This is a genomic window from Cellulomonas sp. zg-ZUI22, assembly GCF_017353535.1.
Taxonomy (GTDB): domain Bacteria; phylum Actinomycetota; class Actinomycetes; order Actinomycetales; family Cellulomonadaceae; genus Cellulomonas; species Cellulomonas wangleii.
Genome location: NZ_JAFMUZ010000007.1, coordinates 1 through 112,861 on the forward strand (window position 1 = coordinate 1; position 112,861 = coordinate 112,861).

At 75.0% G+C, this 112,861-nt stretch carries 111 protein-coding genes and 1 tRNA gene (1 of these 112 cut by a window edge); 30 read left to right on the top strand and 82 right to left on the bottom strand.

Features of this window, described 5'->3' with window-relative positions; all coding sequences use genetic code 11:
- Positions 1-88: 88 nt before the first annotated feature.
- Positions 89-1,066, bottom strand: coding sequence for an energy-coupling factor ABC transporter permease (locus J1G43_RS14785; protein WP_207378744.1), 978 nt, complete (start codon positions 1,064-1,066; stop codon positions 89-91).
- Between the two features lie 60 nt (positions 1,067-1,126).
- On the bottom strand, positions 1,127-4,834 hold the full coding sequence (gene uca, locus J1G43_RS14790) for an urea carboxylase (RefSeq protein WP_207378745.1): 3,708 nt from the start codon (positions 4,832-4,834) through the stop codon (positions 1,127-1,129).
- Positions 4,835-5,113: 279 nt separating this feature from the next.
- On the opposite strand from uca, the gene J1G43_RS14795 reads away from it, so the two are divergent.
- Complete coding sequence (locus J1G43_RS14795; RefSeq protein ID WP_207340538.1) at positions 5,114-5,572, top strand: hypothetical protein; 459 nt, start codon at positions 5,114-5,116, stop codon at positions 5,570-5,572.
- 10 nt (positions 5,573-5,582) lie between these two features.
- On the opposite strand, the gene J1G43_RS14800 is transcribed toward J1G43_RS14795, so the two are convergent.
- The 6 genes from J1G43_RS14800 to urtA all read right to left on the bottom strand — a co-directional run bounded on the left by J1G43_RS14800 (position 5,583) and on the right by urtA (position 11,383).
- Positions 5,583-6,305, bottom strand: a complete 723-nt coding sequence (locus J1G43_RS14800; RefSeq protein WP_207378746.1) for a GntR family transcriptional regulator — start codon at positions 6,303-6,305, stop codon at positions 5,583-5,585.
- An 84-nt stretch (positions 6,306-6,389) separates the two neighbouring features.
- Positions 6,390-7,082 carry an ATP-binding cassette domain-containing protein gene (locus tag J1G43_RS14805; RefSeq protein WP_207378747.1) on the bottom strand — a complete coding sequence of 231 codons (693 nt, stop codon included), beginning with the start codon at positions 7,080-7,082 and terminating at the stop codon, positions 6,390-6,392.
- Positions 7,082-7,981: an urea ABC transporter ATP-binding protein UrtD gene (urtD, locus tag J1G43_RS14810; protein ID WP_207378748.1), complete on the bottom strand. Its 900-nt coding sequence runs from the start codon at positions 7,979-7,981 to the stop codon at positions 7,082-7,084. Before urtD ends, J1G43_RS14805 begins: the two co-directional genes overlap by 1 nt.
- Positions 7,978-9,180 (bottom strand): urea ABC transporter permease subunit UrtC, encoded by a 1,203-nt coding sequence (gene urtC / locus J1G43_RS14815; RefSeq protein ID WP_207378749.1) that lies wholly within the window; start codon positions 9,178-9,180, stop codon positions 7,978-7,980. Before urtC ends, urtD begins: the two co-directional genes overlap by 4 nt.
- Positions 9,177-10,061, bottom strand: coding sequence for an urea ABC transporter permease subunit UrtB (gene urtB, locus J1G43_RS14820; RefSeq protein WP_207340533.1), 885 nt, complete (start codon positions 10,059-10,061; stop codon positions 9,177-9,179). Before urtB ends, urtC begins: the two co-directional genes overlap by 4 nt.
- Before the next feature lie 113 nt (positions 10,062-10,174).
- Positions 10,175-11,383 (bottom strand): urea ABC transporter substrate-binding protein, encoded by a 1,209-nt coding sequence (gene urtA / locus J1G43_RS14825; protein WP_372434892.1) that lies wholly within the window; start codon positions 11,381-11,383, stop codon positions 10,175-10,177.
- Between the two features lie 459 nt (positions 11,384-11,842).
- On the opposite strand from urtA, the gene J1G43_RS14830 reads away from it, so the two are divergent.
- The 8 genes from J1G43_RS14830 to J1G43_RS14865 all read left to right on the top strand — a co-directional run bounded on the left by J1G43_RS14830 (position 11,843) and on the right by J1G43_RS14865 (position 18,911).
- Entirely contained in the window at positions 11,843-12,145 is a 303-nt protein-coding gene (locus J1G43_RS14830; protein WP_207340531.1) for an urease subunit gamma, read from the top strand.
- Positions 12,146-12,179: 34 nt separating this feature from the next.
- On the top strand, positions 12,180-12,518 hold the full coding sequence (ureB, locus tag J1G43_RS14835; RefSeq protein ID WP_207378751.1) for an urease subunit beta: 339 nt from the start codon (positions 12,180-12,182) through the stop codon (positions 12,516-12,518).
- The gene (locus J1G43_RS14840) at positions 12,519-14,222 is read left to right on the top strand and encodes an urease subunit alpha (RefSeq protein WP_207378752.1); all 1,704 of its coding nucleotides are present in this window, start codon (positions 12,519-12,521) and stop codon (positions 14,220-14,222) included.
- An 11-nt stretch (positions 14,223-14,233) separates the two neighbouring features.
- Positions 14,234-14,986 carry an urease accessory protein UreF gene (locus J1G43_RS14845; protein ID WP_249670768.1) on the top strand — a complete coding sequence of 251 codons (753 nt, stop codon included), beginning with the start codon at positions 14,234-14,236 and terminating at the stop codon, positions 14,984-14,986.
- A complete protein-coding gene (gene ureG, locus J1G43_RS14850) occupies positions 14,979-15,764 on the top strand; it encodes an urease accessory protein UreG (protein ID WP_207378753.1) in 786 nt (261 codons plus the stop codon). Before J1G43_RS14845 ends, ureG begins: the two co-directional genes overlap by 8 nt.
- A gap of 5 nt (positions 15,765-15,769) precedes the next feature.
- Positions 15,770-16,558, top strand: a complete 789-nt coding sequence (locus J1G43_RS14855) for an urease accessory protein UreD (protein ID WP_207378754.1) — start codon at positions 15,770-15,772, stop codon at positions 16,556-16,558.
- A gap of 203 nt (positions 16,559-16,761) precedes the next feature.
- Positions 16,762-17,562: an urease accessory protein UreD gene (locus J1G43_RS14860; RefSeq protein WP_207340528.1), complete on the top strand. Its 801-nt coding sequence runs from the start codon at positions 16,762-16,764 to the stop codon at positions 17,560-17,562.
- Between the two features lie 116 nt (positions 17,563-17,678).
- Positions 17,679-18,911, top strand: coding sequence for a pyridoxal phosphate-dependent aminotransferase (locus J1G43_RS14865; RefSeq protein WP_207340527.1), 1,233 nt, complete (start codon positions 17,679-17,681; stop codon positions 18,909-18,911).
- A 39-nt stretch (positions 18,912-18,950) separates the two neighbouring features.
- Here the strand turns inward: J1G43_RS14865 and J1G43_RS14870 are convergent, their stop codons facing one another.
- The 40 genes from J1G43_RS14870 to J1G43_RS15065 form a co-directional block, all read right to left on the bottom strand.
- Positions 18,951-19,442, bottom strand: a complete 492-nt coding sequence (locus tag J1G43_RS14870; protein ID WP_207340526.1) for a hypothetical protein — start codon at positions 19,440-19,442, stop codon at positions 18,951-18,953.
- Entirely contained in the window at positions 19,439-19,801 is a 363-nt protein-coding gene (locus tag J1G43_RS14875) for a response regulator (protein ID WP_207340525.1), read from the bottom strand. Before J1G43_RS14875 ends, J1G43_RS14870 begins: the two co-directional genes overlap by 4 nt.
- Before the next feature lie 43 nt (positions 19,802-19,844).
- Positions 19,845-20,297, bottom strand: coding sequence for a chemotaxis protein CheX (locus J1G43_RS14880; RefSeq protein ID WP_249670766.1), 453 nt, complete (start codon positions 20,295-20,297; stop codon positions 19,845-19,847).
- Positions 20,294-20,677 (bottom strand): response regulator, encoded by a 384-nt coding sequence (locus tag J1G43_RS14885; RefSeq protein WP_207340524.1) that lies wholly within the window; start codon positions 20,675-20,677, stop codon positions 20,294-20,296. Before J1G43_RS14885 ends, J1G43_RS14880 begins: the two co-directional genes overlap by 4 nt.
- Positions 20,674-21,513 (bottom strand): protein-glutamate O-methyltransferase CheR, encoded by an 840-nt coding sequence (locus J1G43_RS14890; protein WP_207340523.1) that lies wholly within the window; start codon positions 21,511-21,513, stop codon positions 20,674-20,676. The genes J1G43_RS14885 and J1G43_RS14890 overlap by 4 nt, the downstream gene beginning before the upstream one ends.
- Positions 21,510-22,610, bottom strand: coding sequence for a chemotaxis-specific protein-glutamate methyltransferase CheB (gene cheB, locus J1G43_RS14895; RefSeq protein ID WP_207340522.1), 1,101 nt, complete (start codon positions 22,608-22,610; stop codon positions 21,510-21,512). The genes J1G43_RS14890 and cheB overlap by 4 nt, the downstream gene beginning before the upstream one ends.
- A 51-nt stretch (positions 22,611-22,661) precedes the next feature.
- Positions 22,662-24,287, bottom strand: coding sequence for a methyl-accepting chemotaxis protein (locus J1G43_RS14900; RefSeq protein WP_207340521.1), 1,626 nt, complete (start codon positions 24,285-24,287; stop codon positions 22,662-22,664).
- Positions 24,287-24,733, bottom strand: coding sequence for a chemotaxis protein CheW (locus J1G43_RS14905; RefSeq protein WP_207340520.1), 447 nt, complete (start codon positions 24,731-24,733; stop codon positions 24,287-24,289). Before J1G43_RS14905 ends, J1G43_RS14900 begins: the two co-directional genes overlap by 1 nt.
- The gene (locus tag J1G43_RS14910; RefSeq protein ID WP_207340519.1) at positions 24,730-27,024 is read right to left on the bottom strand and encodes a chemotaxis protein CheW; all 2,295 of its coding nucleotides are present in this window, start codon (positions 27,022-27,024) and stop codon (positions 24,730-24,732) included. Before J1G43_RS14910 ends, J1G43_RS14905 begins: the two co-directional genes overlap by 4 nt.
- Before the next feature lie 124 nt (positions 27,025-27,148).
- Complete coding sequence (gene csrA, locus J1G43_RS14915; protein ID WP_207340518.1) at positions 27,149-27,409, bottom strand: carbon storage regulator CsrA; 261 nt, start codon at positions 27,407-27,409, stop codon at positions 27,149-27,151.
- Positions 27,410-27,454: 45 nt separating this feature from the next.
- Positions 27,455-28,528 (bottom strand): hypothetical protein, encoded by a 1,074-nt coding sequence (locus tag J1G43_RS14920; protein WP_207378755.1) that lies wholly within the window; start codon positions 28,526-28,528, stop codon positions 27,455-27,457.
- Positions 28,506-30,566, bottom strand: coding sequence for a flagellar biosynthesis protein FlhA (locus J1G43_RS14925; protein ID WP_207378756.1), 2,061 nt, complete (start codon positions 30,564-30,566; stop codon positions 28,506-28,508). Before J1G43_RS14925 ends, J1G43_RS14920 begins: the two co-directional genes overlap by 23 nt.
- A 2-nt stretch (positions 30,567-30,568) precedes the next feature.
- On the bottom strand, positions 30,569-31,708 hold the full coding sequence (locus J1G43_RS14930) for a flagellar biosynthesis protein FlhB (protein ID WP_207340515.1): 1,140 nt from the start codon (positions 31,706-31,708) through the stop codon (positions 30,569-30,571).
- Complete coding sequence (locus tag J1G43_RS14935; RefSeq protein WP_207340514.1) at positions 31,705-32,472, bottom strand: flagellar biosynthetic protein FliR; 768 nt, start codon at positions 32,470-32,472, stop codon at positions 31,705-31,707. Before J1G43_RS14935 ends, J1G43_RS14930 begins: the two co-directional genes overlap by 4 nt.
- 7 nt (positions 32,473-32,479) lie before the next feature.
- Entirely contained in the window at positions 32,480-32,752 is a 273-nt protein-coding gene (fliQ, locus tag J1G43_RS14940; RefSeq protein WP_207340513.1) for a flagellar biosynthesis protein FliQ, read from the bottom strand.
- Positions 32,752-33,597 (bottom strand): flagellar type III secretion system pore protein FliP, encoded by an 846-nt coding sequence (fliP, locus tag J1G43_RS14945; RefSeq protein WP_207340512.1) that lies wholly within the window; start codon positions 33,595-33,597, stop codon positions 32,752-32,754. The genes fliQ and fliP overlap by 1 nt, the downstream gene beginning before the upstream one ends.
- Complete coding sequence (locus J1G43_RS14950) at positions 33,594-34,004, bottom strand: flagellar biosynthetic protein FliO (protein ID WP_207340511.1); 411 nt, start codon at positions 34,002-34,004, stop codon at positions 33,594-33,596. The genes fliP and J1G43_RS14950 overlap by 4 nt, the downstream gene beginning before the upstream one ends.
- On the bottom strand, positions 34,004-34,702 hold the full coding sequence (gene fliN / locus J1G43_RS14955; protein ID WP_207340510.1) for a flagellar motor switch protein FliN: 699 nt from the start codon (positions 34,700-34,702) through the stop codon (positions 34,004-34,006). The genes J1G43_RS14950 and fliN overlap by 1 nt, the downstream gene beginning before the upstream one ends.
- Positions 34,699-35,655: a flagellar motor switch protein FliM gene (locus J1G43_RS19690; RefSeq protein ID WP_249670764.1), complete on the bottom strand. Its 957-nt coding sequence runs from the start codon at positions 35,653-35,655 to the stop codon at positions 34,699-34,701. The genes fliN and J1G43_RS19690 overlap by 4 nt, the downstream gene beginning before the upstream one ends.
- 199 nt (positions 35,656-35,854) lie before the next feature.
- A complete protein-coding gene (fliL, locus tag J1G43_RS14965) occupies positions 35,855-36,367 on the bottom strand; it encodes a flagellar basal body-associated protein FliL (protein WP_207340509.1) in 513 nt (170 codons plus the stop codon).
- Positions 36,368-36,400: 33 nt separating this feature from the next.
- Complete coding sequence (locus tag J1G43_RS14970) at positions 36,401-37,291, bottom strand: flagellar motor protein MotB (protein WP_207340508.1); 891 nt, start codon at positions 37,289-37,291, stop codon at positions 36,401-36,403.
- On the bottom strand, positions 37,288-38,067 hold the full coding sequence (locus J1G43_RS14975) for a motility protein A (protein WP_207340507.1): 780 nt from the start codon (positions 38,065-38,067) through the stop codon (positions 37,288-37,290). The genes J1G43_RS14970 and J1G43_RS14975 overlap by 4 nt, the downstream gene beginning before the upstream one ends.
- Positions 38,067-38,360, bottom strand: coding sequence for a flagellar FlbD family protein (locus J1G43_RS19445; protein WP_207340506.1), 294 nt, complete (start codon positions 38,358-38,360; stop codon positions 38,067-38,069). The genes J1G43_RS14975 and J1G43_RS19445 overlap by 1 nt, the downstream gene beginning before the upstream one ends.
- Before the next feature lie 146 nt (positions 38,361-38,506).
- Positions 38,507-39,118 carry a D-alanyl-D-alanine carboxypeptidase family protein gene (locus J1G43_RS14985; protein ID WP_207340505.1) on the bottom strand — a complete coding sequence of 204 codons (612 nt, stop codon included), beginning with the start codon at positions 39,116-39,118 and terminating at the stop codon, positions 38,507-38,509.
- Positions 39,118-40,296 carry a flagellar hook protein FlgE gene (locus J1G43_RS14990; RefSeq protein ID WP_207378757.1) on the bottom strand — a complete coding sequence of 393 codons (1,179 nt, stop codon included), beginning with the start codon at positions 40,294-40,296 and terminating at the stop codon, positions 39,118-39,120. The genes J1G43_RS14985 and J1G43_RS14990 overlap by 1 nt, the downstream gene beginning before the upstream one ends.
- A 26-nt stretch (positions 40,297-40,322) precedes the next feature.
- Positions 40,323-40,868: a flagellar hook assembly protein FlgD gene (locus J1G43_RS14995; RefSeq protein WP_207371319.1), complete on the bottom strand. Its 546-nt coding sequence runs from the start codon at positions 40,866-40,868 to the stop codon at positions 40,323-40,325.
- 13 nt (positions 40,869-40,881) lie between these two features.
- The gene (locus J1G43_RS15000; protein WP_207378758.1) at positions 40,882-42,207 is read right to left on the bottom strand and encodes a flagellar hook-length control protein FliK; all 1,326 of its coding nucleotides are present in this window, start codon (positions 42,205-42,207) and stop codon (positions 40,882-40,884) included.
- A complete protein-coding gene (locus J1G43_RS15005; protein WP_207340501.1) occupies positions 42,204-42,641 on the bottom strand; it encodes a flagellar export protein FliJ in 438 nt (145 codons plus the stop codon). The genes J1G43_RS15000 and J1G43_RS15005 overlap by 4 nt, the downstream gene beginning before the upstream one ends.
- Entirely contained in the window at positions 42,638-43,975 is a 1,338-nt protein-coding gene (locus J1G43_RS15010; protein WP_207340500.1) for a FliI/YscN family ATPase, read from the bottom strand. Before J1G43_RS15010 ends, J1G43_RS15005 begins: the two co-directional genes overlap by 4 nt.
- Entirely contained in the window at positions 43,972-44,610 is a 639-nt protein-coding gene (locus J1G43_RS15015; protein WP_207378759.1) for a FliH/SctL family protein, read from the bottom strand. Before J1G43_RS15015 ends, J1G43_RS15010 begins: the two co-directional genes overlap by 4 nt.
- The gene (fliG, locus tag J1G43_RS15020) at positions 44,603-45,601 is read right to left on the bottom strand and encodes a flagellar motor switch protein FliG (RefSeq protein ID WP_207340498.1); all 999 of its coding nucleotides are present in this window, start codon (positions 45,599-45,601) and stop codon (positions 44,603-44,605) included. Before fliG ends, J1G43_RS15015 begins: the two co-directional genes overlap by 8 nt.
- A complete protein-coding gene (gene fliF / locus J1G43_RS15025) occupies positions 45,598-47,184 on the bottom strand; it encodes a flagellar basal-body MS-ring/collar protein FliF (RefSeq protein ID WP_207378760.1) in 1,587 nt (528 codons plus the stop codon). Before fliF ends, fliG begins: the two co-directional genes overlap by 4 nt.
- Positions 47,184-47,492, bottom strand: a complete 309-nt coding sequence (gene fliE, locus J1G43_RS15030; protein ID WP_207378761.1) for a flagellar hook-basal body complex protein FliE — start codon at positions 47,490-47,492, stop codon at positions 47,184-47,186. The genes fliF and fliE overlap by 1 nt, the downstream gene beginning before the upstream one ends.
- Complete coding sequence (locus J1G43_RS15035; RefSeq protein ID WP_207340495.1) at positions 47,492-47,884, bottom strand: flagellar basal body rod protein FlgC; 393 nt, start codon at positions 47,882-47,884, stop codon at positions 47,492-47,494. Before J1G43_RS15035 ends, fliE begins: the two co-directional genes overlap by 1 nt.
- Positions 47,884-48,225, bottom strand: a complete 342-nt coding sequence (locus J1G43_RS15040; protein ID WP_207340793.1) for a flagellar basal body protein — start codon at positions 48,223-48,225, stop codon at positions 47,884-47,886. The genes J1G43_RS15035 and J1G43_RS15040 overlap by 1 nt, the downstream gene beginning before the upstream one ends.
- Before the next feature lie 216 nt (positions 48,226-48,441).
- Complete coding sequence (locus J1G43_RS15045; RefSeq protein WP_207340494.1) at positions 48,442-48,780, bottom strand: hypothetical protein; 339 nt, start codon at positions 48,778-48,780, stop codon at positions 48,442-48,444.
- Positions 48,781-48,794: 14 nt separating this feature from the next.
- Positions 48,795-49,220 (bottom strand): flagellar export chaperone FliS, encoded by a 426-nt coding sequence (fliS, locus tag J1G43_RS15050; RefSeq protein WP_207371316.1) that lies wholly within the window; start codon positions 49,218-49,220, stop codon positions 48,795-48,797.
- A gap of 14 nt (positions 49,221-49,234) precedes the next feature.
- Complete coding sequence (fliD, locus tag J1G43_RS15055) at positions 49,235-50,656, bottom strand: flagellar filament capping protein FliD (protein ID WP_207378762.1); 1,422 nt, start codon at positions 50,654-50,656, stop codon at positions 49,235-49,237.
- 122 nt (positions 50,657-50,778) lie between these two features.
- Positions 50,779-51,633, bottom strand: a complete 855-nt coding sequence (locus tag J1G43_RS15060) for a flagellin (protein ID WP_207378763.1) — start codon at positions 51,631-51,633, stop codon at positions 50,779-50,781.
- 118 nt (positions 51,634-51,751) lie between these two features.
- Positions 51,752-52,609 (bottom strand): sigma-70 family RNA polymerase sigma factor, encoded by an 858-nt coding sequence (locus J1G43_RS15065; protein ID WP_249670760.1) that lies wholly within the window; start codon positions 52,607-52,609, stop codon positions 51,752-51,754.
- A gap of 364 nt (positions 52,610-52,973) precedes the next feature.
- On the opposite strand from J1G43_RS15065, the gene flgN reads away from it, so the two are divergent.
- The 6 genes from flgN to J1G43_RS15095 all read left to right on the top strand — a co-directional run bounded on the left by flgN (position 52,974) and on the right by J1G43_RS15095 (position 58,159).
- Positions 52,974-53,471, top strand: a complete 498-nt coding sequence (gene flgN, locus J1G43_RS15070; protein WP_207371313.1) for a flagellar export chaperone FlgN — start codon at positions 52,974-52,976, stop codon at positions 53,469-53,471.
- Between the two features lie 8 nt (positions 53,472-53,479).
- The gene (flgK, locus tag J1G43_RS15075) at positions 53,480-54,898 is read left to right on the top strand and encodes a flagellar hook-associated protein FlgK (protein WP_207378764.1); all 1,419 of its coding nucleotides are present in this window, start codon (positions 53,480-53,482) and stop codon (positions 54,896-54,898) included.
- Between the two features lie 4 nt (positions 54,899-54,902).
- Positions 54,903-55,799 (top strand): flagellar hook-associated protein FlgL, encoded by an 897-nt coding sequence (gene flgL / locus J1G43_RS15080; RefSeq protein ID WP_207378765.1) that lies wholly within the window; start codon positions 54,903-54,905, stop codon positions 55,797-55,799.
- Positions 55,796-56,242 carry a flagellar assembly protein FliW gene (locus tag J1G43_RS15085; protein ID WP_207340487.1) on the top strand — a complete coding sequence of 149 codons (447 nt, stop codon included), beginning with the start codon at positions 55,796-55,798 and terminating at the stop codon, positions 56,240-56,242. Before flgL ends, J1G43_RS15085 begins: the two co-directional genes overlap by 4 nt.
- Positions 56,243-56,322: 80 nt before the next feature.
- On the top strand, positions 56,323-57,525 hold the full coding sequence (locus J1G43_RS15090) for an EAL and HDOD domain-containing protein (protein ID WP_207340486.1): 1,203 nt from the start codon (positions 56,323-56,325) through the stop codon (positions 57,523-57,525).
- A 103-nt stretch (positions 57,526-57,628) separates the two neighbouring features.
- On the top strand, positions 57,629-58,159 hold the full coding sequence (locus tag J1G43_RS15095; RefSeq protein ID WP_207378766.1) for a hypothetical protein: 531 nt from the start codon (positions 57,629-57,631) through the stop codon (positions 58,157-58,159).
- Between the two features lie 81 nt (positions 58,160-58,240).
- Here J1G43_RS15095 and groL read toward each other — a convergent pair whose 3' ends face one another.
- Positions 58,241-59,866, bottom strand: coding sequence for a chaperonin GroEL (gene groL, locus J1G43_RS15100; RefSeq protein WP_207340484.1), 1,626 nt, complete (start codon positions 59,864-59,866; stop codon positions 58,241-58,243).
- Positions 59,867-60,096: 230 nt separating this feature from the next.
- Here groL and J1G43_RS15105 point away from each other — a divergent pair, with 230 nt between their 5' ends.
- Positions 60,097-61,599 (top strand): glycoside hydrolase family 15, encoded by a 1,503-nt coding sequence (locus J1G43_RS15105; protein WP_207378767.1) that lies wholly within the window; start codon positions 60,097-60,099, stop codon positions 61,597-61,599.
- 133 nt (positions 61,600-61,732) lie between these two features.
- Here J1G43_RS15105 and J1G43_RS15110 read toward each other — a convergent pair whose 3' ends face one another.
- From J1G43_RS15110 to J1G43_RS15120, 3 genes are all read right to left on the bottom strand, one after another.
- Positions 61,733-61,936: a cold-shock protein gene (locus J1G43_RS15110; RefSeq protein ID WP_207340482.1), complete on the bottom strand. Its 204-nt coding sequence runs from the start codon at positions 61,934-61,936 to the stop codon at positions 61,733-61,735.
- 164 nt (positions 61,937-62,100) lie between these two features.
- Positions 62,101-62,712: a LytR C-terminal domain-containing protein gene (locus J1G43_RS19695; RefSeq protein WP_207340481.1), complete on the bottom strand. Its 612-nt coding sequence runs from the start codon at positions 62,710-62,712 to the stop codon at positions 62,101-62,103.
- 102 nt (positions 62,713-62,814) lie between these two features.
- Positions 62,815-63,126: a DUF3263 domain-containing protein gene (locus tag J1G43_RS15120; protein WP_207340480.1), complete on the bottom strand. Its 312-nt coding sequence runs from the start codon at positions 63,124-63,126 to the stop codon at positions 62,815-62,817.
- 99 nt (positions 63,127-63,225) lie between these two features.
- Between J1G43_RS15120 and J1G43_RS15125 the strand changes: the two genes are divergently transcribed.
- Positions 63,226-63,900: a uracil-DNA glycosylase gene (locus J1G43_RS15125; protein WP_207378768.1), complete on the top strand. Its 675-nt coding sequence runs from the start codon at positions 63,226-63,228 to the stop codon at positions 63,898-63,900.
- A gap of 101 nt (positions 63,901-64,001) precedes the next feature.
- Entirely contained in the window at positions 64,002-64,853 is an 852-nt protein-coding gene (locus tag J1G43_RS15130; protein WP_207340478.1) for an SGNH/GDSL hydrolase family protein, read from the top strand.
- 28 nt (positions 64,854-64,881) lie between these two features.
- Here the strand turns inward: J1G43_RS15130 and J1G43_RS15135 are convergent, their stop codons facing one another.
- Complete coding sequence (locus tag J1G43_RS15135) at positions 64,882-66,033, bottom strand: sensor histidine kinase (RefSeq protein ID WP_207340477.1); 1,152 nt, start codon at positions 66,031-66,033, stop codon at positions 64,882-64,884.
- A gap of 98 nt (positions 66,034-66,131) precedes the next feature.
- Here J1G43_RS15135 and J1G43_RS15140 point away from each other — a divergent pair, with 98 nt between their 5' ends.
- Positions 66,132-66,803, top strand: coding sequence for a response regulator transcription factor (locus J1G43_RS15140; protein ID WP_207340476.1), 672 nt, complete (start codon positions 66,132-66,134; stop codon positions 66,801-66,803).
- A 40-nt stretch (positions 66,804-66,843) separates the two neighbouring features.
- Positions 66,844-67,605, top strand: a complete 762-nt coding sequence (locus J1G43_RS15145; RefSeq protein WP_207370924.1) for a deoxyribonuclease IV — start codon at positions 66,844-66,846, stop codon at positions 67,603-67,605.
- A gap of 14 nt (positions 67,606-67,619) precedes the next feature.
- On the opposite strand, the gene J1G43_RS15150 is transcribed toward J1G43_RS15145, so the two are convergent.
- The 4 genes from J1G43_RS15150 to J1G43_RS19160 form a co-directional block, all read right to left on the bottom strand.
- Positions 67,620-67,696, bottom strand: a tRNA-Thr gene (locus J1G43_RS15150).
- 70 nt (positions 67,697-67,766) lie between these two features.
- Positions 67,767-68,687: a DsbA family protein gene (locus tag J1G43_RS15155; protein ID WP_207340474.1), complete on the bottom strand. Its 921-nt coding sequence runs from the start codon at positions 68,685-68,687 to the stop codon at positions 67,767-67,769.
- Between the two features lie 59 nt (positions 68,688-68,746).
- Positions 68,747-69,256, bottom strand: a complete 510-nt coding sequence (locus J1G43_RS15160) for a hypothetical protein (protein WP_207378769.1) — start codon at positions 69,254-69,256, stop codon at positions 68,747-68,749.
- A 55-nt stretch (positions 69,257-69,311) separates the two neighbouring features.
- Entirely contained in the window at positions 69,312-71,675 is a 2,364-nt protein-coding gene (locus J1G43_RS19160) for a serine/threonine-protein kinase (RefSeq protein WP_242635842.1), read from the bottom strand.
- Positions 71,676-71,783: 108 nt separating this feature from the next.
- Between J1G43_RS19160 and J1G43_RS15170 the strand changes: the two genes are divergently transcribed.
- The 4 genes from J1G43_RS15170 (at position 71,784) to J1G43_RS15185 (ending at position 76,731) form a co-directional block, all read left to right on the top strand.
- The gene (locus tag J1G43_RS15170; protein WP_207340472.1) at positions 71,784-73,220 is read left to right on the top strand and encodes a trehalose-6-phosphate synthase; all 1,437 of its coding nucleotides are present in this window, start codon (positions 71,784-71,786) and stop codon (positions 73,218-73,220) included.
- On the top strand, positions 73,217-74,020 hold the full coding sequence (otsB, locus tag J1G43_RS15175) for a trehalose-phosphatase (RefSeq protein WP_207340471.1): 804 nt from the start codon (positions 73,217-73,219) through the stop codon (positions 74,018-74,020). Before J1G43_RS15170 ends, otsB begins: the two co-directional genes overlap by 4 nt.
- A 202-nt stretch (positions 74,021-74,222) precedes the next feature.
- On the top strand, positions 74,223-75,347 hold the full coding sequence (locus J1G43_RS15180) for an ABC transporter ATP-binding protein (protein WP_207340470.1): 1,125 nt from the start codon (positions 74,223-74,225) through the stop codon (positions 75,345-75,347).
- Positions 75,348-75,447: 100 nt separating this feature from the next.
- Positions 75,448-76,731 (top strand): DUF4032 domain-containing protein, encoded by a 1,284-nt coding sequence (locus J1G43_RS15185; protein ID WP_207340469.1) that lies wholly within the window; start codon positions 75,448-75,450, stop codon positions 76,729-76,731.
- 100 nt (positions 76,732-76,831) lie between these two features.
- Here J1G43_RS15185 and rlmB read toward each other — a convergent pair whose 3' ends face one another.
- The 4 genes from rlmB to J1G43_RS15205 are packed head-to-tail and all read right to left on the bottom strand — an operon-like array spanning position 76,832 to position 81,303.
- Complete coding sequence (gene rlmB, locus J1G43_RS15190) at positions 76,832-77,833, bottom strand: 23S rRNA (guanosine(2251)-2'-O)-methyltransferase RlmB (RefSeq protein WP_207340468.1); 1,002 nt, start codon at positions 77,831-77,833, stop codon at positions 76,832-76,834.
- Positions 77,833-79,272 carry a cysteine--tRNA ligase gene (gene cysS, locus J1G43_RS15195; protein WP_207340467.1) on the bottom strand — a complete coding sequence of 480 codons (1,440 nt, stop codon included), beginning with the start codon at positions 79,270-79,272 and terminating at the stop codon, positions 77,833-77,835. The genes rlmB and cysS overlap by 1 nt, the downstream gene beginning before the upstream one ends.
- A 58-nt stretch (positions 79,273-79,330) precedes the next feature.
- On the bottom strand, positions 79,331-80,581 hold the full coding sequence (locus tag J1G43_RS15200; protein ID WP_207340466.1) for an alanine racemase: 1,251 nt from the start codon (positions 80,579-80,581) through the stop codon (positions 79,331-79,333).
- Positions 80,578-81,303, bottom strand: a complete 726-nt coding sequence (locus J1G43_RS15205) for a TetR/AcrR family transcriptional regulator (RefSeq protein WP_207340465.1) — start codon at positions 81,301-81,303, stop codon at positions 80,578-80,580. The genes J1G43_RS15200 and J1G43_RS15205 overlap by 4 nt, the downstream gene beginning before the upstream one ends.
- 143 nt (positions 81,304-81,446) lie before the next feature.
- Here J1G43_RS15205 and J1G43_RS15210 point away from each other — a divergent pair, with 143 nt between their 5' ends.
- Positions 81,447-82,793, top strand: coding sequence for a D-arabinono-1,4-lactone oxidase (locus J1G43_RS15210; RefSeq protein ID WP_207378770.1), 1,347 nt, complete (start codon positions 81,447-81,449; stop codon positions 82,791-82,793).
- 129 nt (positions 82,794-82,922) lie between these two features.
- A complete protein-coding gene (locus J1G43_RS15215; protein ID WP_249670759.1) occupies positions 82,923-83,843 on the top strand; it encodes an NADP-dependent oxidoreductase in 921 nt (306 codons plus the stop codon).
- Here the strand turns inward: J1G43_RS15215 and J1G43_RS15220 are convergent.
- The 4 genes from J1G43_RS15220 to J1G43_RS15235 all read right to left on the bottom strand — a co-directional run bounded on the left by J1G43_RS15220 (position 83,833) and on the right by J1G43_RS15235 (position 86,036).
- Positions 83,833-84,087 (bottom strand): hypothetical protein, encoded by a 255-nt coding sequence (locus tag J1G43_RS15220; protein ID WP_207340462.1) that lies wholly within the window; start codon positions 84,085-84,087, stop codon positions 83,833-83,835. The two genes, J1G43_RS15215 and J1G43_RS15220, sit on opposite strands and share 11 nt — an antisense overlap.
- A 146-nt stretch (positions 84,088-84,233) precedes the next feature.
- Positions 84,234-84,722 carry a 2-C-methyl-D-erythritol 2,4-cyclodiphosphate synthase gene (gene ispF / locus J1G43_RS15225; protein ID WP_089800501.1) on the bottom strand — a complete coding sequence of 163 codons (489 nt, stop codon included), beginning with the start codon at positions 84,720-84,722 and terminating at the stop codon, positions 84,234-84,236.
- A complete protein-coding gene (ispD, locus tag J1G43_RS15230; protein ID WP_207340461.1) occupies positions 84,719-85,462 on the bottom strand; it encodes a 2-C-methyl-D-erythritol 4-phosphate cytidylyltransferase in 744 nt (247 codons plus the stop codon). Before ispD ends, ispF begins: the two co-directional genes overlap by 4 nt.
- Before the next feature lie 91 nt (positions 85,463-85,553).
- Positions 85,554-86,036, bottom strand: coding sequence for a CarD family transcriptional regulator (locus tag J1G43_RS15235; RefSeq protein ID WP_046530074.1), 483 nt, complete (start codon positions 86,034-86,036; stop codon positions 85,554-85,556).
- A 439-nt stretch (positions 86,037-86,475) separates the two neighbouring features.
- Here J1G43_RS15235 and J1G43_RS15240 point away from each other — a divergent pair, with 439 nt between their 5' ends.
- Complete coding sequence (locus J1G43_RS15240) at positions 86,476-87,048, top strand: hypothetical protein (RefSeq protein ID WP_207340460.1); 573 nt, start codon at positions 86,476-86,478, stop codon at positions 87,046-87,048.
- A gap of 117 nt (positions 87,049-87,165) precedes the next feature.
- Here the strand turns inward: J1G43_RS15240 and pstB are convergent, their stop codons facing one another.
- From pstB to J1G43_RS15270, 6 genes are all read right to left on the bottom strand, one after another.
- Complete coding sequence (gene pstB / locus J1G43_RS15245; protein ID WP_207340459.1) at positions 87,166-87,945, bottom strand: phosphate ABC transporter ATP-binding protein PstB; 780 nt, start codon at positions 87,943-87,945, stop codon at positions 87,166-87,168.
- Between the two features lie 36 nt (positions 87,946-87,981).
- Positions 87,982-89,046: a phosphate ABC transporter permease PstA gene (gene pstA, locus J1G43_RS15250; RefSeq protein WP_207370929.1), complete on the bottom strand. Its 1,065-nt coding sequence runs from the start codon at positions 89,044-89,046 to the stop codon at positions 87,982-87,984.
- Complete coding sequence (gene pstC / locus J1G43_RS15255) at positions 89,046-90,047, bottom strand: phosphate ABC transporter permease subunit PstC (RefSeq protein WP_207340457.1); 1,002 nt, start codon at positions 90,045-90,047, stop codon at positions 89,046-89,048. The genes pstA and pstC overlap by 1 nt, the downstream gene beginning before the upstream one ends.
- 149 nt (positions 90,048-90,196) lie before the next feature.
- Positions 90,197-91,297, bottom strand: coding sequence for a phosphate ABC transporter substrate-binding protein PstS (gene pstS, locus J1G43_RS15260; RefSeq protein ID WP_207370930.1), 1,101 nt, complete (start codon positions 91,295-91,297; stop codon positions 90,197-90,199).
- Between the two features lie 153 nt (positions 91,298-91,450).
- Positions 91,451-92,158 carry a response regulator transcription factor gene (locus tag J1G43_RS15265; protein ID WP_207378771.1) on the bottom strand — a complete coding sequence of 236 codons (708 nt, stop codon included), beginning with the start codon at positions 92,156-92,158 and terminating at the stop codon, positions 91,451-91,453.
- Entirely contained in the window at positions 92,155-93,336 is a 1,182-nt protein-coding gene (locus J1G43_RS15270) for a cell wall metabolism sensor histidine kinase WalK (protein ID WP_207378772.1), read from the bottom strand. The genes J1G43_RS15265 and J1G43_RS15270 overlap by 4 nt, the downstream gene beginning before the upstream one ends.
- Before the next feature lie 151 nt (positions 93,337-93,487).
- Here J1G43_RS15270 and phoU point away from each other — a divergent pair, with 151 nt between their 5' ends.
- Positions 93,488-94,162, top strand: a complete 675-nt coding sequence (gene phoU / locus J1G43_RS15275) for a phosphate signaling complex protein PhoU (RefSeq protein ID WP_207340453.1) — start codon at positions 93,488-93,490, stop codon at positions 94,160-94,162.
- Between the two features lie 89 nt (positions 94,163-94,251).
- Here phoU and J1G43_RS15280 read toward each other — a convergent pair whose 3' ends face one another.
- The 5 genes from J1G43_RS15280 to J1G43_RS15300 form a co-directional block, all read right to left on the bottom strand.
- Positions 94,252-94,992 (bottom strand): phosphoglyceromutase, encoded by a 741-nt coding sequence (locus J1G43_RS15280; RefSeq protein WP_207340452.1) that lies wholly within the window; start codon positions 94,990-94,992, stop codon positions 94,252-94,254.
- A gap of 62 nt (positions 94,993-95,054) precedes the next feature.
- On the bottom strand, positions 95,055-96,389 hold the full coding sequence (locus tag J1G43_RS15285; protein ID WP_207378773.1) for a glycosyltransferase: 1,335 nt from the start codon (positions 96,387-96,389) through the stop codon (positions 95,055-95,057).
- A 78-nt stretch (positions 96,390-96,467) separates the two neighbouring features.
- Complete coding sequence (locus J1G43_RS15290; protein WP_207340450.1) at positions 96,468-96,971, bottom strand: hypothetical protein; 504 nt, start codon at positions 96,969-96,971, stop codon at positions 96,468-96,470.
- A gap of 127 nt (positions 96,972-97,098) precedes the next feature.
- Complete coding sequence (locus tag J1G43_RS15295; RefSeq protein WP_207378774.1) at positions 97,099-98,181, bottom strand: beta-propeller fold lactonase family protein; 1,083 nt, start codon at positions 98,179-98,181, stop codon at positions 97,099-97,101.
- A gap of 164 nt (positions 98,182-98,345) precedes the next feature.
- A complete protein-coding gene (locus J1G43_RS15300) occupies positions 98,346-99,680 on the bottom strand; it encodes an ROK family transcriptional regulator (RefSeq protein WP_242635843.1) in 1,335 nt (444 codons plus the stop codon).
- A gap of 98 nt (positions 99,681-99,778) precedes the next feature.
- Between J1G43_RS15300 and xylA the strand changes: the two genes are divergently transcribed.
- Entirely contained in the window at positions 99,779-100,969 is a 1,191-nt protein-coding gene (xylA, locus tag J1G43_RS15305; RefSeq protein ID WP_207340448.1) for a xylose isomerase, read from the top strand.
- Between the two features lie 146 nt (positions 100,970-101,115).
- A complete protein-coding gene (xylB, locus tag J1G43_RS15310) occupies positions 101,116-102,555 on the top strand; it encodes a xylulokinase (RefSeq protein WP_207340447.1) in 1,440 nt (479 codons plus the stop codon).
- Positions 102,556-102,640: 85 nt separating this feature from the next.
- Here the strand turns inward: xylB and J1G43_RS15315 are convergent, their stop codons facing one another.
- The 6 genes from J1G43_RS15315 to J1G43_RS15340 all read right to left on the bottom strand — a co-directional run.
- Positions 102,641-102,988: an Lsr2 family protein gene (locus tag J1G43_RS15315; RefSeq protein WP_207340446.1), complete on the bottom strand. Its 348-nt coding sequence runs from the start codon at positions 102,986-102,988 to the stop codon at positions 102,641-102,643.
- An 83-nt stretch (positions 102,989-103,071) separates the two neighbouring features.
- Positions 103,072-103,233: a hypothetical protein gene (locus J1G43_RS15320; RefSeq protein WP_177199668.1), complete on the bottom strand. Its 162-nt coding sequence runs from the start codon at positions 103,231-103,233 to the stop codon at positions 103,072-103,074.
- Positions 103,234-103,253: 20 nt separating this feature from the next.
- The gene (gene lysS / locus J1G43_RS15325) at positions 103,254-104,720 is read right to left on the bottom strand and encodes a lysine--tRNA ligase (protein ID WP_207800654.1); all 1,467 of its coding nucleotides are present in this window, start codon (positions 104,718-104,720) and stop codon (positions 103,254-103,256) included.
- Between the two features lie 81 nt (positions 104,721-104,801).
- Positions 104,802-105,752 (bottom strand): carboxylating nicotinate-nucleotide diphosphorylase, encoded by a 951-nt coding sequence (gene nadC / locus J1G43_RS15330; RefSeq protein WP_207340789.1) that lies wholly within the window; start codon positions 105,750-105,752, stop codon positions 104,802-104,804.
- A 364-nt stretch (positions 105,753-106,116) separates the two neighbouring features.
- Positions 106,117-109,776: an endo-1,4-beta-xylanase gene (locus J1G43_RS15335; RefSeq protein WP_207340445.1), complete on the bottom strand. Its 3,660-nt coding sequence runs from the start codon at positions 109,774-109,776 to the stop codon at positions 106,117-106,119.
- A gap of 276 nt (positions 109,777-110,052) precedes the next feature.
- Positions 110,053-112,861, bottom strand: the 3' portion of a protein-coding gene (locus J1G43_RS15340; RefSeq protein ID WP_207378775.1) for an endo-1,4-beta-xylanase. The gene runs 1,916 nt beyond the window's last position; the window shows 2,809 of its 4,725 coding nt (coding positions 1,917-4,725); its start codon lies off the right edge, out of view; it ends in the stop codon at positions 110,053-110,055.

The window sequence follows — 112,861 nt, forward strand, 5'->3', positions numbered from 1 at the left end:
CCCCCCGGCCCCCCGCCCCTTCGCCCCCACCCCCCGCGGACCCCGGGGGGGTGGACCGGGCGCGGCGTGCGCCCGGTCCACCGCCGGGTCAGCGACCGACGGCGACCGCTCGCGGCCGCGCGACGGCGCCCGCGAGCGCGACTGCGACGACCAGGCAGACCACCACCCCGATCGCCCCCGCGACTCCGACGGCGAGCCCGCCGGCCTCGCCGTAGTCCGCCAGCGGGAGCCCGGCCAGCGCGTGGTCGCGTGCTGCACCGGCGAACCCGGTGCGCGCAGCGGTGGCCTCGAGCCCGTCGGGTGCCGCCGAGGCGACCGCGGACAGCGCCACCGCCGCCAGCCCGGCCACGCCGGTCAGCAGCCCGGCGGGCAGCAGCGCACCGGTCCGCGCGGGCCGGCCGCCCCGCGCCGTCAGCGCCGCGACCTGCGGCCGGACCGCGACGACGACCGCGACGACCGCGCCGGTCAGCACGGCCTCCCCCAACCCGATCAGCAGGTGGACGCCCAGCATCTGCCCCGCGAGCACGCCCAGCGGCACCGGGACCGTCCCGCCGACCGCGTACAGCCCGACGAAGGCCGCGGCCGCGGCGACGACGCCGGCCGCACCGCCGGCAGCGGCCGCGACCGGTCCCAGCACGCGCACGTCGGGGTCGTGGGCGCGCCGGCGGGCCACGCCCACGACACCGCGCGCGACCGCCCAGCCCACCAGCGTCCCGACGACCGCCATGAGCAGCGTGTTGGTCCCCAGCGCCGTCAGACCGCCGTCGGCGAAGGCCACGGCCTGCACGACCAGCACGACGGTCACCGCCAGCAGGCCCCACGCGGGGCCCAGCAGCGCGGCGGCCAGCGCACCGCCCATGAGGTGCCCGCTCGTGCCGGCGCCCACCGGGTAGTTGAGCATCTGCAGGCCGAACACGGCGGCGGTGGTGGCGCCGACGAGAGCCGGGTGGGGGCCGCCCGCGCGGTCGCGGCGCGCGCGCAGGGCCGCCGCCACGACGGCGGTGCCGGCGACGGCGGCGGTGGTGGCCGAGGTCGCGTCGGTCAGGAACTGGTCGGGGACGTGCATCGTCGTGCTCCTTCGGGTGCGGGGTTCACGGGTGGGACGGGTTCCACGGGTGGGACGGGCTCACGGGCTCGTGGGGAGGCCAGGGTTCGGCTGGAGGTCCCCCGCGGTCGGGCCCGGTCCGTCCCGGCAGGACGTCCGGACGGTGCCGTCGGGGCGCGGGCTCACCGCCAGCACGGCGAGCGGGGCGCCCGGCGCCACCTGCTGACCGGGCTCCACGAGCACCCGCACCACCCGGCCGGCGGCCGGTGCCGGCACCACGAGCTCGAGCTTCATCGCCTCGAGGGCCACGAGCGGGTCACCCTCGCGCACGTCCTGCCCCGGTGCCGCCGCCACCCGCCACACGGACCCGACCATGGGCGCCGCGACGAGCAGGTGGCCGTCGGGCAGGTCGGACGGCGAGGCAGGGGACGGGTCCGCGACCGTCGCGGGCACCGGCGCGCGGTCCGCGTCGAGCTCCCCAGCGGCCGCCCACCCGGCGCGCTCGGCGGCGAAGGCGGTGGCCCGCCGCGCCTCGACCTCGGCGATCTGCACGGCGTGCTCGTCGAGCATCCGCAGGTGGTCGCGGTACGCGAAGGTGCCCTGCTCGACGCGCACGTCCAGGCGCCCGGCCGCGAACGCGGCCCGCTGCGCGGCCAGCTCGGCGGCGTCGACGGGCTCCCAGACGACCCGGTCGAAGAACCGCAGCAGCCACGGCACGCCGGGCTCCGGGCCGCGTCCCGGGCCGTGCGTCGCCCAGACCGGCAGCGTCCGCCCCACCAGCTGGTACCCGCCGGGCGAGTCCATGCCGTACACGCACAGGTACTGCCCGCCCAGCCCCACGGTGCCGGGGGCGGTCCACGTGCGGGCGGGGTTGTACTTGGTCGTCATCAGGCGGTGCCGCGGGTCGAGGGGCACGGCCAGCGGTGCGCCCAGGTACACGTCGCCCAAGCCCAGGACGAGGTACTCGGCGGCGAGCATCGTCGCCAGGACGTCGTCCGCGTCCGCCAGGCCGTTCATGCGGCGCACGAGCTCGATGTTGGACGGCAGCCACGGCGCGTGCGCCCGCACCCCCAGGGTGTAGCGGTCGACGGCCTGCGCCACGGCGGGGTCCTCGAACGACAGCGGCAGGTGCACCCGCCGGGAGGGCACCACCATGTCGGTGGTCGGGGGCAGGGTCGCGTCCACCTCGACGAGCAGGTCGACGAGGCGCGCCGGCGGCAGCCGCTCGGGGTCGACGTGCACGTGCAGGCTCCGCACCCCGGGGGTGACGTCGACGACGCCGGGCACCGCCCGCGCCCGCAGCGCCCGGCCCAGCGCGTGCACGCGCAGGCGCAGCCCCAGGTCGAGGACCGGCGGGCCGTACTCGACGAGCACGTTGTCGTCCCCGCCGCGCAGGCACACCAGACCGGGACGCGCGACGGGGTCCGTCGGGTCCTGCGGCACGCGCGCGAGCACACCGTCGTCGCCGTCGTCCTGCCCGGCGCGCAGGTCCACGGGCACGGACGCGGCCACCCGCGCCGCGGGGGCGCGCAGCGCGGCGGGTGCCGCGGCCGTCACGGGGACCAGGCGCACGGTGTCCCCGGGGCGCAGCTGCCCGATCCGCCAGCGGTGCCCCGAGACGACCGTGACCGGGCACACGAACCCGCCGAGCGAGGGCCCGTCCGGCCCCAGCAGCACGGGGGTGTCGCCGGAGAGGTTGAGCGCCCCCACCGAGTACGGGTTGTCGTGCAGGTTCGAGGGGTGCAGACCGGCCCCGCCGCCGTCGGGCCGTGCCCAGCGCAGCCGCGGGCCGGTCAGCCGGACCCCCGCCCGGTCGGCGTGCGCCTGCACGCGCCAGGTCGCGTCGTGCAGCGTGCGGACGTCCGCGCGCGTCAGGTACGTCGGCGCGGGCTGCGGGCCCTCCTGGACGGCCAGCTCCCAGGCGTGCGTGAACCGTGGCCGCAGGTCCGGCGGCACGGCGGCCGTCGGCCCCGCGGGACCGTCCGCGGGCGTCAGCACGTCCCCGGTGACCAGCGCACGCCCCGTCGTCCCGCCGAACCCCCCGGGCACGAACGTCGCCGCCGAGCCCAGGTACCGCGGGGCGTCGAGACCCCCGCGCACCAGCACGTACGTCCGCAGGCCCGGGCCGGGCGGCGTCCCGACGTCGAGCACACCGCCGGCCGGCACCGCGACCGGCTCCCACTGCGGCACGGCCGCGCCGTCCACGCTCACGGGTGCGGGCGCGCCGGTGACGCACACGACGGCCCTGTGGCTGAACCGCAGCCGCGGCCCCTGCAGCGTGCACTCCAGGCCCACGGCACCCTCCGGGTTGCCGACCGCGGCGTTGCCCAGCCGGAACGACAGGTCGTCCACCGGCCCGGACGGCGGCACCCCGACGTCCCAGTGCCCCACGCGGCCCGGCCAGTCCTGCACGGTCGTCAGCAGGCCGGGTCGTTCGACCTCGACCCACGGCTCGTCGTCGACGACCTCGGCCAGGGTCCCGGTGGTGTGCCGGGCGGCGCGGACGTCGTCGTGCCGGAGGGCCGCCCGCAGCTGCGGCAGGTTCGTGGCCACCCCGTGCACGGCGGTGCCCGCGAGCGCGGCACCGGCGGCGTCGAGCGCGGCCACCCGGTCGGCGCCGTGCACGACGACCTTGGCGAGCAGCGGGTCGTAGTGCGTCGTGACCTCCTGCCCGGCCTCCGCCCAGGTGTCGACCCGCACCCCCGCCGGGAACGTCACGGCGGTGAGCCGCCCGGCGCCGGGCCGGTGCCCGCGGCGCGGGTCCTCGGCGTAGACCCGCGCCTGCACGGCGTGCCCGCGCAGCGGCGGGCCGGTGTCGGGCAGCGCCGCGAGCTCGGCCCGCAGGTCCGCGTCGCCCCGGGCCAGGCGCAGCATCCAGCCGACGAGGTCGACACCCGTGACCTCCTCGGTGACGGTGTGCTCCACCTGGAGCCGCGCGTTCACCTCGAGGAAGGCCGCCCGGCCCCGCTCGACGTCGACGACGTACTCGACGGTGCCGGCCGACCGGTACCCGACCGACGCGGTCAGGGCGCGCGCCCACGTGGCGAGCCGCTCGCGCAGGTCGTCGGCGAGCGCCGGCGCCGGGGCCTCCTCGACCACCTTCTGGTGCCGGCGCTGCAGCGAGCAGTCGCGGTCCCCCAGGCTCACGACGCGGCCGGCGCCGTCGCCGAACACCTGCACCTCGACGTGCCGTGCCCGGCGCACCAGCCGCTCGACGAGCACGCCGCCGCGCGCCGCCGGCAGGCGGGCGAGACCGTCCCAGGCGGTCCGCACGTCCGCCGGCGTCGCGCACGCCCGCATCCCGGCGCCGCCGCCCCCGCCGACGGCCTTGACCATCACCGGGTAGCCGAGCCGCTCCGCCGCGGCCAGCGCCTCGTCGACGTCGCTCAGCAGACCGCTGCCGGGGAGCAGCGGGACCCCGGCCGCGCGCGCCGCCCGACGCGCGCGGTGCTTGTCGCCGAAGACCGCCAGGTGCTCGGGTGCCGGGCCGACGAGCACCAGTCCGGCCGCCTCGACCGCCGCGGCGAAGCCCGCGTCCTCGGACAGGAACCCGTACCCGGGGTGGACCGCCCCGGCACCGGCGGCCCTCGCCGCCGTGATGATCGCGTCGGCGTGCCGGTAGGCGTCGGCGGGGCCGAGGGGTACGGCGACGTCGGCGTGGCGCACGTGCGGCGCGGCGGCGTCGACGTCGGTGTGCACCGCCACCGTGCGCAGGCCCAGCCGGGCCGCCGTGCGCAGGACGCGCACGGCGATCTCGCCGCGGTCGGCCACGAGCAGGGTGTCGAACACGGCGTCCTTCGGGTCGGCGGCCGCGTGCACACGGGCCGTGTGTCGACGTGCCGGTGTATACGTGCCGGTATCCGGACCGTAGGAAGCCCCTGTTTCCCCGGAGGCGCACAGGTGTGAACGGGGGGTTACGCACGTGGGCGAGGGCTGCGGGACCCGACGCGGGGCGCGGAGCCGGGGGCCCGCTTCACCCGTGCGCGCAGGGTGTCGCCGGCGCACCTGCGCGCGGCCCCCGTCTACGTTGGGCGATCCCACCACCCGACCCGGAGGACCCGCACACCCATGGCACGACACCCCGTGGCCGCACTCGCCGCAGCCCTCACGCTGACCGTCGTGCTCGGCGGTTGCAGCGCCATGCGCGACCAGGCTTTCGGGCCACCGGTCGACGAGAACGGCGTCGCGATCACCCAGGTCGTCCGGGAAGCCGTGGCCGAGGTGCTGCCGGACGCCGACGAGACGCACGTCGGCGCGCACCTCGACGGGTTCGCCAACACGATGACGGTGACCGTCAGGTGGCCCGACGAGGTGCCGCTCGACGTGACCGTCGTGCGGGACGGTGCGCGCGCGATCTGCGAGAACGTCAAGGGCTACGACGTGGTGAACTTCGGGTTCTACCTGATCGGCGCCGAGCGCCGCGCCGACATCCAGGACACGTGGTCGCAGGCGTTCCCCGACCTCCCCCCGGCCCGCGACACCGCGGCGCGGATCTGGGAGGACGACTGTCCGGTGGTCCTCGCCTGACGCACCCGCCTCAGCCCGTGATGGCCATCCGCGCCATCGCGTGCGAGGCGCGCTCCATGACGACCTCCAACGACTCCCCCACGTGCTGGTGCAGTGCCGTCAGCCCCTCGCCGAGGCGCTCGGCGAGCACGAGCTCGAGGATCTCCAGGTGCTCGTCGATGGTCGCGGTGATGCGCTCGTCCTCGACGAAGTCGTGCATGCGCACCGCGCGGATCTTCTGGTTCACGGTCACGAGCGCATCGGTGAGCTGGGCGTTGCCGGACGCCTGCGACAGCGCCCGGTGGAAGCCCTCGTCGAGCACCACGAAGCTGGGGTCCGGGTCGGGGACCACGTCGCGCAGCTCCTGCCAGCGTCCGAGCTCGGCGCCCAGCAGCGCCCGGTCGTGGCGCACCTGCGGGTTCTCGATGGCCCGGGCGATGCCGCGCAGCTCCAGGGTGATCCGCAGCTCGTACAGGTCGCGCAGCGACGCGAGCGAGGGCACGACCACCGCGTACCCGAAGTCGGTGCGCTCGACGAGCCCGTCGGACAGCAGCCGTGACAGCGCCTCCCGCACCGGGGTCCGGGACACCTCGAACGCCCGGGACAGCTTGGGCTCGGTGAGCCGGTCCCGCGGGGAGACCCTGCCGTTGAGGATCTCGTCGCGCAGCCGCTGGTAGACGTGCTCGCGCAGCGAGCCGCCGGCAGGGACCACCGCGGCGGCACCCGGCGCGACCGGACCCGTGGACGTGCTCATGACTCCCACCCCCTGGCTCGTGGTCGGCGGCGGCCCCGCACGACCGTCGCCCCGCCCGGTCGACCCGGGCCGGGACCGGCGCGCTCAGAGCGCCATCGCGGCACGCACGTCGCCCTCCTGCGCCACGCCGCCGGCACCGTGCGCGGTGACCCGCCCCGACTCCAGCACGTAGTAGTGCGACGAAGCGGCGAGGGCGAACCCGACGTGCTGCTCGACGAGCAGCACCGACAGACCGCCCGAGGCGAGCTGCACGATCGCGTCCTCGATCTCGGCGACGACCGACGGCTGGATCCCCTCGGTCGGCTCGTCGAGCACGATGAGCCGCGGACCGGTGATGAGCCCCCGGGCGATCGCGAGCTGCTGCCGCTGGCCACCGGACAGCAGACCGGCGCGCCGCGTGAGCAGCCCGCGCAGCGCCGGGAAGAGGTCGAGCGCCTCGTCGAGCCGCCGGGCCCCCTGCGCACCGGCGACGTCGGCGACCAGCTGCAGGTTCTCGCGCGCCGTGAGCTGCCCGAACGACTGCTGCCCCTGGGGCACGTACGCCAGGCCGGCGCGCACCCGCTGGTGCGGTCGCGTCCGCGTCACGTCCTCGCCGCCCAGCAGGACCGTGCCGGAGCGGGCGGGCAGCAGCCCGACCGCCGCCCGCAGGAGCGTCGTCTTGCCCGCGCCGTTGTGCCCCATCACGGCCACGACGGCGCCGTCCGGGACCTCGATGTCGACGCCGTGGACGACCGCCGTGCGGCCGTACCCCACGTGCAGCCCGCGCAGCTCCAGCATCACTCCACCTCCGTGCTCGCGGCGGGTGCGGCCGCCGCGGCGGCCGTCCCCCGCCCCCGGCCGTGCGTGCCCGACCCCAGGTAGACCTCGACCACGCGGGGGTCGGCCTGCACCTGCGCGACCGTGCCCTCGGACAGGACCTTGCCCTGGTGCAGCACGGTGACCGAGGCGGCGAAGGCCCGCAGGAACTCCATGTCGTGCTCGACGACGACGACCGTGCGCTGCTCGCCGATGCGCTGCAGCAGCAGCCCGGTCTCCTCGCGCTCGGCCTGGCTCATGCCGGCCACCGGCTCGTCGAGCAGCAGCAGGCGGGCGTCCTGGACCAGGAGCATCCCGATCTCGAGCCACTGCTTCTGCCCGTGCGCGAGCACCCCGGCGGGCAGGTCGCGGACCTTCGTCAGGCCGACCGTCTCCAGCGCGGCCTCGACCTCCGGCGGGATGCCGCGCCGGCGGCGCAGCATCGTCAGGGGCTTGCGGCCCGCGCCCGCGGCGATGTCGAGGTTCTGCAGCACCGTGAGCTCGTCGAAGACGCTCGCGGTCTGGAAGGTGCGCCCCACACCGGCGCGCACGATCCGGTGCGACGGCTTGCCCAGCAGGTCGACGCGGCCGAACTGCACGGACCCCGTGGCGGGTGCGAGCCCGGTGATCGCGTCGACGATCGTCGTCTTGCCGGCGCCGTTGGGGCCGATGAGGAACCGCAGGTCGCCGCGGGTGACCGTGAGGTCCACGCCGTCGACGGCCACGAACCCGTCGAACACCACGCGCAGGTCACGGATCTCCAGGTAGTCGTGCCGGAACCGCTCGCCCGGCGCCGCGAGGACCTGCTCGAGCGCCTCGGGGTCCAGGCCACCGGCGTCGTCGGGCACGACCGGCTCGACGCTCTCGGGGTGCGGGCTCATGCGTTCCTCCCTGCGGTGGGCGCGGCGTCGGCCGGTGTCGCGTCGGCGCCGTCGTCCCCGGTCGTGCGGTCCGGCGCGGCGTCGGTCGGTCCGGGGTGCGTCGGCGGCTCGCCGGGCGCCGCGTCACCGACGGCCCGGCGCCGGCGCCACAGCCCGCCCAGGGACGCGAAGCCCTGCGGCAGGAACGCGACGACGAGGATGAACAGCGCCCCCTGGAAGTAGGTCCAGAAGGACGGGAACTGCTCGGACAGCCCGGTCTCGGCCCAGGACACCGCGACCGCGCCGAGCACCGGGCCCAGCAGCGTCGCGCGGCCGCCGATCGCGACGCCGACGAGGAACCCGATGGACGGGATCACGCCCACGTCGGCCGGCGAGATGATGCCCACGACCGGCGCGAACAGCGCCCCGCCGATGCCGGCGAAGCACGCGGCGATCGCGTAGGCGACGACCTTGACGTTCGCGGGGTCGTAGCCGAGGAACCGGACCCGGTTCTCCTGGTCGCGCACCGCGACCAGCAGCTCGCCGTAGCGGGACACCATGAGCAGCCGCACGACGACGACCATGGCGATGAGCACGCCCGCGGCGATGAAGTACAGCATCCGCTTGTTGATCGGGTCGGCCAGGTCGTAGCCGAAGAACGACCGGAAGCCGTTGAGCCCGTTGGTCCCACCGGTGACCTTCTGCTGGCCGACCAGCAGGATCGCGAACGCCGCCGCGAGCGCCTGGGACAGGATCGCGAAGTACGCGCCGCGCACCCGCCGGCGGAAGACCGCCAGACCGAGCAGCGTGGCGACCGCGGCCGGCAGCAGCAGGATCGCCAGGACGGTGACCAGCGGGCTGCGGAACGGCTCCCACCAGCCGGGCACGACCCCGTCGCCGTACAGGAGCATGAAGTCCGGGACCCCGCCCGGGCCGGCGTCCGACAGCTTCATGTGCATCGCCATGAGGTAGCCGCCGATGCCGAAGAACACGCCCTGACCGAGCACGAGCATGCCGCCGCGCCCCCACGCCAGGCCGATGCCGACCGCGACCATCGCCAGGCACAGGAACTTGGCGAGCAGGTTGAGGCGGAAGTCCGACAGGACCGCGGGGGCCAGGCCGAACAGGACGACCGCGGCGACGGCGACGCCGATCCACACGCGCAGGGCGGGCCGGCGCCACAGGCCGGCCGGGGAGGTCGTCGACCGCGGGGCGCTCACGCCAGGCTCCTCGTCCGGACCGAGACCAGGCCCTGCGGCCGGACCTGCAGGAACGCGACGATGACGACGAACAGCAGCACCTTGGCCAGGCTCGCGGTCGTGGAGTACTCGAAGGTCGCCTGCAGGATGCCCAGGGAGAACGCCGCGATGACGGCCCCCTTGAGCTGCCCGATGCCGCCGACGACGACCACGAGGAACGCGTCGACGATGTAGTTGGTGCCCAGCGTCGGGCCGATCGACCCGAGCAGGGTCAGCGCGACGCCCGCGACCCCGGCGACCCCGGAGCCGACGAAGAAGGTGAGCCGGTCGGTGGCGCGCGTCGAGACGCCGGACGTCTCGGCCAGGTCGCGGTTCTGGACCGTCGCGCGGATCCGCCGGCCGAGCGACGTCATCTTGAGCACCAGCGAGAGGGCGATGACGCAGGCGATCGCCAGCGCCAGGATGAACAGCCGGGTCTTCGGCAGGTTCATGCCGAGGAACGGCACCGCGCCGGACAGCCACGCCGGGGCACGCACGTCGACGTTCGGGGCGCCGAAGACGTCACGCGCGAGCTGCTGCAGCACCAGCGCGACACCGAACGTGACCAGGAGCGTGTCCAGTGGTCGGCGGTACATCCGGGAGATCAGCGTGACCTCCAGCAGCAGGCCGAGCAGGCCGCCGACGACGAAGCCGACGGGCAGGGCCACCAGCAGCGACACCCCCGCGTCGGGGATGAACGCCTGCAGGACGAACGCCGTGTACGCGCCGGCCATCATGAACTCGCCGTGCGCCATGTTGATGACGCCCATCTGACCGAACGTCAGGGCCAGGCCGAGCGCCGCGAGCAGCAGCACCGAGCCGAGGCTCAGGCCCGCGAAGAGCTGGGAGAACAGGGCGTCCATGCGGCGCCGCCTTCCGTGGGGTGGTTCGACGTCCCCCGCGGGTGGCCCGGTCGGCCGTGGGCCCGGACCGGGCCACCCGCGTCAGGGATGCGTCCTGGCGTGCAGGACGAGGGTCAGGACAGGCCCTCGGCCCAGTCGTAGCCCTCGAGGAACGGGTCCGGCTCGATCGGGCCGTCGGACTCCCACACGGGGTAGATCAGGCCGTCGGCGTCGATCTTGCCGATGTACGCCGTCTTGGCGATGTGGTGGTTGTCGCCGTTCACGGTGACGGTGCCCTCGGGGGCGTCGAAGGTGACACCGTCGGCCGCCTCCTGGATGTCCGCGACCTCGAAGGACTCGGCCTTCTCGACCATGCCCTTCCACAGGTACAGCGACGTGTACGCGGCCTCCATCGGGTCGGACGTCGGACGGTCCTCGCCGTACTTCTCCTTGAACGCGGCGACGAAGGTCTCGTTCGTGGGCGACTCGACCGTCTGGTAGTAGTTCCAGGCGGTGAGCTGTCCGACGATGTTGTCGACGCCGATGCCGCCGACCTCCTCCTCGGCGATCGACACCGAGACGACCGGGACGGCGTCCGCGGTCAGGCCGACGTTCTTGTACTCCTTGAAGAACGCGACGTTGGAGTCACCGTTGAGGGTGTTGAACACCGCGTCCGCGCCGGAGGCCTTCAGCTTGTTGACGATCGTCGCGAAGTCGGTGTGCCCGAGCGGCGCGTACTCCTCGCCGACGATCTCGATGCCGTTGGCCTCGGCGTAGGCGTTGATGATCTTGTTCGCCGTGCGGGGGAAGACGTAGTCCGACCCGACGAGGAAGACCTTCTTCTTGCCCTGCTCGGCCAGGTAGTCCATGCCGGGGATGATCTGCTGGTTCGTCGTCGCGCCGGTGTAGAAGATGTTCGGCGACGCCTCGAGGCCCTCGTACTGGACCGGGTAGAACAGCAGCGAGTTCTTCGACTCGAAGACCGGCAGCATCGCCTTGCGCGACGACGACGTCCAGCCGCCGAAGACCGCGGCGACGCAGTCGGACGAGATGAGCTTCTCGGCCTTCTCGGCGAAGACGGTGGGCTCGGAGGCGCCGTCCTCGGCGACGATCTCGAGCTGCTTGCCGAGCACGCCGCCGGCCTCGTTGATCTCCTCCGCGGCGAGGTCGAGGGAGTCGCGGACCGTCTGCTCGGAGATGGCCATGGTGCCGGACAGCGAGTTGAGGAACCCGATCTTCACGGTGTCGCCGGACGTGTCGACGCACGACGCGCCACCGGAGGCCGACGCCGTGCCGGTCGCACCCTCGGCGGTGCGGGCGCCGCCGCAGGCCGAGAGGGTCAGGGCGGCCGCGAGCGCGGCCGCCGAGACGGCGAGCGCGCGCTTCCGGGCCGTCCGCGGGGGGAGGGGGTGAGTGGTCAACGGGGTGCCTTTCGATCAGGACGAGCTGACGGACGATGCCGGGCCCGGGCGCCGACCCGCCGCGCGCCACCGCGCTGTGTCCCGCGGCGTATACAGGCCGGTGCCCATGGCCGAGGACGCTAGAGAGGCCGTGTTTCTCGGATCGGGCCCGGGGCGTAAACAGTTGGTTTCGCGCTGCTGAGGGCGCGGTCAACCGTTCGTCGGCCGGTCGAGGAGGCTGCCCGTCGGTCGGGTCGACGCGGCCAGGACCGGGGAGCGCGGTCCCGCGCCCGAGCCCGCCGGCGCCGAGGACGCACCCTCGGCGACCGGTCCTGTAAACATCGCGTTTCATGCGTATACCGGGGCGCATACAGGCCGGTGCACCGCCCTAGGGTGCTCGCCATGAGGCTCACCCCCGCCGACTCCGAGAAGCTGCTGCTGGCCGTCGCCGGCATGGTCGCGCGCGACCGGCTGGCGCGTGGCGTCCTGCTGAACCACCCCGAGGCGGTCGCGCTGCTGAGCACGTGGGTGATCGAGCGGGCGCGCGACGGCGTCGGCGTCCCGCAGCTGATGGCGGACGGCCGGTCGGTGCTGAGCCGCGACCAGGTGATGCCCGGGGTCCCGGAGATGCTGCGCGACGTCCAGGTCGAGGCGACGTTCCCCGACGGTCGCAAGCTCGTCACGCTGCACGACCCCATCGCCTGACCCTCACCTGCCCGCACCACACGACGGAGGACCCATGTCAGGCACGTCCGCCGACGGCCCCGGCGCCGTCCGCACGCGCGAGGGCACGGTCGTGCTCAACGGCGACCGCACCCCCGCCGAGCGGCTCACGCTCGTCGTCGAGAACACCGGCGACCGTCCCGTGCAGATCGGGTCGCACCTGCACCTGCCGGACGCCAACGCGGCGCTCGCGTTCGACCGTGCCGCCGCCCACGGCTTCCGGCTGGACGTCCCGTCGGGGACGTCGCAGCGGTTCGAGCCGGGCGCGTCGCGGAGCGTCGACGCCGTGGCGATCCGCGGGGCGCGGCGCGTGCCCGGCCTGCAGCGCGGCAAGACCGACGGGGGTGCGCTGTAGATGGTCGCCATCTCGCGCGCCCGCTACGCGGCGCTGTACGGCCCGACGACCGGTGACCAGGTGCGCCTGGGCGACACCGACCTGTGGATCGAGGTCGAGGACGACCTGACGGTCGGCGGCGAGGAGGCCGTGTTCGGCGGCGGCAAGTCGATCCGCGAGTCCATGGCGCAGGGCTCGACGACCCGCGCCGAGGGCGCGCCGGACACGGTGATCACCAACGCGCTCGTCCTGGACTGGTGGGGCGTGGTCAAGGCCGACGTCGGCATCCGCGACGGGCGCATCGTGGCGCTGGGCCGGGCGGGCAACCCGGACGTCGCCGACGGTGTGCACCCGGACCTGCGCATCGGCCCGTCCACCGACGTCATCAGCGGTGAGGGACGCATCCTCACCGCCGGGGGCATCGACGTGCACGTGCACTTCCTGTCCCCGTCGCAGGTGCACGAGGCCCTGGCGACGGGTCTGACGACGCTCGCGGGTGGCGGCACCGGGCCGTCGGAGGGGTCGAAGGCCACCACCGTCACCCCCGGCGCGTGGCACCTGCGGGCACTGCACCGCGCGCTCGACACCGTGCCGGTCAACCTGCTGCTGCTGGGCAAGGGCAACACCGTCAGCGCGGACGGCCTGGCCGAGCAGGCCCTGGCGGGCGCCGGCGGGTACAAGGTGCACGAGGACTGGGGCTCGACGCCCGCCGCGATCGACGCCGCGCTGCGCGCCGCCGACGACTGGGGCCTGCAGGTCGCGCTGCACTCGGACTCGCTCAACGAGGCGGGGTTCGTCGAGTCGACGATCGGCGCGATCGCGGGCCGGTCGATCCACGCGTTCCACGCGGAGGGCGCCGGCGGCGGGCACGCGCCGGACATCCTCACGGTCGCGTCCCTGCCGCACGTCATCCCCGGGTCGACCAACCCGACGCTCCCCCACACCGTCAACACCGTGGCCGAGCACCTCGACATGCTGATGGTCTGCCACCACCTCAACCCGTCGGTGCCCGAGGACCTCGCGTTCGCCGAGTCCCGCATCCGCGCCACGACGATCGCCGCCGAGGACGTCCTGCACGACATGGGCGCGCTGTCGATCACGTCGTCGGACGCGCAGGCGATGGGCCGCATCGGCGAGGTCATCACCCGCACGTGGCAGGTCGCGCACGTCATGAAGCACCGGCGCGGCCCGCTGTCCGCCGCGCTGCCCGCGGACAACGAGCGCGCCCGCCGCTACGTCGCGAAGTACACGATCAACCCGGCCGTCGCGCACGGCATCGACCACGTGGTCGGGTCCGTCGAGGTCGGCAAGCTGGCGGACCTCGTGCTGTGGGACCCGCGGTTCTTCGGTGTCCGGCCCGACGTCGTCGTCAAGGGCGGGTCGATCGCGTGGGCCGCCCTGGGCGACCCCAACGCGTCCATCCCGACGCCGCAGCCGGTGCTCATGCGCCCGTCCTTCGCGGACGCGACGGGGGCGGACGTGTCGGTGTCGTTCGTCGCGCCGGCCGCGCTCGACGACGGGCTGGCGGGCCGTCTGGGCCTGCGCCGCCGTCTCGAGGCGATCCGCCCGACGCGCGACGTCGGCAAGGCGCAGATGGTCAACAACGACGCGCTGCCCCGCATCGAGGTCGACCCGGAGACGTTCACCATCCGCATCGACGGCGACGTCGTCGAGCCGGCGCCCGCCGACGTCCTGCCCCTCGCCCAGCTCTACTCGATGTTCTGAGCGACCCCGACGTGAGCACACCCCCGCACGCACCCGCACGCCCCGCGCGGGACGTCGATCCGGCCACGGGCCCGGCGGCGCTCCTGGTGCTCGCGATGCTCGCGGACGCCCGCCTGCCGACGGGCGCCCACGCCCACTCGGCGGGCCTCGAACCCGCCGTCCAGGCCGGCCTCCTGACGACGCCCCGGGGAGGCTCCGGCCCCGAGGACCTCACCCGCGTCCCGGCGCTGGCGCGGACCCGCCTGCTGACCGTGACCGCGACCGAGGCGGGGGCCGCGGTCGTCGCGCGGCACGTGTGGCTCGACCGTGGTGACCTGGGTCCGGTCGAGGACGCGTGGGCCGCGCGCACGCCCAGCCCGGCGGTGCGGGACGCCGCCCGGCGGCTCGGCCGCGGGTACCTGCGGCTCGCGCTCGCGCTGTGGCCGGACGCCCTGGCCGGCGCGTTCGCACCGCGCGCGGCTCCCCCGCGCCCGCTCGTCGCCGGCGCGATCGGCGCCGTGACCGGCCTCGACGCGCTGCAGGTGGCGCTGCTCGTCGGGTACGACGACGTGCAGACCATCGCGTCGGCCGCGCTCAAGCTCGCCCCGCTGGACCCCGCGACGACGACCCGGTGGGTGCTCGACCTGCACCCCGACGTCGCGGCCATGGCCCAGGGCGTCGCCCACCTGACCGACCCGGACGACATCCCGTCGGCCGGGGCACCGATGACCGACGCGTGGGCGCAGGCCCACGCCCGCACCACCCGGAGGCTGTTCCATGGCTGAGCCCGTCACCCCCACCACCCCGGCCCGCGCGTTCCGGCTGGGCGTCGCGGGGCCCGTCGGCACCGGCAAGACGTCGCTCATCGCGCTGCTGTGCCGCGAGCTCGCCGACGAGATCGAGATGGGCGTGGTGACCAACGACATCTACACCGACGAGGACGCGCAGATCCTGCGCGCGGCGGGCGTGCTGGAGATCGACCGGATCCGCGCCGTCGAGACCGGGGCCTGCCCGCACACCGCGATCCGCGACGACGTCACCCCCAACCTCATCGCGGTCGAGGACCTCGAGCACGACCACGGCCCGCTCGACCTCGTCCTGGTCGAGTCCGGCGGCGACAACCTCACCGCGACGTTCTCCCCCGCGCTGGTCGACGCGCAGATCTTCGTGCTCGACGTGGCCGGCGGCGGCGACGTCGCCCGCAAGGGCGGCCCCGGCATCGCACGCGCCGACCTGCTGGTGGTCAACAAGACGGACCTCGCCCCGTACGTCGAGGTCGACGTCGAGCGGATGCTGCGCGACGCGTCGGCGGCGCGCGACGGCGGGCCCGTGATCGGGCTGTCCCGCCACGACGCGGCCTCCGTGGGGGCGCTCACCGACTGGGTGCGCCACATGACGGCGGCCGTCCGCGAGGGCCGGCACACCCCCGTCGACCCCGGCCCGATGGCCCCGCACAGCCACGCGGACGAGGACGGCCACGTCACCGTCCACAGCCACGAGCACGAGCACGACCACGACCACGGGCACGCGCACCCGCTCGGCGACGAGCAGCCGGTCCGCTGAGCGGCGTGGGCACGGGTGCGCGGGGCGCCGGCGGCCGCACGGGCGGCACCCGGGTCGCCGCCGCGCGCACGGTCGACGGTCGGGTGCGCGTCGACACCGCGGGCGGGCTGCTCGCCTGCCGGCGGCTGCCCGACGAGGACGGCACGGTCCGCGTCGCCCTGGTCGCGACCGAGGCGCTGCTGCTGGCCGGTGACGACGTGCGGATCACGGTCGACGTGGGGGCGGACGTGGCCCTCGAGGTCGTCGAGGTCACCGGCACCGTCGCCTACGACATGCAGGGCGGGTCGGCGGCGTGGGCGGTGGACGTGCGGGTCGGCGCCGGGGGCCGGCTGGTGTGGGACGCCCTGCCGTTCGTCGTCGCGACGGGCGCCCGGGTGCACCGGACGGCGACGCTCGACCTGGCCGAGGGGGCGTGCGCGGTGCTCCGCGAGACGTTCGTGCTGGGCCGCACCCACGAGGCCGGCGGGCACCTGACGACCACGACGCGGGCGCACCTGGCGGACCGGCCGTTGCTGGTCGAGACGCTGGTGGTGGACCCGGCCGCGTGGGCCGACCCGGCGGTGCTGGGCGGCAACCGGTGCCTCGACACGGTGACGGTGCTGGGCGCCCGGCTGGACGGCGACGACCTGCCCGGCCCCTGCGACGTGCCCGGGCGCGACGTCCTGCAGCTCGACCGCCCGGGCACCCTGGTGCGTTCCGTCGGCACCGACGCGCACACGGGCGACCTCTGCGAGGTGGTGACCCGAGCCCGCCGCGCGGCGTCCGGCGGACGCCCCCCGGCGCGGGTGGGCTGACCGCGTCCCCCGTCGCGGGCGCCCCGGCGACCGCGCGGGGGCGTGCGGCCTGCGCACCGGCGCTCTCCCTGCGATGGCGGGCCACCGCGGACCTCGGTGACGATGGCGCGAGCCCGACGCCCGCGGAGGCGTCGGCACCGGCACCCGGGGGTGGACGTCCTGCAGGCCCTGACACGCGCGCACGCCCGCCCGCGGAGCCCGCGGTGACGCGCACCCGGGTCGTCGTCACGGCCGACGGCGACGTCGAGGTGGGTGGCGACGTCGCCCGCGCGCGCCGGCTCGCCGACGAGCACGGCCGGGTGCGCGTGGCGCTCCTCGGCCCCACCGGGCCGCTCGACGCCCGGGACGACGTCCGCATCGAGGTCGACGTCGCGCCCGGCAGGTCCCTCGAGCTCGTCGAGCTCACGGGCGCGGCGGCGCACGACATGGCCGGCGGCCGGGCCACGTGGCTGGTCGACGTGCGCCTCGGCGCCGACGCGGTCCTGCTGTGGCCGAGCCTGCCGTTCCTCGTCGCCGACGGTGCCGACGTCCTGCGGCTCACGCACGTGGACCTGGCGCCGGGCGCCCGGGTGGTGCTGCGCGAGACCCTCGTGCTCGGCCGGCCCGGGGAGCGGGCGGGCCGGGTGCGCAGCACCGTGCGGGCACGGCTGGCGGAGCAGCCGCTCCTGGCGGAGACGGTCGTGCTGGAGCCGGCGCCGGCGCTGGACCCCCTGCTCGCGGACGGCGGACGCCGTCTGGACACCCTGCTGCTGCTGGGCGCCCGGCTCGACCTGCCGGGCGCGCTGCAGCTGGAGGGTGAGGGCACGATGCTCCGCGCGGTGGGACCGCCGTCGTCCGACGCGCGCCTGGCGGGCGCGCTGACGGCGGCCGTGGGCGTCGCCTCGTCGGTGCCCGGCCATGGGTCGTGGGCCGGGACCCGGCAGGTCCGCCCGCGACCCGCGACGCCGGGACGCACCCGGCCGTCGGAGCCGGACCGGCACGAGGTGGCGCACCGCCGCGGGTGAACGGCCCGCGCGGGTGAACGGCCCGCGCGGCGCACGGCCGGCGGCCGGCACGACCAGGCCACCTCCCCCCAGGTGGCCGCTCCGGTCACCCAGCGGCCGGGGTTACGCTGCAGGGCATGACGCTGCGCCCCCTCGACCAGTCCGCCAAGCTCAAGGGTGTCCTCTACGAGATCCGCGGCAAGGCACTGGACGAGGCAGCACGCATGGAGGCCGAGGGCCGCCGCGTCCTCAAGCTCAACACCGGCAACCCCGCGGCGTTCGGGTTCGACGCGCCGCACCAGATCGTCGCCGACGTCATCGCGGCCGTGCCGTACGCGCACGGGTACACCGAGTCCCGCGGCATCCTGCCGGCGCGTCGCGCGATCGTGACGCGCTACGAGACCGTCGAGGACTTCCCGACGTTCGACGTCGACGACGTGTACCTCGGCAACGGCGTCTCCGAGCTCATCACCATGACGCTGCAGGCGCTGCTCGACGAGGGCGACGAGGTGCTCATCCCGTCCCCCGACTACCCGCTGTGGACGGCGATGACGAGCCTGTCCGACGGTCAGCCGGTGCACTACCGCTGCGACGAGTCCAACGGCTGGGAGCCGGACGTCGAGCACATCCGCGAGCAGATCACGCCGCGGACCAAGGCGATCGTCGTCATCAACCCGAACAACCCGACGGGTGCCGTGTACCGGCGCGAGGTGCTGGAGCAGATCGCGGACATCGCCCGCGAGCACAGCCTGCTGGTCCTCGCCGACGAGATCTACGACCGGATCCTCTACGACGGTGCGCAGCACATCCCCATGGCGAGCGTCGCCCCGGACCTGCTGTGCCTGACGTTCAACGGGCTGTCGAAGACGTACCGGGTCGCGGGCTACCGCGCCGGCTGGGTCGTCGTCACCGGGCCGCAGGCGCACGCCCGGGGGTTCCTCGAGGGCATGACGCTGCTCGCGTCGACCCGGCTCTGCCCCAACGTGCCCGCGCAGCACGCGATCCAGGCGGCGCTCGGCGGCGTGCAGTCCATCGACGCGCTCATCGCGCCCGGCGGACGCCTGCACGAGCAGCGGCAGGTCGCGTGGGAAGGGCTCAACGCCATCCCCGGCGTCTCGTGCACCAAGCCCGACGGCGCCCTGTACCTGTTCCCGCGCCTCGACCCCGAGGTGTTCGGGATCGTCGACGACGCCCAGCTGGTCTACGACCTGCTGGTCAGCGAGCAGATCCTGCTGGTGCAGGGCACCGGGTTCAACTGGCCCACCCCCGACCACCTGCGCATCGTCACGCTCCCGGAGGCGCGGGTGCTGGCCGAGGCGGTCGAGCGCATGGGCAACTTCCTGTCGTCCTACCGGCAGACGCCGCGCTGAGACCGCCCCCGGCGTCGCCGCGGCGGCGCCGGGACCAGGTCACAGCACGAGCAGGGAGAACCCACCCCGCCCGTACCCGACGACGTCGATCTCCAGGTCCGTTCGCCGCACGTACGCCCGCACCCACGGCGCGACGTCGTGCGGCAGCGCCTCGCGCGGGGCGTGGACCGCGTCCAGCCGCACGTGCGGCGCGCCCTCGGCGTTGAGGAGCGAGGCCAGGACGTTGAGCACCTCGCGGGCGTTCTCCTCGAGCCCCGGACCGAGCAGCTCGCACTCCACGCTCTCCTGCGCGACGCGCGCCGGCACCAGACCGATCGCCGCCCCCACGTACGCCGCCGCGGGCAGGTCCATCAGGCACAGCGCCCGCAGGGACAGCAGCCGGTCCACGTACACCCCGACCAGCGCGCCCCCGTCCTGCGTGGGGTCGACCATCGCGGCACCCGTGCGCACCTCGACCTCCCGCCCGAGCAGGTCGGCCAGCAGGTCGCGGACCTCCTTGGCGGGAGGCAGGGGCGTCTGCGGGCCCGTCACGCGAGCACCGGGTCGATGACGGCGCGGAAGCCCTCGGGCGTGAAGGGCTTGGCGATGAGGAACAGGGCGCCCTCCCGCTCCGCGAGCGCCCGCATCTCCGGCGATCCCTCGGACGTGACGAAGCCGAGCGGTGTGTCGAACCCCTCCGCCCGCAGGCGCCGCAGCAGGTCGAGGCCCGTCATCTCGGGCATGTTCCAGTCCGAGAGGATCACGTCGGGCTCGTCGGCGCGGACGGCCTCCAGCGCCTCGGCGCCGTCGGCCGCCTCGCGCACCTCCCAGTCGTACCCCGCCTGCCGCAGCGTGCGGATCACGATCTGGCGCATCACGCGGCTGTCGTCGGCCACCAGGACCCGGATCATCTCGTTCCTCCTCGTTCTCGTCCCCCGACCCGCCGCGCGGCCGTCACGACGCCGCTCGCACGGTGAGCTCCAGCGCACGACCGCCCCAGTCGAGCAGGACGTGCGCGACGACCACGGACCCCGCCGGTGCTGGCTCCGTCGCCCCCACCTGCGGCAGCCCCATGGACCCCGTGGTCGGCAGCAGCGACTTCACGTTGCCCCCGACGACGTTCGCGACCTCGCCGAACGCGTCGCGCAGGTCGTCGTCGCCGACGGGAGCGTCGTCGGGCAGGTCCAGCAGCGCGCGGGCGACCCCGTCGGCGGTGCGCCGCTCGGTGGTGACGACCGCCCGCCCCGACCAGTCGCCGTGCAGGTCCACCCACGCGGCCACGGGCTCCACCCACACGGGTGCCGGGGCGTCCCAGGCGCGCAGCGTGCCGGGCACCCCGTCGACCATGACCGCGAACAGGTCCCGGGCGATCGCCCCGACGGCGTCACCGGTGACGGCCGCGCTCACGAGGTCGCCTCGACCGGCAGGAGACCGAGCAGCTCGAGCTTGTCCCGCAGGTCGTCCGGGCCGAACGGCTTCACCAGGTACTCGTGCGCGCCCGCCGCGAGCGCCCGCACGATCTGCGCGTGCTCGCTCTCGGTGGTCACCATCATCAACGTCATCCCGCGCAGGGACCGGTCCGCCCGGGCGTGCACCACGAACGTCAGACCGTCCATGACCGGCATGTTCCAGTCGACGCACGCGAGGTCCGGCACCGGTCCCTCGGCGAGCAGGTCGAGCGCCTGACGGCCGTCCTCGGCCTCGACGGTCTCGAAGCCCAGGCCGTGCAGGATGCGCACGATGATGCGCCGCATCGTCCGGGAGTCGTCGATCACGAGTGCTCTCATCGCAGGGTTGCTCCTCCGGTGACGGCCGGGGCGACGGCCGCCGCCCGGTACAGGTGCGCACCGCCGAGCACGACCGGCTCGAACCCACCGTGCACACCGGCGGTGGTCTCGGCGGCGCCCAGGACGAGCCAGCCACCGCGCCGCAGGACGCCGTGCACCCGCGCGAGCACGCCACGACGGGCCTCGGCGTCGAGGTAGATGAGGACGTTGCGCAGCAGGACCACGTCGAACGGACCCGCGGGGGCGAGGTCGAGCAGGTTGTGCCGGCGGAACGTCACCCGTCGGCGCAGGTCCTCGCTCACCTGCCAGCCCCGGCCGGCGCGGGTGAGGTGGCGCGCGCGCATCGGCTCCGGCAGGCCGCGGTCGACCTCGAGCTGGGTGTAGTGGCCGCGCCGGGCGCGCTCCAGGACCGGCTCGGACAGGTCCGTCGCCAGCACGTCGACCCCCGGCTCCAGGTCGGCGACGGCCATGACCACCGAGTAGGGCTCCTGACCCGTGGAGCAGGCGGCCGACCACACGCGCAGCCGGGCGCCGGCGGGCGCGTCGGCACGCCACGCCGGCACGACGTGCTCCCGCAGCGCCCGGAACGGGACGACGTCACGGAACCACGACGTCTCGTGGGTGGTCAGCGCCTCGACCACGGTGTCGTGCGTCCGCTCGTCGGGGTGGTGCCGCAGGGCGGTGACGTACGCCTCGACGCCGCTGTGGCCGGCGGCCCGGGCGAGCGGCAGCAGCCTGCTCTCGACGAGGTACTGCTTGTGCGGCTCGAGCGCGATCCCGCTGCGCCGACGCACCAGGTCCGCCACGAACCCGAATGAGCGCGGTGTGACGGTCACGAGGCGACCTCGCCGGCCGGTGCGCGCAGGCCCTCGTCCACCGTCGCGGCGATCCGCTGGGCGATCTCCCCCAGGGGCAGGACGCCGTGCGCCCAGCCGGCCGCGGCCACCGCACCGGGCATGCCCCAGACCACGCTCGTCCGCTCGTCCTGCACGACCACACGGCCGCCCGCCGTGACGACCCGCTCGGCGCCCGTCCTGCCGTCGGCACCCATGCCGGTCAGGACGACCGCGAGCACACCGGCCCCCGCGGCCTGCGCCGCGGAGGACAGCAGCACGTCGACCGCCGGCCGGCAGAAGTTCACCGGCGGCGCCTGGGTCAGGGCCGTGACCAGCCCGCCGCCGGCCCGGTGCACCTCGAGGTGGTGGTCGCCGGGCGCGACGTGGACGTGCCCCGGCAGCAGCGTCACACCGTGCGCGGCCTCCGCGACCCGGTGCGGGCCGAGCCGGTCGAGGCGCGCGGCGAGCTGCCGCGTGAACACGGGAGGCATGTGCTGCACGACGGCGACCGGCACGGGCAGCACCGGCAGCGCCGCCAGCACGCGCGACAGGGCCTCCGGCCCGCCGGTGGACGCCCCGACGACCACCACCTCGACGCGGTGCGGCGGGCGCGGCGGCGCCAGGACGGCGGGTGCCCCGCCGCGCGTGGTGACCGGTGCGCCGGTCCCGAGGCCGGCACCCCCGGCCGGGCGCGGGGCGAGCGCCAGGATCCGCGGGACCAGCTCGCGCACCACCTGGTCCAGCGACTCGCGCAGGCTGCCGAGGTTGGACGGCTTGGTGACGTAGTCGCTGGCGCCCGCCGCGAGGGCGTCGAGCGTGGCGATCGCACCGCGCTCGGTGGCGGTCGAGAACATGATCACCGGCTGCCGGTGCCCGGCGGCACGCAGCGCCCGGACCGCCTCGATGCCGTCCATCTGCGGCATCTCGACGTCCATCGTGATGACGTCCGGCGCCAGCTGCGCGACCTTGGCCTGGGCGATGCGCCCGTCCGCGGCGACGCCGACGACCTCGATGGCGGGCTCGCGCGACAGGGCGTCCGTCACGAGGCGGCGCACGACGACGGAGTCGTCCACCACCAGCACGCGGGTGCGGGTCACGGGTCCTCCGGGCGGGTCGTCGGGGCGGGCACAGGGCTGGGCACGGGCGCGTCAGTACGTGAACGCCGCCATGCGGCCGCGCAGGTCCTCGGAGAGCCGGGCCAGCTCGTTGACCGAGGCGCCCATCTGCGCGAGCACCTGCGAGGCGGTCTGCGACGCCGTGGCGACACCGGTGATGCCGGACGCGATCTCGCCGGACCCGGTGGCCGCCTCCGAGACGCCGCGCGACATCTCGTTCGTCGTCGCCGTCTGCTCCTCCACCGCGGACGCGATGGTCAGCTGGTAGTCGTTGATGCTGGCGATGATCGAGCCGATCTGCCCGATGGACTGGACGGCGCCGGTGGTGTCCGCCTGGATCGCCTCGACGCGCCGCGCGATGTCCTCGGTCGCCCGTGCCGTCTCCTGGGCCAGCTCCTTGACCTCGGACGCGACCACCGCGAAGCCCTTGCCGGCCTCACCGGCGCGGGCGGCCTCGATGGTCGCGTTGAGGGCGAGCAGGTTGGTCTGCTCCGCGATCTGCGTGATGAGCTTGACGACGTTGCCGATCTGGGCGCTGGACGACCCGAGCCGGGAGACCGTGTCGTTCGCCGTGGCCGCCGCACCGGTGGCCGCCTGGGCGACCTTGGCCGCCTCGGACGCGTTCTGCGCGATCTCCCGGATGGAGGCCCCCATCTGCTCCGCACCGGCGGCGACGGCCTGCACGTTGCGGGACACCTGCTCGGCCGCCGAGGCGACCATCCCGGCCTGCACGCTCGTCTCCTCCGACCCGGAGGCCACCTGTCCGGACGCGGCCGCGAGCTCCTCGGCCGCCGCGGCGACCGCCCCGGCCGACTCGACCACACCGCCGAGCGTCTGCCGCACGGCGTCCTGCGCGGCGGCGAGCTGGATCGCCATCCGGCCCACCTCGTCGTGGTGCGTCACGTGGGGACGGCGCGTGAAGTCGCCGCCGGACATGGCGACGACCGACCGCTGCACCTCCCGGACCGAGGTGCGGACGGACCGGGCGACCCACGCACCCACCAGGACCGCCAGCAGCACCGCCAGGCCGCAGGCCCCGACCACCAGCAGACCGGACCACTTGGCCCGGGCGGTCGCGCCCGCGGCCGTCTCGTCCATGAACGCGGACAGCTCGGCCCCGAAGGTGTCCAGGTAGGAGAGGTAGGACTCCACCATGGGCTGGCTGATGCCGGCCTCGGCGATCTCGAACGCGGGCAGGTCGTCGGCGACGGCCAGCGGGACCAGGCGGGCGTCCCGGACCGCGAGCCAGTCGTCGTAACCGGACCGGAACCGCTGCCAGCTGGCGGACTCCGCGGTGTCCGGGGTGGCCTCGATCACGGCGAACGCCTCGGCGACTGCCGCGTCGTTCTCCCCCTGCCGCGCCAGCAGCCGCTCCACGTCGTCCTCGTCGCTGGTCGCCGCCAGCTGCGCGACGATGAGCCGGGCCGTGAGCTGACCCTCGTAGACGCGGTCCCGGGCCGCCGCCGCCGACTTCTCGACCGTCACGACCAGGGCGGTGTCGGCCGCGGTCGCCCCCAGCTGCAGGTAGGAGAAGGCGGCCGAGCCCAGCGAGACCACGGCCATGAACCCGATCACCGCGAGGATCTTGGTCTGCACCGAGCGGTTGACGAACCAGCGGGTGAGACGGCGCTGCCGCCCGGACGCGGTGAAGGTGCTCATCAGGACTCCTGGGTGAGGGACGGGAGGGGTCGCTGCGCCGCGACGGCAGCGTCGACGTCGAGGACGAGCAGCAGGCGGTGCTCGAGCTTGTGGGCGCCGCGGATGACGTCCGCGAGGCGGGGGTCGAGCGTGGGCGGCGGCGGCTCGAACGAGTCGGGGCCGCACTCGAGGACGTCGCCGACCTCGTCGACCAGCAGGCTGACCGGCTCGTCGCCGACCTCGACGACCACGGTCATCACCGGTGGCGTCACCGGCGGCGGCAGGCCCAGGCGGGTGCGCAGGTCGATGGTGAGGACCACCTGGCCCCGCAGGTTGACCAGCCCCGCCACCTCGGGCGGCGCCAGGGGCACGCGGGTGCGGACCGGTGCCCGCAGCACCTCCTGGACGCGCAGCACGTCCACCCCGTACAGGTGGTCGGCGAGCACGAACGTCACGTACTCGGTCATCGGCCCGCTCCCACCGGCTCGGGGGCGGTCCCGTAGAACGCGGGGTCGGCGGCGAGCACGGCGGCCCGCACGTCGAGCAGCTCGGTGACGCGCCCGCCCAGGACGGTCGCGCCGAGCAGCCCGTGGTCGACGACGTCCGCGTGCTGGTCGGCACGGTCCTCGGTGATGTCGACGATCGACGTCACGACGAGCCCCGCGGTGCGCCCGGCCCGCTCGAGCACGACGACGAGGAGACCGGCGCCGGCCGCAGCCCGGGGCACCCCGAGCAGGGCGTCGAGGCGTGCGAGCGGCAGCACGCCGCCGCGGTAGCGCACGACCTCCCGGCCACCGACGCGCTCCACCTGGTCGGGGCGCAGCTGCTCGAGCCGGGCGACCTCCTCCAGCGGCATGGCGACGCGCCGGTCCTCCCCGACACCCACGACGAGCATCTGCCGCGTGACGACCTCATCGGTCACGGCTGCTGCGTCGTCCGAGCCGCCCTCGACGGCGGTGACCCGCGCGCGGCGGGCCAGGCCCTGCACGTCGAGGATCAGCGCCACGCGCCCGTCACCGAGCACGGTGGCCCCCGCGTACACGCCGAGGCTCTTGAGCCGGCCCGACAGCGCCTTGACGACGATCTCCTCGGTGTTGAGCACCCGGTCCACCAGCAGGCCGAAGCGCTGCTCGGCCTGCACGACGGCGACGACCCGGCCTTCGGCGGCCCCGGCGGCCGGCGTCACGCCGAGCACCTCGGTGAGCGGCACCAGCGGCAGCAGGTCACCCCGCAGCCGGTGGACGCGCGCACCGTGGACCTCCTCCACACCCGCGGTGCCGCGCCGGTCGTCGAGCGCGACCAGCTCGAGCAGGTCGACCTGCGGGAGGGCGAACACGTCCCCGGCGCACTCCACGGTGAGCGCGGGCATGATCGCGAGCGTCAGCGGGACCCGCAGCCGCCAGACGGTCCCGGCCCCCACCGTCGACTCGACGTCGACGGTCCCGCCGACCGCCTCGATCTTGGTCCTCACCACGTCCATGCCGACGCCACGACCGGACACGGCGGTGACCGCCGGCGCCGTGGAGAACCCGGGCAGGAAGAGCAGACGCAGCAGGTCGGCCTCCGAGGCCTGCGCGACCTGGGCGGGAGTACGCAGGCCACGCTCGACGGCCTTGGCCCCCACGACGAGCGGGTCGATGCCCCGGCCGTCGTCGGCCACCTCGACGACGACCTGACCCCCGGTGTGGTACGCCCGCAGCGACACGACCCCGCGTGCGGGCTTGCCCGCCGCGACCCGCACGTCGGGCGGCTCGATGCCGTGGTCCACCGCGTTGCGCACCAGGTGGGTGAGCGGGTCCTTGACCGCCTCGAGCAGCCCGCGGTCCAGCTCGGTGTCACCGCCGGAGACCTCCAGGTGCACCTCGCGGCCGCACGCCGTGGCGAGGTCGCGCACCACGCGCGGCATCTTGGACCACACGTGCTCGATGGGCTGCATGCGCGTCCTCATGACGCCCTCCTGCAGCTCCCCGGCGATGAGGTCGAGCTGTTGCGCGCTGCGCACCAGCGCCGTGTCGTGCGTGCCCGCCGCCAGCAGGCTGATGCGGTTGCGCGCGAGGACCAGCTCCCCGACCTGCCGGACCAGCGCGTCGAGCAGGTGGACGTCGACCCGGATCGCGGACTCGCCCACGCCGCGCTGGTGCGCGTGGTCCTCCGCGCCGGCGGCGGGCGGCGTGACGGCGTCGGCGACGGGCGCGGCGGGCGGTGCGGCGGGCGCGGCGGGCGGTGCGGCGTGCGCAACGGCGGCGGCGACGAGGGCGGCGGGGGCCGCGACGGTCTCGGCACCGGGGGCGACGGGGGGTGCCACGGCGGCGGTGACGAGCGCGTCGGGCGCACGGTGCGGGGCCGGGACGACGGGCGCCGGCACCGGCGCCGTGGCGCGCACGGCCTCGACGGCGGCCACCACGTCCTCGACCGCGACGGCGCCCTCGGTGCCGTCCACCTCGACGGCTGCCAGGAGCTCCCGGACCTTGTCGACCATGGCGAGCAGGACGTCGGTGGTGGCCTGGTCCATCACGCGCCGGCCGTCGCGCAGCTCCACGAGCAGGCTCTCGCCGACGTGCGTGACGCGCTCGAGCCGACCCAGCGCGAGGAACCCGCTGGTGCCCTTGATCGTGTGGATCGTGCGGAACACGCTGCTCAGCAGCGGGCGTGACCCCGGGTGCTCCTCGAGCTCGACCAGGTCACGGTCGAGCTGGTCGAGGTTCTCGTACGACTCGACGAGGAACTCGCGGACGATGTCGTCGACGTCGTCGTCCATCCGCCCCTCCTGACCGGGAGGGCGCGCACCGCACCCCACGGCGGACCCATCGGCCGGGGGCGGGCGGGCCTGAGCGGTCGACGCGACCTGTCACCCGGGTGCGCGCAGCCCGGGCGGGCGGGCGTCAGTCGCGTGCGGTGCCGTCGGCCGGTGCCGCGGGCCGCGGCAGCAGACCGCGCAGCGCCGCCGCGGCGGCGTCGTCGGCCTCGACGGCGCGCGCGTTCTCCTGCCGGACGGCGTCGAGGACCTCGGCACGGTGCACCCGCACGTGCCGCGGGGCGTCGATCCCCAGACGGACGCCGTCGGACCGGACCTCGAGGACGGTGACGACGACGTCGTCCCCGATGACGAGGCTCTCGCCGACGCGGCGGGTGAGCACGAGCATGCTGCGACACTACCCCGGCTCGCGGCGGGGTCCCCAGACGTCGGCTCAGGTCAGCGCGGCGTCCAGGTCCTGACCGAGCGCCGCCGCCCACACGAGGCGGGAGGCCGGCACGCCGTCGACCCAGGCCACCGGCAGCCCCGGCTCGAGCACCGTGCCCGGTGCCGTCGTGTCGAGCAGGCCGTGCACGGCCAGCGCGTCGACACGCCGCTCCGCGCCGACGGCCGTGACCCAGGCCGTGACGTCGGCAGGCTTCGTCCGCGCGTCGGTGACCGCCCACACCTGGTCGGGCGCGATCGCGGCGAGGGCGCGGGCGGCCAGCGCCCGGTCGTGGTGGTCCGGCCCGACGCGCACGGCCACGACCTGCGGCGACGTGGGCTCACGTGCCGGCACGACGACCGGTCCGGCGACGTCCGGCTCGTGCACGCAGCCGTCCGGCAGGCCCCAGCGCACCGCGAGCGTGCGCGCCACCGCCCGGGGGCCGTCGCCCTCGCCGACGACGACCAGCAGCTGCCCGGGCCCGCGCGGCGGTGCCGGCGGCCGGGGCAGCCGGCCCAGGACGCCGCCCAGCGTCACCGGCCCGGTGCCGAGCAGGTGCGCGGGGACGCCGAGCCGCTCCAGCTCGGCCCGCAGCGCCGAGCCCGTCGAGCCCGTCGAGCCCACCGAGGGCGCGGCCGGTGGAGCGGGCGCGGCGTGGGCCCGGGCGGGCGGGACGGCCAGGGCGGCGGCACGCTCGGGCGCGGCCACCTCCGGCACCGGCAGGCCGACCAGGGTGCGGACCTGGTCGAGCACCGCGGCGAACTCCTCGGTGGCGCGGGCCGCGTCGGTACCGGACGCGCCGTCCGCACCGTCGTCACCGTCCGCGGCGTCGGCCGCCGCCAGCAGGCCCTCCAGCCCGGACCCCACCGGCACGACCGCGTGGCGCCGCGGGCGACCGGGCGGCGCCGGCTCGTCCGGCACGTCCACCGTCACCTCGAACCGCTCGCGGGCGAAGAAGCCGGCGAACCCGCCGCTGCGCACGCGTTCCGCGCGCACGATGCGCGCGCGGCTGCCGAGCTCCTCCCGGACCTGCTCGACCAGCTCCTCGAGGTCGGGGCCCTCAAGCAGCAATCGCGTGGTCACCGTTCACCACCCCGACGGTGTCGACCTGGACACCCGCGGCCGTGACCTCGGTGTAGGACAGCACCGGGAGGCGGGCGTCCGCGAGCGCCACCAGCCGGCGCAGCGCCGGCCGGATCGCGGGTGAGCACGCCAGCACGACGCCCCGTCCCTCCGCCTCGGCCCGGCCCACCGCGGCCCGCAGCTGCTGCAGCACCGTGTCGAGGCGCTGCGGGTCGACCAGCAGCTGGCTGCCCTGCTCGCCGTGCCGCAGGCTCTCCGCCAGCTGGTGCTCCAGCAGCGGCTCCAGGGTGAGCACCCGCAGCACGCCCTCCTGCACGTACGGCGCCGCCAGCGCCGGGCCCAGGGCGGCGCGTGCCGCCTCGACCAGGCCCTCGGCCTCGGTGGAGACGCGGGCCCGCAGGGTCAGCGCCTCGTAGATGCGACCGAGGTCGCGGATCGCGACCTCCTCCGTGAGCAGCCCCTGCAGCACCCGCTGCACCTCCCCCAGCGACAGCAGCGAGGGCACGAGCTCCTCCACGACGGACGGGTTGACCTGCTTGACGCCCTCCGTGAGCAGCCGCACGTCCTCGCGTCCCAGGAGCCGTGCGGCGTGCTGCTGCACGAGCGCGGACAGGTGCGTGACCAGCACCGACACCCGGTCGACGACGGTCGCGCCGCTGATCTCCGCGGTGTGCCGCAGCTCGGCGGGGACCCACTTGCCGGGCAGCCCGAAGACGGGCTCGGACACGGCGGTACCGGGCAGCGCCGCCAGGTCGTCCCCCAGCGCCAGGACCCGTCCGGGGGGCGCCTGCCCGCGGCCCACCTCGACGCCGGCGACCCGCACCACGTACGTCGACGGCGGCAGGTCGACGCTGTCGCGGGTGCGGACGGGCGGCACCACGATGCCCAGGTCGAGCGCGACCTTGCGGCGCAACGCGCGAACCCGGGCCAGCAGGTCGCGGTCCGGTCCGGCCCCGACCAGGTCGACGAGGTCCGGCGCGAGCAGGATCTCCAGGGTGTGCACGCGCATCTGCTCGATGAGCTGCTCGGGGCCCTCCGCGGGCGGAGCCGTCGGGTCGGCCGCCGCCTCGGAGGCCTGCTCGGCGGCCGCCTCGGCCTGCTGACGCGCACCGACGCGCTGGGCGGCCACCAGCAGCAGCCCTCCGACCAGCAGGAAGGGCAGCTTGGGCATGCCCGGCAGCAGCGCGAGCGCCACCCCCGCGCCACCGGCCACGGTCAGCGCGGTGCGGGACTGCATGAGCTGCGCCGCCGCGACGGTGCCCATGTCCCCCTCGGCCGTGGCCCGCGTGACGACGATGCCGGTGGCCACGGCCAGCAGCAGGGCGGGGATCTGCGTGACCAGGCCGTCGCCGACGGTCAGCAGGCTGAACCGCTCGATCGACTCGCCCGCGGACATGCCCATCTGCAGCATGCCGACGGCGAACCCGGCGACGAGGTTGATGATCGTGATGACGATGCCCGCGATGGCGTCGCCCTTGACGAACTTGGACCCGCCGTCCATGGCGCCGTAGAAGTCGGCCTCGGCGGAGATCTCCGCCCGGCGCCGGCGCGCCTCGTCCTCGTCGATCAGCCCCGAGTTGAGGTCGGCGTCGATCGCCATCTGCTTGCCCGGCATCGCGTCGAGCGTGAAGCGGGCGCCGACCTCGGCCACGCGGCCCGCGCCGCTGGTGATCACCACGAACTGGATGACGACGAGGATGAGGAAGATCACCAGGCCGATGACGAGCGACCCGCCCACGACGAAGTGGCCGAACGCCTCGATGACCTCACCGGCGAACCCGTCGCGCAGCACCAGGCGCGTGCTGGCCACGTTGATGCCCAGGCGGAACAGGGTCAGCACGAGGATCAACGACGGGAACACGGAGAAGTCGAGCGGCTTGCGCACGTACATGCTGGTCAGCAGCACCACGAGGGAACCGGTGATGTTGACGACGATGAGCACGTCGAGCAGCGGCGCGGGCAGCGGCACGACGAGCATCAGCACGATGCCGACGATGCCGACGGGCACCGCCAGGCGGGCGACGGAACGGTTCTGCACGGTCAGCTCCTGGGGGCGGGACCGGCGCGGCGCCGGCCTCGGGGTGGGACGGGGGTGCCGGCCGGCAGCGCGGAGCCGGTGGGCAGACGGTGGTGCCCGGCGCCGGCGCCGCGGCGCCGCAGCGCCATGACGAACGCGAGCACCCGGGCGACGGCGGTGAACAGCTGCTCGGGGATCTCCTGGTCGACCTCGCAGGCACCGTGCAGGGCGCGCGCGAGGGGCACGTCCTCCACGAGCGGGACGCGGTGCTCCGTGGCGAGCTCGCGGATCCGGGTGGCGACGTTCCCGGCGCCCTTGGCCACGACGCGCGGTGCACCCGTGCCCGGCTCGTAGCGCAGGGCGACGGCCACGTGGGTGGGGTTGACCAGGACCACGTCGGCCTGCGCGACCTGCGCCATCATGCGGTTGCGGCTCATGCGCGCCTGCTTCGCGCGGATGGCGCCCTTGACGTGCGGGTCGCCCTCCGTGCGCTTGTTCTCCTCCTTGAGCTCCTGCTTGGTCATGCGCGTCGACTTGCGGTTGCGGCGCACGACGACGGCGAGGTCGACCGCGGCCAGCGCGATGCCGGCGGCGATCCCGCCGCGCAGCAGGTCGGCGGCCCCGGTACCGGCCGCGCCGAGGATCGCGGACAGCGGGAGCGTGCCCGACGCCATGAGCGTCGGCACCATCGCCTGCACGCCCATGACGAGCACGCCCGCGACGGCGAGCGTCTTGAGCAGGGTCTTGACCCCCTGCCACAGCGCCTGCGGGCCGACGAAGCGCTTGGCCGCGGCCGCGGGCTTGAGGTGGTCGAACCGCGGCTTCATGCTGCGGAACGTGATGCCGCCCTGCGCGGCGGCGACGACGATCGTCACGACCACGAGGACCACGAACATGGGCGCGAGCGTGGTGCCCAGGCTCGTCAGCGCGGCGCGCAGCACCTCGACCGCCTGCAGGGGGTCGGCGGTGACCGCGACGGCGCGCACCTGCGCCATCTGCTCGAGGCCGGCGTCCTGCGCACGGGTGAGCACGCCGGGCAGCATGACGGCGGCCGCGCCCAGCCCCACCCACGCCGACAGGTCCTGCGAGCGGCCGAGCTGCCCCTTGCGCCGCACGTCCTTCATCCGCTGCGGTGTGGCCTTCTCGCTGCGCTCCCCGCTCATCGCAGCACCGCCGGGACGGTCGTGGCCGCGTCCTCGGCGAGCGTGCCGAGGATGTCGGGCAGCGCGAGCAGCGCGAACCCGGACAGGGTGAGCGTCAGCAGGATCTTCAGCGGGAACCCGAGGGCGAACGCGTTGAGCGCGGGCGAGACGCGGGTCAGCAGCCCCAGGCCCACGTCGGCCAGGAACAGCACGACGAGCAGCGGCCCGGCGATCTGCAGCGCCGCGACGAACATGTCGGTCAGCCCGTCGGCGAGGCTCTGCCCGTACGCGGCGGTGGAGAACATGACACCCAGGGGCAGGGCGTCGAAGGTGCGGACGAGCCCGGCGACGACGAGCTGGTACCCGTCGGACGCGAACAGCAGCACCACGGCGAGCAGCTGGTACAGCCGCGAGAACTGCGCGCCGCTCGTCATGCTCATCGGGTCGAACGCCGCGGCGATCTGGAACCCGCCGAACAGGTCGACCAGGGCACCGGCGGACTGGACCGCGGCGAACAGCAGGTACACGAGGAACCCGGTCGCGGCCCCCACGACCGCCTGCAGCGCGAGGTCGCCGAAGAACACGGCCGTGCTCGCGGACGGCACCTGCGGCAGGCGCGGGGCGACCGCCAGCGCGAGCCCGGTGCCCAGCGCGACCTTGACGGACCCGGGCACGCCCCGCTGCGCGAACGGCGGCGCGACCACGAGGAACGCGATCATCCGCACGGACGCGAGCAGGGTGGTCTGGACCGCGGCGAGCGGCAGGGTGACGGCGACGGGATCCATCCGGTGCTCACCCGCCCACGAGCGCCGGGATCCGGCCGTAGAGCTCGTGGGTGAAGGTCACGAGCTCGGTGATCATCCAGTGCCCGCAGATGAGCAGCGCCGCACCCGCGGCCACCGCCTTGGGCACGAACGAGAGCGTGACCTCCTGGATCTGCGTCACGGACTGCACGAGCGAGACCGTGAACCCGACGACGAGCGCGGTGACGAGCACGGGAGCGGCGAGCTTGGCCGTCAGCACCAGGGCGTCGAGGGCGATGTCGAGGACCGCGTTGGTGTCCACTAGCCGGCACCCGCGTACGAGCCGACGAGGGCGGTGACGACCAGCCCCCAGCCGTCGACCAGCACGAACAGCAGCAGCTTGAACGGCAGCGACACCATGATGGGCGGCAGCATCATCATGCCCATCGCCATCAGCGCCGCGGACACGACCAGGTCGATGACGAGGAACGGCACGAAGATGACGAAGCCCATGATGAACGCGGCGCGCAGCTCGGAGAGCAGGAAGGCCGGCGCCAGCACGGTGAAGGGCACGTCGGCGGGCGTCTGCGGGTTGGGCTGCTCGGCTGCTCGCGTGAGCAGCGCGACGTCCTCCTCGCGCGTGTGGGCGAGCATGAACTCGCGCAGCGGCTGCTGCCCGGACTCCACCGCCTGCGTGAACGTCAGGCTGCCGTCGAGGTAGGGCTGCACGCCGAGCTCGTTGACGCCGCTGAGGACGGGCGCCATGACGAACAGCGACAGGAACAGCGCGATGCCCGCGAGCACCTGGTTGGGCGGCACGCCCTGCAGCCCGAGGGCGTTGCGGGTCAGCGAGAGCACCACGAGGATCTTGGTGAAGCTCGTGGTGAGCAGGATCAGGGAGGGTGCGACCGACAGCAGCGTGATGCCCAGCAGCACCACGATCGAGCCGCTCGGCGTCCCGTTGATGCCGTTGACCTGCACGGACACCTCACCGTTGCCGGTCGGGTCCGTCGGTTCGGCGGGGGCGGCCGGGGGTGTCGGGCCCACGGTGGCGGACGCCTCGGCCCCCTGCGCGACCTGCAGCACGAGCAGCGCCAGCAGCACCGCACCGACCAGCAGCAGGTACCGGCGGACGGGCGACGTCCGTGCCCCCTGCACGGGCGTCATCGCCGCACCGTGCGGTCCTGCAGCGCCCGCACGGTCGCGCGCCACGTCTGCGGCGACAGCACCGAGCCGGCGAGCGGGCCCGCGGCCGCCGCGGTGTCCGGCGTCCGCGGCGCGGGGACGACCGCGTCGGCGCCCACCGTCGGCGGGCGCTCGACGACCGGGCCCAGCTCGGTGAGCAGCGCGACCTGCTGCTCACCGAAGCCCACGAGCAGCCGGCGGCTGCCCACGGCCACGACGGCGACGCCGGACGTCCGCCCGAGCGCCTGCCGGTCGACGACGCGCACGCGCGGCTCGCGGTCGTCGGCCGCCGGACGCGACGCACCGAACCGGCGCGCCAGGTACCAGATCAGCCCGACGACGCACGCCAGCGACAGCAGCACGCGACCGACCAGCAGGAGCTCGTCCATCAGACGGCGTCCGGCGCGCTGACGATCTCGGTGATGCGCACCGCGAAGTCCTCGTCCACGACCACGACCTCGCCGCGCGCGATCAGACGACCGTTGACGACGACGTCCGCGGGACCGCCGGCCGCGCGGTCCAGCTCCAGCACCGTGCCCGGCGTGAGGTCCAGCACCTGCCGCAGCGGCAGGCGGGCGCGGCCGATCTCCGCCGTGAGGGTGAGCTCGACGTCGTACAGCGCGCGCAACGACGCCCCGCGCTGCGAGGGCAGGCTCGGCGTGGCCGCCTGCGGCGGGACGCCCGGACGCTCGCGCACCACGACCCACGCGTACGTGCCGTCGACGCCCTCGAGCGCGACGACCTGGCTGCCGGGGCCCGTGACGAGCCCGGCCGTGGTCACGCGCGCCGGCTCCAGCACACCGTCGCCGAGGGTGGCGGCGGCGGCCTGCAGCGCCGGGCGCAGCGCGACCGCCGGGTCCAGCGCCGCCCCGCCGGCACCCTCCGCGAGGGCGTGCGCGACCTGCGGGCCGAGCACGACGGCCAGCTCGGCGGAGACCGGGCCGACGACGCCGGCGACGACCGCGAGCGCGTCGGCCGGTGGGGCGCCGGTCGCGGGGACGGCACCGAGCGGGACGGCCGCCGGCACGAGGGGGGCCGCGGCGGCGGCGGCCGCCAGGGCGTCGACGACGGTGGACGTGGTGCTCATGCGGGGATCTCCTCGACGCTGACGACCTGGCAGGCGAGCCGGGACCCGTGCGTGCCCGCCGCGGCGTGCGCGAGCACGACGTCGTCGACCACCACCTCCAGCGGTCGGCTCGCGGGGTGGGACAAGGGCAGGACGTCACCGACGGCGAGGTCGACCACGTCACGGGGGTGCAGCGTGCGCGGGGTGCAGCGCACCGCCACCTCGACCGGGACGTCGAGGGCGGCGCGCTCGAGGTCCGCCCGGGCCCGGTCCTGCGCGTCGTGGCCCTGGACCGGGTCGTCGGGACGCTGGTCGGCGCGCAGCGCGGCGAGCACGGGCTCGGCCGGCAGCATGAGGGTGGCGGACTCGACCCGGTCCTCGCCGACGCGCAGGGTGAACCGCGCCGAGAGGACGGCGTCGGTGGCCGCGACGGCCTGCACGAACTGCGGGTTGTACTGGACCGACCGCACCGTGAGCTCCAGCGGCATGATCGACGCGAAGGTGTACGACAGGTCGGCCAGCGCGTGCCCGACGAGGTCGCGCACCACGGTGGTCTCGATCTCGGTGAGCTCGCGACCCTCCCGGTCGTCACCCAGGCCCGTGCCCCCGAAGAGGTAGTCGACCCAGACGAGCGTGGTGCCGACCGGCATCTGCAGCAGCGCGGTGCCGCGCGGCTTGTCGACCGTGCACACGAACAGCGCGGTGGGGGTGGGCAGGTTCGCCACGTGCTCGTCGTACGTGACGAGCGAGACCTCCTCGAAGGTCACCTGGACGAGCGCGCGCAGGCGCGCCGTGAGCTGCGTGCCCCACTGGCGGGCGAACCGCTGCAGGGCCATCGACAGGTGGCGGGCGTGCTCGCGGGACAGCGTCAGCGGGCGGCGGAAGTCGTACGGCACCGGCGCGGCGGTGCCGGCGCGTCGGCGGGCCGACGCCGCGGGCGCGGGCGCGTCGGTCACGGGTGGGGACGGCGTCACGACCACCCCATCGGCGGAGCGCGCGCGGTCATGAGGAGAACGGTGCACCGGACCCGGACGACGGGACGACGAGGCCCGTCACCGGTGGGCCGACCGTGCGGTGGATCTCCCGCCGCCCGTCGTGGGCGGTCTGTCGCGCGGCACGGTCGCGCGCGGCGGGGAGCGACGACGGCGCCGTCCGTGGCGCCGGTGGATCACGTCACTGCGTGACGTAGTTCGTCAGGTAGACGTCCATCACCTCGCCCTCGTAGGCGTGCGCGAGCTGCTCCGCGAGCTGCGTCTTGAGCGCGTCGCGGGTCGTGGGGTCGGACACCTCGCCGACCGTCCGGCCGGAGTACAGGGAGATCGCCAGGTCGAGCGCGCGGGACGGGTCGGGTGCACCGTGCGCGTCCGCGGTGAGCTGCAGACCCAGACCGAGCCGCAGGTACCGCCCGTCGGCCAGGTTGATGCTGATCGGGTCGACCTGCACCACCTCCCCGGCGACGGGAGCCGGCTCGGCGACCGGGGCCTCGGGGACCTCGGCGTCGCGGCCCAGCAGGAACCACGCCGCGGCACCGGCCACGGCCAGCACCAGGACCAGGACCACCACCAGCAGGAGCCGGCGGCGGGGCCGACCGGCCGGTGCGGGCGGGGCGGTCGGCACCGCCTCGGGCGCCGCGGACCCCCGCGCGCCGATCTTCTGCCGGGACACGACCCGTTGCTCGATGGGCATCTCACACCTCCGTCTCGGGGCGGCGGACGGCGGTCACGGCGTGACCACCGCGGGGACCAGCTCACGCACCCGCTCGGGCGCGTCGCTCAGCACGACCAGGTCCACCCGCCGGTTCACGGCCAGCGAGGTGTCGTCCATCCCGGCCGCGACCGGCCGCGCGTCGCCGTACCCGACCGCCGACACCCGGCCGGGCGCCAGCCCGTCGCGCTCGACCAGGTGCCGCAGCACCTGCGTGGCACGGTCGGCGGACAGCTCCCAGTTGGTGGCGTAGCGGCCGGCGACCGGCAGCACGTTGGCGTGCCCCTCGACCGCGATCTGCTCCGGCAGGGCCACCAGGGTCGGCCCGGCCGCGTCCAGCACCCGCCGCGCGGTGTCCGTGAGCTGCGCGCTCGCGGGGGCGAAGAACACGTCGTCGGCCACGAGACCGAGCACCAGGCCGCGTTCGTCGATGCGGAAGGCGACCACCGACTCGAGGCCCTGACCGGCCAGGCTCGCGCGGATGGTCTCGCGGATCGCGGCCAGGTGCGCGGCCTCCTGCTGCGCGGCGGCCAGCAGCACCGGGTCCACCGACGGGCGCGGGGCCGGCGTGCTCCCCTGCTCCCCCAGCCCGCTGTCGGCGTCCACGAGGCCGGCGGTGCTCGCGGCGACGGCGTCCCGGTCCTGCGGGACCAGCCCGTCGAGGACGCCCGGCCCGCCGTCGAGCTGCGAGGGCGGGACCTCGGGGGTGCCGTCCCCGAACCCGGCGGCCAGGGACTGGCTGAGGGCGATGTACTTCTCCTGGTCGACCTGGCTGATCGCGAAGAGCACGATGAACAGCGCCATGAGCACGGTGATCATGTCGGAGTAGCTCACGAGCCAGCGCTCGTGGTTGACGTGCTCCTCCTCGGGGGCGCGCGACCGGCGACGCCCGGGCCGGCCGCTCACGCGGCCTCCTTGCGCGAGTCCGCGCGGCCCTCCGCCTCGGGCAGCAGGCTGCGCAGCCGCTCGCCGACCAGCCGGGGGTTGGCACCCGACTGCACGGCCAGCAGGCCCTCGAGCGTGATCTCCATCTGCTGGCACTCGAGGTCCGAGATGCGCCGGATCCGCGTGCCCAGCGGCAGCCAGACGACGTTGGCGGACAGGATGCCCCAGAGCGTCGCGACGAACGCCGCCGCGATGGAGTGCCCCAGGGAGGCCGGGTCGGCGAGGTTCTCCAGCACGTGCACCAGCGAGATGACCGTGCCGATGATGCCGATGGTCGGGGCATAGCCGCCCATGTCGACGAAGTACTTGGAGTGCACGCGGTCCGCGGTGCGCTTGGTGGCGATCCGGTCCTCGAGGATCATCCGCAGGTCCTCGGGGTCCGTGCCGTCGATCGCGGCCTGCAGCCCCTCGCGCAGGAACGGGTCCTCGACCTGCCGCGCGTCGTCCTCCAGGGCCAGCAGCCCCTCGCGCCGGGCGCGCTCCGCGAGGGAGATCACGGTCTCGACGTTCGCGCCGGGCTTGGGGGCGCGGGCGCGCAGGGCGCGCGGGACCGCCGCGAACGCGGCCTTGGCGTCCTTGAGCGTGTGCCCGGCCAGGCCCACGCCCAGGGTGCCGCCCCACACCAGGATCAGCGGCGCGGGCAGCAGGATCGACATCGGGTCGGCGCCCTCGAGCGTCAGCGCGGCGAAGATCGCGCCGAACGCGAGGACGATGCCGATGATCCCGGCCGGGTCCATCAGCGGTCCCTCTGCCGCAGCAGCACGGGCGGCGGCGGGTCGTCGCCCTCCGCGTCGTCGACGAGGTCCGGCACGGCGCGCACGGGGCGCAGCCGCTCGATGTCCCGGGCGCGGGCCAGCAGCCCGGCGCGCTGGTCGTGGATCAGGGCGATCACCTCGTCGAGGGACTCCCGCACGATCAGCTTGGTGCCGTCGACCAGCGTGAGGATCGTGTCGGGTGCGCTGTCCACACGTTGGATCAGGTCGGGGTTCACCCCGAACCTGCCCCCGCTCAGTCGCGTCACGACGATCACGGCACGCCCCGTCCCTGGTCCTGCGTCCGCGCGGCGGGCGGCACCGAGCCGCTCCCACCGCGCGCACCCCGTCCGTGGGGTGCACCCGGCCCATCGGCAGGAGGGCACCGGCCCTGAGGGGTCGGGGGGTCCCACGTGCGGGGACGTCAGGTCTGGTACGCCCAGTGCCACGGCTCGCGCGGCGTGTCCTCGGCGAAGCCGTAGCGATCGGCGTTGGCCCGCATCCACGCCTGCGCCGTCGCGTCCAGCCGCAGGTCGGCGGCCAGGCCCCAGCCGTGGTCGGACGTGCCGGGGGCGGCCGCGAGGCCGCCCTGCGAGTACAGGCCCTTGCGACGTACGAGGTCGACCTGCGTGTCGTACGTGCGGTACGAGTCCGTGATGCCGATGGTGACGCCCTGCGCCCGGGCGTCGGCGATCATCCGCGTCAGCTGCTGCGCGGCCGGCTGCCACAGCCGGTGGCCGGTGTCGCCGACCGGGGTGAGGGCGGCGTCCGGGACCCGGCCGTTGGCGTGGCCCGCCAGGCCCTGCGGCAGCATGTCGCCGTTGATCCGCCGCACCGACGACGCCGACGTGTCGACGGTCGTCGTCGGCGCGGGCGGCGCCGCGGGCTCGTACGTCGCGGTGGCCCGGGACAGGGCGTCGGCGAAGGCCGTGCCCGTGGCGGTGGTCGTGGCGGGGGACGCCACGACCGCCGCCGGGGCGACGAGCCCACGGATGTGCGCCATGCGTGCGGCGATCGCCGCGATGCCGTCGACCATCAGCGCTTGAGGTTGACCAGCTCGTTGAGCACCTCGTCGGACGTGGTGATGATGCGGGAGTTCGCCTGGAACCCCCGCTGCGCCACGATGAGGCTGGTGAACTCGCTGGACAGGTCGACGTTCGACATCTCGAGCGCGCCGCCCGCCAGGGACCCGCGCCCGCCCGTCCCGGCGGTGCCGACCTGGGCGTCGCCGGAGTTGACGCTCGTGCGGTACAGCGAGCCGCCGGCCTTCTCCAGGCCCGCCGGGTTGGTGAACGCACCGAGCGCGATGCGCCCGATCACCTGCTTGAGCCCGTTGCTGAAGGCGCCGGTGATGGTGCCGTCCGCGCCCAGCGCGAACGACAGCAGCGTGCCGGCGGCCTGCCCGTCCTGGGACACGGCCTGCGCCGTGTCGAGGCCCGCGTAGCCCGTCAGAGCGCCGAGTTCCACGGTGACGCCCCCGACCGCGAGCGACCGCGGCGCCGTGATGGCGCCGTTCGCGTCGAAGGTCACGGCCTGCTGGGCCACGGCCGTGGTGCCGTCGGTGGCCGCGACGTTCCAGCCCGTCGCGTCCTTGGTGAACGTCAGGGCCAGCGTGCGGGCGGTGCCGACCGAGTCGTACAGCGTGGTGGTCAGCGTCTTGGACGTGCCGTCCGCGGCGGCCGCGTCGAGGTTGCCGTCGAACACGGCGCCCCGCGACGCGACGGCACCCATGGTCGTGCCGGCCGGGACGCGCAGGTCGGTGAGCGCCGCGTTGGTGTCGACCACGCCGTTGGTGGCCGCCCAGCCCTGCACCAGGGCGCCCTCGCCCGGCAGCACCATCTGCCCGGTCGCGTCGAAGTCGAACGACCCGGCGCGCGTGTAGTAGGTCTCCGCGCCCTTGCGCACGACGAAGAACCCGTCGCCCTGGATCATCATGTCGGTGCTGCGACCTGTGGTCTGCGAGGCGCCCTGCGTGAAGCTGGTCGTGACGCCGGCGACGCGCACGCCGAGCCCCACCTGGGCGGGGTTGGTGCCGCCGACGCCCTCCTGGGCGCCGCCGGCGTTGGACAGCACCTGGGACAGGGTGTCCTGGAACTGCACCTGCGAGGACTTGAAGCCCGTGGTGTTGACGTTGGCGATGTTGTTGCCGGTGACGTCGAGCATGGTCTGGTGACTGCGCAGACCGCTGATGCCGGAGAAGAGCGAGCGGAGCATGGTCGGTTCCCTTTCGGTGGTCCGCGTCAGGCGGCGGTGGGGGTGGCGCCGGGGGCGCCGGGGGTGAGGTCGGGGTCGGTGCCGGGTGCGTCGGGTGCGGTGGTGCCGGGCTCCGTGGTGCCGGGCTCGGTGGTGCCGGGCGTGGTGGAGGCGCGGCCCGTGACGGCGGCGACCGCGTCGAGCGGCACGTCGACGTCGCCGACGCGCACGGTCGGCACGGACGTCGCGTAGGACACCGCGGACACCAGGCCGCGCGACGTGACGCCGTCGGCGTCGGTCCACTCGACCTGGGTGCCGACGAGCGCGGCGGCGGACGAGCGCATCTGCAGCGCGAAGGCCTCGCGCTGGGTGTCGGACAGCTCGACGAGACGCTCCATGGTCGTCAGCTGCGTGGTCTGCGCCATGAGCTGGGAGGTGTCCATGGGGCTCGTCGGGTCCTGGTAGCGCAGCTGCGCGACCAGGAGCTGGAGGAACGCCTGCTTGTCCAGGGAGTCGTTGGACGTGGCCGTGGTGGCGGCCGCGTCGGGCGTGCGCGTGGTGCCGCTTGCGGCGTACGACGTGTCGATGGTCATGGCTGCTCCGGGGTCAGACGACGAGGTCGATCGCGCCGGGGCGCGTGGGGGCGGGGGCGGCGTCGGCGGGGGCGTCCGCCGGTCCGGCGGGGCGGGGCCCTCCGGTGGTCGCGTCAGGACGTCCCGCGGCGCCGCCGGGCCGGCCCGGGTCGCGGCCGGGCTGCTCGCCGCGGCCACCGAGGTCGAGCTCGGCGTGCAGACCGGCGGCCTGCAGGTCCCGACGCAGGTCGGCCAGGGTGGCGCGCAGCATCTCGCGGGACGCGTCGGTGGCGCCGGCCAGGTCGAGCCGCACACCCTCGGGGCCGATGTGGGCGACCACCCGGACCGGGCCGAGGTGCTCGGGGTCCAGGGGGACGGTGAGGACGTGCCGGCCGGCGCCCAGCCCGGTCAGGGACCGCAGGCGCGCGCCGAGCTGCTCGGTGAACGCGGCGGGCGTGGCTGCGGACGCGGCGGCGGGGGGCACGGGTGCGGCGGCCGGGGCGGGGCCGGGGGCGGCCGCGGGTGCCGCGACGGGCGCCCAGGTGGGCGGGCGGGCGCCGGTGTCCGACGGGGCGTCGGGAGCGGCCAGGGCGGGGTCGGTGACGGCGGGGGCCGCCGGCGCGACCGCGCCGGTGGGAAGAGCAGCGCCCGCCACGGCGGTCGGGGCCGGTGCACCGGGCGCAGGTGCCGCGGGTCCGGCGGCCGCACCGGCGACGGGCAGGGTCCCCGGCGGGGTACCGGGGTGGCCACCGGACGCCACCTCGGCCGGCGGGGCGCCGGCAGCGGCACCGGTCGCCACCGCGGCCAGTGGCGCGTCGGTCGCGGCAGCGCCGCCGGTCAGCGCGCCGGCGGGTGCGGCGGTGAGGGCGGCGGGTGCGGTGAGGGCGGTGGCTGCGCCGGGGGCGGCACCGGCTGTCGCGCCCGACGCGGCGGCCCCGTCGGCGGCCGGCGGGGCGGTGAGGCCGGCGGGTGCGGCGAGGGCCGTGGCCGGCGGGGCGGCGGTCTGGCCGGTGACGGCCACGGCCGCCGCGAGCGCATCCGTGCCGGGCGTCGCGTCGGTCGGCACCGCGGCGTCGCCGGTGCGCGCGTCGACGTCGGACGGCGCACCGTCGCTGCCGCGACCGCCCACCGCACGCACGGGCTGCTCGGGCCGCGGCGTCCGGTCGAGGCCGGCGCGCACGTCGGACCGGCCGTCCGCCGCGGCGCCGCGCGGCGGGCGGGCGTCGCGCCTGCCGTCCGCGGTCCCGACCTGCGCGCGCAGCACGTCGGCGAACGCGTCCGCCCGGGGTCCGGTGCGGGGCGCGCCGCCGGGCAGCGGTGCGCGCGCGGGGGCCGTCGGGCCCGCCACGGTCGTGGTCATGCGTCCTCCCCGGGTGCTGTCGGGTCCGTGCTGCGGGCCGCGACCTCGTCGAGCACGGCCTGCTCGGCGCGCTCCTCCTGCTGCCGCTCGGCGACGTCGTGCTTGTCCCGCAGCCGCTCGACCGCGCGCGTGCGGATGCGGGCGGCGGTCCAGTCCTCCTGGCGCCGCTCCACCGCGTCCTGCGCGCCGCGGACGCGCTCGACGTCCTCGGTCAGCAGCGCGGACAGCGACAACCGGGCGGCGACCGCCGCCTGCCAGGCCGCGACGTCCGCCTCACCGGGCGGCCGTGCGGCACCGAGGACCTCGGCCGTGCGCGCGGCACGCTCGTGCGCGGCACGCTCCTCACGACGCGCACCGGCGAGCTCCGCGGCGGCGGTGTCCTCCGCGAGCGCGCGCACCCGCAGCAGGCCCGCGAGCGGGAAGGGACGGCTCATGACTCCCCCATCTGCGCCACCAGCGCCCGCAGCCGGCCCCAGGACTCACCCGCGGGTGCACGCTCGTCCATCCCCTGGCGCAGGAACGCGTCGATCGCGGCGGCGTGGGTGACGGCGGTGTCCACCAGCGGGTTGGAGCCGGCCACGTACGCGCCGACGTCGATGAGGTCCTGCGCCTGCCGGCGGGCCGCCATCACGGCGCGCAGCCGCGCCGCGTCGGCCCGCTGCTGCGGCGTGCTCACGCGGCCCGCGACGCGCGAGACCGACCCCAGCGCGTCGACGGACGGGAAGTGCCCGGCGACCGCCAGACGGCGGTCGAGCACGACGTGCCCGTCGAGGATCGAGCGGGCCGCGTCGGCGATGGGCTCGTTGTGGTCGTCGCCGTCCACCAGCACGGTGTACAGGCCGGTGACCGAGCCCGTGGGGCCCGTCCCGGCGCGCTCGAGCAGCCGGGCGAGCAGCGCGAACGTGCTGGGCGGGTAGCCGCGGGTCGCCGGCGGCTCACCGACGGACAGCCCGATCTCGCGCTGGGCCATGGCCACGCGCGTCAGGGAGTCCATCATCAGCACCGCGTGGCGGCCCTGGTCGCGCAGGTGCTCGGCGATGCGCGTGGCCACGAACGCGGAGCGCAGACGCACCAGCGGCGGCTGGTCGGACGTCGCGACGACGACGACCGACCGCGCGAGACCCTCGGGGCCCAGGTCGTCCTCGAGGAACTCCCGCACCTCGCGGCCGCGCTCCCCGACCAGCGCGATCACCGACACCTCGGCGTCGGTGCCGCGCGCGATCATCGACAGCAGGCTGGACTTGCCGACGCCGGACCCGGCGAACAGACCCAGGCGCTGCCCGCGCCCGGTGGTGACCAGGGTGTCCAGCACGCGCACGCCCAGCGGCACGGGGGCGTCGACGCGGGCGCGCTCCAGGGGGTGCGGTGCGGGGGCGTCCAGCGGGACCATCGCCTCGGCGTCGAGCGGCCCGCGGCCGTCGATGGGCCGGCCGAGCCCGTCCAGCACGCGGCCGAGCAGACCCGCGCCGACGGGCACCAGCAGACCGGTGCCGTGGGCGCGCACGGGCAGGCCGGCGCGCATGCCGTGCGTGGGGCCCAGCGGCATGCACCGGGTGGCGCCGCCCGCGGTGGCCACGACCTCGGCGGTCACCGCGTCGGCCCCCTCGCCGAGGGTGACGAGCTCGCCGACGGCGGCACCCGTGCCCACCGTCTCGACCGACAGGCCGACGACGGCGCGCACCCGGCCGACCGGCACGGGCCGGGCGGCGCGCAGGGCGCGGTCCCACCGGTCCGCGCCGGTCGCCGACGGCGTCGTGGCGGGGGTCATGCGAGGTCCAGGGCGCCGCGGGCGCGGGCGACCGCGGCGGACAGGCGCGCGTCCAGGTGGCCGTCGGCGTGCTCGGCGACGGCGTCGCCGGGTGCCAGGGCGGGGTCCGCGACGAGCACGACGCCGGCGGGGACGTCGGTCGGGACGGCCGCCAGGTCCCGCGGGTGCAGGTGCACGACGAGGTCGTCGGGCAGGTCCGGGGCGGTGAGCACGCGCGCCAGCGCGGCGCGCGCCGCGGCGGACGCGTCGGTGAGCTCGACGCCGAGCAGGGCGACCGCGATCTCGAGCGCCGCGGCGTGCACGGCCTGCAGCGCGCCGGCCAGCACGGGCGTCTCCCGTGCCCGCAGGGCCTGCGCGGCGGCGTCCAGGGCCACCAGGGCCGCCGCGTGCGCGTCCGCCCGTGCCGCCTCGGCGCGCTGCTGCTCCGCGTGCGCCGCGTCCAGCCGCGCCGCCGCGTCCTGCGCGGCACGGCGGGCGCCCGCGGCGTACCCCGCGGCCCAGCCCGCCGCGTGCGCGGCGGGGTCCGGCGCCGTGGGCGCGTCGAGGCGCGACAGCGCCATCGCCCGGGGCGCGGTGGCCGGCGTGGCGGGCGGGGCGGGCGTGCGCTGCAGCGGCACGAAGTCGAGGTCAGGCAACGAGCTCGTCCTCGGCGTCGCGGCGGACGACGATCTGGCCGCTCTCCTCCAGGCCACGGATGACCTGGACGATCGCGGCGCGCGCCTCCTCGACCTGCGACAGGCGCACCGGCCCGAGCAGGTCGATCTCCTCGACCAGGTTCTCGCGCGCCCGGTCGGACAGGTTGGTGAGGATCTTGTCGCGCACCTCCGTGGGTGAGCCCTTGAGGGCCTGCGCGAGCGTGCCGGTCTCGACCTGCCGCAGCACGAGCTGCACCGCGCGGTCCTCGAGCAGCACGACGTCACCGAAGACGAACATCAGGCTGCGGACCTGGTCGGCCAGGGCCTCGTCGCGCTCGAACAGGCCCTCGAGGATCGACTTCTCGGTGGTCGGGTCGGCGCGGTTGATGATCTCGACGAGCGGCTGCACGCCTCCGACGGCCGCCAGCTCGCGCGGCTGCAGCACGGCGGACGCCTTGCGCTGCAGCGCCTCGATGACGACGGCCACGACGTCCGGGGACGCCCGCTCCATGAGCGCGATGCGGTGGGCCACGTCGGCGCGGACGTCGACGGGCAGGCCCGCGAGGATCGCCGAGGCGTGGTCGGGGCGCAGGTGAGCCAGGACCAGGGCGACGGTCTGGGGGTGCTCCCCGTCGAGCAGGGACACCACCTGGCGCGCGTCGGCCTTCTGCAGGAACTCGAAGGAGTGCCCGGCCATGGATGCCTGCAGCCGCTCGATCATGCCGGCGGCCTTCTCCTTGCCGAGCGACGCCTCCAGCAGCTGCTGCGCGAACCCGGGCCCGCCGCCGACGCCGGGGCCGATCTCGGCGACGCCGTAGAACTCGTCGACGATCTCGTCCGCGAGCCTCTGGTCGACCCGGTCCATGCGCATGATCTCGGAGGTCAGGTCCTCGATCTCGGCCACGTCGAGCTGCGCCATGACCCGCGCGGCGCGCTCCTTGCCGAGCTGCAGCAGCAGCAGGGCGGCCTTCTGCCGGCCGGTGACGGTCATCGCGGCGCCCCCGTCGTCATCCAGCCGCGCAGCAGCTCGGCCACCTGCTCGGGCTGCTCGTCGGCCAGCGCGGCGATCTCGGCGCGGCGCACCGCGGTCGGGTCCGGCGCGGGCGGCGCGGGCGGCAGCACGGGCAGGTCGTCCTCCGGCAGCGCCAGCGTCACGGGCGCCTGGCGCGCCGCGGCGAGCTCGCCGAGGTCGAGGGCCTCGCGGCGGGCACGGCGCGAGCGCCGCCCCAGCACGGTGAGCACGACCACGACGAGCAGCACGATCCCGGCGGCCGTCGCGACGTCCCGGACCAGCCCGTTGCGCTCGGCCGCGGCGGTCTGCGCGTCGGCGGCCGCCAGCGCCTCCTGCGCGGCCAGCGCCGACGCGGTGTCGAACGACATGCGCTGCACCGACAGGGTGTCGCCGCGCTCGGTGTCGATGCCCGCGGCGGCGGAGACGGCCGCCGTCAGGTCGGCCATGTCCAGCGCCCCGGCGGCCCGGTCGTCGACCAGCACGGACACGGACTGCTTCTGCAGCGTGCCCGGGGCCGACCGGGTCACCTCGGTGCTCTTGTTGACCGCGTTGGTCACGTCCTCGCTGGTGGAGCTGTAGGTGCCGGCGCCGCCGTCCACGCCACCGGGCACCGCGACGTTGTCGGGTCCCAGCACGCCCGTGGCGTTGCCCCCGCCGGTGCCCGCGTACTCCTCGGTGGTGGTCGAGGCGCCGAGCGGCGGGGTGTCGGGGGTGGCCGAGAACTCCTCGGTGGTGCGCTGCGACTCGGACAGGTCGAGCTGCGCGTTGACCGTCACGGCCGCGGCCCCCGGGCCGACGAGCCGGTCCAGCATGGCCTGCACGGCCCCGCCCACGCGCGCCTCGTAGTCGGCGGCGCGCGAGTCGGCCAGCGCGCCGCCCACGCTCGCGGCGCCGACGGCCGACAGGACCTGGCCGGCGGCGTCGACCACGGCCACGTCGGTGGGCTCCATGCCGTCCACGCCCGCGGACACCAGGTGCGTCACGGCCTGCACCTGGTCGGCCGTGAGCTCGGCACCCGGGCGGGTGCGGACGAACACGGAGGCCGTGGGGTCGGACTTCTCGGCGACGAAGACGGTCTCCTCGGGGATCGCCAGGCGCACCGTGGCCGCCTGCACGCCCTCGATGGCGGCGACGGTGCGGGACAGCTCGCCCTCGAGCGCGCGCCGGTACGTCGTCTCCTGCTGGAACTCCGAGGCGGTCATGGGCATCTGGTCGAGCAGGGAGTAGCCGCTGCCGTCGGTGTCGGCGGGCAGGCCGGCGGCGGCCAGGCGCACCCGCTGCTCGTAGACGGCGGACGCGGGCACCAGCACCGTCGCCCCGCCGTCGCCCAGCTGGTACGCGACGCCGGCCGACGTGAGCTCGTCGACGACCGCGCTGGCGTCGGCGCCGGACAGGCCGGAGAACAGCGGCACCAGCGTGGGCCGCGACATCCAGCTCGTCAGCGCGACGGCGCCCAGCACCACCGCGGCGATGCCGATGAGCGCGAACGTGCGCTGCGCGAGCGTGAGCCGCCCGACCGTGCCGGTGAGCCGGCTCCACGCGTCCTGCACCTGTGCGGGCATCAGACCTGCATCCTCATGATCTCGGTGAACGCCTCGACGGCCTTGTTCCGCACGGCGGCGGTCAGCTCGAGGGCCAGGGACGACTGGGCGGAGGCGACGGTGTAGTCGTGCACGTCGTCGAGGTCGCCGGTCACGGCCTTGACGGCCAGCTCCTGGGACGTCGACTGCAGCTGCTGGAGCTGCTCGACCTGCCCGAGGACGCCGGCGAAGGCGCCGGACGGTGCGGCGACGGACGCGGCACCGCCGAGCTCGACGGCGGGCAGCGTCGACGTGACGCCCGCGACGGGGGTGACACCCAGCCCGCTCATCAGCTGCGCCCGATCTGCAGGGCGGCCTGGTACGACTCGGTGGCCCGCGAGACCACGGCGGCGTTCGCCTGGTAGCCGCGCTGGGCCATGATCAGCTGCGTCATCTGCGACGCCATGTCGACGTCGGGGTACCGCACGTACCCGTCCGCGTCGGCGAGCGGGTGGTCCGGCTCGTGCACCAGACGGCCCTCGGCCGCGCCGAGCGCGACGCCCGCCACCTGCACACCGCCGTCGGCCATCTCCTGCGCGACGACGTAGCGGGTGCGGAACGCCTCCTCGGAGGTCGAGGTGACGGTGCTCGCGTTCGCGAGGTTGTCGCTGATGGCGTCCATCCACTTGCGCGTCACGGTCATGCCGGTCCCGGCCATGCCGATGGCCCCGAAGATCGTCATCAGCTGGTCCTCATCGCGGTGCGGACGGACGAGAACGTGCCGGACATCGCCTGCGTCGCCAGCTGGTAGCGCAGGTTCGTGTCGATCTGGAGCAGCGTCTCGGTCTCGAGGTTGACGTTGTTGCCGTCCTGGCGCGTGGGCTCCAGGCTGCGGGCCACGCTCGCGGTGACGGCACCGTCGCCCTGCCGGACGGCCGAGGCGAGCTCGGCCTCGAACGCGACGCGCTGGGCGCGGTAGCCCGGCGTCTGCAGGTTGGCGACGTTGGCGGCGCTGACGCGCTGCCGCATCGCCAGGGCGTCGAGCGCGCTGTCGAGCGCGCGGACGCTCACGGAGTCGAACATGCCCATGCGGGCCCACCTCACCACGGCGTGGTCCTGGTCGGCCGATCCGTGGCCTGCTGCGTGAGCGATCCGTGCTCACCCGCCCATCGGCCCGCGCGGGCCGGACGTGAGGGGTCCGGGGCCGCGGGCCCGCACTTCACCCGTCCGGCGCAGGCGAACCGGGCTGCACTGTCGACGGCACTGTCGACGGCGCCCGCGGACCGGCTCCGGGGCCGCTCAGCCCTCGAGGTCGAGGTACACCGGCTGCGCGGGCGGACGCTCGCGCAGCGCGGTGGCCGCGGCCAGGTGCCGGCGCGAGACGGCGGCCTGCTCGGCCAGCCGGCGGGCGACGTCCAGCTGCCGGGCGTGCAGCGCGCGGGCGCGCGCGACCAGGGACGCGGGCAGCGGGCCCAGGTCGGCCGGCGGGTGCCAGGCGGCGCGCTGGGCGACGTCCTGCGGCGCGGGCAGGTGCGCGACGCGCAGCAGCTCCTCGGCGTGCTCGACCTCGAGCTCGAGGTCGGCCAGCGCGCGGTCCCAGCAGGTGCGGAACGTGGCCTCGCGGGACGCCGGGGTCATGGTCACGGTGGTGGTCAGCCGACGCCGAGCAGGCCGCTCGGCGCGGCCGTCGGCGGGTCGGCCGGTGCCGGCGCGGCGGCCACGTCGGCCGCGTCGTGCCAGGTGCGGGCCAGCTCGGCGACGATCTGCCGGCAGCCGTCCAGCCGCACCGCGTCCCCGCCGCTGGACACGGCCAGCAGCTCGCGCAGCAGCCACGTGTAGATGGACAGCAGCTGCGGGCCGCCGTCCCACTCCTGCACGTCGAGGCTGGCGGCCAGCTCGGCGACGATGTCCTGCGCGTGCGCGAGGTGCTGCGTGGCGTCCACGCGGCGATCCTCGGCGAGGGCCTGGGCAGCGCGCTCGACGTCGAGGACCAGGCGGTCGGCGAGCATCGTGAGCAGCCGCGCGGGGCTCGCGGTCTGCACCGCGGCCGCGACGTACCGGCTCCGGGCGTCGTACATGGCTCCTCCGGGGGTCAGCTGGACGTGCTCGGGTTGCTGCTCGCCAGGTAGCTCGACAGGTACCCGGCCTGCGACTGCAGGCCGGACAGCGTGGTCTCCAGGCTGGCGTAGGTGCGCTCGAGCGACGCGCGGCGGGCGGCCAGGCGGTCGTCCCACTCGGCGATGCGGTCGCCCAGGTCGCGCACGGTGCCCTGCTGGGCGGTGACGGACAGGGTGAGGGTGCCGCTGATCGGGTCCGACGCCGCCTTGGCGGTCTCGGCCAGGCGGGCGGCGACGCCCTGGAGCACGGTGGCGACCTTCTCGGGGTCGGCCGCCATCGCTGCGTCGAACACCGCCTGGTCGAACGTGAACGTGCCGTCCTTGCCGAGGACGATGCCGACGTCGGACGGTGACGTGCCGCCGACGGGCATCGAGCCCTGGGCCAGGATGTTCTGCTGCAGCAGGCGGACGGCGGTGTTGCCGGCGAAGATCCCGCCGGTGACCAGGGTGCCGCCGTCCGCGGCGGTCCCCGTGGTCGCGCGCGTCCGCGATCCGATCTCGGAGAGCACCGTGGTGAGGTTGGTGACCAGGCCCGCGGCGAGCGTGCGCGCGGCCGCCTGGTCGCGGGTGACGTCGAGCGTGAGGGGCTCGGCACCCGGGGCGGTGACGGCGGTGACCACCAAGTCGACACCGGTCATGACGCCCTCGAACGTCGTGGACGCCGACGTGAGGGTCTGCTCGGACGGCGACCCGGGGAACAGGGTGATGGCCGAGTCGGACGCGGTGCGCACCGACCCCAGGGTCAGGTCCGCCCCGTCGTGGGCGACCGTGAAGGCGTGGGCCGCACCGGTCTCGGTGCCGGTGAGCTGCAGGCGGTACGTGGTCTCGCCCGTCGCGCGGCCCTCGCCGTCCAGCACGGCGACCTTGACCGCGGTGGCCCGCACCCCGGTGCCCGGGGCGTTGAAGGCGTCGACCAGGTCGGGCACCGAGGACGACGCGGCGGTGACGGTGACGTCCTGCCCGCCGCGGGTGATCGTGAACGAGGGGGTGGTGGACGCGAACGTCGCGGGCAGCTCCACGAGGGAGGCCTGGGACTGCGCGACCGCGGTCACGCGGAACGACAGCGTGCCGATCTGCGCACCGGTGCGCACGGTGGCCGTGGCGCCCGCGGCGCCGGCGCCCGGGGCGCCGGGCGTGGTGCCCGGGGCGGCGGTGGCGGTGCCCGGCTGCGTGACGGCCGCGGTGACCGCCTGCCACGTCGCCGGCTTGGCGGCGGTGGCGGCGTGCTCGGCCAGCGAGGCGACCTTGGTGTTGAGCGCCTGCAGCGCCGTGACCATGGACGACGCGGTCGCCTTCTTCTGGGACAGCAGGGTCTGCTGGCCCGCCTGCAGGGCGATGAGGCTGTCGATGAGCGCCCCGGTGCCCAGACCGCTCACGATGCCGTCGATCGTCGCCATGCTCGGTTCCCGTCTGCCGTGGGCGTCACCGCCCGGGTGTGCGACCGGCGGCGGGGGACGTGCGTCCACCCACCGCCGGTCGCGGGGTCGTGCCGGTGGTCACCTCACGGCGACCGGGTGCCTCACTGCAGGAGCTGCAGCACCGACTGCGGCAGGTTCTTGGCCTGCGCGAGCATCGCGGTGCCGGCCTGCGACAGGATCTGCGCCCGCGTGAACGACACCATCTCCTGCGCCATGTCCGTGTCACGGATGCGGCTCTCCGACGCGGACAGGTTCTCCACCGCGACGTTGAGGTTGTTGATGGTGTGGTCGAAGCGGTTCTGGATGGCACCGAGCTTGGAACGCTCGTCGGAGACCATGCCGATGGCGATATCGATCGCCTGGATAGCACCCTTGGCGTTTGCCACGAGCGCGTCCTCGCCGTCGCTTGCCTCCCTGTTGGCGACCGCAAGGTTGCCGACAGTGAGCGTCTCGGCGTCCATCTTCGTGATCGACACCTCGATGCGGTCGGAGTCCGCGGTGTTCGCCCCAACCTGGAAGCCCTTGTTGTATTCACCGTCCAACAGCGGCGTCCCGTTGAACTGGGTCGTCGCGGCGATCCGGTCGATCTCGTCCGTGAGCTGGTCCATCTCATCCTGGATGTTCAGCTTCGCCTTGTCCGACAGACCACCGTCGTTGGCCGCCTGCACCGACAGCGTGCGCATGCGCTGCAGGATGGAGTGCGTCTCGGTGAGCGCGCCCTCCGCGGTCTGGACGACGGAGATGCCGTCCTGCGCGTTGCGCACGGCCTGCTTGGTGCCGGAGATCTGCGCGCGCAGACCCTCGGAGATCGCCAGGCCGGCGGCGTCGTCGGCGGCGCGGTTGATCCGCAGACCCGAGGACAGCTTCTCGAGCGACTTCGACAGGTCGCCCTGCGTGGTGCCGAGGTTGCGGTACGCGTTGAGCGCCGCGAGGTTCGTGTTGATCGAGAGACCCATGGTTCTTATTCCTCCTGAAGTCGGGTCACGGTCGGCCCATCCGTGGGCACGTCCTGCTCATCGGCCGGTGCCCCGCGGGACGTAGGAGTCGCCGCGGGTGAGATCCGGCCGGGAGTTCTCAGCCGACCAGGTCGGCGGTGCGCCCGAGGCCGTCGCGCTGGCGGGGCACGGCGTCGAGGTGGGCGGCGCCCAGCGCGGCGCGCGCGGCCATGGCCGCGTAGTACGCCTGCCGGCGGCGCTCCGCCACGCCGTCGGGGCGCTCGGGCGCGGCCACCAGGTCGGGGTCGAACGCGGAGTTCAAGCCGTCGCGCAGCAGCGCGAGGCCCTCGGTGCGCAGCTGGCTGACGCGGGACTGCGTCACGCCCAGGTCGTCGGCGATCTCGGCGATCGAGCGGTCCTCGAGGTACAGGCCCGCGATGACGGTCCGCAGCCGGTCCGGCAGCTCCTGCACGCCGGCGCGCAGCCAGTGCACCCGCTCGGTGGCCAGCACCTGCTCCTCGGGGGTGCGGTCGGTGTCGCGCACGCTGTCCGCCACCGCGGTGCCGGGCACGTCGAGGGACATGACGCGGCGCTCGGCGTCGGCGCGCGCGTCGTCGACCGCGGCGACCGCGACGCCCAGGGTCTCGGCGATCTCCCCGCGGCTGGGCGTGCGGCCCAGCGCCCCGCGCAGCCGGTCGGCGGCCGCCTCGACCTCGCGGCTGCGGCGCCGGGCGCCGCGGCTCGCCCAGTCCATCGACCGCAGCTCGTCGAGCAGGGCGCCCTTGATGCGCAGGCTGGCGTAGCGGGCGAACGGCACGTTGGTCGACGCGTCGTAGGCCCGGGCGGCCAGCACCAGGGCCAGGGCGCCGGCCGAGGCCAGCTCGTCGCGGCTGACCGTCGGCGGCACGCGGTGCAGCACCTCGGACACGTTGTAGCCGACGAGGGGCAGGTGGGCCTCGACGAGCTCGGCGACGTCGGCCGCGGTGTTCACGTTCACACAGTTGTGCTCGGCGCGCCCCGCGCAGGAGTTGACGACCCGAGCGGGTGCTGTTCCAGAGGCTCCTGCAAGCGCTTGCCACGGCCTGCCCGGTTTCGCACGGTGGGAGAGGGCGAAAAGTGATCGAACTGGTTCACCGCTCGACCGCGTCGTGCACCGCGGTGTGATGCAGATCACATCGTCTCGGGTGATGGACACATGACCAGGTCAGGGCCTCGGAGGCACCGCGGGAGAGCGCATGCCCGACGATGGGGTGCACCCCGGCGCGGAACGTGGCCGCGGAAGTCGTCAGGTTCCGGGCCCTGCGGCCGATGGGGGGAGGACAGGCAGGCGCACCCCGCGCCGGTCGGAGGAGGTGGGACGGATGGGCCCCAGGCCCGCGCTCGAGCAGCTGTCCGAGGTCCTGTGGCGCGAGCGGCACCTCCTGGAGCTCCTGCTGTTCAAGCTCGAGACCGAGCAGCTCGTCCTCTCCTCCGGGCGTACCCGGTGGCTCGGCCACGCCACCCGCGAGGTCGAGACCGTGCTCGACGAGATCCGCACCGCCGAGCTCGGCCGCGCGCTCGAGGCCGACCAGGCCGCCCGGGACGTCGGCGTGCAGCCCGGCGCGGGCCTCGCGGAGATCGCCGCGCACGCCCCCGCCCCCTGGGACGACCTGCTGCGCGCGCACCGCGACGCGTTCGCCTCGCTGACGGCGGAGATCGCCGCGCTCGCCGACGGGAACCGCGAGCTGCTCGCCGTCTCCCACCGCGCCGCGCAGGAGACGCTCGCCTCCCTGCAGGACACCGTCCGCACCTACGACGGCCAGGGCCGGCACACCGGTGCCGCGGGCTCGCCCGCCCGGCTCGTCGACCAGTCGATCTAGGAGCACCCGTGAGCACCTTCTCCGGAGTGAGCACCGCGCTGAGCTCGCTGATCGCCCAGCGGCAGTCGCTCGACGTCGCCGCCCAGAACGTCGCCAACGCCAACACCGTGGGCTACACGCGCCAGCGCGCCACCCTCGTGCCCGTGGCCGGCCAGAGCGTCCCGGCCATGTTCGCCACGTCCCCCGGCGTCGGCCAGGGCACCCGCACCGCGTCCGTCGACCGGCTGGGCGACGTGTTCCTCGACGCCAAGGTCCGCTCGGCCGGCAGCAGCGCCGCGTACCTGGCCGCCCGCGCCGACGCCCACACGACGCTGGAGAAGAGCATCGGGGAACCCGCAGGCACGGGGCTCGCCGGCCAGCTCTCCGACTTCTGGAGCGGCTGGGCCGACGTCGCCAACGGCTCCGACCAGGGGGCCGCCCGGGCCGTGCTGCTCGAGCGCGGCACCGCCGTGGCCACCCGCCTGGCCACCCTGTACTCCGACGCCCGCACGCAGTGGCAGCAGGCGCGCTCGACGACGTCCGCCCTGGTCGACCGGGTCAACACCGCCGCGGAGTCCCTCGCGGGGCTCAACGAGCAGATCCTCGCGATCGAGAACTCCGGCGGCACCGCGCACGAGCTGGCCGACCAGCGCGACCTGCTCGTCACCGAGCTCGCGGGGCTCGTCGGCGCCACCACCCGCGTGCGGCAGAACGGGCAGGTCGACGTCCTGGTCGGCGGCAACGCCCTGGTGACGGGGAAGGACGCCAGTCGCCTGGCGGTCGCCGGCGCCGGGTCGTTCGCGCAGGCCACGGGTGGTCAGGCCGTCTCCGTGGTGTGGGCCGACCGGCCGGAACAGCCCGCCGGGCTCGAGGGCGGGCGCGTGGCCGGCCTGCTGTCGGTGCTGGCCCCGCCGGACCGCGGCGGCCTGCTCACCGAGGCCGCGGCCGGGTACGACGCGCTCGCCACCACCATCGCCGACCAGGTGAACGCGCTGCACCGCGGCGCCGTCACCCCCGGCGGCGCACCGGGCGGGGACTTCTTCACCGTCACCGCGGGGCAGCCGCCCGCGCTCGGCCTCACCGTCGCCCTGACGAGCGGCGCGCAGATCGGCGCCGGCACCGCCGGGGCGGGTGCGTACGACGGCTCGGTCGCCACCCGCATCGCCGCGCTGGGGGCCTCGGCCGACGGCCCCGACGCGCGGTGGCGCTCCGACGTCGCCGACCTGGGTGTGCGCACGTCCGGCGCCGTGTCGCGCGCGACCGTCGCGGGCACCGCGCTCGCCGCGGCCGAGCAGCAGCAGCTGGCCGGCGCCAGCGTCGACCTCGACGAGGAGACGGTGAGCATGCTCGCGTTCCAGCGGGCCTACGAGGGCGCCGCCCGGGTGCTCACCGCGATCGACGAGATGCTCGACACCCTGATCAACCGCACCGGCATCGTGGGGAGGTGACGTCATGACCCGCATCACGCACGCGACCGTCCAGCGCTCGACCCTGGCGAACCTGCAGGCCAACCTGCACGCGGCCGCCCGGCTGCAGGCGCAGATGTCCAGCGGCACCAAGATCTCCGTGCCGTCGGACGACCCGTCCGGCGCGCACGACCTGCTGCGGCTGCGCGCCGAGCAGCGCACCACCGCCCAGCACCAGCGCAACGTCGCCGACGGCGACGCGTGGCTCGCCACGGTGGACACGGCCCTGACCCAGTCGCTGTCGATCATGCGCGGCGCGCGTGACCTCGCGGTCCGCGCCGGCTCCGGCGCCCTCGGCCCCGACGCCCGCGAGGCGCTGGCCGCCGAGGTCGAGGCACGGCGCGACTCCCTGCTGCAGCAGGCCAACACCACGTACTCCGGACGCCAGGTCTTCGCCGGCACCACCGCGGGGCCCGCCTTCACCACCGACACCACCACCACGCCGCCCGGCTACGCGTGGCACGGCACCGGCGCCGCGGTCACCCGCCAGGTCGGCTCGGAGTCGACCGTGCGGGTGGACGCCGACGGCTCCGCCGTCTTCGGCACCGGTCCCACGTCGGCGTTCGCGGCGCTGGACGCGCTGGCGGCAGCGATCCGGTCCGGCGACAGCGACATGTCCGCCGGGATCACGGCCATCGACGGCCACGTGTCCGCGATGCTCGAGCAGGTCGCCTCCGTCGGCGCGCGGCACAACCAGGTCCTCGAGGCCAAGGACGTGCTGGCGACGCGGTCGCTCACCCTGACCCAGCAGGTCTCCGGCGTCGAGGACGTCGATCTGGCCGAGGTGATCCTGCAGGTCCAGAGCCAGGAGGTCGCCTACCGCGGCGCCCTCGGCGCGGCCGCCAAGGTCCTGCAGCCGTCGCTCATGGACTTCCTGCGGTGACCGCCGTGCAGGAGGCCCTGGTCACCGTCACCACGCCCGCCGGGCCGCGGGAGGTGCCGGCGACGCTGCGCGTCCCGGGCGGCCTGCCCGGCCTGCCGGGGCACGACGCGTACGCGCTGGACCCGCTCGACGGCACGGGGGTGCTGTTCGCGCTGCGCTCGGAGCCGTCCGACGGCCCCGCCGTCCGGCTGTTCGCCGTCGAGCCGCACGCCTTCTTCCCCGACTACGCACCCGAGCTGCCGGCCGGCGGGCTCGCCGCCCTCGGTCTGGACGTCGAGCAGGACGGGGCACCGGTCCTGCTGGCGGTCGTGCACCCGGCCGACGACGACCGCGACCGCCCCACCGCGAACCTGCTCGCGCCGCTCGTCGTGCACCCGCGCGACGGCCGCGTCGCCCAGGTGGTGCTCGACTCCGACCACCCGCTCCGGGCCCCGCTCGGCTGACGCGGTCCCCGTACCGCCCGCACGAACCGAGGCGCGGCGGCCCCCGGGCCCACGTGGTCCACCCCCCAGGAGGATGACGAGTGAGCAGCGCACCCGTGACGCGCGCAGGCGCGATGATCCAGCGCCAGGCCGTCGTGCACCCGGACCGCAGCGTGTTCGCGTACGCCGTGCGCGGGGTCGTGGCCGGTCCCGACGGGCAGGAGGTCGCCGAGGAGTCGGTCGAGCACCTGGTCGACGCGGTCCTGCGCACGGTGGACCTGGCCCGCATCGCGGGCACCCGTCCGCTGGTGGTGCGCGCCACCCACGAGCTGCTCGCGGCGCCCGGCGTGCTGGACCTGCCGCACGGGATGATCCTCGAGGTGCCGGCCCACCACCAGCTCGCGTCCGGTGCCGCAGGGCGCCTGGCCGCCCTCACCGACGCCGCCGTGCGGGTCTCGCTGGCCGACTACGCGGGCGACCCGGTGCAGGACGCGCTGCTGCCGTACGCGCACCTCGTCAAGGTCGACAGCTCCCTGCCGCCCCACCTGCTCACCGAGCTGGTGCAGCGCGCGTCGGCGGCGGGCGCCGTGGTGGTCGCCGACAAGGCGACGACGCGCCCCCGCGTGACCGCGGCGCTGGAGGCGGGCGCCGAGCTGCTGCAGGGCCCGCTGGTGCTGCAGCGTCAGCCCCCGGAGGAGCGGCGGACCTTCGGGGCCGGCGAGATCCAGTGCTTCGAGCTGCTGCGGCAGCTGTCGGAGCCCCAGCCGGACCCGGTGGCGTACAGCCGCACGGTCGAGAGCGACCCCGAGCTGTCGATCCGCGTGCTGCACCTGGTGAACTCGTCCGCCTCCGGCGTGCGCCACAAGGTGGACTCGGTGCAGCTCGCCGTGATGATGGTCGGACCGCGCCGGCTCACCGCCCTGGCGACCGCCGCCCTGGTGGGCACGACGCCCACGTCGATGGAGACGCTCTGGTTCCTGCTGACCCGCGCGCACGCGTGCGGCGCGCTGGGCGGGGACGACACCGCGTACACGGTCGGCCTGCTGTCGGCCGTCGCCGCCCACCTCCGGCTGCCCGTGGGGCAGGTGGTCGCGCGGACAGGGGTCTCCGCGGCCGTGGCCGACGCCCTGGAGAACCACGGTGGCCGGTACGGCCAGGTCCTCGCGGCCGTGCTCGCGCAGGAGGAGAACGACACCGAGTCCCTCGCCGCCACCGGGCTGGACGCCTACGAGGTCGGCCGTACGTACCTCGAGGCGCTCCCCCAGGCCCTGTCGCTCGCGACCCGCCTCGCGCAGGCCGCCTGACCCCGTCCCGTCCGGCGGCGCCCGGCACCCCGGACGGCGGCAGCAGCCCGACCCGCCCGGACGGTAACCTTCCCGCGCCCACCAGGCCCGAGAAGGAGCATCCATGCACGCCAGCACGTACGACTACTCGACCTACGACACAGGCCCCGGCGCCGGGGAGGTCGTCGGGATCGTCCTCGTGGGCGCCCTGTACGTCGCGTTCCTGCTGTTCGGCATCTACCTGTACATGCGGGTCGCCCGCAAGGCCGGGTGGACGATCTGGCACGGGCTGCTGATGCTGGTGCCGGTGGCGAACGTCGTCTTCCTCATCATGTTCGCCTTCACGGAGTGGCCGGTGGAGCGCCGGCTGCGCGAGGCCGAGGCACGGCTCGCGCTGGCGACCGGCGAGATGCCCGGCGGCGGCGCGGCCGGCTACCCCGGCGCAGCCCCGTACGGCTACGGCACCGGCTACGGCGCCCCCGCACCGGCCTACGGCGGCACCGCCCCGGGCTACGGCGACACCACCCCCGCCGCCCCCGGCTACGGCGCCCCGGCCTCGCCGTACGACTCCTCCCCCGCCGGCCCGGTCCCGCCGGCCCCCGGCGCGTCGCCGTGGGATCCCCCGGCCGCGCCGCCCGCACCCGGCGAGCGCTGAGCGCGCCCGGCACGAACGCCGACGGCCGGCCACCCCATCGGGGTGACCGGCCGTCGGACCGTTCAGGTGGTGCTCAGCGGATCAGAAACCGCCGCCGAAGTCCTCGCCACCGCCGGGGCCGGCAGGAGCCGACTTCTCCGGCTTGTCGGCCACGACGGCCTCGGTGGTGAGGAACAGGGCCGCGATCGACGCCGCGTTCTGCAGCGCGGAGCGCGTGACCTTCACCGGGTCGTTGACGCCCGCGGCGAGCAGGTCCTCGTACACGCCGGTCGCGGCGTTGAGGCCCTGGCCGGCCGGGAGGTTGCGGACACGCTCCGCCACGACGCCGCCCTCGAGGCCGGCGTTGATGGCGATCTGCTTGAGCGGGGCCTCGATCGCGACGCGCACGATGTTGGCACCGGTCGCCTCGTCACCCTCGAGCTCGAGCTTCTCGAACGCGAGCTTGCCGGCCTGGATGAGCGCCACGCCACCACCGGCGACGATGCCCTCCTCGACGGCCGCCTTGGCGTTGCGCACGGCGTCCTCGATGCGGTGCTTGCGCTCCTTGAGCTCGACCTCGGTGGCCGCGCCCGCCTTGATGACGGCCACGCCGCCGGCGAGCTTGGCGAGGCGCTCCTGCAGCTTCTCGCGGTCGTAGTCCGAGTCCGAGTTCTCGATCTCGGCGCGGATCTGGTTGACCCGACCGGCGATCTGGGTCGCGTCGCCGCCACCCTCGACGATCGTGGTCTCGTCCTTGGTCACGACGACCTTGCGCGCGGTGCCGAGCACCTCGAGGCCGACCTGGTCCAGCTTGAGGCCGACGGTCTCGGAGACGACCTGGCCACCGGTGAGGACGGCCATGTCCTGCAGCATCGCCTTGCGGCGGTCGCCGAAGCCCGGCGCCTTGACGGCGATGGACTTGAAGATCCCGCGGATGCGGTTGACGACGAGCGTCGCCAGCGCCTCGGACTCGACGTCCTCGGCCACGATGAGCAGCGGCTTGCCGGCCTGGATGACCTTCTCCAGCAGCGGCAGCAGGTCCTTGACGTTCGAGACCTTGGACTCGACGAGCAGGACGTACGCGTCCTCGAGGACCGCCTCCTGGCGCTCCGGGTCGGTCACGAAGTACGCCGACAGGAAGCCCTTGTCGAAGCGCATGCCCTCCGTGAGCTCGAGCTCCAGGCCGAGGGCGTTCGACTCCTCGACGGTGATGACGCCCTCCTTGCCCACCTTGTCGAGGGCCTCGGCGATGAGCTCGCCGATCGCGGGGTCACCGGCGGAGATGGCGGCCGTGGCGGCGATCTCCTCCTTGGTCTCGATCTCCTTGGCCTGCAGCAGCAGCTGCGCCGTGACGGCCTCGACGGCCTTCTCGATGCCCTTCTTCAGGGCGATCGGGTTGGCACCGGCGGCGACGTTGCGCAGACCCTCGCGCACCAGCGCCTGGGCCAGGACGGTCGCGGTCGTCGTGCCGTCACCGGCGACGTCGTCCGTCTTCTTCGCGACCTCCTTGACGAGCTCGGCGCCGATCTTCTCGAACGGCTCCTCGAGCTCGATCTCCTTGGCGATGGAGACGCCGTCGTTGGTGATCGTCGGCGCGCCCCACTTCTTGTCGAGCACGACGTTGCGGCCCTTCGGGCCCAGGGTGACCTTGACGGTGTCGGCGAGCACGTTGAGCCCGCGCTCCATGCTCCGCCGGGCCTCCTCGTCGAAGGCGATGATCTTGGCCATGGGGCTGTGATCCTTCTTCCGGTTCGTGGGTGGCCGGTCGGTGCCCGCGACGGACGGACCGTCACGGGCGCTCACGTCACGCCCACGACGACCCTCACCTGACGGCCGGGTGTGATTCTGTCACTCTCACCTGGAGAGTGCTAACTCCATGGTTAGCACTCGCCCCCTCCGAGTGCAAGCAGCTGGTGGGACCTGGACATCCGCCCGGGGCGAAGCCCTAGTGTTCAGTCGTGCCCGACGCCGCCGTCGTGAGCCGCGCCCGGCGCCTGCGCGCCTGCGCGGTGCTCGTGCTGGTCGGCGCGCTGCTCGCCGCCGCGGGTACCGGCGCGCCGTCAGCCGCGCGACCGCCGGTGGACGCGACCCGCCTGGACGCCACCGGATCGGGTGCCGTGGGTGGGGTCGGCGCCGGGGTGGGCGGCACCGCGGTCGACGTGACCGCCACGGACCACGCCCGGATCGCGCTCTACCAGCAGGCCGTGTCGGTGCTGCCGGACGGCGCCCGGGCGGAGGTCCCCGCCGACGCCCTCGCCGTCTTCCTGCCCGGCACCCGCGTGCCGGACCCGGCGGCCGCCGTCCTGGCGGGTGCCCTCGGCGCGACGCCCACCACGGCCGCAGCCCTGGGCCCGCGCGCGGCCACGCAGGCGGCGGGCGCCCAGCGCACCTGGGTGGCGGCGGGCGAGGTCCCCGGTGCGGGGGGCCCGTACGAGGAGCTGGCCCGCGCGGCGCTGCTGGACCTGCACTCGCTGACCGTGGCCGAGGGCGTCGTCGTGGCCGGCTGGTCGGAGAAGTGGCGGTACGTGTGGCCGCGCGACTCGTCGTTCGTGGCGGTGGCCCTGGCCCGCACCGGGCACCTCGAGGACGCACTGGCCGTCCTCGACTTCCTGGCGCGCGTGCAGGAGGCGGACGGGTCGTTCGAGGCGCGCTACCTGCCCGACGGGTCGGGCCCGCCCGACGACCGCGGCCTGCAGACCGACGGCACCGGCTGGGCGATGTGGGCGGCCGGGCTCGTGCTGGCCGAGGCGCCGGCCGACCGGCGCACCGCCACGGCCGAGCGGCTCGCCCCGCTGGTGGAGCGCTCGGCCGGGCGCGCGCTCGCCCTCGTGGCCGACGGGCTGCCGCCGGCGTCACCGGACTACTGGGAGGTCCCCGAGGTCGAGGTCACGCTCGGGACCGCCGCACCCCTGGTCGCGGGCCTCGAGCAGGCGGCAGTGGTCCTCGAGGCCGCCGGCCGCCCGGGTCCGGCCGCCGAGGCCGCCGCGGCGGCCGAGGGCGCGCGGCGGGCGGTGGTCGACGCGTTCGGGGCGACCGGGTACGGCCGCTACGCCACGCGGGGCGTGCCCGACGCCGCGAGCGCTTTCGTCCTCACGCCCTTCTGGTCGACCGCCCCGCACGACGCCGCGGCGGCCTGGCGTGCCTCGGTCACGTCGATGCTGCGCCCCGCGCGCGGCCTCGCACCGGGCGGGGGCTGGCGGCGCGACGGGGTGTCCTGGACGCCGCAGACCACGCTGTACGCGTGGGTGGCGGCCGAGCAGGGCGACGTCGCGGGGGCCCTGCGGTGGCTCGACGTCGTGGACCGCCACCGCACCTCGTCGGGCGCCATCCCGGAGAAGGTGCTCGCCGACGGCAGCCCGGCCGCGGTCGCGCCGCTGGGGTGGAGCGCCGCGTGCGTCCTGCTGGCGATCGACGCGCTGGAGCGCGCGACCCCCGAACGCGGGTCGCGCGGCCTGACCTGACGTCGGCGAGCGACGTGACGTCGTCGCGTGACCTGACGTCGTCACGTGACCTGACGTCGTCGCGTCGGACCTGCGACGACGTCAGGTCACGCCGGCGGCGCCGACCGCACGGGTCGGCGGCACCCGCCGCGGGTCAGGCCGGGCGCACCTGCTCGGCCTGCGGGCCCTTGGTGCCCTGACCGACCTCGAAGTCGACGGCCTGACCCTCCTCGAGCGTCCGGTACCCGTCGACCTGGATCGCGCTGTAGTGGACGAAGAGGTCCTGGCCACCGCCCTCCGGGGTGATGAACCCGAACCCCTTCTCCGCGTTGAACCACTTGACCGTGCCCTGGGCCATGCCGCGCTCCTCGACGTCCTGGTGACCGGGACGCTCCGCTGGCGCCCGGTTGCGAGGGAGCCTAGCCGCGCGGGCGGGCGCTCGAAAGGGTCTGTGCAGGGGGGACACGCAGCGGGCCGACCGACCCCCGAACGGCTGGGACGGGTCGGCGAGGACCCGGTGGCTCAGGCGTCCGGGTCGGTGACGAGCAGGACGACGATGCCACCGTCGGCCCGGTCGGGCGCGACCTCGACGGTCGGGACGCCGGTGGTGGCCGCGACGAGATCGGCCGTCGGGCGCAGGTCCTCCGACGCGACGTAGACGGTGGACTCGGCAGGCAGGGCGGTGGTCGCGTTGTCGGGCGTCACGTCGGTGAAGCCTGCCGCGGTGAGCTCGTCCGCCACCCGGCCCGCCAGGCCGGACACACGCGCACCGTTGAGCACCGCCACGGGCGTCGTCAGCACGGGCTCGGGAGCGGGCGTGGTCGCCTCCGGCACGGGGGCCTCGGCCTCACCCTCGGGCGCCTCGGTACCGTCGCCCTCACCCCCGGTCGCGTCCTCCTCGGCGGGGACCTCCGGCTGCTCCTGCGAGGTGCCGCCGCCGGACTGCGGCAGGTCACCGGTGCGGGAGAGGTACTCGACCGCGCCGTACGCCAGCACCGGCACGACCAGCAGCACCACGAGGAAGGGCCACCACCGGCTCCACGCGGACCGGGGCGCACGGTGGACGCCGGTCGGCGCGTCGGGCGAGATCGCGTCGAACTCGTCCTCGGGGTAGGGGTAGTCCGCCTTGCTCACGGCCGCAAGGCTAACGGCTCGTCAGGGGCCACCGGACGCGCCCCGCCGCCGAGGGCGCCGGAGGCCGCGCGGTACCGGGACGTTCCGGGCACGCCGGGCGACTCAGGCCTCGGTGCCCAGGCGGCGGGCGGTGCGTGCCCGCTGGCGGGACGAGCGCATGCGACGCAGCCGCTTGACGAGCATCGGGTCGTGCGCGAGGGCCGCGGGGTCGTCGATCAGCGCGTTGAGCAGCTGGTAGTACCGGGTGGCCGACATGTCGAAGAGCTCGCGGACCGCCTGCTCCTTGGCGCCGGCGTACTTCCACCACTGCCGCTCGAACGCCAGGACCTGCCGGTCCCGCTCGCTGAGCCCGTCCGTGCCGCGCTCGTCGGCGCGCAGGTCGTCCGCGACCGCGTGGGTGGCCGTGCCGTCCATGGCTCCTCCTCGTCGCGCAGTGCCGTCGGTGCTCCGCCCGGCATCGTACGCGGCGAACCACACGGGTGTCATTCGACCGCGCGGGTAGCGTGCCACCCCGTGGAGGCACCTCTGGACGACCTCGTCGCGCCCGACTGGGCGCGCGCCCTGGCCCCGGTCGAGCCCGCGCTGCGCGCCGCCCGACGGTTCCTGCGCGCGGAGGTCGCCGCCGGGCGCGGCTACCTGCCCGCGGGGGACGACGTGCTGCGCGCGTTCCGCCGCCCGCTGGCCGACGTGCGCGTGCTGGTCGTCGGGCAGGACCCCTACCCCACCCCCGGCCACCCGATGGGCCTGTCGTTCTCGGTGCAGCCGGACGTCCGCCCGCTCCCGCGCTCGTTGCAGAACGTCTTCCGCGAGCTCGTGGCGGACGTCGGCGTGCCGCAGCCCACCAGCGGCGACCTGTCCCCCTGGGCGGACCGCGGCGTCATGCTCCTCAACCGCGTCCTCACCGTGCGGCCGGGCGCCCCCGCGTCGCACCGCGGCAAGGGCTGGGAGCAGGTCACCGACCGCGCGGTGGCGGCGCTGGTCGAGCGGGGCGGCCCGCTGGTGGCGGTGCTGTGGGGCCGTGACGCGCAGCAGCTGCGGCCGGCGCTCGGTGACGTCCCGGTCGTCGCCGGCCCCCACCCGAGCCCGCTGTCGGCGTCCCGCGGGTTCTTCGGGTCACGCCCGTTCTCCGCGGTCGACGCGCTGCTGCGCGAGCAGGGGGCGGACCCCGTGGACTGGCGACTGCCGTGAGCGGCGCCCCGACCGCTGCCGTCGGCGGCCGACCCCGGCCCGCCGCACCGCCCGTGCCGGATCCGCCCACCGCGACGCCCGGTACGTCGCATGATGGGGGGATGACGTCCTCGCCCGACGCGTCCCGTCCCACCCCGACGCCCGACCCCGCGGCCCCGCCCGCAGGCGCACCGCGCTGGACGCGCTACGTCGCCTGCGGCGACTCCTTCACCGAGGGTCTGTGGGACGCCCCCGCGGGCCCCGACGCACCGCTGCGCGGCTGGGCCGACCTGCTGGCCTCGCACCTGTCGCGGCGCCGCACCGCCGCCGGGCTCGCGCCGCTCGAGTACGCGAACCTGGCCGTCCGCGGCCGCCTCATGCGCCCGATCCTCACCGAGCAGGTGCCCGCGGCCCTCGCGATGGAGCCGGACCTGGTGAGCATCGTCGGGGGCGGCAACGACATCCTGCGCCCGGCCGTGGACGTGGACGGGGTGGCCGCGGACCTGGAGCGCACCGTCGCGGCCGTGCGCGCCCGGGGCGTCGACGTGCTGCTGAGCACGGGGTTCGACGCCCGCGAGAGCCCTCTGGTCCGCGCCACCCGGATGCGGGCCGGCGTGTTCAACGCGCACGTCTGGTCCATCGCGCGGCGCCAGGGCGCGTACGTCGTCGACCCCTGGGGGATGCGCAGCCTGCTGGACTGGCGCCTGTGGTCCGAGGACCGGATCCACCTCACCACCGACGGGCACGCCCGCGTGTCGCAGGCGGCTCTGGTCGCGCTCGGGCTGCCGCCCGACCGTGAGGACTGGGACGACCCGCTCGCGCCGCTGCCCCCCGTCCCGCGCATGGTGCAGGCCCGTGCCGACGCCCGCTGGCTGCGCGAGTACGCGTACCCGTGGGCGACGCGACGGTTGCGCCGCACGTCGTCGGGCAACCTGCGGGTGCCCAAGAGGCCCGACCTGGCCCCCGTGGAGTGAGTCCCGAGGGGCTCCGGTGCGGCCGGCCTCAGCCGCCGTCGGGGGGCAGGAGACCCAGCGGCAGGGTGGCCTCGACCACCGCCCCCGTCGGTTCGCGGCGCGACACCGCCAGCCGCCCGCCCGCCAGCCGCAGCCGCTGGTCCAGGCGCGACGTCCCGGAGACCGGGTCGCACACCGCGGGCGGCTCGAACGGGGCGCCGTCGTTCTCCACCCGCACGAGCAGCTCGTGGTCCACGACGTCGAGCTGCACCTCCACCGCGGACGGCGGACCGTTCTTCAGCGCGTTGGTCACGGCCTCCTCCACCACCCGCACCGCGAGCAGCCGCTCCGCGACCGTGAGCCCGACGAGCGAGGGGTCGTCGACCTCCCGCAGCCCGACCCCGACCTCCAGGCGGGTCGCGATGGTCGCCGGCAGGCGACTGAGCAGCGCGCGCACCGCCGGCGCGACCCCCATCTCCAGCCGCTCCGGGTACAGCAGACGGCTGACGCGCCGAACGTCGCGCTCCCGGGACTCGGCCAGCTCGGCCCGCGCCCACGCGATCTCGTCCGCGACGGACGGCGCGCTCTGCGCGGCGGCGTCCTGGGCGGCCGCCAACCGGGCGTCGACGAGCAGCAGCCGCTGCTGCACCGTGCCGTGCAGCCCTTCGGCGACCTGGCGACGGACCCGGATCTCCTCGGTCTCCAGCGCACGCACCGCGAGCTCCACGCTCATCGCCTCCCGCTCGGCGGCCCGCGCCGATGCCCGGGCCCGGCGGCCCGCCACCATCACCCACACGCCGGCGGACCCGGCGATCACCGCGATGACGGCACCCGTGACCAGCTCGGCGCTCAGGGACCGCACGCCGTCGGACGGGTGCACGCCGAGCAGCACCTGCAGCACCGTGCGCAGCCACGCCATGGTGGCCGCCGCGATCACCAGGCGTGCCGCGATCGTCGGCAGCCCCCGGACCCGGTGCACCCCCAGGACGGCGAGCGCCCCGACGAGCCCGACCACGGCGACGCCGTTGGCGGCCAGACGGCGCCACAGCTGCACGTCCGCCCAGTCCGGCACGAGCTCCGAGTAGATCCACGCGCTCTGGACGGACGCCCCGACGGCGTAGCCGAGGGCGATGACGCCGGCGCCGCGCAGGAGGGCGCTCCGGTCGGCGGCCTCGTCCTGCTCGCGCACACCCGCAGCCACGTCCCGGACCACCGCCACCCGCCCCCTCCGGGCGCCGCGGACGGACCGCGGCGCGCGTCGCCGCCACGACGACCCCCGCCGTGACCATACTGGTCACGATGATGCCGACCTCCCAACGCCGCCTGCGCGTCGCCCTCGTCGAGGACCAGCCGCTGTTCCGCACGATGCTCGAGCGCACGCTCACGGACGCCGGCGACCTCGAGGTGGTGGCCGCCGTCGGCACCGTGACCGAGGCCCGCCGCGTGCTGACGCCCGGCGCCGCCGACGTCGTGGTGCTCGACATCGACCTGCCGGACGGCAACGGCATCGCCCTGGGCGTCGTGCTGCGCCGCGCGCAGCCCGACCTGGGAGTGCTCCTGCTCTCCGCGCACGACGCGATGGAGCTGCTGCTGGACCTGCCGCGGGACGTGGCGCACGGCTGGTGCTACCTGTCGAAGACGAGCACTACCAGCGAGTCCGCGCTGCTGCACGCCGTCCGGGCGGCCGCGGCCGGGGAGACGGTGCTCGACCCCGCGCTGCTGGAGCGCGTGTCGCCCCGCGCCGGGTCGACGGTCGCACGGCTGACGCACCGGCAGTACGAGGTGCTGCGCCTGCTGGCGCAGGGGCTGTCGAACGCGGGCATCGCGGACCGGCTGAAGATCACCGAGAAGTCGGTGCAGAACCACGTGTACGCGGTGTACTCGACGCTCGGCATCGACGCCGCGCCCGCGCTGAACCCCCGGGTGAGCGCGGCGCTGCGGCTGCTGGAGGAGACCGGTCCGTCCCTGTGACCGCCGTGCACGACCGGTGCGCGGCACGAAGGAGGCTCTCGTGGTGCTGATCGGGGCGCACGTGCGCGGTACGGAGCCGCTGGTCGAGGCCGAGCGCGTCGGCGCGCAGGCGGTCCAGCTGTTCCTCGCCGACCCCCAGGGCTGGAAGAAGCCGGTCCGCCGGCCGGACGCCGACGACCTGATCGCCTCCGGGCTGGGGATCTACGCCCACGCGCCGTACCTCGTGAACGTCGCGTCCACCAACAACCGGATCCGCATCCCGAGCCGCACCATGGTCGCCCAGCACGCCGCGGCCGCCGCGGACCTGGGCGCGCGGGGCCTGGTGGTGCACGGCGGGCACGTCGGCGACGGCGACGACGTCGCCACGGGCATCGACAACTGGCGCAAGACGTTCGAGCGCGCCACGTTCCCGGTGCGCGTGCTGGTGGAGAACACCGCGGGCGGGGAGAACGCGTGCGCCCGCACCCTGGACCGCTGGGCGATGCTGTGGGACGCGATCGGCGGCTACGACGTCGGCGTGTGCCTGGACACCTGCCACGCCTGGGCGGCGGGCGAGGACCTCGAGACGATCGTCGAGCGCCTCACGGCGATCACGGGCCGCATCGACCTCGTCCACGCCAACTCGTCGCGGGACCCGCAGGGGTCGAGCCGGGACCGGCACGCGGGCTTCGCCGACGGCACGATCCCGCCCGACCTCATCGCGCACGTCGTGCGGGAGGCCGGCTGCGACGCCGTCGTGGAGACGCCTGCGCAGACGCAGGCCGACGACGTCGCACGCCTGCGCGAGGCGCTCGGGGCGTGAGCCCCGGGCACTGGTGGAGCCCCCTGTCGGATTCGAACCGACGACCTGCTGTTTACAAGACAGCTGCTCTGGCCAGCTGAGCTAAGGAGGCGAGGCGGCCAGGGTACCGGCCGGGACGCGACCGGCGCCCGCCCCGCAGGACGGGCGCCGGTGGCGTGCGGTCAGCCCTTGGCGGCGACGGCCTCGAGCACGGCCTGCGTGAGCGGGCCGGGCGTGTACAGGTCGCCCTCCCACTTCTGGCCGTCGATGAGGACGGTCGGGGTGCTGAGCCCGTCGAGGTCCGTGGCGGCCTGCTGCGTGGCCGAGGCGACGAACGGCGCGTACCGGCGCCACGTGCCCTCGCGCTCCTCGGTCGCGTCGTCGGACGTCGCGACCTCGTAGGTGCCGTCGACGGTCTCGGTGAACATGTCGGCGACCTCCTGCGGCACACCCACCTCGACCGCGATCTCCGCGAGGCGGCTGTCCTTGATGCCGACGGTGCCCTCCTGGGGCTCCTCCTCGAACACGGCGGTCACGAAGTCGCTGTAGTGCTCCGGGTCCTCCGCGGCGACGACGGCGGCGGCGTTGGCGGCGCGCGTCGAGAAGAACGTGCCCTGGGACTGCCCGTCGAGGAACGCGATGTTCTTGTAGACGACCGTGACGCCCTCACCGGCGGCCAGCGCGTCGAGCTCGGCCGAGTTGGCGCGGTCGAACTTCCCGCACCACGGGCACATGAAGTCGAAGTACACCTCGACGACGACGTCGTCCTCGCCCGCCTCCCCGACGCCGGCGGCGCTGATCGGGATGCCTCCGGCCGCGTCGGCGGCCTCCGGGGCCTCGACGTCCTCGGGAGCCGGGACCACGGTGTCCTTGGTGCCGGCGGCGTAGACGACGTCCGCGTAGGCCTCGGCGTTCGCCTGGCCCTGGCGGACGATCATGAAGATGACGGCGCCGAGGACGACCACGGCGGCGATCAGGCCCGTGATCGCGATCATCCGGGTGCGCTTGGCCTTGCGCTCCTGCTCCTGGCGCATGGCGAGCGCCTTGGCTCGGGCGTCCTCGCGGCGCTGCGACTTGGTGGGACGGGGGTCGTTGCTGGGCATGGGTGCTCCTGGGTTCGGGGGCCGGGAGGTCCCGGCGGAGGGGTGCGGGCGAGGGCGCGTCAGTGCGCCGGCGGCCCGCGCCGGGGACGCGCGGGGTCGTGGCGGCGGTCGCGCCGGACCCGCGCGGGCGGGCCCGTGGGCACCGCCGAGGCGCGCGTGGGGACCGCGGGGAGGCCGGCCGTCGCGGGCACCGGCAGCAGGCGGGCGGCCACCCGGGCTGCGGCGCGCAGGCCGCGCCGCGCCACGACGCCGAGGCCCAGCCCGGCGGCCGTCAGCAGCAGGTGCGCCGCCACGACGGGCGCCGCGACGCTGAGCAGCAGGACCGCGCCGTGCGACGCGGGACCGAGCCCGAGGGTGCCGTCGGGGCACTCCGCCGCCGAGCGCAGCACGGCGAGCCTGACGCCGAGCGACGCCAGGGGCCCGTCGGCCGTGACGCACTGGTGCAGCAGCACGCGACCCTGGGCCCCGAGCACGATCGACGCGACCGCCACCGCCGCACCGAGCGCACCCGTCACGGGGGCGCGCGCGTGCAGGCCGGCGGCCGTCCGCAGGTCCGAGGTCACGTGCACGCGACCCAGGGTAGAGGCAGCCGCCGGGCGCGGACCCCCGCGAAAGGTCCCGGGCTCAGGCGGCCGGCAGACGCGGGGGGTCGACGGGCCACCAGCTGATCGGCCGGACGTCGAGCACACCGTCGGCCAGCAGCAGCGCCGCGACCAGCGCCAGCACGACGACGACCAGCGCACCGACGGGGCCGGGCGCCACCGCGGCCAGGGTCCGCCGCGCCCCGGTGCGCGTCATGCGCGACAGCGGCCCCCACCACAGCAGGACGACCGCGAGCACCACCAGCGCACCGACGACCAGCATCGCCGTGTGCCCCTGCGGCACCTCGCCGGGCGGTGAGCCGCCGATCGCCCAGCGCCCCGACCCCAGCAGCCACCATCCGACGCCACCGACGATGACGACGACGGACCCGCCGACGAGGACCGCGGGCAGCACGCCCAGCACCGCCCGCAGCAGGTACCAGGGCGTCCCCACGAGGGTGACCGGCACGTCGGACCGCCGCACGCCGCGCCGCTCGCGCCGGGTGTGCATCGCCTCGACGGCCGTCCCCACCGTCCGGACCACCACCACCAGGACGAGCACGACGGCCAGGGTGAGCAGCGGGGCGCGGGCACCCGCGAGCGCGACCACCAGGGCGAGTGCCAGCAGCGACCCCCAGCGGCGGCGCGCGGGCGGGCGCACGTACCCGGACCCCTCACCCTCCGGCCCCTCCGAGCGCTCGAGGTCGTCCTCGAGCCACCCGACACCCTCCGGGTCCTCGTCGTCGTCGTCGACGTCGTCGTGACCGTCGGGCTCGTCGTCCACCGTCGGGGGCGGCACCGGGGCGGGACGCCGCACCGGCACGGCCACGGTGTGGCCGTCGCGTACCGGCGCCTCGGCGGGCGCGACCGACGGCGTCGTGGCCGGTGCCGCCGAGGCGGTCGCGGCGGCGGCCCCGCCCGCGGTGGCGACGGCCACCGTGCGCAGCGTGTCCTGCGGCGACAGCCGCTGCGCGACGAGCTCCGTGGCGAGGTCGTCCTCCTCCCACCGGTCCTCGGCGCCGGCGACGTCGTCGTCCGGCTCGTCGTCGTCCGGCTCGTCGTCGTCCGGCTCGTCGTCGTCCAGCTCGTCGTCGTCCGGCTCGTCGTCGTCCGGCTCGTCGTCGTCCGGCTCGTCGTCGTCCAGCTCGTCGGCGGCGTCCTCCTCGGGATCGAGAGCGCCCTCGTCGGGATCGACGTCGTCGGCGTCGGGGTAGGCGGCAGCGGGGTCGTCGACGTCGGGATCGACGACCTCGAGGCCCTCGGCGTCGAGATCCGCGTCGTCGAGGTCCGCGGCGTCGAGATCGTCGTGAGGGTCGGCGCCCTGCGCGTCGACGACGTCCGCGTCAGCGCCGCCCGCGTCAGCGCCGCCCTCGTCGGTGCCGTCCTCGTCGGTGCCGTCCTCGTCGGTGCCGTCGGGCTCGTCGAGGTCCTCGTCGGCGGCGTCCGCGCCGTCCACGTCCGTACGCGACCCCGCACCCGCGGCCGTCGCGCCGGCGGCCGTCGCGCCGGCGACCGCGGCCACCACCGCGGCACCGCCGAACGCCCCGCGCCCGCCGGCGGGCACCACCGCGGCGGCCGCACCGGCCGGCAGGTCGCCCTCGGCGACGACGGTCCGGAGCGCGGCCACCACGTCCTCGGGAGCCGTGCGGTCGGCCGGGTCCGGGCGCAGCGCGCCCGCGACGGCGGCCGCCGTCAGCGGCCCGACGCCCTCGAGGTCGACCTCGCCGGACCGCGCGCGAGCCAGCACCGCCTCGACGGGCCGTGAGCCGAACGGGTCACGACCGGTCGCGGCGAACGCGAGCAGCGCGGCCCAGCCCCACAGGTCCGTCGCCGGACCGGCCTCGCCACCGTCGAGCAGCTCGGGGGCCAGGTACCCCGGCGTCCCCAGCACGAATCCCGCGGAGGTGAGGTCGGCGTCGTCGTCCACGCCCTGCGCCAGGCCGAAGTCGATGAGCACGGGACCGCCGTCGGTCACCAGCACGTTGGACGGCTTGAGGTCGCGGTGCACCACGCCCGCCGCGTGCACCGCCGCGAGCGCCGAGCGCAGCCCCTCGGCCAGGGTCAGCAGGTCCTGCGGCCCCAGCGGCCCGTGCTCGCGCACGTGCTCGGTCAGCGTGTCGCCCGCCACCAGCTCGGTGACGAGGAAGGCCTCGGTCGAGTCCGCCTCGGCGTCCAGCACGGCCGCGACGGCGGGGTGCCGCAACCGCTGCAGCGCGGCGACCTCCCGCATGAGCCGCGCCCGCACGACCGCGTCGGACCCCACGTGCGGGTGCAGCATCTTCAGCGCGACGCGGGTGCCGCCGCCGTCGACCGCCCGGTACACCGTCCCCATGCCGCCGGAGCCCAGCGGCGCGACGATCGTGTACCCGCCGACCTCCGACCCCGGCGTCAGACCGATCCGCTCCATGACGCCGAACCTAGCCGGTCATCAGGCGCGACGGTGGGCCCCACCCCGAGCGTGTCACCCGTGGGACGACTAGGGTCGGGCTGCGAGACCCTGCAAGGAGTTGATCTGGTGCCCATCGACGCACCGCGCGACGGCCAGGAGCTGGTCGTCGTCGCGAACCGCCTGCCCGTCGACGTGAGCCTGGACGAGGAGGGCGCACCGAGCTGGACCCGGTCGCCCGGTGGACTCGTCACCGCGCTCGCCCCCGTCATGTCCCGGACCAGCGGAGCCTGGGTCGGGTGGGGCGGGTCCCCGGGGCTCGAGCTCGAGCCCTTCGAGGTGGACGGCACCGAGCTCGTGCCGGTGATGCTCACCGAGACCGACGTCGAGCGGTACTACGAGGGCTTCGCCAACGACACGCTGTGGCCGCTGTACCACGACGTCATCGCGCCCCCGCAGTTCCACCGGCAGTGGTGGGACGCCTACCGGCGCGTGAACGAGCGGTTCGCGCAGGCCGCGGCGGCCAACGCCGCGCACGGCGCGACGGTGTGGGTGCACGACTACCAGCTGCAGCTGGTGCCCGCGTACCTGCGTGCGCTGCGCCCCGACCTGCGCATCGGGTACTTCCACCACATCCCCTTCCCGCCGCTGGAGATCTTCGCGCAGCTGCCGTGGCGCAAGCAGGTGGTCGAGGGGCTGCTCGGTGCGGACCTCATCGGCTTCCAGCGTGGTGGCGACGCCGCCAACTTCGTGCGGATCGTGCGGCGGCTGACGGACCTGACGACGCGCGGGCAGATGATCACGGTCGACGAGGGCACGCCCGACCAGCGCCACGTCCGCGCCGCCGCCTTCCCGATCTCCATCGACTCCCACGCGTTCGACCAGCTCGCGCGCACCGAGGCCGTGCAGCGGCGGGCGAAGGAGATCCGCAGCGAGCTGGGCGACCCCGAGCACCTGCTGCTGGGTGTCGACCGCCTCGACTACACCAAGGGCATCCGGCACCGCATCAAGGCGTACGGCGAGCTGCTGGAGGACGGCCGGCTGTCGGCGACCTCCACGACCCTGGTGCAGGTGGCGAGCCCGAGCCGGGAGAACGTCGGGGCGTACCAGCAGCTGCGGGACGACGTCGAGCTGCTGGTGGGCCGCATCAACGGCGACCACGGGCAGGTCGGCCACGCCCCCGTGCAGTACCTGCACCAGTCCTTCCCCATGGAGGAGATGGCCGCCCTCTACCTGGCCGCGGACGTCATGCTCGTCACGGCGCTGCGCGACGGCATGAACCTGGTCGCCAAGGAGTACGTCGCCGCGCGGTCCGACGAGCGCGGGGCCCTGGTGCTCAGCGAGTTCACGGGCGCCGCGGACGAGCTGGTCGGGGCGGTGCTGGTCAACCCCCACGACATCGACGGCATGAAGGACGCGATCACCTACGCCGTGCACATGGACCCGCGCGAGTCCCGCAAGCGCATGCGCCGCCTGCGACGCCGGGTGCTGACGCACGACGTCGCCGCGTGGTCCGAGCAGTTCCTGGCGACGCTGACGGCCGTCCCCGTGCGGGACGACGCATGAGCGGCGGCGTCCCGGCGGACCTGCACGACCGGCTCACGGGGGTGGCGCACGACGCCGCCGCACGCCCGCTGCTCGTCGCGCTGGACTTCGACGGCACCCTCGCGCCCCTGCAGGACGACCCGAGGGCGTCGCGGATCCTCCCCGAGGGCGTCGCGGTGCTCGCCGCCCTGGCGGCCCGCGACGACGTCGCGCTCGCGCTGGTCTCCGGCCGGGCGATGGCCGACCTGCACCTGCTGGCGGAGGTCCCCGCCGGCACGTTCCTGGTGGGCAGCCACGGCGTCGAGCGTGCCCGGACCACGCAGTTCGGGCTGGACCGCGACGTCGTGGAGCTCAGCCACGAGCAGGCCGACCTGCTCTCCGCGCTCGGGGCGCGCGCCGCGGCGGTCGCCCGCGGGCGCGACGGCGTCTGGGTGGAGACCAAGCCGACCGCCGTCGTGGTGCACACACGGCTCGCCGAGCCGACCGACGCGGAGCCGGCCGAGGCGGAGGCGATCGCCCTGGGCGCCGAGCTCGGCGTCGGGACCCTGCACGGCAAGGACGTCGTCGAGCTGACCGTGCTGGCGGCCGACAAGGGCACGGCGCTGCAGGCCCTGCGCCACGAGCTCGGGGCACCGGTCGTGCTGTACGCCGGGGACGACGTCACCGACGAGCACGCCTTCGAGGCGCTCGACCCGACGGACGTCACCGTCAAGGTCGGCGCGGGACCGACCGTGGCCCGGTACCGCGTGGCGGACCCGCAGTCCGCCGTGGCGGCGCTGCAGGCGCTGCACCAGGCGCTGGACGAGGCCGACGGGGCCTGAGCCGGACGAGCGACGAAGGGGTCCGGACGCGACAGGTCCCTGTGCCATACTGGGCCGCGACCGAGGGAGGCCCGATCGGACCCCCCTCGTTCCGTGTCAGCGGAGACACAAGGGCTCAGCAGCCCCGCGTCCCCGCGGTGCTGCGTTGACACTCTTCACGACGGATCGTCCGGCACGTACCTGCCGGTGAAGGGACTGAACCATGGCTACGGTCACGTTCGACCACGCGACCCGGATCTACCCGGGGACCGAGCGCCCCGCGGTGGACGCGCTCAACCTCCACATCGAGGACGGCGAGTTCCTCGTCCTCGTCGGCCCCTCGGGCTGCGGCAAGTCGACCTCCCTGCGCATGCTCGCGGGTCTCGAGGACGTCAACGCCGGCCGCATCCTCATCGGTGACCGCGACGTCACCGACGTGCAGCCCAAGGACCGCGACATCGCGATGGTCTTCCAGAACTACGCGCTGTACCCGCACATGACGGTCGCCGACAACATGGGCTTCGCGCTCAAGATCGCCGGCACGCCGAAGGCGGAGATCCGTCAGCGCGTCGAGGAGGCTGCCAAGATCCTCGACCTGTCCCAGTACCTCGACCGCAAGCCGAAGGCGCTGTCCGGTGGCCAGCGTCAGCGCGTCGCCATGGGCCGCGCCATCGTGCGTCAGCCCCAGGTGTTCCTCATGGACGAGCCGCTGTCGAACCTCGACGCCAAGCTCCGCGTCCAGACGCGTACGCAGATCGCGTCGCTGCAGCGCCGCCTCGGCGTCACCACGGTCTACGTCACGCACGACCAGACCGAGGCCCTGACCATGGGTGACCGCATCGCGGTCCTCAAGGACGGCATCCTCCAGCAGGTCGGCACGCCGCGTGACATGTACGACACCCCGGCCAACGTCTTCGTCGCCGGCTTCATCGGCTCGCCCGCCATGAACATCGGCACGTTCCCGGTGCTCGACGGCACCGCGTCGGTCGGCCAGTCGCGCCTGGCGCTGCCGCGTGAGGCGATCAGCAGCCTCACCGACGACGACAAGGGCCACGTCACGGTCGGCTTCCGCCCCGAGTCGCTCGACGTCGTGCCGCAGGGCACGCCGGACTCGTTCCCGGTCGAGGTCAACATCGTCGAGGAGCTCGGCTCGGACGCGTTCGTCTACGGCTCGCTGACCAACGAGTTCGGCCAGGCCAGCCAGGTGCACTCCGGCGCCGGCGACGCGCAGATCATCGTGCGCGTCGACCCCCGCCAGGTCCCGCCGAAGGGTGGCACCATCTACGTGCGCATCCGCCCCAACGAGCAGCACCTGTTCCACGCGGGCTCCGGCGAGCGCATCGCCTGACGTCCTGCACAGCGCGACGAGGCGGGTCCGGCACGTCCGGGCCCGCCTCGCGTGCGTCCGGGGTTCGTCGGATGTCGGCTGCACCTGAGAGGATCCGGCCATGAGCGGTACGGCACAGCGTCTGCAGATCACGGCAGCCAATCCCGATCCGGCGCTGCTGGACCTGCCGTGGCACGTGCCGCTGGAGGAGTGGCCGGCGGAGACCCTCGCGGCCCTGCCCCGCGGCATCTCCCGGCACGTCGTGCGGTTCGCCCGCATGTCCGGGCGGGTCGTCGCGATCAAGGAGATCGGCGAGACGGTCGCGTACCGCGAGTACGAGCTGCTGCGCCAGCTGCGCAAGCTCGACGTGCCCGGCGTGGAGCCCGTCGGTGTCATCACCGGACGGCGCGCCCCCGACGGCGAGCCGCTCGAGGCGGTGCTCATCACGCAGCACCTGCAGTTCTCGCTGCCGTACCGCGCGCTGTTCAGCCAGGCGCTGCGGCCCGACACCGCGACCCGCCTCATCGACGCCCTGGCCGTCCTGCTGGTCCGTCTGCACCTCGCGGGCTTCTACTGGGGCGACGTCTCGCTGTCGAACACGCTGTTCCGGCGCGACGCGGAGACGTTCGCCGCGTACCTCGTCGACGCCGAGACCGGCGACCTGCACGACCGCCTGACCCCTGGTCAGCGCGGCTACGACCTCGAGGTCGCGCGCGTGAACATCATCGGCGAGCTCATGGACCTGCAGGCCGGGGAGTTCCTCGACGAGGCCGAGGACGCGGTCGCCATCGGCGAGGCGCTGGTCGTGCGGTACGAGGAGCTGTGGCGGGCGCTGACCGAGACCGAGTCCTTCGGGTTCGGTGAGCGGTGGCGGGTCCAGGCACGCATCGACCGCCTCAACGACCTGGGCTTCGACGTCGGCGAGCTCGACATCACCACCGACCTCGACGGCACGTCCGTGCGGATCCAGCCCAAGGTCGTCGACGCCGGGCACCACTCGCGTCGTCTCATGCGGCTCACCGGCCTGGACGTCCAGGAGAACCAGGCACGTCGCCTGCTGAACGACCTGGACGAGTTCCGCGCCGCCACCGACCGGCAGGCCGACGACGAGGCGTTCGTGGCGCACGACTGGCTCACCGACGTCTTCGAGCCCGCGGTGCGCAGCGTCCCGCGCGAGCTGCGCGGCAAGCTCGAGCCCGCGCAGATCTACCACGAGCTGCTCGACCACCGCTGGTTCCTGTCGCAGCAGCAGCACCGCGACGTGCCCATGCCTGAGGTCGCCGCCGGCTACGTGCGGGACATCCTCCCGACCCGCCCCGACGAGCAGGCCGTGCTCGGCACCCGCGCGGAGGACCTGCGCGACGGCGGCGACGACGACGTCGACCTCGACCGGCTCATCGGCTGACCCGCCGGCAGGCGCACCCGCCTGACGGTGCACCCGCCTGACGGTGCACCATCACGCGCGCGGCGCCCGCAGGGGTCCCCGGCGGGCGCCCTCGCCGCCCTCAGACGGCGCGCTGGCGCGCGACCTCGTACAGCGCGATACCCGCGGCCACGCCGGCGTTGAGCGACTCGACGGCGGACGCGATCGGGATCGAGACGATCGCGTCGCACTGCTCGCGCACCAGCCGGGACAGCCCCTTGCCCTCGGAGCCGACGACCAGCACGAGCGGGTCCGCGGCGAACGGCAGCTCACCGAGCGGCACGTCGCCGCCGGCGTCGAGGCCGACGACGAACACCCCGGCGCGGCGGTAGTCCTGCAGCGCGCGGGTGAGGTTGGTCGCGCGGGCCACGGGCACGCGGGCGGCCGCACCGGCCGAGACCTTCCAGGCGGAAGCCGTCACGCCGGCGGCACGCCGCTCGGGGACCAGCACGCCGTGCGCCCCGAACGCCCCCGCGGACCGCAGCACGGCACCGAGGTTGCGAGGGTCCGTGATGCCGTCGAGCGCGACGACGAGCGGTGCCGTGCCCGACGCCTCGGCGGTGTCCAGCAGGTCGTCGGGCTCGAGGTACTCGTACGGCGGCACCTGGATCGCGACGCCCTGGTGGACGCTGCCGTCGGTCAGCCGGTCGAGCTCGGCACGGCCCACCTCGAGCAGCGGGTAGCCCGCGTCCGCGGCGGTCGAGATGATCTCGCGCGTGCGGTCGTCGGCCTCGAGGCGCGACGCCAGGTAGACGGTCGACACCGGGATCCCGGCACGCAGCGCCTCGACCACGGAGTTGCGGCCGGACACGATCTCGTGGGTCGACGAGGTGCGGCCCCCACGGGAGCCGGATGCCCCGCGCGCGGCACGTGCCGACGGGCGACCGGACGCGCCCGACGTGCCGGTGGCCTTCTCCGCCGCGACCTTGCGCTTGTGCGCGACGTGGTACGGCCGGTCCTCGGCCTTGGGCGTGGGGCCCTTGCCCTCGAGCGCACGGCGGCTGTGCCCGCCGGTGCCGACGCGGGCGCCCTTCTTGCTCCCCGGCTTGCGGGTCGCGCCTCGGCGCTGGGAGTTGCCGGCCATCAGTCCTCCGTGGTGTGGGTCGCGGGCGCGGCGAGCGTCCAGCGCGCACCCGTCGGGGAGTCCTCGACGACGACTCCCGCAGTGGTCAGCCGGTCGCGGATCGCGTCGGCGGTGGTCCAGTCGCGGGCGGCACGTGCCGCCGCGCGTGCGTCGAGCTCGGCGCGCACCAGCGCGTCCAGGGCCCGCGCGGTGCGCCCGTCACCGGCCGCCGTGCTCCACTGCGGGGAGCCGGGGTCGAGGCCGAGCACGTCGAGCATGCCGCGCAGCGCCACCATCGCGGTGCGGGCGGTGTCGTCGTCGCCCGCTGCGAGCGCGCTGTTGCCCGCGCGCAGCGTCTCGTGCACGGCCGCGAGCGCGGCGGGCACGTTGAGGTCGTCGTCCAGTGCGGCGGCGAAGGCCGCGGGCAGCTCGACGTGCGCCACCTCGTGGTCCGAGGCGGCACCGACGCGCTCCGCGGCCCGCTGCACGAACCCGGCGAGCCGGTCCCACGTCGCCTCGGCCTCGGCCAGCGTGTCATCGGTCCACTCGAGCATCGAGCGGTACTGCACCGCGGTGAGCGCGTAGCGGACGACGGCGGCCGGGGCCTTCTCCAGCACCGTGGTCACCAGCAGCCCGTTGCCGAGCGACTTGCTCATCTTGGCGCCACCCTGCGTGACCCAGCCGTTGTGCAGCCAGTACCGCGCGAACCCGTAGCCCGCGGCGCGCGACTGCGCCTGCTCGTTCTCGTGGTGCGGGAAGCGCAGGTCGAGGCCGCCGCCGTGGATGTCGAACGCCTCGCCCAGGTACCGGTGCGCCATGGCCGAGCACTCCAGGTGCCAGCCGGGTCGGCCCCGCCCGTACGGGGTGTCCCACGACGCGGTCGCGGGCTCCCCGTCCTTCGGGGCCTTCCACAGCGCGAAGTCGTGCGGGTCGCGCTTGCCGGTGCCCGCGTCCTCGGGGACGTCGGTCATGTCGTCGACGCGCTGGTTGGTCAGCGAGCCGTACTCGGCCCACGAGCGCACGTCGAAGTACACGTCGCCCGGGCCCGCGACGTAGGCGTGGCCGCGCTCGACGAGCCGGTCCATGAGGTCGAGCATCGCCGGCACGTGACCGGTCGCCCGGGGCTCGTAGTCCGGGGGCAGCACACCCAGCGCGTCGTACGCGGCCGCGAACGCCCGCTCGTTGGTCAGCGCCCAGGCCCACCACTCGCTGCCGGCGGCCGCGGCCTTGGCCAGGATCTTGTCGTCGATGTCGGTGACGTTGCGGACCAGCGTGACGCGCACGCCCTTGCGGCGCAGCCAGCGGACCAGCACGTCGAACGCCACCGCGGAGCGGACGTGGCCGATGTGCGGCGGCGCCTGCACGGTGGCACCGCACAGGTAGATGCCGACCCGACCCTCGACGAGGGGGACGAAGTCGCGCACCGCCTGGGTGCCGCTGTCGTACAGCCGCAGGTTCACCGCCCCAGGTTACCGGGGCGGGCTGCCCGCGCCCGACCGGCACCGCGGGTGGCCGCGCTCAGCCGGCGCAGATGCCCTCGCCGCGGTACGTGGGCACGGTGGCCTCGACGCGGTCGCCGCGCACCAGGTGCACCTCGGAGAAGCGCTCCATGACCTCACCGGCCTTGGCGTGGCGGAACCACACGCGGTCACCGATGCGCAGGTCGGCGCGGGCGGGGACACGCAAGGGCGTCTGCACCTCACCGGCGCCCTCGCGTCCGCCCAGCCGCAGCCCTGCCGGCTGCACGGGCCGGGGCAGGCGTCCGGGCCCCGGCGGCCCGGACGCGACGTAGCCGCCCCCGAAGACCGTGGCCCACCCGTCGCCCGGGATGCGCACCACGTCGAGCCCGATGTACGCGGCGGGCCGCGGCCTGAAGGCGCGGTACCCGTCGAACAGCGTGGGCGCGAACAGTCCCGACCCCGCGGTCACCTCCGTGACACCCGGTGCGGCCGCGCTGACCTCGAGCGAGCCCGTCCCCCCGGAGTTGACGAGGTCGATCGGATGCCCCGTCGCGGCTGTCACGGCGGCCACGACCTCGGCCCGGCGTCGGGCCAGCTCGCGCGCCGACGCTGCCTTGAGCAGCCGCACACCCGCGGTCGCGTCCGGCAGCCCGGCGATCTGCGCCTCGTAGAGCATGACGCCGCGGACGTCGAGGCACCCGCGCCGCTCGACCGCGCGGGCGAGCGCCGCCGCGTCGGCGGGCGTGCGCACCGGCGAGCGCCGCACCCCCACGTGCAGGGTGAGCGGGCCGCGTCCCAGCCGCAGGGACGCGTCCACGTCGAGGCAGACCCGCAGCCGACGGTCGTGGCGGCGGGCGGCAGCGGCCAGCAGGTCGGCCTGGACGGTGTCGTCGACCATGAACGTCACGGCGGCGGCCGCCTGCGGGTCCGCAGCGACGGCGTCCACCGCGGCGGCGTCGACGGTCGGGTACCCGAGCAGGACGTCACGCACGCCGTGACCGGCGAGCCAGCGGGCCTCCGTGGCCGCGTACGCCATGACGCCGGCGAACCCGGGCCGTGCCAGCACCTGCTCGAGCACGTGCCGCACCCGGACGGACTTGCTGGCGACGCGCACGGGCGTGCCGCCGGCCCGCCGCACCACGTCCGTCGCGTTGGCCTCGAGGGCATCGAGGTCCACCACGACGAGCGGTGCGGACAGGCCGGCGGTCGCCGCGTCGAGCCGCTCCCCCAGCGTGCGTGTCACCGGACCCGTCGCCGACGCCGCGCCGGCGGTGGTGCCGGCGCCGCGCGCCGCGGTCGGTGCGGTCATGCCAGGGCGGTCACCCCGGCCGGAGCGACCGGCGGCGCGATCGAGCGCACCTCCGCCGTCCGTTCCTGCGGGTCCTGGTCCTGGGCCTGCTCCGTCGGGGCCATGTCACCGAGCAGGGCGGACTCGTCCAGCGGCACCGCCAGCGTCGCCAGGTGCTCGGCGAACAGCCGCAGCCCCTGGTAGCCGGCCTCCGCGTCGCCGTCGACGAGCCACGCGAGCGAGAACCCGTCGATGGTCGCGATGATGGAGCGCGCGATGAGGTGCCGCGGCGCGCGCCACGTGACGCCGCCGGCCCGCTCGATCTCCTCGAGGAACTGCTCGGCCGCGGCCCAGCTGCCGATGTACTGGTCGACCCCGACCTGCTGGAGCTCGGGGTGACGCAGCGACGTCGTCGTCAGCTCGTACGTCAGCAGCTGCGGCCCGCGGGTCGCGCGGATGTTCGCCCACAGCCCCTCGAGCACGCCCATGATGAGGTCGCGCGCGGGCGCGGAGGCCGGCATCTCGGCCATGCCGCGGGCGAGGTTGCGTTCCGTGATCGTGTGCGCCATCGCGCGCAGCAGCTCGTCCTTGTCACGGAAGCAGTAGTGGACGACACCCAGGGAGACACCCGCCTCGGCGGCGACGGCGCGAACCGTCGCACCGTCGATGCCCTCCCTGCTCGCCACGTTCAGTGCGGCCTCGATGAGCTGCTCACGACGCTCGGCGACCGGCAGACGGCTCATTGCATCCTCCTCGTGGACGTCGGACGAGCACACCCCCCCGGCAGCCGTCGACGCCTCTCGAGGTTCATCTCATCGGTAGTCGTGACGATAGTCAAGGATTTCCCGCACTTGACTTGGACGGACGCCCAGCGGATTCTGCTGAGATGGGAGCACGTGGGCCCGGGGGGGCCGGTGGCCCGACGTGGCGCAACTGGGCGCGGACGCAGTCCGCGACCCCCCTGAGGGTGGCACGACCTCGCGACCTGGAGGCGCTCGTCCAGGAGGTGACCACCGCGACGGCCGCCGGGCGGCGGCTGCGCGCGGTGGGGTCGGGTCACTCGTTCACCGGAGCGGCCGTGACCGACGGCGTGCAGCTCCACCTCGACGCGCTGACCGGCGTCGAACGGGTCGCTCCCCGCCCGGACGGGAACGCCCACGTCACCGTGGGAGCAGGTACGCGCCTCGCCGACCTCAACGCGGCCCTCGCGGCGCGCGGCCTGGCGATGCGCAACCTGGGCGACATCGACCGGCAGACCGTGGCCGGGGCGATCAGCACCGGCACGCACGGCACCGGCGCACGCCTCGGCGGGCTCGCCACCCAGGTCGTCGGCTGCCGCGTGGTCACCGCGGCCGGCGACGTGGTCGAGGTGTCCCCCGGGCACGACCCGGAGCTCTTCGAGCTGGCCCGGCTGGGCCTGGGCACCGCGGGTGTGCTCGCCGCGGTGACGCTCGAGGTGGTGCCCGCCTTCCGCCTGCGTGCCCGCGAGGCGCCGATGCCGCTGGCGGAGCTGCTCACCCGCATGGACGAGCTGGCCGACGCCAACGACCACTTCGAGCTCTTCTGGTTCCCGCACACCGACCGCGCGCTCGCCAAGTGCAACAACCGCGTGGCCGACGACGAGGCGGACCAGCCGCTGCCACTGCTGCGCCACCTCGTCGACGACGAGGTGCTGTCCAACGGCGTCTTCGCGGTGACGAACCGGCTCGCCGCGGCGTACCCGCGGGCCGTCCCGCCGCTCAACGCCGTGGCCGGCCGTGCGCTGGCCGGACGCACGTACACCGCAGGCTCGGCCGACGTCTTCGTCGCGCGTCGCCGCGTCCGGTTCCGCGAGATGGAGTACGCCGTGCCGCGCGAGCACGTCCCCGACGTGCTCCGCGCGGTGGACCGCTGGCTGCGGACCACGCGCGAGCCGGTGCCCTTCCCTCTCGAGGTGCGCTTCGCCGCCCCCGACGACCTGTGGCTGTCCACCGCGCACGGTCGCGCGACCGGGTACGTCGCCGTGCACCAGTACCACCGCATGCCGCACCGCCGGTACTTCGACGCCGTCGAGCGGATCATGGCCGAGGTCGACGGCCGACCCCACTGGGGCAAGCTGCACGGCCTGGACCACGTCCGGCTCGCCGCGCTCTACCCCCGGCTGGCCGACGCCAACCGCGTCCGGGCCCGGGTCGACCCCACCGGCACGTTCCGCAACGACTACGTCGACCGCGTCCTGGGCCCGTTGCCCTGATGCACCCGGCGCCGCGGCACACCAGGGGTCACGTCCGGACGTTTCAGGCGAACGGGCGACTCGCCGGGTCTGGTCAGACGCGCCGTCGCCCGTAAGGCTGAGCGGGTGGCGGACCAAGGACGGGCGGTCGTGGCGAGCGCGCTGGGCGGGCCCGAGGTGCTGCGGGTCGTCGAGGTGGACCTCCCCCCGCCCGGGCCGGGCGAGGTGCGCGTGCGCGTGCACGCCGCCGGCGTGAACCCGTGGGACTGGAAGTCGTACGCACCGGGGTCGGGCGGCCGGCCGCCCGTGCGCCTGGGGCTCGAGGTCGCCGGCGTCGTGGAGGCCGTCGGCCCGGGCGTGCGGTGGTACTCCCCTGGCGACGAGGTCGTCGCCTCGCCCGTCACGGGCGGTTACGCGGACGTGGTCACCGCACCGCAGGACGTCCTGGTGCGCCGGCCGGACGGGCTGGACACGGTCCGCGCGGCGGCCCTGCTCGCCGCCGGCGTGACGGCCGTGCACGCCGTGGAGGCCACCGCGGTGGACGCCGGCGACGTGGTGCTGGTGCACGGGGCGTCCGGCGGCGTCGGGCGCATGGCGGTGCAGCTCGCGGTGCTGCGCGGCGCCCGCGTGCTCGCCACGGCGTCACCGAGGTGGCACGACTGCCTGCGGCGGCTCGGCGCGGAGCCCGTCGCCTACGGGCCGGGGCTGACCGACCGGGTCCGCGACCTCGTCGCGGGCAACGGCCCGGTCACCGTCGCGATCGACACGGTCGGCACGACCGAGGCGCTCGACACGTCCGTCGAGCTCGTCGCCGACCGCTCCCGCGTCGCGACGATCGTGGCGCTGGACCGGGCCGTGCGGCTCGGGGTACGGGGCCTGGGGTACGGGCCCGGCGCCGACCCGGGCACGGCGGTCCGGCAGGCGGCGCGCGCACAGCTCGCCGCCCTGGCCGCGGACGGGACCCTCGACGTGCAGATCACCGGCACGTACCCGCTCGAGGAGGCGGAGGCCGCGCACCGGCGCAGCCGCGAGGGTCACGCCGGGGGGAAGCTGGTCCTGCTCACCCGGTGACGCGCGACTGCGCGCCCGTCACGGGCGGCCACAGGTCGGGCGGGGGCGTGCGGGGCGCCGCGGGGCGGGCGGTGTCGTCGATCTGCTGCAGGCCCGCGAACGTGGCCTCCAGCGTGTCGAGCGACACGCGGTTGCGCTGCCGGACGGGCAGCGTGCGGGGCCGTCGGGGCAGGCCGACCGGGCCCGCCGCCGGGGGCGCGCCGAGCGCGGGAGCGCGCTCACTGTCTGTCGGTGGGACTGTCACGTGGAGGGACGGTACCGGCGATTCGTCCGCTTGGCGACGGACGTCCGGCCCGACGGGCGCCACCGGCGAGGTCACCCGGACGAGTTCACCCGCGCGGGTGGTGGCGTTCCCACATCGTGAGCGGGTCGCCCACGCCCGCGGGCCTCTCAGCCGGCGTCGCTCGTGACGAGAGCGGTGGCGATCGCCGCGACGCCCTCCCCGCGTCCCGTCAGCCCGAGCCCGTCCGTGGTGGTCGCCGCCACCGTGACCGTCGCCCCGCAGGCCATCGACAGCACGGCCTGCGCCTCGATGCGGCGCGGGCCGAGCTTGGGCCGGTTGCCGACCACCTGCACGGCGACGTTGCCGATGGTGAAGCCGGCGGCCCGCACGCGGCGCGCCGCCTCGGCGAGCAGCGCCGCACCCGACGCCCCGGCCCAGCGCGGGTCCGCGGTGCCGAACTGCTGCCCGAGGTCGCCGAGGCCCGCGGCGGACAGCAGCGCGTCGGCCGCCGCGTGGGCGGCGACGTCCGCGTCGGAGTGGCCGGCGAGCGGCCGCTCCCCCGGCCACTCCAGGCCGGCCAGGTGCAGCACCGCGTCGGGCGCGGGGTCGGGGTCGTAGGCGTGCACGTCGATGCCGATGCCGGTGCGCAGGTTCACGCCGGAGCTCCCGTCGTCAGGGCCTGCGCGACCATCAGGTCGCGGGCCGTCGTCACCTTGGCGGCACGCTCGTCACCGGGCACCACCCACACCCGCACGCCGGTGGCCTCCACCAGCCCCGCGTCGTCGGACGCCGCTGTCGTCTCGTCCGCGCCGCGGCCGGACCCGACGGCGTGCGCCCGCTCCAGGACGTCCCGGGCGAAGCCCTGCGGCGTCTGCACCGCGACGAGGTCACCGCGCGGCACGGTCTCGAGCACGGGCCGGCCGGTCCCGTCGCCGGCCCCGACCCGCTTGATCGTGTCGACCACGGGCAGGCCGGGCACCACGGCCGCGTGACCGGAGCGCACCGCCTCCACGACCCGCGCGACGAGGGCGGGCGGGGCGAACGGCCGTGCCGCGTCGTGCACCAGCACCACGTCCACGTCGTCCGTCAGCTCCGCGAGCCCCGCCGCGACCGACTCCTGCCGCGTACGCCCGCCGCCGACCACGTCGAGCCGGACGTCGGCGGCGGCCTCGTCGACCACCTCGCCCACGAGTGCGGCGACGGTGTCGAGGTGGGCGGCGGGCGCGGTGACGACCAGCTGGGTCACCGACGCGCCGTCGGCGGTGCGGGCGGCCAGCAGCGCGCGCGCGGCGTGCACCACGAGCGGCACCCCGGCCACGGGGACCACGGCCTTGGGCAGCGCGTGACCCAGGCGCGAGCCGCTGCCCGCGGCGGTCAGGACGGCGGCGATGGTCATGGGGGCATCGTGCCTCGCCGGTGCTGCCCCGGCACAACCCGACACAGCAGACGGCCCGGGTGCAGGACACCCGGGCCGTCGTGCGGGCCGTTCAGGAGGCGAGGACCTCGTCGAGGATGGCCTCGGCCTTGTCCTCCTCGGTCTTCTCGGCCAGGGCGAGCTCCGAGACGAGGATCTGACGGGCCTTGGCGAGCATGCGCTTCTCGCCGGCGGACAGGCCGCGGTCGGCGTCCCGGCGCGACAGGTCGCGCACGACCTCCGCCACCTTGATGACGTCACCCGACTGCAGCTTCTCGAGGTTGGCCTTGTAGCGCCGCGACCAGTTGGTCGGCTCCTCGGTGTACGGGGCGCGCAGCACCTCGAACACCCGGTCGAGCCCTTCCTGGCCGACGACGTCGCGGACACCCACGAGATCGACGTTCTCCGCCGGAACCTCGATCGTCAGGTCGCCGTGAGCGACCTTCAGCTTGAGGTAGATCTTCTCCTCGCCACGGATGGTCCGGCTCTTGATCTCTTCGATCTTGGCTGCACCGTGGTGCGGGTAGACGACGGTCTCCCCAACAGTGAAAGTCATCTGTCGGTGTCCCCTTTCGCAGACGTGTATGGTATCACGTCCCACTCCTGCGCATTCCGGTGGTCCGGCGACGTCCGCGCTGGTCAGCGTGCCGGGCGACCACCGGTCACGCCGCTGGTCAGCGGCGCCCACCGGCGCCGGGACGGGTGCCGGACGCCGCACCACGACCCCGGGCACAAGGACGCGCACCACGCGGCGGTGCGACCCGCGCACCACCCGCGCGGACCCGTGGGCGCGTGGCGGCGTCCACGCCGCGGCCCGCCGTGCGCGCAGCCGGCACCCCGCCGCGCACCTCCCCCCGCGGCTCGCGGCGCCCGCCGACGGTAGGCTGACCTGCGGCTCGTCCAGCGTGCGACCGGCGCCCCGGCGCCGGCACGTGGCCCGGCCCGCCCCACCCGCACCCGCCGCCTCCGCGCGCGAGACCCGAGCAGGAGCCCTCGTGACCCGCCTCCGCCCCCGCACCGCCCGGACCGCCGCCGCCGGCCTGGTGGCCGCCGCAGCGCTCGTCCTGACCGGCTGCTCCGCGACCAACCCGATCACCACCATCGGGGAGTACGAGGCGTCCGACGGCGCCGGCACCACGCTGGACGACGTGCGCGTGCTCAACATGCTGGTCGTCGCGGCCGAGCTGGACGGCCCCGGGGTCCTCACCGGAGCGGTCGCCAACGACTCGGGCGACGCCCAGGAGGTCACCCTGCAGGTGGGCGACGAGGAGCCGACGAGCCTGGACGTGCCCGCGGGCGGCACCGTGCTGATCGGCGCGGCGGACGCGCCCGCGCGCTACAGCGCGGTGGACGTGCCCGTGGCCGCGGTCGCGGCGCGCCCCGGCGGGCTGGTCCCCCTGAGCATCACGACCACCACCGGCGGCACGGTCGAGCTGATGGTCCCCGTGCTCGACGGCGCGCTGCCCGAGTACGCGGCGCTGCTGCCGGGCGCGACGCCCAGCCCGGCGTCGACGCAGGACGCCTCGGAGCCGCAGCCCGAGGAGATCGTCGAGGAGAACCAGGGCTGAGCACGACGCACCACGAGGGGCCGACCACCGCGAGGTGGCCGGCCCCTCGTGCGTCCCGGGGCGTGCGTCGCTGCACGGCCGCCCCCTCCGCGACCGCCGCACCGACCAGCGCGCCGGTCAGCCGAAGCGGCCCGAGATGTAGTCCTCGGTCGCCTGCTCGCGCGGCGAGGAGAACATCGTCGCGGTGTCGTCCATCTCGATCAGCCGGCCGGGCTTGCCCGTCCCGGCGATGTTGAAGAACGCCGTGCGGTCGGACACCCGCGCGGCCTGCTGCATGTTGTGCGTGACGATCACGATCGTGTACTCGGACTTCAGCTCGGCGATCAGGTCCTCGATGGCGAGGGTCGAGATCGGGTCGAGCGCCGAGCACGGCTCGTCCATGAGCAGCACCTGCGGACGCACGGCGATCGCCCGCGCGATGCACAGGCGCTGCTGCTGACCGCCGGACAGGCTCGAGCCGGGGCGCGCCAGGCGGTCCTTCACCTCGTTCCACAGGTTGGCGCCACGCAGCGAGCTCTCCACCAGGTCCTGCTGGTCGCCCTTGGACATGCGGCGGTTGTTGAGGCGCACGCCGGCCAGCACGTTGTCGGCGATGGACATCGTCGGGAACGGGTTGGGCCGCTGGAACACCATGCCGACGAGCCGGCGCACGGTCACCGGGTCGACGTCGGGGGCGTACAGGTCCTGGCCGTCCATGAGCGCCTTGCCCTGCACGCGCGCACCGGGGATGACCTCGTGCATGCGGTTGAGGGTGCGCAGGAACGTCGACTTGCCGCAGCCGGACGGGCCGATGAGGGCCGTGGCCTGCCGGGCCTCGATGGTCATGTTGACGCCGGCGACGGCGAGGAAGTCGCCGTAGAACACGTCGAGGTCCGAGACGTCGATCCGCTTGGACATGGGGATCCTTCCTGGGAGGTCGGTGCGGGCCCGCTGTCAGCGGGCGCCCTTCGGGGCGAACCAGCGGCTGACGAGCCGGGCCACGAGGTTGAGGAGCATGACGACGAGGATGAGGGTGAGCGCGGCGGCCCACGCCCGGTCGATGCCGGTGCCGCCCTGCTCGTACTGCCGGTAGGCGAACACGGGCAGCGTCGCCATGCGCCCCTCGAACAGGTCGGTGTTGACCTGGGTGATCAGGCCCACCGTGAGGAGCAGCGGGGCGGTCTCCCCGATGACGCGGGCGACGGCCAGCATCACGCCGGTGACGATGCCGGCGGCGGCGGTGCGCAGCACGACCTTGACGATCGTCAGCCACTTGGGCACGCCCAGCGCGTACGACGCCTCGCGCAGCTCGTGCGGCACCAGGCGCAGCATCTCCTCGACGGAGCGGATGACGACGGGCGTCATGAGCAGCGCCAGCGCGACGGCACCCATGACCCCCGAGCGGTACGCCGGGCCCATGACCAGCGTGAACAGCGCGAACGCGAACAGGCCCGCGACGATCGACGGGATGCCGGTCATGACGTCGACGAGGAACGTGATGCCGCGCGCGAGCGGCCCGCGCCCGTACTCCACCAGGTAGATGGCGGTGAGCAGGCCGATCGGCACCGAGATGGCGGCCGCCGCGGCGGTCACCAGCAGCGTCCCGATGAGCGCGTGGCGGATGCCGCCGGACGTCATCTCCCCGAAGACGCCGACCATGTCGGTGGTGAGGAACTCCCAGCCGAACGCGTCCGACCCGCGCGTCACGACCAGCAGCACCAGCGAGACCAGCGGGACGAGCGCCAGCAGGAAGGCGCCGGTCACCAGCGTGGTGGCCAGGCGGTCGGCGGCACGGCGGGGCCCCTCGACGACGCGGGAGGTGATGCTCGAGACGAGGACGAACAGCACGGCCCCCAGGACGACGACGCCCGGCGTGGACGCCGAGCCCGTCGCGAGCAGCACGACGAGGGACACGGCCAGCGAGCCGCCGGCGAACGCCCACGTGCTCCACCGCGGCAGCCGCCGGTGCGCGTCCCCCGTGAGCAGGCCCGCGGAGGCGGCGGGCGCGTCGACGGTCATCAGTTGGCTCCCGAGAACTCGGCGCGCCGCGCGATGATCCAGCGCGCGACGAAGTTGACGACGAAGGTGATGACGAACAGCGCCAGGCCCGTGGCGACCAGCACGCTGACGCTCAGCCCGCTGGCCTCCGGGAACTTCGAGGCGATGTTCGCGGCGATGGTCTGCTGCTGGCCCGGCTTGAGCAGGAAGAACGAGAACAGGAACCCGGGCGAGATGACCATGAGCACGGCCATCGTCTCGCCCAGCGCGCGACCCAGGCCGAGCATCGAGGCGCTGATGACGCCGGAGCGCCCGAACGGCAGCACCGCCTGGCGCACCATCTCCCAGCGGGTCGCGCCCAGCGCGAGCGACGCCTCCTCGTGCAGGCGCGGGGTCTGCAGGAACACCTCGCGCGACACCGCCGTGATGATCGGCAGGATCATCACGGCCAGCACCACGGAGGCCGACATGATGTTCTTGGCGGGCGCCTGGTAGTCCGCGAAGAAGGGGATGAAGCCGAGGTTCGTCGACACCCAGGCGAACACGGGGTCGAGCCGGCCGATCAGCCAGAGCGCACCCCACAGGCCGTAGACGACCGACGGGATCGCGGCGAGCAGGTCGATGAGGTAGCCCAGGCCCTGGGCCAGTCGGCGCGGCGCGTAGTGCGAGATGAACAGCGCGATGCCCACGGACACCGGCACGGCCATCACCAGCGCCAGCAGCGACGCGAGCAGCGTGCCGAAGACGAGCGGCCCGACGTACTCCAGGACGGAGCCGCCGGAGAACCAGGAGATCGCGTCGAGCTCCTCGCGGGACGCGGTCAGCGCCGGCCACGCCCGGGCGACCAGGAAGACCGCGACGGCCGCCAGCGTCACGAGGATGAGGATGCCCGCGCCGGTGGACAGGCCGGCGAAGACGCGGCCGGCGAGACGTCCGGTGGACGCCGCGCGCACGGCCTCGGCCGCGTCGGTGCGCGCCTGCGGTGCCGCGTCGCGCGGGGGTGGGGTGGTGGTCACAGCCACGGCTGCTCCATCGGTCGGGGAGGGTGGGAGCACCGCGGGGCGACGTCCCGGAGCGGGCCTGGTGCCCGGTCCGGGACGGCGTCGTCGCAGTGCCCGGGAGGTGCGGGTGGTGCGGGTGGTGCTGGTCGTGCGGCGGTGCGGGTCGGACGTCAGGGGCCGGTGATCGAGTCGATGGCCGCCTGGACCTCGGTGCGCAGCCCGTCCGAGATCGGCGCGGACCCGGCGACGGTCGGGTCGGCCGCCCGCTCCTGGCCCTCGGTGCTGGCGACGTACGTCAGGTACGCCTTGACCTTGGCGGCGTCCGCCTCGTCGGCGTACGTGGAGCACGCGATGGCGTACGAGACCAGGACGAGCGGGTAGGCGCCCGCCTCGGTGGTCGTGCGGTCCAGCTCGACGACCAGGCGCTTGTCCGTCGCGTCCTCGGCGCGCGGCGACGCGTCGACGACCTTCGCGGCGGCCTCGGCCGAGACCGGCACGTACGCGTCGCCGACCTTCAGCGCGACGGTGCCCAGGTCACCGGCGCGCGAGGCGTCGGCGTAGCCGATGGCCCCCTTCGCGCCGGAGACGGTGTCGATGACGCCCTGCGTGCCCTGGCCCGACTGCCCGCCGGACAGCGGCCAGTCGCCCGAGGCCTCGTGGGGCCAGGCGCCGCCCGACGCCGCCTCGAGGTACTCGGTGAAGTTCTCGGTGGTGCCGGACTCGTCCGAGCGGTTGACCGGGATGATCGCGGTCGACGGCAGCGTGACACCGGGGTTCTCCGCCGCGATCGCCGGGTCGTCCCACGTCGTGATCTTGCGGTCGAAGATCTTCGCGAGCGTCGCCGCCGACAGCTGCAGGTGCTCGGTGTCGAGGTCGGGCAGGTTGTACACGACCGCGATGGGGCTGATGTAGAGCGGCAGCTCCAGGGCCTCGCCGCCCTCGCAGCGCTCGGACGCCGCCGCGAGCTCGTCGTCCTTCAGGGCGGCGTCGGAACCCGCGAGCTGGACGGCCCCGGCCAGGAACTGCTCGCGCCCGCCGCCCGACCCGACGGCGTCGTAGCTGACGGCCACGTCGGGGTACGTGTCGTTGAACCCGGCGATCCAGCCGGCGACCGCCTTCTCCTGCGAGGAGGCGCCCGCGGCGGCCAGCGGGCCGCTGAGCCCGTCGCCGCCCTCCGCGGAGGACCCGGAGCTGCACGCGGCGAGCGTCAGCGCGAGCGCCGTCCCCGCGAGGATCGACGCACCGCTACGGCTGTGGGGAGTGAGCTTCACTGTGTCCCGTCCTGTCGGTCCGCGCGCACCGGTCGGTGCGCGGCCGACGCCGACGGTAGGGACCGCAGGTGACCGCACCGGCGGCTCCGGGTGAACCCCGGGTGAACGCTCGTCGACCAGACGCGGCGGCGGTGGGCCGCGGCGTGGCCCGCGTCACTCCACGGAGCCGTCCGACAGCTTGTAGCCGAGCCCGCGCACGGTCGTCAGGAGCGTGGGGTTCGACGGGTCGGCCTCGATCTTCGCGCGGATGCGCTTGACGTGGACGTCGAGCGTCTTGGTGTCCCCGACGTAGTCGGAGCCCCACACCCGGTCGATGAGCTGCCCGCGGGTCAGCACCCGGCCCGCGTTGCGCAGCAGCATCTCCAGCAGCTCGAACTCCTTGAGCGGGAACGGGACGAGCTCGCCGTCGACGTGCACCGTGTGCCGGTCGACGTCCATGCGGACCGTGCCGACCTCCAGCACGCCGTCGTCGTCCGCGTCGCCGGTCGCACGGGCCACCGGCTCCCGGCGGCGCAGCACCGCCCGGATCCGCGCCAGCAGCTCACGCGACGAGTACGGCTTGGTGACGTAGTCGTCGGCGCCGAGCTCCAGGCCGACGACCTTGTCGATCTCGTCGTCCTTCGCGGTGAGCATGATGACCGGCACGTCGGACTCCAGACGCAGCCGCCGGCAGACCTCCGTCCCGGGCAGGCCCGGGAGCATGAGGTCGAGCAGGACGAGGTCCGCGCCGTGCTCCGCGAACCGTTCGAGCGCCTCGGGGCCCGTCGCCGCGGTGACGACGTCGTAGCCCTCCCGGCCCAGCTGGTAGGACAGCGGGTCGCGGTAGGACTCCTCGTCCTCCACGAGCAGGATGCGGGTCACGGGGTGCTCCTCGGGGCGTCGGGGGTGGTGGAGGGCCGGGGCAGGCCGCGGGCGTCGGCGACGGGCAGGCGCAGCGTGAACGTCGAGCCGCGACCGGGCTGCGACCACACCGACACGTCACCGCCGTGGTCCGCGGCCACGTGCTTGACGATCGACAGTCCCAGCCCGGTGCCGCCGGTGTCGCGCGAGCGCGCGGGGTCCACCCGGTAGAACCGCTCGAACACCCGGTCCTGGTCCGCGGCGGCGATGCCGATGCCCTCGTCGACCACCGCGATCTCGACCAGGTCACCGTCGCGGCGGACGCCGACACTGACCCGGGCGCCCGCGGGCGAGTACGTGACGGCGTTGTCCAGCAGGTTGCGCACGGCAGTCACCAGGAGGTTGCGGTCGCCGTAGACGGTCACGTCCCGGTCCCCGCCGGCCACGACCCGCACACGCTTGGCGTCGGCCACCGTGCGCGTGCGGTCGACCGCCTCGGCCACGACGTCGTCGACCGCGACCGTGGTGACGTCCTCCAGCGCGCCGGCCACCTGCAGCCGCGACAGCTCGATGATCTCGTGCACCAGCGCCGACAGCCGTGCCGCCTCGGTCTGCATCCGGCTGCTGAAGCGGCGGACCGCCTCGGGGTCGTCGGCGGCGTCGTGCACCGTCTCGGCCAGCAGCGACAGCGCACCGACGGGCGTCTTGAGCTCGTGCGACACGTTGACGACGAAGTCCCGGCGGATCGCCTCGAGCCGGCGCGCCTGGGTGAGGTCCTCCGCGAGCAGCAGCACGTGCTCGGGGGTCACCTGCGCGACGCGCACCTGCAGCAGCAGCCGCGCCGGGCCGACGGGCCCGCGCGGCACCTCGAGCTCCTCGTCGCGGATGACGCCGTCGCGGCGCACCGCGCCCACCATGTCCCGCATGGCCGCGTGCACCAGGTGACCCTCGCGCACCAGGCCCAGCGCGTGCGCCGGCGGGCTGGCCCGCACCACGCGGTCCTCCGCGTCGAGGACGACCGCCGCCGACCGCAGCACCGCCAGGGTCCGCACCAGCCCGTCCTCGAGCTCGGGCCGGGGCTGCGGCGGCACCGTGCGCTGCTCGCGCTCGCTCCACCGGAACGCCGCGACGGCCACCGCCCCCACGAGCACGCCGACGACGCCGACGACCAGCGGGCCGCCTTCCACGATCCAGTCCACGACCGCCACACTAGGCCGGGTCGAGGCGCCCGCGACTCCGCCGTCGCACCCGGACGCCGAAACGCCGCCGCGCGTTCACCTGGCGGGTGTCGGTCGTTCACCGGCGCGTGCGAACGTGTGGGCCGCCACACCGCCCGAGAAGAGGGAGCACATGCGGGACATCTTCGAGGCCGAGCTCACCCAGCTCGGTCAGGACCTGGTCACCATGAGCGGACGGGTCGAGCAGGCCATCAGCAACGCGGGCGTCGCGCTGCTCACCGCCGACCTCCGGCTCGCCGAGTCCGTGATCGCGGACGACCTCGCGATCGACGCGCTGGAGCGCGACCTCGACGAGCGGTGCGTCCGGCTGCTCGCGCAGCAGCAGCCCGTGGCCACGGACCTGCGCGTCGTCGTCTCGGCCCTGCGGATGAGCGCGTCGCTGGAGCGCATGGGCGACCTGGCCCGTCACGTCGCCCAGGTGGCGCGAGCCCGCTACCCGGTCGTCGCCGTGCCGTCGGACCTCGTGGAGACGTTCACGCAGATGCAGGACGCCGCCGTGCGCGTCGCGCAGCGCGTCACCACGCTGCTGGGCACCCGGGACATGGCGCTGGCGGAGTCCATCCAGCAGGACGACGACCTGCTCGACGAGCTGCACGCCGGAACGTTCACGGCCATGCTGTCCGGCCCGTGGAGCCGCTCGGCACAGGAGACCGTGGACGTCACGCTGCTCGGGCGGTACTACGAGCGGTTCGGCGACCACGGCGTGTCCGTGGCGCGGCGCATGGTCTACCTCGTCACCGGTGACGTGGCGGACGCGCTGGACCCGGCCGCGGTGCGCGGCGCCTGACCGCACCCACGAGCGCGGGACCTGTTCCCGCACGCACGAGGCGCCCGTCCCGGGGAGGGGGCGGGCGCCTCTCGTGCGTGCCGGCGGGGTCAGCGACCCTGGTTGGCGACCGCGGCGATGGCGGCCTTGGCGGCCTCGGGGTCGAGGTACGTGCCGCCCTTCGTGACGGGCTTGAGGGTCTCCTCGTCCAGCTCGTACAGCAGCGGGATGCCCGTGGGGATGTTGATGCCGGCGATGGTCTGCTCGTCGATGTCGTCGAGGTACTTCACGATCGAGCGGATCGAGTTGCCGTGCGCGGCGACGAGGACGGTCTTGCCGGCCTTGAGGTCGGGCACGATCTCCGCGTCCCAGTACGGCAGCGCGCGGTCGAGGACCTGCGCGAGGGCCTCCGTGCGCGGGATCGGCTCGCCCGCGTAGCGCGGGTCCGCGTCCTGCGAGTACTCGGAGCCCAGCTCGATCTCCGGCGGCGGGACGTCGTACGAACGACGCCAGAGCATGAACTGCTCCTCGCCGTACTGCTCGAGCGTCTCCTTCTTGTTCTTGCCCTGCAGCGCGCCGTAGTGGCGCTCGTTGAGGCGCCACGAGCGCTTGACGGGGATCCAGTGACGGTCGGCGACGTCGAGCGCGTAGTTCGCGGTGGTGATCGCGCGGCGCAGCAGCGACGTGTGCACGACGTCCGGGAGCACGCCCGCGTCGGTCAGCAGGGTGCCGCCGCGCTTGGCCTCCTCGACGCCCTTCTCCGACAGGGGCACGTCCACCCAACCGGTGAACAGGTTCTTGGCGTTCCACTCGCTCTCGCCGTGGCGGAGCAGCACGAGGGTGTAGGTCATGCCTCCCATCCTGCCGCAGGCCGCCGGGACCCGCAGGGACGTCCGTCCCTGCGGGCGGCGGGTCAGCGCGTCGGCTCGGCCGCGACCGCGTAGACCTTGAGCACCTGGTCGGCCGCCGTGGACCACGCGTACCGCTCGGCCACCTGGCGCGCGCCGGCGGACCAGCGGGCGCGCCGCGCGTCGTCCGCGAGCGCGTCGGCGATCGCGTCCGCCCAGACCAGCGGGTCGTGACCGGGCACGAGGCGCCCGGACACGTCGTCGTCGACGACCGTGCGCAGGCCGCCGACGTCGGCCGCGAGGACCGGCGTCCCGCAGGCCTGCGCCTCGACGGCGACCAGCCCGAAGGACTCGGAGCGCGACGGCATCGCCACGAGGTCGGCCGCGTGGTACCAGGCGGCGAGCTCGTCGCGCGGGGCGGGCGGACGGACCACGACGTCGTCCTCGACGCCGAGGGTGACGGCGAGCGCTCGCAGCTCGCGCACCGCGGTGGGGCGCCCCGACGGCCCGCCGAGCACCACGAGCAGCGGCACCGGCCGGCCGCTCGCGCGCAGCTCCCCGACCGCGCGCACCAGCACGTCGGGCGCCTTGAGCGGCTGCACGCGGCCGGCGAAGAGCACGACCGGGCGGTCGGTCGGCAGGCCGAGGTGACGCCGGGCGGCGTCCCGCGCACCGGGCGCACCGGGGCGGAACCGGTCGAGGTCGACGCCGGGCTCCACGACGTGCACCCGCGCGGGGTCCGCGTCGTACAGCTCGACGAGCTCGCGCGCCTCCACCGGGGTGGACGCGATGAGGGCGTCGGCGTCGGCGACGACCTGCTCCTCGCCGACCACCCGGACGCTCGGCTCCGGGACGTCACCCGGCCCCAGGCTGAGGTTCTTCACCTTGGCGAGCGTGTGCGCGGTGTGGACCAGCGGCACCTCCCACCGCTGCGCCGCGATCGCGCCGACCTGGCCGGAGAGCCAGTAGTGCGAGTGCACGACGTCGTACCAGCCGGGCCGGCGCGCGGCCTCGGAGCGCAGCACGCCGGCGGCCATGCCGCACAGGACGCCGGGCAGGTCGTTCTTGTCGAGCGCCTCGAACGGTCCGGCGGGCACGTGGTGCACCAGCACGGGCGGGGTGACACCGGCGGGCACGACGTCGGCGAGCAGGACGTCGCGCGACGCCTCCGGGGACAGCGGGCGCCCGTCCGCGTCGACGCCGTCGAGCACGACCGTCTCGGGGACGTCGGACCGGGTGGCGCGGGTGAAGACCTCGACGCGCGCGCCCCGGGCCGCGAGCGCGTGCGCCAGCTCCAGGACGTACACGTTCATGCCGCCGGCGTCGCCCGTGCCGGGCTGGTCGAGCGGCGACGTGTGCACCGAGAGCATGGCGACGCGGGGCGCTCTCTCGGGGGTCACGGCCCCATTGTGACCCGCGGGCCGCTGCGGCGTCCTGCGGGTCCTCGGGCGCGCCGCGACACGGCCGGTGCGGCGCGCTCAGCCGCGGGCGACGGGGACGCGACCGCGGGCGCGCTCGGTGTCGAGCATGGTGCGCAGCGACACCCCGAGGCCGTACGTCACGAAGTCGCCGTGCGGCGTCAGGCGGACCATCACCGTCCCGGCCGCGGCCGCCTTCTCGGCGTCCTGGCCCATCAGCAGGCGCCGGCGCACGGCCGCGGGAGCCCGGTCGACGGGCAGCACCTGCGCGGTGGCCCGGCAGGTGATCGTCGCGGGCGGGATCGGCGCGACGAGCGCCAGCACGCCACCGCGGCGGACGGGCACCGTGAGCGACACCTCCGGCTGGTGGCGCAGGTGGTCGACCTTCCAGTCGGTCCCGTGCGCCGCGAACCACACGTGGTCCCCGTCGACCGCGGGGCTGACCCCGACGCTGCGGCCCTCGCCGCGGCGGTTCACCATGCCGACGACGACGAACGCCTGGCGGGCCAGCGTCGCCCACACCCGCTGCGAGGTCAGCCGCGGACCACCGGCGGGGGCGGTCACGCGAGCGCTCCGGCGGCTGCGGTGGGGACGACCTCGGGACGGGACATGCGGGCTCCTTCGTCGCACGTGGCCGGTGCGGCCACCGGGCGCGACGCTACCCCGCGGGCGACGGTCCGCCGGCCCGGCGTCAGCGCACCACCACCGGCACGACGCAGGCCGGCGACGGCAGGTCGACCCGCGCCACCTGCGCACCGTGCGCGTCGTGCACGACGAGTGCGTGCGCGTCCTGCAGCGCCACGACGGTCCACCCGTGCACCACGGCCAGGTGGCGGGGCGTCGGGCCGCTCAGCGGGTGCGTGACCGGCGCGCCGAGGGTGCCGCCGGGGCGGACGTCGAACGTGCTCACCGCGTCCGGGCCCCGCAGGCCGAGGGCGCGCACGCCCAGCAGCAGCCGGTCGCCGTCGAGCAGCACGTGCGACGGCGAGCGGCGCACGCCGTCGGCCGCCTCGGTCTCGGGCACCGCCGGGACACGCTGCAGCCCGGTCCCGGTCGCCGACCCCGCGTGCCAGTCCAGCACGTGCACGGACGCGTCGAGCTCGCCCACGACGTGGAGCCGGCCGCCGTCGGCCGAGAAGGCGACGTGCCGCGGTCCCGTGCCCGGCGGCAGGGCGGCCGCGACGCCGTCCGGGGTGAGACGACCGTCCGCGGCGCGGGCGTACCGGCGCAGCTCGTCGGTGCCGAGGTCGGCGACCAGGACGTGCCGGCGGTCGGGCGTCAGCGCGACGAAGTGGGCGTGCGGACCCTCCTGGCGGTCGGGGTCCGGGCCGGCGCCCGCGTGGTCGAACGTCTGCGCGGGCCGGCCGGACGCGACCACGTCGGGGGCGAAGCCGCCGTCGGGCGTCAGCGGCACCACGCCCAGCACGCCGTCGACGTAGTTCGCGACGTACAGCTCGTCGTCGACGACGAGCAGGTGGCAGGGCGCGACGCCGCCGGACGCGACCGTGGCGCGCGGGGTCAGGCCGCCGTCGGCGTCGATCTCGAAGGCCGTCACCGACCCGGGGTCGCTCTCCCCCACGGCGTACAGCCACCGCCCACCGGGGTGCGTCGCGACGAACGTCGGTGCAGGCGTCTCGACGACGAGCCGGGGCACACCCAGCCCGCCGGTCGTGGCGTCGAGGTCGACCCGCCACACGCCCTCGCCGAGCCCGGCCTGCGTGCCGATGCCGGCGTCCGGGAAGGTGCCGATCCACAGGGGTGTCGTCGCGCTCACGCCGCGACCTTACGCAGCGGGGCGCGGGCGGGGCAGGGGAACGCCGCCCCACGTCGACCCGTCGCCCACGTCCGGCCGCCCACCGCCGACGTCAGCCACCTGCCCCTCGTCCCACCCACCGGGACGTCGGGCGCGCGACTCAGCGCTCGGGACGGGCCGTGGCGTCAGCTCGTCGCGGGGGCGAACCAGACGGTCGGGTCCGCCACGACCGTGCGCAGCACCGCCAGCGCACCCCCCGTCATCGCCGGGTAGTCGCCCGCGGCCGCGCGCGTCACCGACGGCGACGACCAGTCGGAGAAGATCACGCGGTCGGCCAGCGTCTCGCTGACGACGTCGTGCACGTGGTCGAACACGCGCCCGAACGTCCCGCCCAGGACGATCTCGCTGACGTCGACGACGTTGGCGACCGTCGCCACCGCGAGCCCCAGCCAGCGCGCGGCGTCGCGGACGGCGTCGCGGGCGCGGGCGTCACCCGCGGCCAGGGCGGCGACGACCTCGGCGAACGGTGCGCCCGCCGCGAGGCCCGCGGCGCGCGCGATGGCGTCCTGGCCGACGTGCTGCTCGAGCGAGACGGGGTGCGCCCCGCCGGGGCCGCCGTCGACGACGACGTGCCCGATCTCCCCGCTCCACCCGTGCCGGCCGAGGAAGATCTCGCCGTCGAGCACGAGCGCACCACCGACGCCGACCTCGCCGGACACGTAGAGGAAGGACGGGGCGACCGCGCCGCGCCGGGCGTGCGCCTCGGCCCGGGCGGCGAGGTTGGCCTCGTTGGCGACGCGCGGCGGCAGCTCGGCGAGCACGGGGTGGGCGGCGAGGCGCGCGACGACGTCGACGTCCCGCCAGCCGAGGTTGGGGGCGTAGCGCAGCGGCCCGGTGATGCGGTCGACGAGGCCGGGCAGCGCCAGCGCGGTGCCGGCCACGCGGACGCCGTCGGCCGCGAGCGCGACCAGGACCGGCGCGGCGAGCGCCGCCAGCCTGTCGAGCGCCTCGTCCGGGTCGCTGCCGCGCAGGTCCACGCGCTCGACGGTCTCGACCAGGACGCCCCCGGCGAGGTCGACGGCGCGCAGCCCCAGGTAGTCGACGTTCACCTCCATGCCGACGCCCGCGACACGGCCGGACGTCGGGGCCAGCGGCACGGCGGGGCGTCCGGCGCGCGCGGCGGCGACGGGTGCCAGCTCGCGCACCAGCCCCGCCTCGATGAGCACGTCCACGAGGCTGGTGACGGCGCCGCGGGACAACCCGGTGGCGGCGGCGATCTGCGCGCGGGACGGCGCCGACGTCGCGTCGACGACCTGCCCCAGCGCGACGGACAGGTTGTGGGCCCGCATCTGCGCCTGGCGGGCGGCCCGCGACGGGTCGGGCACCTGCTCCGCGGCCCGCCCCTGGCGGGTCCGGGGACGTCCACCGACGACGACGGGGACCGTGCCGAGGGCGTCGTGCGGGGTCACCGGGGCGGCGGCGTGCACTGCGGCACCCGGCACCTCATCCACCGTCGGCATGGCTTGACCCTACCGACCTCCGGGGATAAATTCATCCCGAGAACAAAACCCGGTCGCTCGACAGCCGAGCGCCCGGCCCCCTCGACGCGGAGGCCTCCATGGTTCGCAAGCCCACCCCCGAAGACAAGTTTTCGTTCGGCCTCTGGACGGTCGGATGGAACGCGCAGGACCCGTTCGGCGCGGCGACCCGTCCGTGGCTCGACCCGGTCGAGTCCGTGCACAAGCTCGCCGAGCTCGGCGCCGCGCACGTGACCTTCCACGACGACGACGTGGTGCCCTTCGGCTCCTCGGACGCCGAGCGCGAGAAGATCCTCGACCGCTTCCGCGGCGCGCTGGCCGAGACCGGCATCACGGTCGAGATGGTCACGACCAACACGTTCACGCACCCGATCTTCAAGGACGGCGCGTTCACCTCGAACGACCGCCGTGTGCGTCGCTACGCGCTGCGCAAGATCCTGCGCAACGTCGACCTCGCCGCGTCGCTCGACGCCGACACGTTCGTGATGTGGGGCGGCCGCGAGGGCGCCGAGTACGACTCCGCCAAGGACCTGTACGCCGCGCACCAGGCGTACGCCGACGGCATCGACACCGTCGCCGCGTACATCAAGGAGAAGGGCTACGGCCTGCGCATCGCGATCGAGCCCAAGCCCAACGAGCCCCGCGGCGACATCCTGCTCCCGACGATCGGGCACGCGCTCGGCCTCATCGCCAAGCTCGAGCACGGCGACATCGTCGGCCTCAACCCGGAGACGGGCCACGAGCAGATGGCCGGCCTGAACTACACGACGGGCCTCGCGCAGGCGCTGTGGGCGGACAAGCTCTTCCACATCGACCTCAACGGCCAGCGCGGCATCAAGTACGACCAGGACCTGGTCTTCGGCCACGGCGACCTGTTCTCCGCGTTCGCGACGGTCGACCTCGTCGAGAACGGCTTCCCCAGCGGCGGCCCCAAGTACGACGGCCCGATCCACTTCGACTACAAGCCCTCGCGCACCGAGGACTTCGACGGCGTGTGGGCCTCGGCCGCCGCCAACATGTCGACGTACATCCTGCTCAAGGAGCGGGCGCAGGCGTTCCGCGCCGACCCCGAGGTCCAGGAGGCCATGGAGGCCGCCGGTGTCTTCGAGCTCGCGAAGCCCACGCTGAACGAGGGCGAGTCGCTCGCCGACTTCCTCGCGGACCGTTCCGCGTTCGAGGACTTCGACGTCGAGGGCGTGGCCAAGCACGGCTACGGCTTCGTGCGCCTCAACCAGCTCGCGGTCGAGCACGCCATGGGCGCGCGCGGCTGACCCAGCCTCACCTGACGCCCGGGGAGCCTCGCGCTCCCCGGGCGTCGCCCGTCCCCGGCCCCGACGTCCGATCGGGCCGCGGGACGTCACCCCTCGGACACCCAGCGCCCGGCAGGCCGGGCACCCTCGGCAAGGGAGCACACGCGATGACGCTCGTGGCAGGTGTGGACTCGTCCACACAGTCGTGCAAGGTGGTCGTGCGCGACGCGCAGACCGGTGAGCTGGTCCGGCAGGGCCGCGCCAGGCACCCGGAAGGCACCGAGGTGCACCCGCACCACTGGTGGGACGCCCTGCAGGCGGCCATCGCGGACGCGGGCGGCCTCGACGACGTCGAGGCGATCTCGGTCGGCGGGCAGCAGCACGGCATGGTCGTGCTCGACGCCGACGGCGAGGTGATCCGCGAGGCGCTGCTGTGGAACGACACGCGCTCGGCGCAGGCCGCGGTCGACCTCATCGCCGAGCTCGGCGACGGTGACCCCGCCGCCGGGGCGCAGGCGTGGGCCGACGCGGTCGGCTCGGTGCCCGTCGCGTCGCTGACGATCACCAAGCTGCGCTGGCTGCGCGACAACGAGCCGGAGAACGCCGCACGCGTCGCGGCCGTGGCGCTCCCCCACGACTGGCTGACCTGGAAGCTCGCGGGCGGCATGGCGGAGGTCGGGTTCGACGGGCTGGTCACGGACCGGTCCGACGCGTCGGGCACCGGCTACTGGTCGCCGATCACGGAGGACTACCGCCCCGACCTGCTCGAGATGGCCCTGGGCAGCGTGCCGCGCCTGCCGCGCGTGCTCGCGGCCAACGAGGCCGGCCCCGTCGCCCCCATGTTCGAGAAGAAGCCCGTCCTGGGCCCGGGCGCCGGCGACAACGCCGCGGCCGCCCTCGCGCTCGGCCTGCTGCCGGGTGACGTCGCGGTGTCCCTCGGGACGTCGGGCGTGGTCTCGGCCATCTCCGCCGCGCCCATCGCCGACGGCACCGGCCTGGTCACCGGGTTCGCGGACGCGACCGGCTCCTACCTGCCGCTCGCGGTGACGCTCAACGCGTCGCGCGTGCTCGACGCGGCCTGCCGGATGCTCGGCGTCGACCACCCGGGACTGTCGGAGCTCGCGCTGTCCGCCCCCGCGGGCGCCGACGGCCTCGTGCACATCCCCTACCTCGAGGGCGAGCGCACCCCGAACAAGCCGCTGTCCACCGGCGCCCTGCACGGCATGCGCCTGGCCAACACGACGCCCGCGCACGTCGCGCGCGCGGCTGTCGAGGGCATGCTCTGCTCGCTCGCCGACGGCATCGACGCGATGCGCGCCGTGGGCGTCCCGGTGGAGCGCGTCTTCCTCATCGGCGGCGGTGCGCAGTCCGAGGCCGTGCGACGGATCATCCCGTCGATCATGGGCGTGGACGTGCAGGTGCCGACGCCCGGCGAGTACGTGGCCGACGGCGCCGCCCGCCAGGCGGCCTGGGTGCTGTCCGGGCAGGACGCTCCCCCGGCGTGGTCCGCGTCGTCCGGCGCCGAGGTCATGACCGGCGAGCCCACGCCGGTCGTGCGCGAGCAGTACGCGGCCGCCCGCGACCTGACGGTCGACCGCCCGGCCTGACCGCGACGACGAAGGGGCCGGCACCTCGCGGTGCCGGCCCCTTCGTCATGCGTCACGCCCCCCGACGTGACGCGCCCGACGACGCTCAGTGGGCGTCGTCGTAGGCCTTCTTGACCTCGGCGGAGATGCGACCCCGCTCCGAGACCTGGTAGCCGTTGGCCTTGGCCCACTCGCGGATCTCCTGGGCCTCGTTCGACCGCGCGGTGCGCGACGAGGAGGTGGCCGAGGAACGAGCCGTCGAACGGCCGGCCGAGCGACCGCTCACCTTGCGCGCGTTCCCGACCCACTGCGCGAGCGCGTCGCGCAGCTTGGCGGCGTTGTCGGACGTGAGGTCGATCTCGTACGTCACTCCGTCGAGACCGAACGTGACCGTCTCGTCCGCCGTCCCGCCGTCGACGTCGTCGACCAGCAGGACCTGCACCTTCTGTGCCATGGAATGCTCCCGGGCATGGGGAAATTGCTGACGGGATCACTGTCCCACCCGGGATTGTTCGCGTCAAACCCCGGAGCACATTCTCAGGATCCCGTACCGGGCCCTTCGTTCTCCGCCTCCATGCGGGCAACCGCCTGCCGCTCGGAACGGTCCGCGTTGACGATCGCACGCATCGCGAACCAGAAGATCAGGCCCACACCCACCGACGGCAGCAACGCCGCCAGAACTGCACCCCAGCCGTTCACAGGTTCTCCTTCACGCAGGCTCAGGCCTGCGGCTTCACGAGCGGGAAGACGATGGTGTCGCGGATGCCGTGCCCGGTCATGGCGATCAGGAGGCGGTCGATGCCCATCCCCATGCCGCCCGACGGGGGCATGGCGTGCTCCATCGCGGCGAGGAAGTCCTCGTCGATCCGCATCGCGTCGTCGTCGCCCTTGGCGGCCAGCAGGGCCTGCGCCTCGAAGCGCTCGCGCTGCACGACCGGGTCGACCAGCTCGGAGTAGGCGGTGGCCAGCTCCATGCCGCGCACGTACAGGTCCCACTTCTCCACCAGGCCGCGCTCGGTGCGGTGGTCGCGCGTCAGCGGGGACGTCTCGACCGGGAAGTCCCGCACGAACGTGGGCGCCCAGAGGGTCGAGCCGACGTGGTGCTCCCAGAGCTCCTCGACCATCTTGCCGTGGTTGCGCTGGGCGGGCGCCAGCTCGACGTCGGCGGCGTCCAGCAGGGCCAGCAGGCGCTCGTCGGACGTGTCGTGCGTGATCTCCTCGCCCAGGGCCTCGGAGAGCGAGCCGTACATCGTCAGGGAGGTCCACTGCCCGCCCAGGTCGTACTCGGTGCCGTCGGCCAGCGTCACGACGGTCGTGCCGAGCGCGTCCCGCGCGGCGGTCTGCACCAGGTCCTGCGTGAGCGCCGCCATGGTGTCGTAGTCGCCGTAGGCCTCGTACGCCTCGAGCATCGCGAACTCCGGGGAGTGCGTCGAGTCAACGCCTTCGTTACGGAAGTTCCGATTGATCTCGAAGACCTTCTCGACGCCGCCGACGGCCGCCCTCTTGAGGAACAGCTCGGGTGCGATGCGCAGGTAGAGATCCATGTCGAAAGCATTCATATGCGTCTCGAACTGCCGCGCCGCCGCACCTTCCGGGCGCACCTGGAGCATCGGCGTCTCGAGCTCGAGGAATCCGCGGCGATAGAAGTTCTCGCGCAGCGACCGCACGACGGCCGAACGCAGCCGCACCATCTCGCGCGCGCCGGGACGGACGATCAGGTCGACATAACGCTGACGGACCCGCGCCTCCTCGGACATCTCCGTGCCCTCGTACAGGTTCGGCAGCGGGCGGATGGACTTGGCTGCCATGCGCCACTCGTCCGCCATCACGCTCAGCTCACCGCGGCGCGAGGCGATCACGCGGCCGTGGACGAAGACGTGGTCACCCAGGTCGACGTCGGCCTTGAACGCCGCGAGCGCCTCGGCACCGACCTCCTTCTCGCTGAGCATCGCCTGCAGGCGCGTGCCCGCACCGTCCTGCAGCGTGGCGAACGCGAGCCTGCCCGTGTTGCGCAGGAACACGACCCGCCCGGCGACGCCGACGACGTCGTCCGTCTCGGTGCCCGGCTCGAGGTCCGGGTGGCCCTCGCGGACCTCGGCGATGGTGTGCGTGCGCGGCACCGAGACCGGGTAGGGGGCGACACCCTGCTCGATCAGCCGCTCGCGCTTGGCCCGCCGCACCCGCATCTGCTCGGGGACGTCGTCCACGGGGGTCTCGACGACAGGCGTCGCGGGGGTGGGTTCGGTGCGTGCGCTCACCCGATGATTCTAGGGGCGGGACACGGGCGCACCGGCGGCCGGCAGGCCCTGCGTGGCCACGGTCACGGACCGGGGGTCCAGGTCGAGCGCGACGTCGAGGACGGGCGACGAGTGGGTGAGCGCGCCCACGGACAGGTAGTCCACGCCGGTGAGCGCGACCTCCCGCGCCCGGTCGAGCGTGAGGTTGCCCGTGGCCTCGAGGTCGACGTGCCCGACGCCGGCCGTGCGCGCCCGGACCGCCGCGACCGTGGCCGTCAGCGTCGCGGTGTCCATGTTGTCGAGCAGCAGGAAGTCGGCGCCGGCGTCCAGGGCCTCGTCGGCCTGCTCGGGCCGGTCCACCTCGACCTGCACCGCCACGTCGGGGAACCGCTCGCGCACCGCGCGCACGGCCCGGGCCACGGACCCGGCGGCCACCACGTGGTTGTCCTTGACCATCGCCACGTCGTACAGCCCCATGCGCTTGTTGGTGCCGCCGCCGCAGCGCACGGCGTACTTCTCCAGCGCCCGCAGACCGGGCGTGGTCTTGCGGGTGTCGAGCACCTGCGCACCCGTCCCCGTCAGCGCCTGCGTCCAGCGGTACGTGTGGGTCGCGACGCCCGAGGCCCGCGACACGAGGTTGAGCAGCGTGCGCTCCGCGACGAGCAGCACGTGCGTCGGGCCCTCGACGGTCGCCAGGACCGTGCCCGCGTCGACCACGGTGCCGTCGTGGACGTGCCACGTGACGGTCGCCCGCGGCAGACCCAGCCGGTCGGCGACCTGGTCGAGCACCTCCGGCACGACGACGAGCCCGGCGATCGCGCCGGCGTCCCGCGCGACCACGTCCGCACGGCCCCGGGCCTGCGGGTCCACGGTGGCCTGCGTGGTGACGTCGCGGCCGGGAGCGGGGCCGAGGTCCTCGTCGAGCGCGACGGCCACCAGCCGGGTGACGGCCAGCGGCTCCGGCCCGGGGTCGCCGGGCAGGGCGGCGCCGGCACGGTCCGTCGGCGCGTCGGACGGGGACGCCCCCTCGGTCGCCGGGCGGTGCGGGGCGGGGGTCGCGTCGGACTCGTCGACGAGCGGGCGGGCGTCGGTCACGGGCGCCACCGTAGCGGCGCACCGCGCCCGCCGGGCGGACGTCCGCCGCGGCGCGCTCCGGGCACGGCGGAGCCCCGCCGGCTGTCGGGGGGGATCAGCCGGCGGGGCTCCGGGTGGCCGGGGTGAGGTGACGTGTCACCCCGGCCCGCTGCTGCGGGTCAGCGCCGCAGCAGCGTCTGGCGTGCCCCGGGGTGGCGCCACGACCAGCACCACACCCGGGGGGACGTCCGCGCGCGGACGCGTGGGACGGTCATCGCCAGACGATCACGGGCACGGTCGCGCTGCGCGTCGTGCCCGCCTCGTTGGAGAGCTCGACCGTGTAGCGGTGCACACCCCGCTTCCTGCCCTCGAGCAGGGTGCCCGCGTGCTGCGCGTTGCGACCGTTCGGGGACAGCGCCTGGGTGTCGACCAGGACGCCGTCCTCGTACAGCCGGTACGTGGTGGCGTTCGTGCCCCACCACATGTGCATCGACACGGTGTAGGTGCCGTTGCCGTCCCAGTTGTCGTGCAGGACGACCGGCACGCCGGGCTTCGCGGCGACGACCTTGACCGTGATCGCCCGGCTCGTCGTGGAGCCGTGCTGGTTGGTCGCGACGACCTCGTAGCGGTAGGTGCCGTCGACCCGGCCGGTCACCTCGAACGGCACGATCTGCGCGCCGGGGGTCGCGTCGACGACCCGCTTCGTGGCGATGTCCACGCCGTTCTCCCGCAGCGTCAGCGTGTGGGCGTTCTGCCCCCACCACATCGACGACAGCACGGTGAACGTCCCGTCCTTGTCCCAGTTGTCGTGGGACAGCACGGGCGCCGTCGGCACCCCGGTCGCCGGGCCCGGGGCGGGCTCGGCTGCGACGAACCGGCCGACGCCCCAGTGGGCGGTCGACTGGTAGCCCTGGTTCGTCGCGTCGGCCCAGTTGGTGGTGCCGATGCGGGCGCCGCCCGCGGCGTCGTTGACCTGGAAGTCCAGGCCGTGCACCGAGTCCTCGATGCCGAGGTCGAGCATGTCGATCGCGACCTCGACGACGTAGCCGGTCTCCGTGCGCGCCGTCGCCGACGTCACGCGCTCCACCTGGGTGGCGGGCCCGTTGCCGAACGAGACGGCGTTGTCGGCGTTGATGCGCAGCTGCATGTCCGTCGGCAGGTAGGTGCCGTTCTTGGCGTTGCCGGCGTCGACGTAGATCTCGACCGAGTCCTGCTCCCAGGGCTGGGTCGCGGTCAGGTCGATGTCCGGGTCCGTGACCTCCATGAGGACGAACAGCCGGTCCGTGTCCCACAGCGTGCGGACCTCGGCCGTGGCCGTGGCCGTCCCGGAGACCTGCTTGCCGGTGACGACCGCCGACAGCCCCTGCCAGGCGTCGTCGACGGCACCGTCGATGACGGGCACCTCGCCCGTGGCGGACGGCACCTCGAGGTACGACAGCTCCTCGAGGAGCGCGAGGATCCCGGTCGCCCCGGGCTCCGTCCAGCCCGCACCGCCGTCGACGACGACGTTGAACCGCACGGAGCTGCCCTCGGTCGCGTCGTCGAGGGGCAGGTGGATGACCGCGGTCCAGCCGCCGTCCGTCTCGGACACCACGCCCGGGACGTCACCCGAGCCGTCGCGGGCGAACGCGTACGTCTCGTCCCCGACCTGCAGCTCGACGCCGGGGGCGTCGCCCGCGACCTCCAGCAGCACGGTGAGCGTGGTCGGAGACCAGCGCAGCTGGAACGACCCGCTCTCGCCCTCCTCGCCCAGCAGGTGCGGCTGCAGCTGCAGCCACTCGACGGCCGTCAGCGCGTCGTCGTCCAGCGGCACCTCGCCGCGGAACACGTCCGCCGTCCGGATGGGCGCGGGCAGGTCCTGCCCGGCCGCGCCGTAGTACGCCGGCTTGCCGGTCAGCGTGTCGTCGAACAGCAACGGCGCGCCGTTGTCGTTGACCCAGCTGCGGCTGTCGTAGAGCCCCCACACCGTGACCGAGAACAGCGAGTCCGCCTTCTCGCGGAACAGGTCGAACGCGTCGCGGTAGTAGTAGCCCTGCTCGATGAGCTTGGCGTCGGTGACCGGCGTACCGGTGGCGACGTCGAGCTCGGTGACGGCCTGCAGGACGGGCAGCGCCTCGAACCGCTCGATGGCGGCCCGCAGGTCGGCGATCGGCCGCGTCAGGCTGACGTGGAACTGGTGCCCCACGCCGTCCAGCGGGACGCCGCGGTCGAGCAGCCGCTCGACGAGCGCGAAGTACCGGCCCTGCTTGCCCGTCTCCTCGGTGTTGTAGTCGTTGATGAAGAGCTTGACCGGCCGGTCCGAGCCCGGCGCGGCGTACGTCTCGTTGAACGCCTCGTCGGCGTACCGGAACGCCAGGTCGATGAACTGCTCGCCCAGGATGTTGAACCACGCCGAGCGACGCAGGCCGTCGGGGTTGTCGGCGCCGTCGGCCACGACCTCGTTGACGACGTCCCACGCGACCAGCGGGTTCGTGTCCGACCCGAAGTCCCCGTACTCGTCGTGCAGCGCCTTCGCGACGGCGAAGACGTGGGTCTCCAGGCGCTCCCGCAGGATCTCCTGGTCCTCGGGGCTCGACGTGAGCGGCTCACCGTCGTCGTCGAAGAAGAACCAGCCGGGGTTCCCGGGCGTCCCCGTGGCGGGGTCCGGGTCCGTCTGGCCGGGGTTCTGGCTGTGCCAGACGAGCACGTGCCCGTAGACGCGCAGGTCGTTCTCCACGGCGTGGTCCATGATCGCGGTGGCCTGCGGCGCGATCCCGAACGTGCGGTCCGCGGCGTACCAGGCGTACGGCTTCATGTGGTTCTCGGCCGTGACCTGGTCGAAGTGCCGCGTGAGGAGGTCGCTCTGCGCGCCGCGGGTCTCCCGGTCGTCGATCGCGACGCCCAGGGGGAACGGCACGGTGTCCTGCAGGGGCGTCAGGTCCTCGACCGCCACCGTCGGGCTCGTGATCGAGACGTCGTCGACGAGGAACGTCGAGGTGTTGCCGGCGTTGTCGTTGTCCCAGGCCGTCTCGAGGTAGATCTCCGCGGCCGTCTCGAACGCCGGCAGCGAGAAGCTCCCGGTCACGAGCGTCCAGTCCTCGGTGACACCGGTGATGGACACGAGGTTGGAGTAGGTGCTGGTCCCGCCGGTCTCGGTGCGGGCGCTGAGCGTCATCGCACCGGGCTCGCCGTCGAACCGGATCCACGCCGAGAACTGGTACGGCGCACCGGCGGACAGGACGTCGGTGACGTCGTACTGCACGCCCTGGCCCTGGTGGACACGGTCGGACACGCGCAGGGCGCGGTCCGACTCGTGCCCGCCGGACTCCGTGACGGTCACGGTCGGGGGCCCGTCGCCGGTGGCGCGCGGCGCCCAGCCGCTCAGGGAGCCGTCCTCGAAGTCGAACGACAGGTCGGTGCCGTCGCCCGGGGGCGGCGTCGCCTCGAACGGGGGCCCGGTGACGACGACGTCGTCGACGAGGAAGCTCGTGGTCTCGCCCGCGGCCTCGAAGTACAGGTCACCGGCGGTCACGCCGGCGGCGCGGGTGTAGGTGCCGGCGACCTCGACCCACTCGTCGTCGGTGACCGCCACGTCGGGCGTCACGCCGGTCCACGCCTCGGGCGTCTCGGCCACGGTCGCCTTGACCGTGGTGTCCGCCTCGCCGGGCGCGAGCTTGACCCAGGCCGACACCTGGTACGTGCCGCCGCTCGCGAACAGGGAGGTGATGGAGGTCGACGCGCCGTGCCAGTTGGCGGTGCGGCCGGAGACGAGCATGCTCGCGTCCCCGGTGCGGGCGTCGTCGGTGGTCCGGGCGGCCGTCGCGGCGCCGCGTCCGGTCCAGGGCGACACGCTCTCCTCGAACGTGCTGCTGAGCACCTCGTCGGCCACTGCCGCACCGGCGGCCGAGCCGAGCCCGATGAGTGGGGCGGCGACGAGGGCAGTCGCTGCCACCCCGGCCCCGATAGTTTCGAGCACCGATCGGTGCCTGGTCGGACTCATTGACGCTCCCTTGCGCGCAGAAGTCTGGTATGGCCTAGCCACCGTACGCGGCAAACTGGTCAGACGACCAGCCTTCGGCGGAATCGGGCGGCAGATGGTTGCAGAATCGAGACCGAAACTTTCCACCGCGTCGCCCCTTCGAGTGAGGCGCACCGGGTCCGGGCACGACGAAGCCCCGCCACCCGGCCCTCGAGGGTCGGGTGGCGGGGCTCCGCCCAGCCGGGTCCGTCAGCCGCGCGTGGGGCGCGCGACCTCCCGCCCGAGCCGGTCGCGGCGCCGCACCACGAGCAGCACCGAACCGGTCGCCACGGCGAGCAGACCCATCAGGCCGAGGCCCAGCCCGGTCCCGGTGGTCGCCAGGGTGCCGCCCGCGGGGCGTGTCGCCGGGGTCCCGGGCACCGCAGCCCCGGGGGTCACGGGCACCGCACCGTCGGTCGGTGCCGCGAGGACCGTCAGGACCCCCTCCGCCAGCACGACCGACCCCACGCTCGCCACGAGACGGTAGGTCCCCGCCGCCGTCGTCCGCGGGACCGTGACCGTGAGGGACGCGCTGCCGTCCCGGCCGACCACGACCGAGCCGAGCACCGTGGTGCCCGCGTCGAGCGCGACCGTCACCGTGTCACCGGCGGGGAACCCGGCCAGGTCCACCGTCACCGTGCCGCCCGCCGTGACCGCCGGCAGGGACAGCTCCAGCGCCGGACCGTCCTGGACCGGCGGCGTGGCCGCGCCCACCAGCTGCGCGACGCCCCACCGCTGCGGCGTCAGGTGCGCCCGGCCCGTCGGGTCGGCCCACGTGCGCACCGAGGTGCGTCGACCGCCCGACCCGTCGTTGACCTGGAGGTCCAGGCCGTGGAACGTCCCGGGACCGCTGTACTGGTCGAGCAGGCCCACGGCCGCCTCGACGCGGTACCCCGTCGCCGTCTCCGCGACCTCGGACACCACGCGCGCCGCCTGGAAGGGCTCGTCGCCGGTGCCGAACGTGACGTCGCCGTCCGCGTCGATGCGCACCTGCATGTCGTCGTACCGGTACGAGGCGTTCTTGACGTTGCCCGCGTCGAGGAAGATCTCGACCGAGTCCCGCTCGTACGGGTTGCTCGACGACGTGTCGGGCGTCGCGTCGACCACGTCGGCCAGGACGTAGAGCGTCGAGCCCCGCCACAGGGTCCGGACGGTGGCCGTGGCCCCCGGCGTGCCCTCGACCTGCGTGCCCGTCGAGACGCTCGTCGCCGAGGCCCAGACGTCGTCCACGTCACCGTCGACCACCGGCGCCGCAGCAGCCTCCACGACCTCGACCGTCGACAGCGGCTCGACCAGCGACAGCACGCCCAGCACGCCCGGGGTGTTCCACCCGACGACGTCGGACCCGTCGACGACCCGCAGGTCGAAGTCGACCGTGCCGCCCTCGGTCCCCGCGACCGGGACCCGGACCACGGCGGTCCAGCCGTCGGCCGTCGCGGTCACGACACCCGGCACGTCGCCGGTGCCCGTGCGGGAGAACCCGTAGGTCGTCCCGCCGACCTGCAGCTCGAGCGCGTCGAACCGGTCCTGGACCCGCACGTGCACGGTCAGGTGGTCGGGCGCCCAGCGGGCCTGGAAGCGGGCCGCGCCGTCGACGTCGTGCAGGGGCAGCTGCGACCACATGACGTGCGACGTCGCGCCGGCGTCCAGGGCCACGTCACCGGCGAACACGGTGCCGCTGCGGATCCGGGCCGGCAGACGGCCGTCCATGATCCCGTGGTACGCGGGCTTGGCCTGCATGCCCTCGTCGAACACCAGCGGCGCACCGCTGCTGTAGCGCCACGAGCGCGTGTCGTACAGGCCCCACACCGTGACCGAGAACAGCTGGTCCGCGTACCGCCGGAACGCGCGGAACGCGTCGCGGTAGTAGTAGCCCTGCTCGACGAGCAGGGCCTCGGTCAGCGGGGTCCCGGTCGTGACGTCGAGCTCCGTGACCGCCTGCTGCAGCCCCAGGTCGGAGAACCGCTCGAGCGTGTCGCCGAGGGCCGTCACCGGCAGGGACAGCGAGACGTGGAACTGGTGACCCACGCCGTCGATCGGGACACCCCGGTCGACCAGGCGCTCGACCAGGTCGTGGTAGCGGTCCTGCTTGCCCGGCAGCTCGCTGTTGTAGTCGTTGATGAACAGCGTGACGGGGCGTGACGTGCCGGGTGCGGCGTAGGTGCCGTTGAAGGCCTCGTCGGCGAACCGGAACGCGTCGTCGAGGAAGCCCTCGCCCAGGTACGTGTACCAGCTCGACGTCCGCAGCCCGCCCGACGACGCCGCGGCGTCGTCGGAGACGACCTCGTTGGCGACGTCCCACGCGACGAGCGGGTTGGTCGACGAGCCGAACTTCCCGTACCTCGTCGCCATGTGCTTCGCGATCGCGTCGATGTGCGTGCGCATGTTCTCGCGCACGATCTCCGCGCTCGCCGCGTTCACGGGCAGCGGTTTGCCGGCGTCGTCCTGGAAGAACCAGGCCGGCGTCTGCGCGTGCCAGACCAGCACGTGCCCGTAGACCCGCAGGTCCTGCGCCGCGGCGAAGTCCATGAGGGCGTCGGCGTCGGCGCTGGGGACGAACTCCCGCCCCACGTACCACGCCTCCGGCTTCATCGAGTTCTCGGCCGTGACCTGCGAGAAGTGCCGGGTCAGCAGCTGCGCGGCGGACCGGAAGGTCTCCCGCGAGTCGCCGGCCACGCCGAACGGCACGTCGATCGCGCCCTGCAGCGACGGCAGGTCCTGGACGACCGGGTCGGGACGCTGGGTGAACCGGAGGTCGTCGAGCAGGAACGTGGAGGTGTTGCCCGCGGCACCACCGGCCCACGCGGTCTCGAAGTACACCTCGGCCGCCGTCGTGTAGCTCGGCATCGTGAACGTGCCGGTGACCTCGACCCAGTCGGTCGACATGCCCGGGAACGCGACCAGGTTCGGGTACGACGACGACCCGGCAGTCTCGACGTGGGCGCTCAGGCTGACGTCGCCCGGGGTGCCCTCGAACTTGATCCACGCGGAGACGTCGTAGGTCGCGCCCGGCTCGAAG

What these genes read in the sequence shown, in the direction of transcription:
- fliN (WP_207340510.1), bottom strand. Translation starts at nt 34,702, where the DNA reads ATGAGCACCACGTCCACCGTCGTCGACGCCCTGGCGGCCGCCGCCGCC.
- J1G43_RS15060 (WP_207378763.1), bottom strand. Translation starts at nt 51,633, where the DNA reads ATGGGTCTCTCGATCAACACGAACCTCGCGGCGCTCAACGCGTACCGC.
- J1G43_RS15130 (WP_207340478.1), top strand. Translation starts at nt 64,002, where the DNA reads ATGACGTCCTCGCCCGACGCGTCCCGTCCCACCCCGACGCCCGACCCC.
- J1G43_RS15110 (WP_207340482.1), bottom strand. Translation starts at nt 61,936, where the DNA reads ATGGCCCAGGGCACGGTCAAGTGGTTCAACGCGGAGAAGGGGTTCGGG.
- J1G43_RS15040 (WP_207340793.1), bottom strand. Translation starts at nt 48,225, where the DNA reads ATGTTCGACTCCGTGAGCGTCCGCGCGCTCGACAGCGCGCTCGACGCC.
- xylB (WP_207340447.1), top strand. Translation starts at nt 101,116, where the DNA reads ATGACGCTCGTGGCAGGTGTGGACTCGTCCACACAGTCGTGCAAGGTG.
- J1G43_RS15010 (WP_207340500.1), bottom strand. Translation starts at nt 43,975, where the DNA reads ATGACCCCCGCCACGACGCCGTCGGCGACCGGCGCGGACCGGTGGGAC.
- pstB (WP_207340459.1), bottom strand. Translation starts at nt 87,945, where the DNA reads ATGTCCAAGCGGATCGACGTCTCGGACCTCGACGTGTTCTACGGCGAC.
- flgN (WP_207371313.1), top strand. Translation starts at nt 52,974, where the DNA reads ATGGGCCCCAGGCCCGCGCTCGAGCAGCTGTCCGAGGTCCTGTGGCGC.
- J1G43_RS14785 (WP_207378744.1), bottom strand. Translation starts at nt 1,066, where the DNA reads ATGCACGTCCCCGACCAGTTCCTGACCGACGCGACCTCGGCCACCACC.
- ureG (WP_207378753.1), top strand. Translation starts at nt 14,979, where the DNA reads ATGGCTGAGCCCGTCACCCCCACCACCCCGGCCCGCGCGTTCCGGCTG.
- ureB (WP_207378751.1), top strand. Translation starts at nt 12,180, where the DNA reads ATGTCAGGCACGTCCGCCGACGGCCCCGGCGCCGTCCGCACGCGCGAG.
- J1G43_RS15035 (WP_207340495.1), bottom strand. Translation starts at nt 47,884, where the DNA reads ATGACGATCTTCGGGGCCATCGGCATGGCCGGGACCGGCATGACCGTG.
- J1G43_RS15180 (WP_207340470.1), top strand. Translation starts at nt 74,223, where the DNA reads ATGGCTACGGTCACGTTCGACCACGCGACCCGGATCTACCCGGGGACC.
- J1G43_RS14930 (WP_207340515.1), bottom strand. Translation starts at nt 31,708, where the DNA reads ATGAGCGGGGAGCGCAGCGAGAAGGCCACACCGCAGCGGATGAAGGAC.
- J1G43_RS15005 (WP_207340501.1), bottom strand. Translation starts at nt 42,641, where the DNA reads ATGAGCCGTCCCTTCCCGCTCGCGGGCCTGCTGCGGGTGCGCGCGCTC.
- J1G43_RS14905 (WP_207340520.1), bottom strand. Translation starts at nt 24,733, where the DNA reads ATGACCGAGTACGTGACGTTCGTGCTCGCCGACCACCTGTACGGGGTG.
- J1G43_RS14875 (WP_207340525.1), bottom strand. Translation starts at nt 19,801, where the DNA reads ATGATCCGGGTCCTGGTGGCCGACGACAGCCGCGTGATGCGCCAGATC.
- J1G43_RS14900 (WP_207340521.1), bottom strand. Translation starts at nt 24,287, where the DNA reads ATGAGCACCTTCACCGCGTCCGGGCGGCAGCGCCGTCTCACCCGCTGG.
- fliF (WP_207378760.1), bottom strand. Translation starts at nt 47,184, where the DNA reads ATGCCCGCACAGGTGCAGGACGCGTGGAGCCGGCTCACCGGCACGGTC.
- J1G43_RS14995 (WP_207371319.1), bottom strand. Translation starts at nt 40,868, where the DNA reads ATGACCATCGACACGTCGTACGCCGCAAGCGGCACCACGCGCACGCCC.
- J1G43_RS15235 (WP_046530074.1), bottom strand. Translation starts at nt 86,036, where the DNA reads ATGACTTTCACTGTTGGGGAGACCGTCGTCTACCCGCACCACGGTGCA.
- urtD (WP_207378748.1), bottom strand. Translation starts at nt 7,981, where the DNA reads ATGAGCCCGCACCCCGAGAGCGTCGAGCCGGTCGTGCCCGACGACGCC.
- fliG (WP_207340498.1), bottom strand. Translation starts at nt 45,601, where the DNA reads ATGACCGTCACCGGCCGGCAGAAGGCCGCCCTGCTGCTGCTGCAGCTC.
- J1G43_RS15140 (WP_207340476.1), top strand. Translation starts at nt 66,132, where the DNA reads ATGATGCCGACCTCCCAACGCCGCCTGCGCGTCGCCCTCGTCGAGGAC.
- J1G43_RS14840 (WP_207378752.1), top strand. Translation starts at nt 12,519, where the DNA reads ATGGTCGCCATCTCGCGCGCCCGCTACGCGGCGCTGTACGGCCCGACG.
- J1G43_RS15300 (WP_242635843.1), bottom strand. Translation starts at nt 99,680, where the DNA reads ATGCCGACGGTGGATGAGGTGCCGGGTGCCGCAGTGCACGCCGCCGCC.
- J1G43_RS15155 (WP_207340474.1), bottom strand. Translation starts at nt 68,687, where the DNA reads ATGCCCAGCAACGACCCCCGTCCCACCAAGTCGCAGCGCCGCGAGGAC.
- xylA (WP_207340448.1), top strand. Translation starts at nt 99,779, where the DNA reads ATGGTTCGCAAGCCCACCCCCGAAGACAAGTTTTCGTTCGGCCTCTGG.
- groL (WP_207340484.1), bottom strand. Translation starts at nt 59,866, where the DNA reads ATGGCCAAGATCATCGCCTTCGACGAGGAGGCCCGGCGGAGCATGGAG.
- J1G43_RS14830 (WP_207340531.1), top strand. Translation starts at nt 11,843, where the DNA reads ATGAGGCTCACCCCCGCCGACTCCGAGAAGCTGCTGCTGGCCGTCGCC.
- rlmB (WP_207340468.1), bottom strand. Translation starts at nt 77,833, where the DNA reads ATGGCCGGCAACTCCCAGCGCCGAGGCGCGACCCGCAAGCCGGGGAGC.
- J1G43_RS14975 (WP_207340507.1), bottom strand. Translation starts at nt 38,067, where the DNA reads ATGGACCCGGCCGGGATCATCGGCATCGTCCTCGCGTTCGGCGCGATC.
- J1G43_RS19160 (WP_242635842.1), bottom strand. Translation starts at nt 71,675, where the DNA reads ATGGAGCGGATCGGTCTGACGCCGGGGTCGGAGGTCGGCGGGTACACG.
- J1G43_RS14910 (WP_207340519.1), bottom strand. Translation starts at nt 27,024, where the DNA reads ATGGACGACGACGTCGACGACATCGTCCGCGAGTTCCTCGTCGAGTCG.
- J1G43_RS14950 (WP_207340511.1), bottom strand. Translation starts at nt 34,004, where the DNA reads ATGGACGAGCTCCTGCTGGTCGGTCGCGTGCTGCTGTCGCTGGCGTGC.
- J1G43_RS15210 (WP_207378770.1), top strand. Translation starts at nt 81,447, where the DNA reads ATGGGAGCACGTGGGCCCGGGGGGGCCGGTGGCCCGACGTGGCGCAAC.
- ispD (WP_207340461.1), bottom strand. Translation starts at nt 85,462, where the DNA reads ATGACCATCGCCGCCGTCCTGACCGCCGCGGGCAGCGGCTCGCGCCTG.
- J1G43_RS14865 (WP_207340527.1), top strand. Translation starts at nt 17,679, where the DNA reads ATGACGCTGCGCCCCCTCGACCAGTCCGCCAAGCTCAAGGGTGTCCTC.
- pstA (WP_207370929.1), bottom strand. Translation starts at nt 89,046, where the DNA reads ATGACCGTCGACGCGCCCGCCGCCTCCGCGGGCCTGCTCACGGGGGAC.
- phoU (WP_207340453.1), top strand. Translation starts at nt 93,488, where the DNA reads ATGCGGGACATCTTCGAGGCCGAGCTCACCCAGCTCGGTCAGGACCTG.
- J1G43_RS14935 (WP_207340514.1), bottom strand. Translation starts at nt 32,472, where the DNA reads ATGGATCCCGTCGCCGTCACCCTGCCGCTCGCCGCGGTCCAGACCACC.
- J1G43_RS14990 (WP_207378757.1), bottom strand. Translation starts at nt 40,296, where the DNA reads ATGCTCCGCTCGCTCTTCTCCGGCATCAGCGGTCTGCGCAGTCACCAG.
- fliP (WP_207340512.1), bottom strand. Translation starts at nt 33,597, where the DNA reads ATGACGCCCGTGCAGGGGGCACGGACGTCGCCCGTCCGCCGGTACCTG.
- J1G43_RS15200 (WP_207340466.1), bottom strand. Translation starts at nt 80,581, where the DNA reads ATGACCGCACCGACCGCGGCGCGCGGCGCCGGCACCACCGCCGGCGCG.
- J1G43_RS14800 (WP_207378746.1), bottom strand. Translation starts at nt 6,305, where the DNA reads ATGAGCACGTCCACGGGTCCGGTCGCGCCGGGTGCCGCCGCGGTGGTC.
- J1G43_RS14885 (WP_207340524.1), bottom strand. Translation starts at nt 20,677, where the DNA reads ATGAGAGCACTCGTGATCGACGACTCCCGGACGATGCGGCGCATCATC.
- J1G43_RS15205 (WP_207340465.1), bottom strand. Translation starts at nt 81,303, where the DNA reads ATGAGCCGTCTGCCGGTCGCCGAGCGTCGTGAGCAGCTCATCGAGGCC.
- urtB (WP_207340533.1), bottom strand. Translation starts at nt 10,061, where the DNA reads ATGGACGCCCTGTTCTCCCAGCTCTTCGCGGGCCTGAGCCTCGGCTCG.
- J1G43_RS15000 (WP_207378758.1), bottom strand. Translation starts at nt 42,207, where the DNA reads ATGACCACGACCGTGGCGGGCCCGACGGCCCCCGCGCGCGCACCGCTG.
- fliD (WP_207378762.1), bottom strand. Translation starts at nt 50,656, where the DNA reads ATGGCGACGATCGACGGCATCGTGAGCGGTCTGGGCACCGGGGCGCTC.
- J1G43_RS15280 (WP_207340452.1), bottom strand. Translation starts at nt 94,992, where the DNA reads ATGACCTACACCCTCGTGCTGCTCCGCCACGGCGAGAGCGAGTGGAAC.
- J1G43_RS14985 (WP_207340505.1), bottom strand. Translation starts at nt 39,118, where the DNA reads ATGGTCGACGGCATCGCGGCGATCGCCGCACGCATGGCGCACATCCGT.
- J1G43_RS15185 (WP_207340469.1), top strand. Translation starts at nt 75,448, where the DNA reads ATGAGCGGTACGGCACAGCGTCTGCAGATCACGGCAGCCAATCCCGAT.
- J1G43_RS15095 (WP_207378766.1), top strand. Translation starts at nt 57,629, where the DNA reads ATGCACGCCAGCACGTACGACTACTCGACCTACGACACAGGCCCCGGC.
- otsB (WP_207340471.1), top strand. Translation starts at nt 73,217, where the DNA reads ATGAGCGGCGGCGTCCCGGCGGACCTGCACGACCGGCTCACGGGGGTG.
- fliL (WP_207340509.1), bottom strand. Translation starts at nt 36,367, where the DNA reads ATGCCCATCGAGCAACGGGTCGTGTCCCGGCAGAAGATCGGCGCGCGG.
- J1G43_RS15045 (WP_207340494.1), bottom strand. Translation starts at nt 48,780, where the DNA reads ATGACCCCGGCGTCCCGCGAGGCCACGTTCCGCACCTGCTGGGACCGC.
- flgL (WP_207378765.1), top strand. Translation starts at nt 54,903, where the DNA reads ATGACCCGCATCACGCACGCGACCGTCCAGCGCTCGACCCTGGCGAAC.
- J1G43_RS14805 (WP_207378747.1), bottom strand. Translation starts at nt 7,082, where the DNA reads ATGCTGGAGCTGCGCGGGCTGCACGTGGGGTACGGCCGCACGGCGGTC.
- fliS (WP_207371316.1), bottom strand. Translation starts at nt 49,220, where the DNA reads ATGTACGACGCCCGGAGCCGGTACGTCGCGGCCGCGGTGCAGACCGCG.
- lysS (WP_207800654.1), bottom strand. Translation starts at nt 104,720, where the DNA reads ATGCGGGTGCGGCGGGCCAAGCGCGAGCGGCTGATCGAGCAGGGTGTC.
- J1G43_RS15315 (WP_207340446.1), bottom strand. Translation starts at nt 102,988, where the DNA reads ATGGCACAGAAGGTGCAGGTCCTGCTGGTCGACGACGTCGACGGCGGG.
- csrA (WP_207340518.1), bottom strand. Translation starts at nt 27,409, where the DNA reads ATGCTCGTGCTCACCCGCCGCGTCGGCGAGAGCCTCGTCATCGGGGAC.
- fliE (WP_207378761.1), bottom strand. Translation starts at nt 47,492, where the DNA reads ATGAGCGGGCTGGGTGTCACCCCCGTCGCGGGCGTCACGTCGACGCTG.
- J1G43_RS15120 (WP_207340480.1), bottom strand. Translation starts at nt 63,126, where the DNA reads ATGGACGGCACGGCCACCCACGCGGTCGCGGACGACCTGCGCGCCGAC.
- J1G43_RS14795 (WP_207340538.1), top strand. Translation starts at nt 5,114, where the DNA reads ATGGCACGACACCCCGTGGCCGCACTCGCCGCAGCCCTCACGCTGACC.